Consider the following 115,343-nt stretch of genomic DNA (forward strand, 5'->3'; position numbering starts at 1 on the left):
AAATGACTAATTGCAGTTTGTCGAGAAATTAAGCCGGAGCAAACCCCTTTAGGAACTAAAGGGCGCACTTCTATACTCTCTGTCGAGAGTAGTGCGTCCTGCGGAGCTTCATTCTCCGTCAGCAGAAGAAAACTGCATGACCGAGAATGTTGCGTCACTTCGTTCCGTCAAGGTGGCTACACCCCCTTGCGCCGCTAAAGCGGCTATCCCCTGTGGACTTGCCGTCCGCAAACGGTTTTGACAAACCGTTCGCCGCCAGCAAGTTTGAAAATCAAGAATCTTAATTTGATAAAGGAGTGTGATTCTATGAAAAAGAAATTACCCATAATCCTCTTGGGTGTTATTTTGGCTTGTGTGTTGGTTTTCGGTTTCCTTTATGCAAACAATGACATTGGTAAAACCGCAAACAGTTTAGAAGCAGACATTCGCCAATCTCAAAAAATTTTGGATGATTGGATTGTTGATGGAAGCATTTCCGACACAATGGCTGCATTTATTTCTTACCCACAGGACAAGACAGACCACACTTTTTCTGTCTATGTAAATCGCCCTGGCTTGTCTTTTGGATATTTCTTCCGTGGTGGTGGAGATATAGTTGAGGTTGATGATTACATTGCAGAGTTTGTTGTTGAGGGAAATAACGAAAGGGCATTTATCTCAATGAATACCCAAAATATTGTTCGACTTGAAGTAGATGATGGCAACGGCATTCAGGTGATTGATATTGATAGTGGCAAGCCTTTCGCCATTGTCCTGCCCCTCAATGTAGGAAACATCTGTTTCTATGATACGAATGGAAATGTTGTGGAATATCTTCGCCAACAACTTTGACCAACTTCAATTTACCGAACTGAACACAACAACTGAATACCGAAAAACTGACCGTTGACTGGTCGCAATCTGCGAAAAGTTGACGGTCTTTTTTTATCCCCATTTTCAAAAAAGGAGGTCACGAAAAATGGCAAAACCGAAAAACCTTGAACAGCTCCGAGCCGAAAAGGAACAGGTCGAGACACAGCTTGCACAGGAACAGCACAAGCTGGAGCGTCTGGAGAACAGAAAGAAGTATCTGGAGAAAGGCGAGAGACAAAAGCGCACCCATCGTCTTTGCAATCTGGGCGGCACGATTGAGAGCCTTGCCCCGGAGGTCAAAGATCTCACACGCACCGAAATGACAGAGCTGATGGAACAAATCTTTTCTCTGTCCGAAGTTCAGCAAGCCGTCCGTCACATGGCGATTACCCACATCAGCCAAGCAAACAGAGAAAAGGAGTTGAAAGCCGATGGCACTATTTCATCTGAGCGTCACGCAGACTAAGCGAAGCACAGGACAGTCCGCTATCGCTTCTGCCGCCTACCGAGCCGGGGAGCGATTGTATAGCGAGTATTACGGCGAGTACAGCGACTACACCAGAAAGGGCGGCGTGATCTGCTCCGACATTCTCCTGCCGTCCCATGCTCCCCCGGAATTTGCAGACCGTCAGACCTTGTGGAATGCCGTGGAAAAAGCCGAGCGTGGAAAGAACGCCCAGCTTGCATACAGCTTTGACATTGCCTTGCAGAATGAATTTTCCCTTGAGGAAAACATCGCTCTTGCAAGGCAATTTTTGTTGGAGAACTTTGTGAGCCGGGGCATGGTGGTTGACTTCGCCGTACACCAGCCAGACCGTGAGGACGGCGGCATACCCAATCCACATTTTCATGTGCTTTGCCCCATCCGTCCCATCGAGCAGAACGGCAAATGGGGACTAAAGCAACGCCGGGTGTACGAACTGGACGAGGACGGCAACCGTATCCGAGACCAGAACGGAGAGTTTGTTTTCAACGCCGTTCCCACTACCGACTGGGGCAGTCCCGAAACGCTGGAACATTGGCGTGAAGCATGGGCGGAGATGTGCAATGCCAAGTTTGCGGAAAAAGGTATTGATGTTCGTATCGACCACCGCAGCTATGAACGGCAAGGCGTGGATTTACTTCCCACTATCCATGAAGGCGCAACCGTCCGGGCAATGGAGAAGAAAGGCATACGCACCGAAAAGGGCGAGTTCAACCGCTGGATCAAAGCCACCAATGCCGTTATCCGGGACATCAAGAAGAAAATCACTCTCCTGTTTGATTGGATTGCCGAAGCAAAAGCAGAGCTTGCCAAGCCGCAGGCCCCCGACCTTGTTTCTCTGCTGAACGCCTACTACACCCAGCGCAAAGCCGGGGCTTATTCCCAGAAAGGCAAAATCAGCAACCTAAAGGAGATGAACGAGACTTTCAATTATCTCCGGGCAAACGGCATTTACACCCTTGAAGATTTGGAAAGCCGTGTCAGCGAACACAGTGCTGCCACAGAGAGCTTGAAGAAAACGCTGGACGAACAGACTGCCCGAATGAAAGCAATTAAGCAGCTCTATGACAGCTCCGCTGCTTTCCAGAGCTTGAAGCCTGTCTATGACGGCTTGCAGAAAATCAAGTTTGAGAAGCCCAGAGCCAAGTACAAGGCAGAGCATGAAGCGGAACTGAAACAGTTCTACGCCGCCAGACGAAAGCTGACCGGGGAGTTCCCAGACGGCAAGGTGGATATGAAAAAGCTGTCCGACGAGTATGACGAGCTGGAACAGGCGCACAACACCACCTATGTCGAGTTTAAGACCGTCAGAGACGATTTACACCGTCTTTGGAAGGTCAAGTCATGTGTAGATACTGCCGCCCGATTTAACGAGCGTACAGAGGAACAAATGCTCCAAAATCGACCCCAAACACGACACAAAAAGGAGGATATGACACGATGAAAAAATACGACTGGAAGAACGAGTACAACCCCATCCGCAGAACGGCAAAACGCCTTTTGAGCGGAGAAGCTTTGACCGATGGCAGACCGCTTTCCGACCTGATCGAGCTGGACGAACACACCCGGAAATGCCTTGCCTTTGAAGCCACCCTCACCGACCGCCAGATTGATATGTTGCAGGAGCTGGGCTATCTGCCTGTTATCATGAGACAGTACGGCGAGGAATGTGCGAACTGCCCCTACACGCTGGACGAGCGTGAGCATGGCATTTGCAGACGATGCGCTGTTTTCAAGAAGTAAGGAGGACGCCCATGCAGTACACCCAAGCACAGATCGACCGGGCAAACGCCGTCAGTCTGGAAGATTTTCTCCGCACACAGGGAGAGACGCTTATCAAAAGCGGACGGGAATACCGCTGGAAAGAACATGACAGCTTGACCGTCCGGGGAAGCAAGTGGTTTCGCCACAGCCAGAGCAAGGGCGGCTATCCCATTGATTTTGTCATGGAGTTTTATGGGAAGTCCTTTCCCGAAGCCGTCCAGCTCCTGACCGGCGAAAGCGGCGAGGGGCAGACCGAAGCCAGCACAGCACCGCCCACAGCGTTTCACTTGCCATTGCACAACAGGACAGCCGACAGAGCAATCCAATATCTCACAGAAAGCCGAGGTCTCAACAAAACGCTTGTTGAGGCTTTTCTTCTTTCCGGGGATATTTACGAGGACGCAAAGCGGCACAATGTTGTGTTTGTCGGCAGAGACCGAAGCGGTACGCCGAGATACGCCCATGTGCGAGGAACGGCAGACCCATTCAGGCAGGACATTGCCGGGTCTGACAAGTCCTATCCGTTCCGCTATGAGGGCAACGGCAACCAGCTCTTTGTCTTTGAAGCGCCGATTGACCTTTTGTCCTTTATCTGCCTTTATCCGCAGGATTGGCAGACAAGAAATTATCTTGCCCTGGGCGGCGTTTCGGGCAAAGCCCTTGACCGTTTTCTTTCTGAACGCAAGGACACCCGAAAAGTGTTTCTCTGCCTTGACAGCGACACCGCAGGAAGTGAAGCCTGCTCCAGACTGGCGCAGGACATTCCCAGCGAGATCGCCGTCATTCGCCTTGTCCCGGCAAGGAAAGACTGGAACGATGTTCTCCGTCAGCAAGGGGACATTCCCAGCCGCAAATTCATAGCCGAGACAATCACGCTGCGAGAGCTGCCCACCGCCCAGCCTGTCCCAATGCTCCGTATGGCTGATGTGGAGCTGACGAGCGTGGAATGGCTATGGTTTCCCTATATCCCATTTGGAAAGCTGACAATTATCCAGGGCAATCCCGGCGAGGGCAAGACCTACTTTGCCATGCGCCTTGCGGCGGCTTGCACCAATCGAAAGCCTTTGCCCGGTATGGAGACACTTGAACCTTTCAATATCATCTATCAGACCGCCGAGGACGGTCTGGGTGATACCGTCAAGCCCCGACTGATAGAAGCAGACGCAGACCTTGAACGAGTGCTTGTCATTGACGATAGAGACACGCCGCTGACCCTTGCCGATGAACGCATAGCAAGGGCAATCCGGGAAAACAGCGCAAGGCTGGTTATCATTGACCCGGTACAGGCTTTTCTGGGCGCAGATGTTGACATGAACAGGGCAAACGAGGTGCGCCCGATATTCCGCAGTCTGGGAGACATTGCACAGGCTACCGGGTGCGCTATCGTGCTGATCGGACACCTCAACAAAGCCGCAGGAACGCAAAGCACCTACCGGGGATTGGGGTCTATCGACATTACGGCGGCAGTCCGCAGTCTGCTGTTTATTGGCAAGCTGAAGGACAGTCCGACAACGAGGGTGCTTATCCATGAGAAAAGCTCCCTTGCGCCGCCCGGACAGTCCCTTGCCTTTTCTCTGGGAGACGAGAAAGGCTTTGAATGGATAGGAGCTTATGACATTACCGCTGACGAGCTTCTTGCCGGGGCAGACACCGCCAAGACCGAGAGCAAGACCGCACAAGCACAAATGCTCATTCTGGAACTGCTGGCAGATGGAAAGCGTATGCCGAGCGCAGAGCTGGAAAAGGCAGTCAATGAACGTGGGATTTCTTCACGCACCATGAGAACGGCGAAGAGCCGTATCGGGGACAGGCTTGTGACCGAGAAAGATGGCACAGCATGGGTCTGCTATCTCCGCAACTGACAACAGGAACACGGCAAGCGTGGCAAAGACGGCAAGGTTTTTATAGATACCTTAATGTTGCCGCCTTGCCTTGTTCCCTCATACCGACGCCGCCCGATGATGAACAGTCACCGGGCATTTTTCATTTACAGGAGGATTTTGAATGAACAATACCGCAACCAACACCGCCACTTGCCCGACTGTCAGAAAGCAGATCGGCAAGACCACCTATATCGTCCGTGTGCATTTCAGCCAGACCGCAAAAGAAACGATGGAGGACAAAATCAAGCGTCTGCTCCGTGAAGAAGTCCGCAAAATGTGACTTCTTTTTGAATTTGATGAAAAAGTCCTTGACTTTTTGTCTCTGGCAAGACGGCAAAAAGCATTTTGATTTCCTGTGGTGCGCGACTGGCTCCCTTTGACATCCCGCAGCTTCGTGAAGTCATGGCCTATGACGAATTGGAGCTTGACCGCATCGGAGATCGGAAAACGGCGGTATTCTTCATCATTTCCGATACCACGCAGACCTACAACTTTTTAGTGGCGCTTGCTTTTTCGCAGATGTTCAACCTCCTGTGTGAACGGGCGGACAATGTTCACGGTGGTCGCCTGCCGCACCATGTACGGGTGTTGTGGGATGAGGCAGCCAACACGGGACAGGTGCCCCAGCTCGAAAAGCTGGTCGCGGTTATCCGCTCCCGCGAGGTGAGTCTTTGCCTGCTGTATCAGCAGTTGGCACAGTGCAAGGCCATTTATGATAAACACGCCGAGACAATCCTCGGCAACATGGACAGCGTGGTGTTCCTCGGTGGCCGCGAAGCCAGCACCATCAAGGAAATATCCGAGAACTGGTTGGGGAAAGCCACGATCAGTATGCAGACCGACAGCCGCTCCCGTGGCCAGTCGGAAAGCTACAGTCAAAATACCCAGCGGCTGGGCCGGGAACTGATGACTCCAGCCGAACTTGCAACCATGCCGGGAGATAAATGTATTTTACAGCTTCGGGGCCTGCCCCCGTTCTTCTCACCCAAGTATGATCTGAAACGGCATCCGAACTACCGCTATACGGCGGAGGCCGATAAACAGAAAAACGCTTTTGACCTCGACAGGCTCATTAACCGCCGCAGGCGGCCCGGGTTGAACGAGGCGTGTACGATGTATGAGGTAGCTGTGCCGGACGATGCGCTCACGGAAGAGGACGAGGACATCCTCAACTATGATGACATCGACGATCCAGACGCCTTTGCATAAAGGCTTCGAGACAAAGTGTCCCGAAGTTTGTAACCTGCCGCCTGCATGGGCGGCTTTTTTGTTACCGGGAAAACCCCGGAGAAATGGAGGCTTATATGGCATTTTTCTCATCTGCAATCGACACTTTACAGACCCTCGTTATCGCGCTCGGCGCTGGCCTTGGCGTGTGGGGCGTGGTTAATCTGCTGGAGGGCTACGGCTCGGATAACCCGGGCTCCAATGCTCATGTACGGTAAGGAAGCAAGCAACCGAAAACAAGAGATAGACCGCCAGCACTACACTATTCCGAACCAAAGACCAAAAGATAAGCATTGTGGGAAAATCTAAACTTTTGGATTTTCCTACAATGCCAACTACGGCGGAATCCCTCCCACTCCTTATATCTTTCTGTATACATTGAATTTGTATTTAGTAAAATGCAGACAACACCACGGATCGGCTTTTGGTTGGACAATTCCAACCAAACACCACAGCAGACAGCAGAAAACATTCTGAACGCTAGGAAGCCGGTATGATTGTTACATATAAGGGGAAGAAAAATTTCTTTTAGGTACTTGCTTTCCTAAAACTGATGTGATACAATGATTTAATCCAGAAAAGGAGTAAAAAATATGCGGCAAGGTATTCTTAAATAAAACTATAATCAAATAGTGGGAACAAAGGATTATGATAGCTCCTTTTGTAGGGGCTTAGTTTTTTGTACCCAATTTAAGAATACTTTTGCCTTATCAATTTTGACATATCCCCAAAAACAGCAATCACAAACAGGTGTATGCTGTATATGTGTATGTCCGCAACTTATAATCCCCAGTGGTAAAAGTATTTTACTGCTGGGGATTTTTATGCCCTTTGGGGCTGTAAAGGGAGGACAATCACATGAAAATAATCAATATTGGAATTCTTGCCCATGTAGACGCTGGAAAGACGACCTTGACGGAGAGCCTGCTATATGCCAGCGGAGCCATTTCAGAACCGGGGAGCGTCGAAAAAGGGACAACGAGGACGGACACCATGTTTTTGGAGCGGCAGCGTGGGATTACCATTCAAGCGGCAGTCACTTCCTTCCAGTGGCACAGATGTAAAGTTAACATTGTGGATACGCCCGGCCACATGGATTTTTTGGCGGAGGTGTACCGCTCTTTGGCTGTTTTAGATGGGGCCATCTTGGTGATCTCCGCTAAAGATGGCGTGCAGGCCCAGACCCGTATTCTGTTCCATGCCCTGCGGAAAATGAACATTCCCACCGTTATCTTTATCAACAAGATCGACCAGGCTGGCGTTGATTTGCAGAGCGTGGTTCAGTCTGTTCGGGATAAGCTCTCCGCCGATATTATCATCAAGCAGACGGTGTCGCTGTCCCCGGAAATAGTCCTGGAGGAAAATACCGACATAGAAGCATGGGATGCGGTCATCGAAAATAACGATGAATTATTGGAAAAGTATATCGCAGGAGAACCAATCAGCCGGGAAAAACTTGCGCGGGAGGAACAGCAGCGGGTTCAAGACGCCTCCCTGTTCCCAGTCTATCATGGCAGCGCCAAAAATGGCCTTGGCATTCAACCGTTGATGGATGCGGTGACAGGGCTGTTCCAACCGATTGGGGAACAGGGGGGCGCCGCCCTATGCGGCAGCGTTTTCAAGGTTGAGTACACCGATTGCGGCCAGCGGCGTGTCTATCTACGGTTATACAGCGGAACGCTGCGCCTGCGGGATACGGTGGCCCTGGCCGGGAGAGAAAAGCTGAAAATCACAGAGATGCGTATTCCATCCAAAGGGGAAATTGTTCGGACAGACACCGCTTATCAGGGTGAAATTGTTATCCTTCCCAGCGACAGCGTGAGGTTAAACGATGTATTAGGGGACCAAACCCGGCTCCCTCGTAAAAGGTGGCGCGAGGACCCCCTCCCCATGCTGCGGACGACGATTGCGCCGAAAACGGCAGCGCAAAGAGAACGGCTGCTGGACGCTCTTACGCAACTTGCGGATACTGACCCGCTTTTGCGTTGCGAAGTGGATTCCATCACCCATGAGATCATTCTTTCTTTTTTGGGCCGGGTGCAGTTGGAGGTTGTTTCCGCTTTGCTGTCGGAAAAATACAAGCTTGAAACAGTGGTAAAGGAACCCTCCGTCATTTATATGGAGCGGCCGCTCAAAGCAGCCAGCCACACCATCCATATCGAGGTGCCGCCCAACCCGTTTTGGGCATCCATAGGACTGTCTGTTACACCACTCTCGCTTGGCTCCGGTGTACAATACGAGAGCCGGGTTTCGCTGGGATACTTGAACCAGAGTTTTCAAAACGCTGTCAGGGATGGTATCCGTTACGGGCTGGAGCAGGGCTTGTTCGGCTGGAACGTAACGGACTGTAAGATTTGCTTTGAATACGGGCTTTATTACAGTCCGGTCAGCACGCCGGCGGACTTCCGCTCATTGGCCCCGATTGTATTGGAACAGGCATTGAAGGAATCGGGGACGCAGCTGCTGGAACCTTATCTCTCCTTCATCCTCTATGCGCCCCAGGAATACCTTTCCAGGGCTTATCATGATGCACCGAAATACTGTGCCACCATCGAAACGGCCCAGGTAAAAAAGGATGAAGTTGTCTTTACTGGCGAGATTCCCGCCCGCTGTATACAGGCATACCGTACTGATCTGGCCTTTTACACCAACGGGCGGAGCGTATGCCTTACAGAGCTGAAAGGATATCAGGCCGCTGTCGGTCAGCCGGTCATCCAGCCCCGCCGTCCAAACAGCCGCCTGGACAAGGTGCGCCATATGTTTCAGAAGGTAATGTAAAGATACATAATCGTCAAGACGGCAACAATCAGAAGTTATGGAGGGTAACAATGGAATATAGTAAGGAAGATTTAATGGAAGCAAAAAAGCAAATTTGGGGAGTGGGAGAGAACATGGGAACAGAGGAAAGTAAAAAAATCTGGGAGGAGAACGCACAATTTTGGGATAATGCAATGGGTGACGAATCTAATGAATTTCACAGAGAGGTAGTGCGTCCCAAAGTAACGGAACTTCTATCTCCTAATCCTGCGGATTACATTTTGGATATTGCGTGTGGCAATGGAAATTATTCTTCGTATCTTGCACAAAGAGGCGCTTCGGTTGTCGCTTTTGATTACAGCAAAAAAATGATAGAATTGGCTAAAAGACGGCAATCACAATATGCAAAACAAATTGAATTTTGTGTGGCGGATGCGACCGATAGAAAAAGTATATTAGAATTAAAAAGAAATCGAGCCTTTACGAAAGCAGTTTCTAATATGGCAATTATGGATATTACGGATATTGAACCACTTCTTATGGCTGTTTATGAACTGTTGCAGGAAAGCGGAATTTTTGTCTTTGCAACGCAACACCCTTGTTTTGTCACGTTGACTGAAAAATATATGACACCGCACAGTTACTATGATATAGCGATTGAAGGGCAACCGAAAGAGCAGATTTATTATCATCGTTCCATACAAGATATTTTTAACCTTTGTTTTAGAGCTGGATTTGTCATTGATGGATTTTATGAAGAATGTTTTAAAACCAACAAAGAAATTCCTATGGTAATGATAGTAAGGCTTAAGAAGGTAAAACGTGATAGCTTAAAATAAATTCAAGTTTGTCGGGTAAATAGCAAACCCAGCCGAGCCAGTCAACGGTCAAGATGAACGGCGCATATGCGCAGCCGTTGACAGCCCCGCCCGCCTTTGCTGGTAGGCAATCAAGGGGCGACAGCAAGAAGTGCCACCGCCCCGCACTATTATTCAGAAAGGGGAATTTCCATGACCGACCAGATAGCCTATCAAGAATATATCCAGCGCAGGTACAACGCCTTTTGCAAGACTGTTATCCGCTGTGCCGCCTTGGACAAGATTTTGAAGCTTAAACGGCAATGGGAACGGCAAGTTTCCCTTGACTATCTGATGAACGAGAAGTTTGTCCAGTTTGCCGCGTCGGAGCCGGACGAGGAATACCCATTTACCGTCTGCGGTCAGACCGTCCTGCTCTGCAACGCCGCCCTTGCCGACGCGATCTCTGTTTTGCCGGAGCAGACGCGGGAAGAAATCCTGCGCTATTACTTTCTGCGCCAGCCGCAGCGCGTGATCGGCGCGTGTATTGGCCGGTCACGCAGCACAGCGGGGCGGCATATCCAGCTTGCCTTGCAGCGGCTACGCGAAGAAATGGGGGTGAGCCGGTATGAGTAGACTTCTCCCCTATGAAACAATCATTCAACGGAATATCGTGCATAAAGCACCTCCTTCATAAACTGTCACGCGGGCAGGGGCTGCGTGTCGCCGTTCACCGTAGCACCGATGCAGAAGCTGTCATCAGCACCCGCAGGGGCGGCGGTGTAACTCTCCACCTCGCAAAGACCATCATCCTGTTCACGTTTTGCCTCGATGCGCTGGCGGTTCATGCCGCGAATCTGCTCACGGAAGCTCAAGGCGTACTTGCGCACAGCAGCAAGCTGGTCGCCGTGGAAGTCACCAAGCCGCTTGAACGTGGCAACGCTGTAATCCTTGCCCTCCGGGTTCGTCTGGCGTTTCAAGCCAATCTCCACAAGGCTGCCGTAGGTGGCGCGGTTTCGGAAAACAAAGCCCTGATTCAAAAACTCGCGGAACGGGCTGATGCTGGTGGGCGAGAGATTGATTGCCAGCGGCATAAACTCCCCACTGCGCAGCAGATACAGCACACGCATATTCTTGCAGGCTTTGCCGCGGCCGTTGCTGGCGCTGCCAAACTGGCTCAACGTACAGGTCGCACAGGTGCCACCGGGTTCACCGTAGCCCTGTTTGCCGTCAACCGAGGAGCAAAGCGGCGGTACATCGTCGTTGTACTCGTCACCCTCCGGCCAGTAGGCGCAGCTTGCATGGTTGTACAAAATCACCCCGGTGAGTGTGGGACGGTAATCCGGATGCTGCGGATCGCCGTTGGGAATCTCGAACTGCAACACTCCGCCAGCGGGAATCTTGATGCGGGGGAAAGACATTGTCAGGCCGTCCATGTCCTCGGCCAGTTCTTCGTTGCTGAACTCAGCCTCTCCAATTTCGGGCAGCTCAAAGTCCAGAGGTTCGTTGGCGGTCATGGTAGTGGTAGCGGCGGCGTTAGCGTTCATCATAGACATAAAAAATCCTCCTGTGTGTGGGGCAGTGTTAGGCGGCTGCCCGGTTGATTCTCGACCACTGCCGGGCGGGCATGGTCAAAATACTGTAACCAATGCTTTCCAGTTCACTGGCGCGGTCATAACTCTCCACATCCTGGCTGTGACGGGTCACGGCGTTGGATAAACCGTACAGCGTCAGATCGTTGGACTCGATCAGTCGCTGCAACACGCCGGTGCTTTCGCTGTCGGTAATGTGAAACTCTTTGCTGGCAAGTTTGACGACAGCCGGCACATCATGGGTGTCCATCTGTGCGGCTTTTGCCACCTGCATTTTGCCGACGATCTGCGAAAATCGCGCTTCTTCCACAGCGGCGCGCACGGTGTCCTGAATTTTCATAACAAAGGCTTTGTCCTCCGCGTCCAAGGTTGCTTGGGAGTAGACGCTGAAGTTCTCTTCGCTGTCGGTAACGCGCCCCACATGGTTGCGGCGGGCGGCTGCCTCATTCACGACCATACCGTTGCTGCACACCAGCCGATAAATCAGCGGCTGGATGCTGACGGAACCGAGTCCGACCTCGCTGTTGCTGATGATAACTCCGGCCTGCACAATATCGCCGGGGGATACCTCAGCCTGCAAGCGGGGATTCACGGCCTTGATGTACATACGGCTTTCGGTGATTTGGCAGCTTTCAAAGCGGATGTCAGGCAGACCGCCGAGAATCGGCAGCGTCACACCGGCAATGTCGATATTGTCGATACTCGGTATCCCCGGTGCCAACCACAATGAGCCCGCGAACTAGCAGGCGCTGCACACAGTCCTGCCAGCTGCGGTGGATGGTGACATTGGAACTGCTCGCCATCTTCTCGTAGAAGCTGCTGATTTCCTCTTCCCGCAGGATGCGCCAGTTGAGGATGGACCAGAGCATAAACTCTTGCACATCGACCTCGTACTCTTTTTCGCAGACGATGATGACCGGGCGGGTGCCTTCTTCGGTGCAGCAGCGGATATAACGGCCATTGGCAGTGTAAAGCATTTTCATAAGGGAACCTCCAAATTTTAATTTTCGTGTAGAGATGAGAGAAAAGATTCATCGTTTCGCAATTTGTGGACAGCACGGCTGATCCACGCCGAAACGTGGTTGGGCGGGGCGCTCATGCGAGTAGCAACTGCGGTAAGCGGTATGCCCTTATGTACATCGGTGACGCGGCCAGCGTATTTACTCTGCACGCGGCAGCGCTTCAGGGCCTCGCGGCTGGTGTTCTCTGTGACGCTCTTTACATCGGCATGGACGGACAATTCCTCCTGCGAGGTTTTGTTCACCTCGGTCACGCGGACAAGAATTTGGTCGCCTACAGCAAAACGGTCATGGGCATCACCAATCCAATCCCATGCAAGATCCCGCGCCATGATAGAACACTCCACACCGAAAATCTCGACACGGATAGACTTGTCGGCAACAGCAATGACGCGGGCCTGTACCACGCGCCCCTCCCGGACGCGGTACTCACCGTTGGCATCGGGGCTGAAATAGAAAAGCTGGCGTTTGCGCATCATGGCTTCGCGACGGCTGGCGACCACACTGCGGCTTTTGGAGTCAATGCCGAGGATGACAAAATCGATTTCCGCGCCCAGCATATTGCCCAGCAGCTTCATCTGGCGGACGGCCATGCTGTCGGTGCTGTTGGCAGCGGTGGGGGCGACCATCATTTCCTTCAGCGGAATGGCAATGCGGAAACCGTTGTAGTCCACAACGGCAATCGTTTTGCCGCTGTCGGTCTGCTCAATGCCGCCCAACGGTGCGGAGAGGATGCGCCGTGTGCGGTAGGCGTTGTGGATCTCATGCCATGCGGCGGCTTCGCGGGCATCCTCGGTTTCGATTTCGTCACCGCTTTCAATGGTCAGCACCGAGGCATCTGCTTTGCGTCTGCGGCGGGGCGGGGGAGTCTCGACGGGCTTTTCTTCTTCAGCGGGGGCAGGGATAGGTGCATCCTCAAAACCAACAGGTTCGGGAATCGGCAGATCGGGGGTAAAAATATCATTGTTCATTTCCATGAGAAATCTCCTTTTCGTTTTCAGGTTTTGTTATGATGGATTCTTTGTCGATGGCAACCACTGCTTTTGATTTGGCAGGACGGCCACGGCGTTTAGGCGGTGCCTTGGGGGATGACTTAGATGTTTCCGCCGGAGGAACTTCGGATGTTTCCGGTAAGGCTTTCCGCCACTCCGGGATATGGGCGGATGCCTTACACTCCCGCAGCTGCTTGTAAGCGGGGTGCAGAGAGTAGTCCATCTTGTGGACTTTCAGAACTTTGTGGCCACGCAGAATTACCAGCGCTTCATCAACCGGCAGACGCAGCACTTCGTCCGGGGTCAGCACCGGCCGTTTGCCGACACCACTGCTTTCGCGGTACTGCGGCGTATAGTCGGAAACGCGCAGGGTGTTTAGTGCCTTGGAAGTACTGGACACCGCTACACTGGCAATGCCGGTGCGCTGAGAGACGTACTCGGCGGTCAGCTGATCCGTACAGCCGAGAAAAAGCTGCACATCGCAGTTGCCGAGAATTTCCTGCCACTGGTTCTGTGGGTAGCGGTTTTGCAGTCCGGCAAGATTCTGGAACACGCAGGACATAGAGATATTGCGGGAGCGAATGACGCTGATGCGCCGGGATAACTCGGAGATCGTACCGCAGGCGGTCAGCTCCTCGCCCAGCACATGGACCGGCACGGGGAGCCGCCCGCCGGGGCAGTTGGCATCGGCATAGCGGACAAGTTTGATAAAGGCAAAAGACAGGAACAACGATGCAAGAAAATCAAAGGTACTGTCCTGATCGCTGGTGACGAGATAGTACGCGCAGGGCTGCTGCCCCGGCAGTTCAAGGCTGATTTCGTCATACGCAGTGATTTTCTTAATTAAGTCAGACTGAAATACCTGTAATCGGCTGCCCAAACCGCTGATGACCCCGCTGCGTACAGAGTCCGATGCCCGTTGATACAGGCTGTACGGTGCTTTGGCAGGATGCGTCAGCGGCAGAACATCAAACAGGCTGTCCAACTGACTTTCGCTGCATTGCGTGATAAGGTTGTACACCTCACCGATGGTCCGCTGCTCCGGCGGGTAGGTGAGGTCAACGTACAAGACCAGCGCTTTCAGCAAGTTCATCTCTCCCGAATCCCAGAAGCGGTCACTTTTGCCGGTGCCGTTGGTGTTCTTGATGATGACATCCACGAAAAGCTGCGCCATCAGTTCCTGACCCTCAATTTCTTTCAGACAGTTCCACGAGTCGGAGTTTTCGGGGCTGACGAGGTTGAATACGCGCACGGTATACCCTAAATCTCGCATATATTCGCTGGATTTTTCGTAAAGTTCTGATTTGGGGTCACAGATAATCAGCGACTCTCCGCGGACGGCGCTTTGCAGGATACGATTCATGCAGAACGAGCGGGTTTTCATCGAGCCACTGGCACCGTAGACGGCGAGGTTGCCGTTCATACGGGTTTTCTCCGGGATGCAGAGAAACTTTCCGTCGAGCATCCCCAACACGGTGCCTGTATGCTGGGATAGGTCGGAAACCATATCCAGCACAGCAGGAATTTCTCGCGGCTGCATCCAGCCGGATGTGCCGTAAGTGCCTTTTGCGGAAAAATCGAAGTTACGCTCGGAATCCGTTAAGGCATCTTGACTGAACAGCTTTCGATACAGGAAAATCGCGGCGACTGTGGCTGCGCAGCCTGCTATGCAGTAAAGGTTGTAGGGGAACCATAAAATGCCTTTAAGACAGTCCGGCGGCGACAAAGAGGGGAACGGCGGAGAAGTACCGCCCGGCATACCGCCGTTTTTCTGCCAGACGGCATAGTTGCCGATGAACTGCGTCAAGTAGCCGCAGGCATAGAGCAGCAGCGTGACTGCCAACAAAATCTGCAATCTTTTTGAGGAACGTTTCATGGCAAAGTCAGAAACCTCCTCTCGAACGCGGCAAAGTCGATGGTCTGCAACTCGACCCTATCACCGCAAAGTGGCCGCAGCGCGTCTGCCTGAAAATCAAAGCAGAGGATGGCACCTTTCATTTGCAGCAGTTCCAAGGCAGACAGGAATCGGAACAAGCGCGGCAGATCCGGCAGATAGCAGAATAAAATCGGCGCGCCTGCATCTGTACGAGCGTCGTTCTCGATGTAAGCGTTACGGCAAGGCGGCTGAAGCTCTCGCAGCAGCATGGCGTTTAGTTGTCCGATTATATCTGGATGACAGAGCAGCCACAGCAGCGTCTCGCCGTGGTAGTCATTGGTGAGAAAGTAGAAATGTTCGTAGCCCTCGCCAAAAAGGAAGTGTTCTTTCTTGTAGGTCTTTGCATCTTCCAGCAGGGTAGTCATAACTGCCCACTGGTCAGACAGCAGGATGCCGTCCGGCGTGTGGCTCACACCATTCCGCGTATAGCGGATATTTTGCAGCATGATTTTTCCCCGCTGTTCGATTTGCGTGTCAAAGACCGGAACAGCATCCATGCCGTTGAACACAGCAAAGGTGCGGGATGGGGTCAGCAGCGAGCCTGCCATACGGGAGCCGTGAACCTTTACCATTTCAAGGCCCAGTTCTTTCATCTCGCGGGAATCATAAAAAACAGGGGCTTCAATGCGGCAAGGACTGCTGCCACCCGGCACAAATACAGGCGGCTTTTCATCTCGATAAATCATCGTGCCTGCATTCAGCATCGTGACATAGGTTTGCGCGATACGATGCAGCCGCAGACGGCGGGCAGGGGATGATTTGATGGAGTTGGTGTCGGTGCGGCCTGACAGATAGAACTGAAATCGCTCCGGCGCTCGTTCCCGCAAAAGACGTTTGCCACGGATGCCGAGCCGGTAGCCGCGAAGATGATCTTTGGAGAAGATGCGCAGGAGCTTGTCGTGTGTCAGGCTCGTCACGACTTTTTTGCGATAACTTTTGCTGGAGGTAAGGCGGTCAGCACACGCACAAGGAACCTCGCCGCAGATGGCTGTGAGCGCCAAAAGTTCATAATAGAGGCTGTCTTGCGCGGGCAGGACAGGAAAGGCAGAAGAAATAGAAATCACCTCGGAATTTAACCGTGCCTTCTTTGACTCCGGCGAAAGTTGCCGCCGTCTTGTGTGTGAAACAGCTTACAACAACGCGGAAAAGTCATTTTCAGGCACAGGTATCTGATTTTTATGAATTTTTCGGAAAAAGTGGAGGTCGGGTCTCAGCCGATTTTGGGGTGCTCAGCCATGCCGAAAAGCAGTTTTTCGGCATTACGGTAATCACGGTAGAGGACGAATATCCAAACCGGGTCGTCTGGAAAGAATCGCACAGCGCCCCGGTATCGTCCGCCAGGCAGAATGTAGCAATGACATCTATAACTGCCTTGAGTTCAAGATTGTCATAATCCCGCACGGATGTGATTGGAAGATTGTGGTCGTAGATATGCTCCACGCAAATCACACAGTCAGAGAAGCGGGGAAGCGGTCCGCTTTGCACCAGTGCAGCCTGAAGCGGCAGCAAAAGAAACTTGCAGCCGTCCCGCTTCTTTTTGTCCGGCAGCAGCGCGGGGAGCAGCACACGCAAATAGTTGTCAGCCGCCCATACACGGATGCCCTGTACTTCGGCCGCCTTGGGATAGTAGTAAATGGGCGGTTCGTTGGACACGGAAAAGAACATATTGCGCAGATGTGCCGTGCTTTTCTCGCTGAGAAGCGCTGCACTCTCGGCGGTTTTGGCAAACTGCATCGGGTCAGGCGCAGGCAGCAGATGCTCCATTTCGTACAGCTTTTTGTGAATGTCGATGAGCCCGCGCTGTTCCAAGCGGATACGATTCAAAAGTACGTCAGGATTCAAGCGCAGCCTCCTTTTTGTAGTAGCTGACAGTGCCGTCTTCGGCCACGGTGCAGAACCCGGCCACTTGCGGAATGTCCAGCAACTCAATCTGGGAGGTATCCTCTACGACCACGATGCGCTTGCCGGCATCTTTCTGTGGCTTGTGCAGCAGCTGGCAAATCATAGTCTCTTTGCCCTGCGGGATAGGCACGATTTCATACAGCTCTCCATTTGCAAAACAGAGAATAGCTGCCGGAAATTCTGCAACTGTGTGGTATTCCACCTGATCGATGAAGTCGAGCAGAACCCAGACGCAGCGGGATAAGTCCTTGTCTGCATTGTTTCGTGCTTCTTGATTTGCGTAGTAGCGGCAATTTTCGGCACGGTAAACGCGCCCCTCTTTCAGCATGTGGGCGAGTAAGGTCTTTGCCGTTGCCTCTTTTTCGGGAAAGAACCGGCAAAGCTGTTCTTCGGTCAGACCGGGATACAGCGAAATGTTATGCAGCATTTCAGCGGCTTCCCGCTGATAAATCGCTGCGCGGTTTTTCAATACAATCACCATCCTTATTGCGCATAAGGAACGCATAAAGACGTATTAAGCACTGCCAACAGCATAGCCACAGGCAACTAATACGCAATCATTACGTCCTTTTGCGTATTCGACTTTTTATTGCGTAATCATTGCGTCAAGGCGGACGTATTACGGTCATCTGCAAAACCTCCCAAAATCAGAAAATGCCCAAAACAAAAAGAGCCGTGCCTGAAAAAGTCAGGTACGACTCTGTGTGAAAATGTCCAACCTTTTTGGCTGAACCCTATTTTGAACATACTAATTGTAACATACGAGATTATACACGTATATACAATCACTGTGCGGATGTTGTGCAGATGTAATGCGAGTGCGGCAAAAAACTTTCAAGGCAGTGCATCTGGCGCAATCTTGATTCTTTGGCGTATAGGCATTATAATGCAAAAGAAAGCAAAGAAAAGGAATCATCGATTTTATGGATAACCAATTATTGCAGATACAAAACAGAACCTGCCGCATCTACGGCACTGCCAGCGCCGAATACCTGCTGCTGCAAATGGTGGATGAACATGACCTTGCAGGGATGGAGCGGGAAGTTGAAGCTATACGTCGGCAAACCGCGCATCTATTTTTGCTGGCCGCTGTCCAAGTAGAGAACTGGAACGATGACTTATCTCCGTGGCCTGCACCGCCCGTGTGGGGCAAGCAAGGTTTTGGCGGCAGGGCGGAGGATACGCTTGCATGGCTGGAGCAGGCTGTGCCGGGCATTAGCCAACAGTATTCTATAAAGGAAGATTGTAAGGTTATTTTAGGCGGCTACTCACTGGCTGGACTGTTTGCTCTGTGGGCGGCAACACAAACGAACGCGCTGTATGGCACGGCGGCGGCTTCGCCGTCCGTGTGGTTTCCCGGCTGGCTGGAATACGAAGCGGCGCACCCTATTCAGACCCGGCGCGTTTATCTCAGCCTTGGCGATCGCGAGGAGCACACCAAAAACCAGACTATGGCATCAGTAGGTGACAACATCCGCGCCCTGCACAGCGCCCTGACCCAGCGCGGAAAAGACTGCAAACTGGAATGGAACGCAGGCGGCCACTTCAAGGATGCCGACCTACGGACAGCGAAGGCATTTGCCTGGGTTATGGAAGGAAAACAATAAAGTGACGATTTTAATAGATGCTGATGGCTGCCCGGTGGTGGATCTGACTATACAGACAGCCGCAAAATACAAAGTACCTGTGCTGATTCTATGTGATACAGCCCACCAAATCCAACGCGACGGAGCGCAAACCTTGACCTTTGACAAGGGTGCCGACAGCGTAGATTTTGCACTGGTGAACCGCGTACACCCCGGCGACCTTGTAATTACGCAGGATTACGGGCTGGCAAGTATGTGTCTGGCGCGCTGCGCCCGTGTGCTGAACCAGAACGGCTTAGAGTACACATCCGAAAATATTGATAGTCTGTTGTTCCGCCGCCACGAAAACAAAAAGCTCCTTCGTGCCGGAAAGCACCCTAAAGGGGCTTCCAAACGAACGAAGGAGCAGAACATGGCCTATAAAAATGCCTTAGAGAAAATCTTGCAGACTGTGTGAGCGCCATAACAAAAACAGCCTTTCCCGCGTGCTTCCAAGAAAGCATAGGGAAAGGCTGTTTTTATTTCAAAGTTATTGCTTCGCTTGCAAGATTTTACAGCGCACTGCCAGAGCATCAACCAAGATGTTGGCACGGTTTGGCTCACCGAAATGCGCTTGTTCAAAAATTGCAAGAACCTCATCTTTACAATCATCCAGCGCAGCAAGATTCAGCGCTGGCAATCCATCTCTTGCAAGGGCAAGCTGTGCCTGCTGTGTGGCAGCGAACGGTTTGGCGGGGGCATCGGCCAGTGCGTCGATTTTGGAGGCGTACTGGTCGAACCAAAGGCTCGTGCCGCTGTCAAAAATCGGTGCGAAACCGACCCATTCCAGCGTTACTGCGTCACGGATAGCGCCAAAATTGCCGAAGTGACGATCCTGATTACAAATCAGATAATCCAGAATCATCATCTGTTGCAACCGCTCGGGCACATCCGGGATACCCAGCTTTTCACAGCAAGCGAGGAAATGGTCGTAGGCGCTCACACCGTCCGCGCGGGGGAAAGCCGAAAAGATATAGTAGGCGCTGACAAAGTCCTGCCGGTCGGTTGTCATATTCGGGCAAACGGAATAGGGCTTGTCCCCCTCAAACAGCAGGCTGTATTCCACATGCGGGATGCCCAGCTTGCGGCAGAGCAGGGAAGCGACAACCTCGTTGAACGGCTCCTGCTGGGCCATGCCGCTACCGCCCTTTACCAACACACGCTGGCAGTTCAGAATCTTCCATTTCTTTTTCAGCCAGCCGTCCGAGGTGTTGCAGGGGGAGGCAAGGTCAATGCTGTCCTGCTGCGGAATCTGCCCAAACAGAATGTTGCCGACATCTTCCGAAAAATCATTATTATAGAAATTGACCTTGCTCCATTCCAGTGGCTGTTCTGCAGGATTGAGCCAGTATTGATCGGACAGGCTTAGTGCAAAGCACTTCATCATCAAAGTGCTGGCGGACAGCTGTAACTTCTTCTGAACCTGCAAATCCTCCAGCGCACGGTGAAATCCCGAACGGCTGGCAGGGATGGTACGTCCGGCCAACCAAAGATTCAGATTCTTGGCAAGCTCCTTGTGGTCGGGGGCGTATAGTCCAATCGGCAGGTGAGCAGGTTGCAGCACATCGTCTACACGGTATACCGTGCCGCTGATGTCATTGACGCTCAGCACGGCAACGACAGTTTCACGGTGCATCAAAATATACTTCATATGTCCAGCCCACCTTTCAAATAAGTTATATCCATATTATACAAGGCAATGCGCATTTTAGCAACATTTTGTTGCGTGATGATTCTACTTTCTATGCCGCATAGCAACCCGTGATGTATGAAATCTGTATTGAAGAATTGAAACTGATTCCTATATCAAAAAATCCGTATGCGTGTTCAGCTATCATTCCTGTCTGCCAGCATAGTGTTCAAAGTTGTCCCGCAGCAATAAAAAATATATATAATCCTTACTTTGAAAGTGACTGCATTAACAATGAAAAACTTATCCCATGGAACGCCGTGTGCAGTGAAAGCTGCTTGCACGGTGTGGACCGGGGCGAAAGGCTCGAAAGAGTCTGACCTATCGGTATTTTTGTTCCGCTACGAGTACAGCGCCAATTTCTTCTACAAGCTGTGGAAGCGCATCCGCAAGTACAACGGACTTGTGACCGGGCTGACGCAGAATGTGGACGAACTGCTGCGCTCCGACACCGCCCGCCTGATGCTGGCAAACTCGGAATTTTTGGTAATGCTGAACCAGAGCGCCACCGACCGCGCGGAACTGGCGAAGCTGCTGAACATCTCCGACAACCAGCTTGGCTACGTCACCAATGTTCCCGCGGGCTGCGGGCTGATTCGCTGCGCGGGCAATATCGTACCTTTCACAAATTCCTTCCCGAAGGATACAAAGCTCTATAAACTGATGTCGACCAACCCGTCCGAGAAAAAGGAGTAAATCTTTGCATTATAAAAATAGAGGACCGCCGAAGCGGTCCGAAGGGGTGCTACAAACTTGAATTCGACGCTATGATATTTCCTTTTCGTCATCTCTCGGTGGTCGAACATAGCGTAGCATTTCTTTTACACAAGCACCGAATTGCAAGAAATTGGATTTTGCTTCTTTTAGTGTTATTCCATGATTGGAGTCGCTTGGCTCGTTATCAGAAGTGATGAACGGGTCATTCTCCCAAAAGCAAACGGGACAAATATACCCACAATCTTCATCTGCCGGGACATTGTAGGTAAGAAATCCACAACAAGGACATGGATATTTTTTCATTACGGAGTTTGTTCGCCCCTTTCATTTTTCAAATTTATAGACCTATTTTAATGCTGCCAAATATTGTTTTCCAAATCCCGCAGCCGTCCCTTATAGTCATCTATCAGAGCCTGAACATTTTCCCCCTGCGGGAAGGTCACCAGATAGCCGTCCCCAGCTTCATGAAAGCCGATGATTCCGGCAAGCCCTGCCATCTCGGCCACTTTCAGCAGGGTGTGGTAGTCATACTCGGCGGCACTGATATATAAATTCATGGGAGAAACCTCGCGTTTCAAAGAGATGATTCTATTATAGCAACATCTTTTCATAATTGCAAAGAAAATGCTGTATCGTCCAGAATCGGAAGATACAGCATTGCTTTTTTATATGTAATGGCCCTTTAGCCCAATTTGTTGTCTGGCCTTGACCGAGCGATTGCTCTGGCATGGTCTAAGGCGCAGTGGTGTGCGGGATGCTTCCCGCGTTTGTTTTGATTACAAGACTTATTATAGCGGCGACTTGTGTGTAGAATTTAAAAGCTGTTTGAACGATTTTGAAATTCAATTTGAATAATTTATGACGTGGGGTGATGCCATGAAAGATATTAAAGAAAAGCCAACCGCGCATATGCCGAGAAGCAATGCAACCGGGGAAATCCCGAAAGCTGCGCTGAAAAAGGCGTGGGCGGAGGCCAAGGAGAAAAGCCGAACCATGCTGCGAGAAAGCACTTCTACGCAGGGAGACGGTGATTATACAAAGCCACAGACTTTTGAGATTGATAAAATGTCGGCGATTCTACACCGGATGTGCCACAATGCATACCGGTACAGGGCAGGAGATTCCCGCTTTTTCCGGTTCCAGGCGTCCCGTCTTTTCATCCCTGCGGAAGCAGGTGATGCAGCCGCTGTCCTGATTGGCAGCCAGCAGCATATAGGATAACTCAGTTGCGAACACAGGCAAGAATGACCTTGACCTCGCTGCCGTCCGGGCTGTAAATTTCATAATCGCCGGCTGCCTGAGGAACAATGCAGGTTTCGGCATAGTGCAGCTCCAGAGGAGGGAACGCATCGCTTTTGCTGCGCAGAACCGCCCGCGTACCATCAACCAGGTTCAGCATATGCACACTGCCGTTGCGATGTACCGGCAGGGCAGAAGATGTTGTAAAGCGGAATGTGTCCAGAAACTCCCGTTCATGCAGACCGGTGCGCACAACCGTTCCGTTTTCGCCGGTATAAACTTCTGCCACTGCGTTGACAAGGTTTCTGTGAACCCATTCGGTATTACGGTACCATTGGATGTTGGCTGCACCATGTTCAAGGTGGATGGGGCGCGGTTTGCCGTCAAGGTCAACACGACCCCAGTCCCACAGCTTGAATGTGAAAATATAGGGTGTAGCGCTGATTTCCAGCACCATGGTATCTGCACCGGAACAATGCACAGTGCCGGCCGGAATCAGCACATGGTCATGCTTCTTGACGGGAATCTTGTTGACAAATTTTTCTGCCGGGAAAGGCTTGCCGCCGTTCTGGGCCGTCTGCAGGGCGTCGATCATTTCTTCCGGCTTTGTACCGGCTTTAATGCCCAGATAGACGCAAGGGGCTTCGCCGGCAGCATCCAGAAGATAGTAGCTCTCATCCTGTGTATAGTGCATATGGAAATGGCTCTGGATGTATTCGGTCAGGGGGTGAACCTGAAGCGAAAGGTTCTGCCCGTGCATGGTGTCCAGCATATCAAAACGAATGGGAAATTCCTTGCCGAAGCGTGCATGAACACGGTCACCCAGAAGCTCACGCGGGTGCGCATAGACAAGGTTGAGCGCCGGCGTTTCCACAACACAGGAACCGAAATCCAGCAGCAGGCTGTTTTCCTCCGGAACGCCGTCAAAGCTCCAAGCATAGTTGCTGCCGTTTTCGGGCAGGTCAAAATGCGTTTTCATCCAGTCGCCGCCCCAAACGCCCGGGTCAAAGTAAGGCACCATGCGGAACGGCTGTGCCGCAGCTTTGGATAGTGCATCACGGTAAGCGGTACCCGGCACAATGGCAGGGTTGCCGGCTGATGTGGTATCGAGATAATAGTCAAAAACCGGCAGCAGTTTGTCCTTGATCCGGTCGCCCCAGCGCCATTCGGCAAAATAGCCGCGCTTATATTTTGCGCGCTGCGGCAGGTCATGCATGGCTGTATGCCAGTTGTCCTGCCCTTTGCGGAAACGGAGCTGAATTTCCCACCGCGTAATGTCCGCATAGATGGTGATGTCTGCACGTTCCACAAGAGAGGCACCGACACCGTAAACCAGTACCAGACCATCCGTTACGGCATCAATTTTTCCCCGGGCGGCACACAGTGCTTCTTCCGGGTAAAAATTTTTCATCTGCCAGGTGGTCATGATGCCGAACACAGGGTCGTCCGTCAGTTCGTGTTCGATTTTTGCATCCAGCTCAGCGGGCAGGATTGCCAGATCATCTGCATGGATGACAAGCTCGGCATGCGGGAACAGTGCAAGGATCTCCGCTTGATCGGTACCGGGGTAGCATTCAACCGTCACAACGGTTTTGCTGCTGCCTGCACACAGGGCGTGCAGTTCCTGTTTTACGGCATCGGTTCCCCGTGCAGCATGGTCGGCGGCACCGACCTGTATGGTGGGGAAGCGCCGGTAAGGGTAAGTAGAGGGATTCGGCATAAAAGGCACCTGCTTTCGGATATTTTGTACGATATAATCAACATACACGGAAGCGGGACAAATGTCAATACATTTCTGAATAAAATTAAAATTAGTAATTACATCTTTACAAGTTGCCGTCTGCATGGTATACTTGATTCAGAAGTTCTGTGTGGTATAAATCTGCGCTGTGACAATATTTTTGCGCGGAGAACGCCGGAAACAGCACATCAGCAGGGAGGTTAGATATAGTATGCCGCAGCCGCGATATCTTCAGATTGTACAGCAGTTAAGGGATCGGATACAGAATGGGGAATACCCGCCGAACACCCGCATTCCCACAGAAAACGAGCTGTCTGTTTCTATGGGGGTAAGCCGCCCCACGGTTCGTCAGGCGCTGAACCTGCTTGAACAGGAAGGACGCCTGACAAGGGTCAAGGGAAGCGGCACCTATGTGACAGAACCAAAAATACAGCACGAATCCACGCGGTTCGTGATCGGCTATCAGGAAGAAAGCCGGGAACGGCACAACCACCTGCACACCAGCGTGCTGGCACTGCAAAAAGAAAAACCGGGCAAGCTTGCCGCCAAAGCACTGGGTCTTGCCGAGGGGGAACGCGTGACCCGGATGGTTCGGCTGCGCTGGCTGGAAGGTATGTATAACGGTTGCCCCATTGTGTATACAACGGTGTATGTGCCGGTACGCCTTTTCCCGGAAATGGATGAACAAAACTTTACGGATGCATCCTTTTACGAAATGCTGGACAGCCGTGGGCTGACCGTCATGCGAACCTCTCAGCGACTGGATGTGCGCATGCCCCCGGCAGAGGTCGCGGCAGAGCTTAAACTGTCGCCTTTTGAACCGACAGTCTATATTGTTTCGACCGGCTACGGTCAGAACGGCACTGCGGTGGAATACAGCGAAAGTTATTATCCGGCAAGCCGGAGCAGCTTTAATATTGAAATCAACCGGGGGCGATAAAATGCAGGAAGTATATCTGTGTCTGGATGTGGGCGGTACGGAAATCAAGGCTGCGCCTCTGGATAAAAGAGGAAATTTTCTGGCGCCTGTCCGCCATTTCCCGGCAATGGCCGGCGCGGACAGGCAAACGTTGCTTGAAAACTTTGGTTGGATTTTTAGCAGTATCTGCCCGGAAAATGCTGTTCCCATTGAAATTGATCTTGCGTTTCCGGGACCGTTTGACTATAAAAACGGCATCTGCCTTTTACAAGGACTGGACAAATACGATGCACTGTACGGCTGCAATCTGCGCCGAGCATTCTCCGAAATCAGCGGCTTGCCGGAGCAAAGGATTCAATTTATCAATGATGCAGCGGCCTTTGCGTTGGGGGAAATGACCTTTGGTCAGGCGACGCAAGCCGGGCGAGCTCTGTTTGTAGCAGTGGGAACCGGCTGCGGCAGTGCATTTGGGGTGAACGGATTTCTGGCTGAAGAAGGTACACCCGGTGTGCCGCCAAACGGATATTTTTATAATGCACCGTTTCGGGACAGCTGCGTAGACGACTATATTTCCCGGCGGGGGCTGGAAAAGCTGTCCGGCGAGATGCTGGGTGTGCCGCTGGATGGTCGTGCGCTTGCTGAACGCATCGCCGCCGGGGACGAACGGGCCAAAGCCTGTTTCCGGTGCTTTGGTGAACAGCTGTGCGATGCATTGCAGCCGCAGATCGAAGCATTCTGTCCGGACACGCTCTGCATGGGGGGACAGATTATGGCAAGCGCGGCATTATTTCTGCACCCGTTGGAAAAACTTTGTACAAACAAGAAGATTACTTTATATATTACACAGGATACTTCTCTGCGGACTATGCAGGGGCTGACAAGAGCTGCCAGCCGGTAGGCATATATCAATCTGCTTATATATCTGGAAAAATTTCAGTCCATGGAGCACTTCAAATAGGAACTCGTCGAATATCTGGATTACTACAACAACCGCAGAATCAGGGCAAAACAAAAGGGCTTGCCGCCTGCAATTCACAGACAACAAACCCTTTCGGCTGCTTGAACAATTTTTACTTCAAAATATGACCCTGACTTTTTGGGATCACCTCAAAACCGCGGATGTCCTGCTATTTATTTGGCGAAAAAACCATGTAGCTGATTGCTTTATAGAATAGACTCGGCAGGCTTTGAAGCTTTTGAATCGGATGCCAGCACGCCGCGGTAAAGCACTTCGGAAGAAACGTAACTGACTTCGGGCGCCGCTTTCGGGTGTTCTATCACAAAAAGAATCTTGGCGGCCAAGCGAGAACCGATGGTTTTCGGCTTTACATCGACTGTTGTAATACGGTCGGCAACGTTCAAATATTCGCTGTTGTTGTCAAAGCCCGTCAGTACGATACGTCCTTCAGGGTCTATCCCTTTTTCTTCAAGATAACGCTGGATGAAATGAGCAATATAGTCGCTGGCACAGACGATACCGTCCGGCATGGTTGGCAGGAAGTCCAGAAAGCGACTGATTTCCTCATAATGGGTGCGAAGACCCAATGACCCGGTAAGGTAAAGACTGGGGTTTGGAATGATCCCATGCTCATGCAGTGCATCCAGAAATCCCTCGTAACGGTCTTTGTTTGTCTGGGCGTATTCCACATCGCCTATGAAGCTGAGCTTTCGGCATCCATGAAGAAGCAGACTGTTTGTAATCTGCCGGATAAGATCACGACCCTCAATAATGAGCAGATCCCCATGTAACTGGTTATAGGGGACAGAGGGAACCGTGTCCAGAAAAACCTTTGGTATAGGTAAAGAGGATAACAGCCGCAGCAAGGGCGCAGAATACGTGTTCAGTACAATGACACCATCTACTGTACCGTTTGTCAAAGGCTCCGGCAACACATAGCCCGCTTTGTAATTTGTGGGGAGATAGGTGTACATGAGGTTGACATTATGCTTGGAAAGATCCTTGGCAATCTGATGGATGATTTGCATCCAGAATAGAGAGGACTCCGGTCGGCACACGGCTACCGCCACAGTGCGTGAGTGGGGAGGCAGTTGAGCAGAGACGGTCGCAGTGGTATCCTGAGAGGGAGTGTGGAAATAGCCCATCTCGGTGGCTTTTTGATGGATTTGGGCACGCATAGAATCCGAAACGCCGGGACGGTTGCTTAACGCTTTCCATACGGTGATTCTGGAAACAGAAAGAGCATCGGCAATATCCTGCATGGTTGGTTTGCTCATGAAAGAAACCCTCCATTTTTTTAGTTTATAGAAAGTATAGCACAATCACAAGAGAAAGGCAACACTAAATGTTAACTTTTGCTAATGCTCAATGTTGAAAATGTTGGCTATTATGCACAGAAAGATAGGGTAAAATCCGTTAAAATACACGAATACAATAAAACGATGCGCAATTTGTGCAAAACGACGATTGACAGACACAAAAGCAAATGTTAATATTGGGTTAATAAATGACAACAAAAGTTGACTGTAAAGCTAACGGTGAGTTAACATGAACTGTTGACAGTTGTTAACAATTGGTTCGCCGAAAGAAAGGGGCACATTCTATGAAAAAGGATAAGTCGGCAGTTTCAGCTTCAACGAAGCCACGCCGCAAACGTTGGACGCGTGATGACACGGAGCTGACATTGCTGGGGCTTCCGGCAGCCATCTGGTACGCAGTCTTTTGCTACCTGCCCATGTTCGGTCTGATTATCGCATTCAAAAACTTCAAGATCACTCCGGGAAAGAGCTTCCTTTACAGCTTGTTCCACAGCGACTGGGCAGGGTTTGACAACTTCAAATTTTTCCTTACCAGCAACACCTTTGCCATGCTGCTGCGCAATACGCTGTTATATAACATCTTATTTATCGTATTGAACATTGTAATTCCGGTTACATTGGCTGTGCTTATCAATCAGATTTACAGCCGCATTGCTTCTAAAGCATACCAGACGATGATGTTCTTCCCGCACTTCCTTTCGTGGGTTGTTGTCAGCTACTTTGTCTACGCTTTTCTGAACCCTGACAAAGGTCTGATGAACACCATTATTCAGGCTCTTGGCGGCGATAAAATCATGTGGTATTCTCAGCCAAAATGGTGGCCGCTGATTTTGACTTTCATGCAGGTCTGGAAATCCATGGGCTATAATATGGTTGTCTACCTTGCAAGTATTACCGGCATTGACAGTACGCTGTACGAGGCGGCAACGCTGGACGGCGCGACCAAGTGGCAGCAGACCAAATATATTACACTGCCGGCACTGAAACCCATCATCGTTATGATGTTCATTCTGAATGTCGGCCACATCTTCTATTCCGATTTCGGCTTGTTCTATCAGGTTACGCAGGGTGTTCCCAACTCACTGTACAACGTTGCCAGCACATTTGACACCTATGTCTACCAGGCTTTGCAGAGCAATGTGACAATCGGCAGAACTGCTGCCGCAGGTTTGTTCCAGGCTGCATGCTGCTGCGCGACCGTTCTGGTTGCCAACTTCATCGTTTCCAAGATTGATGAAGAAAGCGCGATTATTTGATGAAGGGAGAACACACAAATGACTCTGGCAGAAAAGCATAAGATAAAGGCCGAAGAAAAAAAGCTGGAAAAAGAGGAAGCTCGTGCGAAGTTCCGCTTAAACCAGATTAAGCCAACAACGAATGCCTGCTTTAACATTCTGTTTGTACTGCTTTCCTTCGTCTGTCTGTTTCCGGTGTTCTACGTCTTTATGATTTCCGTTTCCTCCACGGATTCTATCACAAAGTACGGGTACAGGCTTTTCCCGGATACATATTCCACGGCGGCGTACACGTTCCTTTGGAATGAACGCGGAACGATTTTTAATTCACTCATAATTTCCGTGGTGGTCACGGTTATGGGTACGGTGCTGGGTGTGCTGCTGACCACAATGATTGGCTATGTGCTTTCCCGCCCGAACTATAAACTCAAAGGCTTCTTCACTTGGATGGTGTTCATCCCGATGATTTTCAATGGCGGCATGGTTGCAAACTATGTGGTTGTTGCCAATATGCTGCGTTTGAACAACACCATCTGGTGTCTGATTCTGCCGCTGGCGATGAGCAGCTTCAATGTTATTATCTGCAAGACCTTCTTCCGAACAACGGTACCGGATTCCATCATTGAGTCGGCAAAGATTGACGGCGCATCCCAGATGAAAATTTTCTGGCGTATTGTGGTGCCCATCTCCAAGCCAGTATTTGCCACCATTGCACTGTTCCTGACGTTTGGCTACTGGAATGACTGGTTCCAGTCTGCCCTGTATATTTCGGATTCCAAGCTGGTATCCTTGCAGGCACTGCTGAACAACATGATGAAGAACCTGGAGTACATCGCCAATAACCCCAGCGCAGGTCTGAGTCTGCAGCAGTACCGTAACTCGATGCCGTCCGAATCCGTTCGTATGGCAATCGCAATCATTATCGTCATTCCCATTGCGTGCGCGTATCCGTTCTTCCAGAAGTACTTTATTTCCGATCTGACGGTTGGTGCGGTTAAGGGCTAAGAGAAAGACTCTGAAAAAGAAAAACACTGTATAAGAACATCGATGCTAACAAATAAGCCCATTCAATTTTCCCACCACATTTGGTTCTGTTCCCCTATAAGGGGAATGAAGATACACAACTTTACACAAGCAAAGGAGAAAAACAGATGAAAAAGTTCAACAAAGTGCTTGCGCTGGGCATGGCCGGTTCCATGGCCCTCAGCATGGCAGCCTGCGGCGGCAGTTCCTCTTCTGCCTCCACCGGCACCGATGGCAGCAGCACCTCTACGGCTGCTCCCTCCAAGGACGTCGTCACCCTGAAATGGGTGGCCGTTGGTTCTGGCATGCCTTCTAACTACGATGCATGGCTGGCACAGATTAACCCGTATCTGGAAGATAAGATCGGCGTCAACATCGACATGGAGGTTATCTCCTGGGGCGACTGGGACACCCGCCGCAATGTTATTGTGAACACCAGCGGTGAATACGACATCCTGTTCACCAACGTCAACACCTATAACAACGACGTCAATACCGGTGCTTTCCTGGATATCACCGATATGGTCAAGGAAGCGGCTCCTGAACTGTACGCTTCCGTTCCGGAAGATTATTGGAAAGCCTGCGAAGTGGGCGGACGTGTTTATGGTGTGCCTACCTACAAGGATTCTTCTCAGAGCGAGTACGTTGTCTGGGATAAGGCAAAGGTCGAGGCTGCCGGCTATGACTATACCAAGGAGCTGGGCATCACCGACCTGGATGAACTGACTGCGCCCCTGAAGGCTATCAAGGACACTGACGGCGAGGCTTCCTTCCCTCTGAACAAAAACGGCGGCGGCTACCAGTCCTATATGTATGACCAGCTTGGCGCCGGTCTGTATCCCCTGGGTGTGCGCTATGATGACAGCGAGGGTAAGGTTGTTGCTACTGTTGAGCAGGATGACATGAAGCAGATTCTGAAAACCTTCCATGAGTGGTACAACGAAGGTATCATCAACTCTGACGCTGCAACCCGTCCCGAAGATGCAAACTACAAGGCTTGCTCCATTGCACAGGGCTGGTCCGGTGCGGCAATCACTTCCTGGGGGCCGCAGCTCGGCGTTGAGTGCGTTACCCAGAAGTGGGGTCCGACCATCGTTTCCAATGAAACTGTCCGCGGCTCTATGAACTGCATCTCCGCTAACTGCGCCTATCCCGAAAAAGCACTGCAATTCCTGCAGCTGGTAAACACCGACACCTACGTCCGTGACCTGTTCTACTACGGCGTTCAGGGCGACAACTGGGATTACACCGATGACAGCAAAACCTTCGTCCATAAGAACAACGCGGATTGGTCTATGGCCGGTTACACCCAGGGCAGCTTCTTCGCTATCACCCCGACCGACGATTTCGATTTCAACCAGTTCGACGAAGTTAAAGAGCTGAACGAAAAGGCTGAGCCTTCTGTCCTGCTTGGTTTCACTCTCGACACCACCTCCATCGCTGATGAACTGGCAAACTGCATCCAGATTGCAGAGCGTTACAAGGGCGAGCTGCTGACCGGTACGGCTGATCCCGAAGTCATGGTTCCCCAGATGATGCAAGAACTGCGCGCTGCCGGCTTTGACAAGATCGTTGCTGAGGCACAGAGCCAGGTTGACGCTTTCATGGCTACCAATAAGTAATCTTTAAAAATCCAAATACTATCCCTGCAGGCAGGGAAACCTTCGGGAGCGGGACGCTGAGTTCCCGCTCCCGATTTATTTTAAGTACACAAGGAGAATCAAGTATGGCTAAAATCATCGGCAGCGCACTGCCCAATATTCCGTGGCAGGAACCGCCTGCAAACACCCGCACCCCTTTCTGGCGCTATGATGCAAACCCCATCATCGGTCGTGACGGCAACGCCCGTTCCAACAGCGTGTTCAACAGCGCCGTTGTGCCTTTCAAGGATGGCTTTGCCGGCGTATTCCGCTGCGACAGCCTGTCCATCAGCATGGATATTTTCGCAGGCTTCAGCAAGGACGGTCTGCACTGGGATATTGAGGATACCCCGATTCATCTGGTAGGGGACGACCCGGAGGTCACAACCCGTGAATACCGCTATGACCCCCGTGTATGCTATATGGACGGCAAATACTATGTGACCTGGTGCAACGGCTACCACGGACCCACCATCGGCATTGCGTGGACGGATGACTTCAAGACATTCCACCAGCTGGAAAATGCCTTCCTGCCGTACAACCGTAACGGTGTCCTTTTCCCGCGCAAGATTCAGGGGCGCTACATGATGATGAGCCGCCCGAGCGATACCGGGCATACCCCCTTCGGCGATATTTTTGTCAGCCAGAGCGAAGATATGATTTACTGGGGACGCCACCGCTTTATGATGGGTGCTGTAAAAGGCGATGAATCTGCATGGCAGAGCATGAAAATTGGCCCCGGCCCCATCCCCATTGAAACCGATGAGGGCTGGCTGCTGATTTACCATGGTGTTATCAACACCTGCAACGGCTATGTATACCGCATTGGTGCTGCTCTGCTGGATATTGACGAGCCGTGGAAGGTAAAATATCGCGGCAAGGATTACCTGCTGGCTCCTCATGAGCTGTATGAGTGTGTGGGCGATGTGCCGAACGTAACCTTCCCCTGCGCCACCCTGACGGATGCCGCAACCGGTCGTATTGCCATGTACTACGGCTGTGCCGATACCGTGACCGGTCTGGCGTTCACCACGGTGGATCGTGTATTGGACTATATCAAGAAGAACTCTTTCTGATGTTAAAGGGGCAAAGAGATGCCACAGGATAACATTTTGCTGATACCACGATTTCGGTGTAGATACGTTCCACTAACGCAAACAAAAATGCAAAAAACAGCCAGCTTTGAATTGCTGGAAGCCTCGTTATGAGGGAAAGGAAAGACCTATGCGCACCATTGATTTTCTTGACAAGCGCGTCACAGGTATCTGCAATGAGCTGAAAAAGCTTTCTGTAAAACAGAAGTTTGAAACGAGCGACTGGCTCATAAAGCCGGGCAACTTCCTGCGCCCGGAAGATGCCGATGCAGACCCTGCACCGTTTGAACCCTTTGACAGCCGCACCATGCATTGGTACGGACCGGACAAGCATTACTGGTTCCGCGCGGATGTGGCTGTGCCGCAGGAAATGGACGGAAAACCGCTGTGGATGCACGTCTGCACCCAGATTGATGAGTGGGACGATGCCAAAAACCCGCAGTTCCTGCTGTTTGTGGACGGCAAGGTGACACAGGGCGTGGATATGAACCACCGCGACATCCTGCTGGACCGCTGCGCCAAGGGCGGTCAAAAGTACCGTCTGGAATTGCAGTCCTACACCGGAATCCTGCATACCGAATTCAACCTGATTGTAGACCTGCGGGAAATCGACCCCGAAATTGAGGGTCTTTACTACGATATGGTTGTGCCGCTGGAGGCTTTTCCCCGGTTGGAAGAGGACGGCAAAGCCCGCCGCGATCTGGAAAACGTGCTGAACGAGGCTGTCAATCTGATCGACCTGCGCACACCTTATAACGAGAGTTTCTATCAAAGCATTGCTGCTGCCCGCCGGTATCTGGCAAAAGCACTTTATACCGACCTTGCCGGTCATGAGGAAGTCATTGCAAGCTGCATTGGTCACACGCACATTGACGTGGCGTGGTGGTGGACTGTTGCTCAGACCCGGGAAAAAGTGTGCCGCAGTTTTGCAACTGTGCTGAAACTGATGGACGAATACCCCAACTACAAGTTTATGTCCAGCCAGCCGCAGCTGTATTACTTCCTGAAGCAGCGCTACCCCGAGCTGTATGAGCAGATCAAACAGCGCGTGACAGAGGGACGCTGGGAACCCGAAGGCGGTATGTGGGTTGAAGCAGACTGCAACCTGACCAGCGGAGAAAGTCTGGTGCGCCAGTTCCTGTACGGCAAGCGTTTCTTCAAGGAAGAGTTCGGTGTGGACAACCGCATCCTCTGGCTGCCGGACGTATTCGGCTATTCGGGCGCACTGCCGCAGATCATGGCAAAGTGCGGCATTGATTATTTCATGACCACAAAGCTGGCGTGGAACCAGTTCAACAAAATGCCTTACGACACCTTTAAGTGGCGCGGCATTGACGGCACCGAAATCCTGACCCACCTTGTTACAACGCTAGGGGTCGGTCAGAGCGAGAACGACTTCTTCACGACTTACAACGGCATCCTGCATCCCGATGCGCTGATCGGCGGCTGGCACCGCTACCAGCAGAAGGACATCAACAATGATATCCTGATTTCCTACGGTTACGGTGACGGCGGCGGCGGTCCGACCCGCGCCATGCTGGAAACCTCCACCCGTATGGAAAAGGGCATCGAGGGACTGCCCAAAGTGCGTCAGGCATTTGCACGCACCTACTTTGATGAGCTGGCTGAGCGTGTGAAGGACAACCGCCGCCTGCCCACATGGGAAGGTGAACTCTACTTTGAGTATCACCGCGGCACATACACCTCCATGGCGCGCAACAAGCGTTCCAACCGTAAGATTGAGCTGCACATGATGGACTTGGAACTGCTCAGCCTGCTGGCACAAGCCAAGGTCGCATACCCAGAGGCAGAAATCGACAAGCTGTGGCATGGAATCCTCATCAATCAGTTCCATGATATTCTGCCCGGTTCCTCCATCCACGAAGTATACGAAGTCACCAAAAAAGAGTATGCCGAGATGGAAGCCGAAATCACGGCACTGCGCGAGGAGCGCCTGGATGCACTGACCCCCGCCGGGGAAGGCATTACCGTGTACAACACTACCGGCTTTGTCCGCAGCGATGTGGTTGAACTGGGTGATTGCAAGGCAGAGGCTTTGCAGGACGAAGCCGGCAATATCTATCCCGTACAAAAAACAGCCGATGGTGCCGTGGCGTTCCTGAACAACCTGCCTGCCAAGGGCAGCAAAACGTTTGCGGTCGTACCGGCACAGGCATCGGCTGCGCCCTTCGAGATTGCTGCTGACGGACATAAGATCGACACCCCGTTCTATACTGTCACCTTTGATGAACACGGTCAGATGACCGGCATCTTTGACAAAGAGAACCGCCGCGAAGTGCTCAAGCCCGGTCAGGCAGGCAACCTCTTCCGCGTATATGAGGATAAGCCCATCTATTATGACAACTGGGATATCGATATTTTCTATACCGAAAAGTTCTGGGATGTCACCGACCTGCAGGACTTCACATGGACGGAGAACGGTCCCGTGCGCGCCACACTGCACATCGAACGCAATTACAGCAACTCCACCCTGGTGCAGGATATCCATTTCTATGCAAAGCAGCGCCGGATTGAGTTTGTTACAACCGTGGACTGGCACGAACACCAGAGCCTGCTGAAGGTTCACTTCCCGGTAAATGTCCATACTGACGAAGCTACGTTTGAAATCCAGTACGGCAACCTGACCCGCAAGACGCACGCCAACACCAGCTGGGATCGCGCACGCTTTGAAAGCTGCGGTCAGAAGTGGATGGACCTGAGCGAAGGACATTACGGCGTCAGTATGCTGAACGACTGCAAGTACGGTCATTCCGTCAAGGATTCTGTGATTGGGCTGACCCTGATTAAGTCCGGCATTGAGCCGAATCCTACCACGGATCAGGAAGTTCACCATTTCACATACGCCATTTATCCGCACGCCGAAAAATGGCAGGCAGCCGGCACGGTGCCGCAGGCGTTCTTCCTGAACCAGCCCGCGTTGGCTGTGCAGGGCGGAAAGCCGGGCGAAAGCTTCAGCCTTGCCGGACTGGATGCACCCAATGTGGTGCTGGAAACCATCAAACGCGCCGAGGATGGCGATGGTGCCATTGTGCGTATGTATGAGTGCGAGAACAGCCTGACAAATGTCACCCTGGACTGGAACCTTCCCTTCCATGCGGCAGAAAGCTGCAACTGTCTGGAACAGCCCGACGGCGAGCCGGTTGAAGTCAAAGACGGCAAGATTACCTTTACGGTAAAGCCGTATGAAATCAAGACAATTCGTATCCGTTAAATAACAAAGTCCGAACATTCTGCACGGGCGGTTGGCAATGCGCCCGCCGCCCGTGCCTTTTTTTGGAGGAAATGATGATGGAGTTTATTCCGAATCCACATAAGATCGAACACCCTGCAGGGGTTCATATGCTGGACAATCAGAGCCGAATCACCCTGTGGCAGACCGAACCCGCCGCGTTGCTTTATGCACAGATGCTGCAGGGCTGCCTGCGGGAGTACGCCGGGCTGGAAGTGCCGTTCACCCGCGGTAAGCCCCGGGCAGGTGACGCCGTACTTACGGTGGATACCGCCCTGCCGCAAAACCGTTACACGCTGAGCATTATGCCGGAATGCATCACGCTGAAAGCCGGCAGCGATGAAGCACTCTGCAACGGTGTGCAGACACTGTGCCAGTATATTGAACAGCACGGAGCCGTACTGCCCGCACTGGAAATTGAGGACTGGCCCGATCTTGCCAACAGAGGCTATTATCAGGACTGCTCCCGCGGACGTGTCCCGAAGCTGGACTACCTGAAACAGGTGGCAGATATTCTCTGCCGCTACAAGATCAACCAATGGCAGCTTTATATTGAGCACACCTATCTTTTCCGTGACCTGAGCGAAGCATGGCGTGAGGATACGCCGCTGACCGCGCAGGAGATCATGGAGCTGGATGATTACTGCGCAGCCCGGCACATTGAACTCGTTCCTTCCTTGTCTACCTTCGGGCATATGTACCGTATTCTCAGCACAAAAACCTGTTGCGACCTCTGCGAGCTGCCTGACTCGGAAAAGATTCCGTTCAGTTATACCTATGCAGGGAATCACCATACCCTGAACGTATCCAATCCCGATGCGCTGGGGTTTGTAAAAGGGCTGATTGACGAATACCGCCCGCTTTTCCGCAGCAGCAAATTCAATATCTGTGATGACGAAACGTTCGATTTGGGCAAGGGGCGCAGCAAGGCACTCGCCGAGGAGCAGAGCGAGCGCAGCCTGTATCTCAGCCATGTGAAGGCGCTGTGCGAATATCTTGTTGCGCAGGGGGTAACACCGCAGTTCTGGGGGGACATCATGTGGCGCTTCCCGGAAAGCTGTGCCGAGCTGCCCAAGGAAACCATCTGCCTGAACTGGGGCTATCTGCCGCATCAGCGGGAAAATGAGATCCGGGATATTGCCGCCAGCGGGATTACGCAGTACGCCTGCCCCGGCGTCTGTGGCTGGAACCGTTGGATGCCTCTGATGTACAATTCTTACCTGAATATCCGTACCATGTGCCACCATGCACACAAGTACAACGCCATCGGCCTTTTGAACACGGACTGGGGCGATTATGGTCATGTCAATGACCCGCGCCTGACGATTCCGGGCATCCTGTACGGCGCAGCGTTCGGTTGGAATGCAGAGCCTGTGGAATTTGACGAGCTGAACGAAGCGGTTTCCCGCCTGTATTACGGCGATGCCACCGGGCAATTTGCCGGTCTGATGGCAAAGCTGCAGGATTATGAAGTTTTTGACTGGCGGAATACCGTCAACTGGATAGAATGTGATGAGAAAACCCGCGCCGAGATCCTTTCCGAGGTGGACTTTACAAGGATTGACGATGCCAACCGCGCCGTAGAAAAGGCAAAGGCAGATATCCTTGCAGCCGCGGTAAACCTTCCTGCCGGCAAAAAGCAGATTGTACAGGTACTCTGCCAGACGGCAGACATCATTGTGCTGTGGAACCGTATTGGCGCATGGCTCAATGCAGGCTGCCCGCACGGCCCCGAAGCAGATGCCATGGCAGCTGCGCTGGAAGACTGGCTGCAGCGCTACCGTGCGCAGTGGCGTCAGGTCAGCAAAGAAAGCAGCCTGTCGGTTCTGACAAACCTAATCTGCCGTTACGCGGATCTTCTCCGCGGACGCGCTTACGGAACCGTGGAGGCGCCTGCCGGGAGGTAAGCCATGGGCTGGCTTTATCAGCTGTTTTTTCCTGCGCATACACCGACCGAAAATGAACTGGAAATGGGTCGCTACCGGATTATTGCCGAAGGCGCAGTGGCCGGCGTGATTTATGCCGTTGCCACCGGCAACTTTCTGGCCGGGTATTTGAGCAGCCTTGGGGCGTCCGTATCCTTATGCGCCGCAGCGGCCATGATACCGTCTTTCGGGTGCGTACTGCAGTTTATCTCGCCCTTTGTGTTTGAACGGATGCACCACCGCAAACTGGCTATATGGCTTATGTGCGTGGTGTTCCGGCTTTCGGTCAGCAGCATCCTGCTGATACCGCTGGCTCTGCCGGACCCCGGTCATGCCCGCGCTGTGGTGCTGGTGCTTTATACCATCGGCTTTTTCTCTGCGGGGCTTGTTACGCCGGGGCTGGAACACATGGTTTTGGGCATCGCCCCCCAAGGCGGGCGCGGTCAGTTCTACGCCGTCAAGAGCATTATCGGAACCTGCGTTTCCAGCGCGGCAACACTTGCACTTGGTCGCGTACTGGATTATTATCTGGAACAGGGGCAGGGCTATACCGGCTTTCTTATCATCGGTATTGTCAGCCTGTCGCTTACTGTGGTGGATGCCGTTCTGCTTGCTTCGGTAAGAGAGAACCCGGTAAAATTCACCTCCAAAATGCGCCCGGCGGATATTCTGCGCCCAGTGCGCGACCCTGCTTACCGTCCATTGCTTTTTTACTGCATCATCGGCGGGCTGACTGGCGGCTTTGCTTCTCCGTTCCTTTCCGTGTATGAGCTGCGGGTGCTGGGGCTCAGCCACACCTTCATCACATCGGTGGGTGTCGTGTCCGCTGTTGTGGGCATGGCAGGCAGCTGGGTGTGGGGGCGGCTGGCCGACCGCACTGCGTGGAACTGCGTTATTTGGCTTACTGCATTCCTGAATCTTTCCTGCACGCTGGGCTGGTCCTTTGTGCGCCCTTCCTTTGCACATTTGGTTGCGCCGGTTCTGATTGTCGTTGCGGCGGGCTGTGCAGGCGGCGCATCACTGGCAAGCACAAACCTGCAATTTGCATTGAGTCCTGAAAGCGGCAAAACCGCTTACTTTGGCGTAACGGCTGCCATGAGCAGCATTGCCACCTGCACATCGGCCGCAGTGGGAACCGCCATCCAGCCCATGCTGGAAAAATCTATGGGGGACAGCTCAATTTCGCTGCTGTTTTTTGTGGCAGGCATCGGCGGTTTTGCCAACCTGATTATAAATGGGCGAAAATTGCCCTCTGTAACATAAAGGGAGAAAAAAGATGTACCCATACCAGAACCCGGATCTTTCGACAGAAGAGCGCATCAGCGACCTGATGAGCCGGATGACCCTTGAAGAAAAGATCCTGCAGACAGATCAGTATTATTCCGGCGATTTTACAACGCAGGACGAAAACGGCAAGGTTACAGCCGTGGATATGCAGCGGTTTGATGCACTGATGCAGCACAATAGTGTCGGCAGTGTGCAACTGCGCGGTATGACTGCTGCCCAAGCCAATGTTGTGCAGCGGTATGCCATAGAAAACACACGTCTTGGCATCCCATACCTTTTTAGCGAGGAAGCACTGCATGGGCTGATGACAAACAACGCAACCAGTTTTCCGCAGCAAATTGGTCTGGCGGCAAGCTTTGAGCCTGAACTCGGGCGCGAGATGGGACACGCCATTGCGGCAGAGTCCCGGGCCTGCGGGATTCACGAAACATACAGCCCCGTCATGGATCTGATTCGTGATCCACGGTATGGTCGCGCGGAAGAATCCTATGGTGAGGACACATACCTTTGTGCTGAGTTTGCACGCGAAACCGTATTGGGTATGCAGGGGACAGACCTGACGACACCGGACACCGTGGCTGCCGAACCCAAGCACTACGTCGGCTACGGCAACCCTGTGGGGGGACTGAACTGCGCCCCCTCCACCATGGGACGGCACGATGTATTCAGCGACTGTCTGCCTGTCTTTGAAGCGGCTTTTGCAGACGGCAAAGCGTGCGACGCTATGTGCAGCTACAACTCCATCGACAGTATTCCGGTATCCATGGACCATGAGCTTTTAACGGATGTCCTGCGCGGGCAGTTTGGTATGCCGGGGTTTGTCCGCAGCGACCTGACGGCGGTTTCCCGCCTGTATGACTGGCACTTTATTGCCGAAACGCCGGAGGAGGCCATCCGCCTTGGTCTGGAAGCCGGCGTAGACTTGCAGCTTTACGACTTTCCGCATGATGTCTGGCAGAAAGCGATTGCCCACCTGATTGAAAGCGGTTCCATGAAGATGTCGGTGCTGGATACGGCGTGTCGGCGTGTGCTGCGTATGAAATTTGCACTGGGGTTGTTTGAAAATCCTTATACGGATGAAAAACGCGCCGATAAAATCCTGCGCTGCCCGGAACACCTGACCACCGCGGAAAAAATAGCGGAAAAATCCATCGTATTGCTCAAGAATGATGGCTTGCTGCCGATCAGAAAAGACCTGCGCAGCGTGGCAGTCATCGGTCCGGCAGCTGATACGGTTTCTTATGGCGACTATACCGAAACACGCGGCCGTAAAGGCGGGGTTTCTGTGCTGGACGGAATCCGTGCTGCAGTCAGCCCCGAAACCGAGGTGCTGTACGAGCGCGGCTGCAACTTTCTGGGGCAGGCGCTGCACCCGTTTGGTCCGTCCATGCTGTACGATGAAAACGGCAAAGCCGGGCTGACAGGCCGCTATTATAACGGACCTGTGCCGCAGGGCGAACCGGTGCAGGTTCGCACGGATCGTACCGTCAATTTCAACTGGATTTTCGCACTGCCGCATCCTGCACTGGATGCCAACTGTTTCAGCGTTGTCTGGACGGGTTCTGTGGTTATGCCCCGCACAATGGATGGCTGCATCGGGCTGAGTACGCAGGATAGTATGCGCCTGTACGTGGATGACAAACTGCTGATTGATGGCTGGGGCAAGGATAAGAGCGCTGACCAGGCATTGGATTTCCACTTTGAAGCCGGACGCACTTATAAAATCCGCATTGAGTTTGTCAACGACCGGCGGGGCGCCCGCGTGATTTTCGGGTACAGCGCCGGGCGGGAAAATTTCCCCGCAGCAGTGGAAGCCGCACGCAAAGCGGATGTCGCCATCCTTTGCATGGGCGACAACGAGGAGACCAGCGGCGAGAACTTTGACCGCACCGACCTGAACCTGCCCGGCAGACAGCTTGAGCTGGTACAGGCTGTTTATGCAACCGGAACCCCTGTGGTGCTGGTGCTGCAAAGCGGACGCCCCGTTACGGCGAATTGGGAAAACGATCATCTGCCTGCCATTCTGGAGGCGTGGTTCCCCGGTGAGCAGGGCGGCACCGCTATTGCAAAAACACTGTTTGGCGATGCAGCCCCGGGTGGACGGCTTCCCATCACATTCCCGCGCAGTGTCGGGCAGATTCCCTGCCATTACAGCCGGCGACCCGGCGGCGGAAAACGCTATGTGGAGATGGACTGGCTGCCGCTGTATCCGTTTGGCTACGGTCTGACCTACACAACATTTGCTTACCGCGATATGGCCCTGAGCCGCAGCGTGATCGACCCGCAGGACACGGTCACTGTCAGTGTCACGGTCACCAATACCGGCAAGTACACCGGCGATGCCGTGCCGCAGCTGTATGTGCGGGATATGTTCAGCTCCGTCGTAAAGCCGGAGCGCCAGCTGGCAGCTTTCCGCCGTCTGACGCTTGCGCCCGGTGAAAGCCGTCGGGTGGAACTGACTGTCGGACCAAAGCAGCTGCGTACCCTTGGTCCTGATTATGTATGGCGGGTAGAACCCGGAAAATTTGAACTCCAGCTTGGCGACAATGCAGAGAATATTCTGCTGCGCGCCGACCTGACCGTAGAGTAAAGCAAGGAAGGAGAAACGGCATATGTTGTATCTGGGCGTAGATCTTGGCGGCACAAACATCAAGGCCGCACTTGTGAACAGCGAGGGTGAAATTCTGTGCGAAGCCAACACCCCCACAAACCTGCCGCGCCCGGCGGAAGCTGTCTGCGATGACATTGCAGCGCTGTGCCTGCAGCTGGCGGAGGGAAAGGACGTTGCAGGTGTTGGTGTCGGATGCCCGGGAACTGTGGACGGCGGAACGGTGCTGTATTCCAACAACCTAGATTGGCATGATTTTGCAATGGAGGAATATCTGGCGCAAAAGACAGGTCTGCCGGTTGCCGTTGGTAATGATGCAAATGTTGCTGCATTGGGCGAGGCTCTTGCGGGCTGCGCTAAAGGCGCACAGAGTACCGTTGTCGTTACTTTGGGAACCGGCGTTGGTGCAGGCGTTGTACTGGATGGAAAACTGCTGACAGGCTACACCGGCGCCGCCTCCGAAGCCGGACACATGGTGATTCTTGATACAGCAGACGCCCCGCGCTGCACCTGCGGACGTCATGGATGCCTTGAGGCACTGGCCAGTGCCACCGCACTGATCCGCATGACAAAAGAAGCACGGCTTGCCCACCCGGAAAGTGCGCTGAACGTGCTGGCCGCAAAGCCGGAAGACGTGAACGGTCGCACGGCATTTGATGCCGCTGCGCAGGGGGATGCCGCCGCACAGCAGGTTGTGGATACCTACATTCATTATCTTGCGGTAGGCATTGCCAACCTGATTAACATCTTTTTCCCGGAGGTCATCGGGCTGTCCGGCGGTGTAGCCAACCAGGGTGAAAACCTGCTGAAGCCGCTGCGTGCCGCCGTGGAGCCCATGGTGTTCGGACATGATTTTGCCCAAAAACATACCCGCATTACAGCCTGCACGCTGGGCTACCGCGCAGGGGTCATCGGTGCAGCCCTGCTGGCCAAAAGCCGCATGGAATGAGGAAAATTAAGATGGACATCAAAAAAGAATATGAGCGATGGCTTGCTAATGCAACGGCAGATGCCGATGTTGCCGCCGAACTGAAAACGCTGGACGATGCCAAAATCGAGGATGCCTTCTACCGTGACCTTGACTTTGGCACGGGTGGTCTGCGCGGCGTAATCGGTGCAGGCACCAACCGCATGAACATTTACACGGTCGCAAAAGCATCGCAGGGCTTGGCTGACTATCTGAAGAAAAACTTTGCAGAGCCTTCTGTGGCAATCGGCTATGACAGCCGCATCAAGAGCGACGTGTTCGCAAAAGTCGCTGCTGGTGTTTTTGCAGCCAATGGGGTCAAGGTGAGTATCTGGCCTGTTCTGATGCCGGTGCCTACCGTGTCCTTTGCGACCCGTTATCTGCATACCTCTGCGGGTGTCATGGTCACCGCTTCCCATAACCCCAGCAAATACAACGGCTACAAGGTTTACGGCGCAGATGGCTGCCAGATTACCACTGAGGCTGCTGCGGAGATTCTTGCCGAAATCGAGAAGCTGGACATTTTTGCAGACGTCAAGACTAGCGATTTTGAAGCAGGTGTTACAAGCGGCAACATCCAGTACATCCCGGACGAAGTCTATACCGCATTTGTGAATGAGGTCAAGAATCAGTCTGTCCTGTTTGGCGAAGAAGTCAATAAGGATGTGGCTATTGTTTACAGCCCGCTGAACGGCACCGGCCTGAAGCCTGTGACCCGCACACTGAAGGAGATGGGCTACACCAACATCACCGTGGTCAAGGAGCAGGAGCAGCCGGACGGGAACTTCCCGACTTGCCCGTACCCGAATCCGGAGATTAAAGAAGCTATGGCACTGGGCATGGAGTATGCCAAAAAGTGCAATGCGGATTTACTGCTTGCCACCGACCCGGACTGCGATCGTGTGGGCATTGCAGTCAAGAACAAGGCGGGTAAATATGAACTGCTGACCGGAAACCAGACAGGTATGCTGTTACTGGATTATATTTGCTGCCAGCGTGTGAAACACGGCAAGATGCCCACTGACCCGGTTATGATCAAAACCATCGTGACGATGGATATGGGCGAGCAAATCGCTACCCATTATGGTTTGCGGACAATCAATGTGCTGACGGGATTCAAGTTTATCGGTGAGCAGATTGGCAAGCTGGAAAAGCAGGGCAGGGCAGACAGCTATGTGTTCGGCTTTGAGGAAAGCTACGGCTACCTGACCGGCTCCTACGTCCGCGATAAGGACGGCGTGGACGGTGCTTACATGATCTGCGAGATGTTCAGCTACTACGCCACCAAGGGCATCAGCCTGCTGGATAAGCTGGACGAGCTGTACAAGACCTATGGCTACTGCCTGAACACCCTGCACAGCTACGAGTTCGACGGCAGCGCCGGTTTTGCCAAGATGCAGAGCATTATGCAGGCATTCCGCGGCAATATCAAAGCGTTTGGCGGTAAGAAGGTTGTAAAGCTGCTGGATTATGCTTATGGCCTGGACGGGCTGCCCAAGTCTGAAGTGCTGAAGTTCCTGCTGGAAGATAACTGCTCTATTGTCGTGCGTCCCTCCGGCACGGAGCCGAAACTGAAAATTTACATTTCTGTCAGTGCCGAAAACAGAGAAGCTGCTGAAAAGGTCGAATGTGAAATTGTGAAAGACGCCGAGAAGTGGTTTGCTTAAAGTGAAGATTTTAGCGCCCTGTGCTGAGCGCCATAACCTATTTTGGTGCAGCTGCGACCGCACGGGGCATCGGCGGCATAGCCGAGGCTGGAATGCGGTGTTTCTACTCTGGCTGGGCATGACACAGTCAGCGTTTATTGTGTGCTATTTTTTGCGAGAACAGGAAACAGAAGATGCCTGAGTAAAAAATGAAATTTTGAGGTAAAGGAGATCCATATGAATATACTGAAATTGACTCCCAGCTGCAAGGATTACCTGTGGGGCGGCAGCCGCCTGCGCAGTGACTTTGGCATCAAGAGCGATCTGAACCCGCTGGCCGAGGCGTGGGTGCTTTCCTGCCACCCGGACGGTCCCAGCTATCTGGCGGACGGCACAACGCTGGCGGACTATGTGACCGCCCACCCGGGCTGCCTTGGCACCGACTGCGAGAAGTTTGAACAGTTCCCAATCCTGACAAAGTTCATTGACGCAAAGAACAATCTGTCCATTCAGGTACACCCCTCCAACGAGTACGCGCTGAAAAACGAGCATCAGTACGGCAAGACCGAAATGTGGTATGTGCTGGACTGTGAGCCGGGTGCCTTCCTGTACTATGGCTTTGACCATGAAATCTCCAAGGCGGAGTTTGAGGAGCGCATCAAGAATAACACCCTGACCGAGGTGTTGAACGCCGTGCCGGTGCACAAGGGTGACTGCTTCTTTATTCCGGCCGGCACGCTGCACGCCATTTGCAAGGGCATTGTCATTGCCGAGGTACAGCAGAACTCCAACGTGACCTACCGTGTGTACGATTACGGCCGTGTGGGGGCGGACGGCAAGCCACGCGCCCTGCACGTGGAGAAGGCGTTGGACGTGACCCTGCGCACCCCGCCTGTCAAGCATGACTTCGGCAACCATCTGGCGCAGGGTGAATATTTCACCGTGGATGCCAAGAACGGCGCGTTTGAGGACACAGCGGACGAGAAGAGCTTTGTTTCGCTGCTCGTCACAGACGGCGAGGGTGAGCTGACCTGCGGTGGTGAGACCGTGGTCGTCAAGAAAGGCGACAGCTTCTTCCTGCCCGCAGGCAGCGGCAGCTATGCCGTGCGCGGTACCTGTCAGACCTTGGTGACAAGGGTGTGAAGTAAGACTATTCGCTTGGCAGCGTACATCGGGATAGAAATGCGCCGCAACTTAGAAATCAGTCTGTGCTGGATACGCAAGCAAAACAGATGAAAGAGTTTATAAAAGCAAGACGGTAAAGATACACATAATAATAGGTGAAGTAATATAAGGCAATACCGCATAATTCTAAGTACCGATACGGCGAGCAAGGTGCGGCAGCCGCCGGAACGGTGCTTAAGCCGTCAGGCGGGAATTGTGCGGTATTGCCATAAATTTTATGCTGTACCTGATACATTGCAAACAGCAGAAAAACTAGTACAGAGATATTTAATTGAAGAACTTACACTGAATCTTTCTGTATGAGACAGGAACTTTTCCGCTATTGGCATATAGTCGGAATAAAAAACTTCTAATGCAAAACACCGCTGATTCCTTTACTGAAATCGGCGGTGTTTTTTTAACTTCAAAAATTCACAAAAAGTTCAAATAATTAGTGCAAGGTTTTTGCACTAATTACATTTAAGATGGGGTTTAGAGAAATGAGAGGAGGTGATGGAGTGTCTGACGTCGAAATACGCCGCAATGAAATTATTGAGCTTTTATATACATATAAAAAATAGCGCCTCAATCCGATTGCATACAGCAACAGATTAAAGGCGCTGTTTTGTTGTCCTGCACATTAAAGACAACAATGTGCCCAAAACGGCTCACAACACTTTTAGATCGAAAATCGAGGCGTTTTATCGCGTTGAGTTCCCTGTGTTTTACCCCCGTATTTACCCCCATTTGGGAGTAAAGTACATGGATTTATGTGGATTTACATGAAATGGAGGATGGCTTAAAACAGCGTATCTATGAAAATATATTGAGGTTTTTGGAGAATTATAGATATATAAAAAGTACCGCTGAAGCTACGATACCTAATTTCATATTCCAAAATTCTCCTTTATTATCGTTATTTTATCTTGTCCGATTTTGGGGTTGCCCCCTCATTTTTGGACGGTAAGAGTACGCTTCTCCCAATGGATGGCGGCCCCAATCAAACCAATCAGTCACCCGTGCGCAGCCCGGTTTCCAACAGCAGAGCATATAGCCGGCGGTTGTGGGGTTCTTTTGCTTGGCTTCGGGCAGCGACTTGCAGTATTTTCTCGCCGTTCCCCATCTTTGGTATAGCATCTTGCGGAATATAACCCGTCCTTTCTTTGGCGTATGCCTTTTCCGCATTCTTTTCGCGTTAGGGCAACACCGCACAATTCCCGCCTAACGGCTTAAGCACCGCTCCGGCGGCTACGGCACGGCATCTGCGTTGCCAAAATGCTCGATAATACACAAAGTATTATCTGCGCTTTTGGCTTAGCATCTGCCGCACCTCGCTCGCCGTATCGGCACTTAGAATTATGCGGTATTGCCTTAGGTTTTTACCCATAGTGGACTCCTTTTCAAAGCGGGAATCCAACGCGATACTGAAATTATAGCACATGAAATCCCTATTTTCAACGGCATTGCCTCTCTTAAATGATCAGCTTGCTGCGGAGGCAGGCTTCAAATTCCTTGCGTTTGCCCCATTTCTTTGACCCCGCATACAACACAAAAGGGCAGTGGGGCTGTTTGAGCATGGCATCAACGGCAGCTTTCATTCTATGCGGTATTGCCGCGCAGATAGAAGGTTTTTGCCTGGCTGAAAATAAAAGCGGATAAGCTTGAACTTAATGACGTAATATGGTACAATTTTATTAAATACATCGCAGGGGGTATCCCATGGCACCACAGAAAACAGCACAACGTAAACGGGCAATGCGTGTGGCAGATGCTGTCAATAAAATTGTACCGGTTCGCAGCTGCGCGATAGAGCTTTCAAACGCAGGGAGTGAAGCCAAAATTACCGGGCGCAGAGGAAAGAGACATTTCTGAAAAGTCATTGGCAGTTTGACCGTGGATTCAGAAAAATAAGAGGTGCGTTTTATGAAAGAGATTCAATGGCGAGATTCGACCCCGGAGTCGGTTCGGCAGACGGGAACACCCAGCGCTGCAAAAGAAAATCTTCGTTTGTATGGCGTTGCATATACAACTATGACTGCAAATAAGCATACCACATTATTTGATGGCGGCGTCGTGAAGCAGGTCACTACCCCGTTGCAAGTTGTGGCAGACGATGATACACAAGAAGTCCAGCTGCTGAATCTCTACCCGGACATTCGCTATCAGACGATTGACGGCTTCGGCGGCGCCATTACCGAAGCTGCCGGTTCGGTGCTGCGGCAGATGCCGGAAGAAACAGCAGAAAAAATTCTGCGGGGATATTTTGGACCGGAGGGACTGCGGTACAGTTTTGTTCGCACCCATCTTGACAGCTGTGATTTCTCGCTGGGAAATTATTCTGCTGTGACGGATCCACAGGATAAAGAATTCAAGACCTTTTCGCTGGCACGAGACGAAAAATACATTCTGCCCTATATCCGGTTGGCAGAGCAGTATGCCGGTCATAAAATCGGTGTAATGCTTACGCCGTGGTCTCCGCCTGCGTTTATGAAAACCAACAACGACCGCAACCACGGCGGAAAGCTCCTGCCGGAGTATGCCGATGCGTGGGCAAACTATATCTGCCGCTATATTCAGGAATATGAAAACCGTGGCATCACGGTAGAATATTTGACTGTGCAGAATGAACCCCATGCCACACAGCTATGGGATAGCTGCCGCTACACGCATGAGGAAGAACGCGAATTTCTTGAAAAGCATCTGTACCCTGCATTGCAGAAAGCCGGATTGGGAAAAATCAAAATCAATCTGTGGGACCACAACAAAGAGCGTTTGTTCGAATGTGCAAGCACTTGTGTTACCGCAAGCACCAATGCAATGATTGACGGTTTCGCCTTCCATTGGTACAGCGGTGACCACTTCGATGCGGTACGCCTTGTGCGCGAGCAATATCCTGATAAACGGTTGATTTTTACGGAAGGATGCATTGAATATTCTTTTCGGGATAAAGATCAGCTAAAAAATGCGCAGATTTACGCACACGATATGATTGGAAATTTTAACGCCGGTATGAATCTGTTCTTTGATTGGAACATCGTGCTGGATGAAAAGGGCGGCCCGAACCACGTTTCCAATCTTTGCGATGCGCCGATCATGTGCAATCCAAATACAAAAGAAGTTGAGTATAAGTTATCGTACTACTACATTGCGCAGTTCAGCCATTATGTATTGCCGGGAGCAAAGCGGATTGCGGCAACCTGCTACACGGACAAGTTGGAGACAGTGTCCTTCGTGAATCCCGACGGCACATTGGCAGTCGTGCTGCTGAACCGAACGGAACAATGTATGCCGGTCACACTGCGCATCAAGGGCAGCCTTGTTGCCTGTGAGATCGAGGCCAACTCCATAACAACGATCGTATGTGCGGCCAAAGGCGCCGCCATCGACTGATAATACGTAATCAATTTTATGGATAACCAGTTATTGCAGATAAAAAACAGAAGCTGCCGTATCTATGGTGATACTGGCGCCGAATACTTGCTGCTGCAAATGGCGGACGAACACGATTTTGCCGGGATGGCGCGGGAAGTGGAAGCTATACATCGGCAAACCGCACAACCATTTTTGCTGGCCGCTGTCCAAGTCGAAAACTGGAACGATGATTTGTCGCCCTGGCCTGTGCCGCCTGTGTGGGGCAAGCAGGGCTTCGGCGGCAGGGCGGGGGACACGCTTGCATGGTTGGAACAGGCTGTGCCGCGCATCCGCCGACAGTATTCTATAAAGGAAGATGGCAAGGCTATTTTGGGCGGCTACTCACTGGCCGGGTTGTTTGCACTGTGGGCGGAAACACAGACAGATGCGCTGTATGGCGTGGCGGCGGCTTCTCCGTCCGTATGGTTTCCCGGCTGGTCAGAATACGAAGCAGCGCACCCTATCCAGGCGCAGCGTGTTTACCTCAGCCTTGGTGACCGCGAGGAACATACCAAAAATCAGACGATGGCGGCAGTAGGCGATAACATCCGTACCCTGCACAGCGCCTTGATCCAGCGCGGCAAAGCCTGCACGCTGGAATGGAACACGGGCGGTCACTTCAAAGATGCCGACCTACGGACCGCAAGGGCATTTGCTTGGGTTATGGAAGGAAAATAATAAAGTGACGATTCTGATTGATGCCGATGGCTGCCCGGTGGTGGATTTGACTATACGGGTACTGATTACAAAAACAACGGCGTATGCTTATATGGCGGAAAAACTATTTATAACGCCATTATAACACTATATATTGTAGCTGCAAAGCAAGCACACCGCTTCAGGAAAAATTCAGTAAGGAACATCAAACGATGCAAACCGCCATCCGCCCACCTCCCGCACCAGCGTAATGGTGTAGCTGGTTGTGTCGGAAATCAGCCCGTCCTGCACGGCTTGGCGGAACGCCTGACTGCCGGAATCGTCCGTGGCATACACCGCCGTGACCCCGATGACAATTTTCTCATCGGTTTCCTCCTGCTTCGTAAAGGTCATCGTGGTCGTGGCCAAGTCATAACCGGCCGCCATGCCGCGCTCGGTGAGGAGATAATACATATCGCCATCCACCGAGCGGAAATAGCAGAACCCGTCCGAGGACAAATAGGTGTCAGCCAGAAAGCCCTTCGTAAAGATGTCCCGCAGCGTGGCGTAAAAGAAATCCCAATTCCGATAGCGATGCAGCGCGGGCGTGTAATCGCAGCCGTCCAGGGTGACGGTGTCCGCCTGCGTGCGGGTCGTGTCCGGCGTGTCGCAGGGGAAAAACTGCGTGTCATCGATGATGTAAGTGCCTGCACGGACCAGCATCATTTTGTAGGCGCGCAGGTAGAGCTGCTTTTGTTCCTCGGTCAAAAAATCCGGCGTAGGAATTTGCGCATCCTGCTCTGTCAGCGGCGGTTCAAACAGCGCCTCGCCGTAGCCAAAATCTGTGCAGTGGAACTCATCGACCCGCCAGCCGTCGGCGGTGCGCACAAGGCGGATGGGGTACTCGATGGTATAAACGTCCATGTCCTCCGGGGTAAAGGAGGTGTCCCAGTTTCGGTCGTAGTGGGCAATCAGGGCAAACGCAACGGTATCGTTGGTGGCGGATTCCAGGCGGTAGGTATCGGGGCAGTTGTCCATCACGGTGCGGGACAAATCGTCCATCATGGGACATAGCAGGGCATCGTCGATGGAAGTCGCCAGGTGACCGTTCAAATCAACAAATTTTTCGGTGTACAGCGGCCCCAGGCTTTTGATAAAATCCGCCGTGAAAACACGCTGCATAAGGTCTGTAAAATCAGAATAGGGGTTTTCGTACAGCAAATAATTACCCTCTCTCCGCACAGAAACACCATCGTCGGAGTGTTGTTTGAATTGCGGCGTCGAATCCTGCCAGAGTATATTGTCCGGGATGCCGTACAGCGCATAGCGGAGCTTATACGCCAGATCGTACACCTGCCGCGGGTCGTCGCTTAAAAAGGAGAGGTCCTCATACTCCACGCCGACCTCCGCCGCGGGCGACAGCGCGGGCGCGGGCGTTTCCGTGGGGCTGGCGCTGCTCTCAATCGGTGCAGCGGTCGGGGCAGGTGTTGCCGTGGCGGCGGGAGCGGCAAAATCAACCTGCCCGCTGCACCCGGCCAGCACCGCGGCCAAAAGCAACCCAAACGATACAAACCAAATCCGTTTCATGTCGGGAACCTCCTTTAAAATGATAGGAAAATAACGCCCTCACTCCGCCTGCTCCGCAAAGGATTTCAGCAGCATGGCGCGTGCGCGGTGGATGCGGGTACGGACGTTCGGCTCACTGGAATCGGTGATTTTGGCGATCTCGCAGATGGAGTAGCCCTTCACCCGCAAAACCAACGTCTGGCGGTAGATCAGCGGCATTTCTTACAGCAGGGCGATGGCCCGGTCCAGCTGCAGATTGGTCAGCGCCACTTCCTCCGGCTCAACGTAATGGTCCAGGGCCGCGGCCAGGCTTTCGTAGTCGGGCCGGGTGCCGCGGCGCTCCCACTTGCGGAGAAAATCAATGCTCCGCTCCCGCGTCACGATGTAAAGGTAAGATTTCAGCGCCCGCTCGTTGTCGATGCGCAGGGTGTCGATCTCGCGCAGCAGCTGCACAAAGGTTTCATGTACGGCATCCTCGGCCAGCGTGGGATTTTTGATAATGCCCGCGGCAGTGTGCAGCATAAAGCGGTAGTATTTGCGGTAAATCGTTTCAAATTTATTTTTATTGTCATCGCTGTCCAGCGCAGCAAGATAGAAAACAAGCACGAAGTTTCCTCCTGAATCGTAACTTCCCGGTTATAGCGTATCCAGCAAAATGCCCTCGGCAATTTTGATAAGCTCCGTTATATCCAAATTGCCCATCATCGAGTAAGCCAAACGGTCACTTTCCCACACAAGAACGTTAGAATTGTCAACATTCATAACGCACCAAATTGCGTCGTGACCGTCAAATTGCAGGGAATAATAGGCCGCATCCTCGTTGTTTATCTGGGCCTGCGTATCGTTGATCGGCGCAATGATCACATCAAACGAGCCGCCTGAGTCGTCGGCATACTGCGCATAATAAAACTGCGTGGCGGCCGGATCGCTGGCTTCTACCAGCGTGAACCCCTGCGGAATATAGGACAGCGATGCACGAAACGCGGGCACGGGGGAGGCATCCCCATCCGAAAAGGAGACCGTCACAAACTGGTCGTGCCATTCCAGCAGGGTCTCTACCACCGCCTCCCGCACGGCCTTTACGGGCAGCAGCGTGCAGGAAAACAGCGACAGCACCGTGGCCAAAGCAACCAGGAACCGCTTGATCGCCAACCGTCCATACTGCCGAGTCGCCCTGCGGTTGGCAGTATGGACCAGCGCATCCATCCTGCGCAAAAACGCATCGGATGCCTGCACCTCGCCCAGCGGCGCTTCGGGGCCGGGCATCTGGGCCAGGGCGCGGTCCTGCGCTTCGGTCACGATCATGGCGATCAGGGCATCCGGGGAAATACAGAGCTTGTCATCCTTCATGGTCTTTCACTCCAATCTGGCCACCTGGCGGGCCGCCTGTCTATAATCCGTAGTATACCGCAAAAAAGTTTCACGGACAATGGAAATTGCCGCAAAAAAAGTGCCTGCGCCTGTGGCTGGGGAGAACATCCGCACCCTGGGCACCGCCTTGGCCCCGCGCCGTACCGTAGGCAATATGCTGACAAAAAACGCCGCCAACCAGAAATAAACAGCGCCGCAGCGTACAAACTGCGGCGCTGTTTTTCGCTATAAAGTTTTGCGTCAGGGCTTACTCCGCGATGCCATTCTTGAAGAAAAGCAGCATCTGATTCTCGAAAAAGTTGACACGTTCATGTACATACTTGGGGTACATCTTCCACTGCTTGGGGCCGCCCAGCCGGTTGTAGATGGCCGCCTGCCCCTGGGGCGGCGCGTAGGTGTCCATCAGGCAGCTGCCCAACAGCACCTCGGCGCGGCAAAGGGGCGCAAAATTGGCAAGGTCGAGGTCATCCTGTCCGGCCACGCCCGCTCCGGCAAAATCGCCGGGCAGGGGATTCAGCACCGCACAGCGCTTCACCTGGGGCAGCAGGCAGGCCGTCAGCAGTGCCAGTCCGCCGCCGAAGCCCTCTCCAAAAGCATACACCCGTTCCGCGTCCACCCAGGGCAGCGCCAGCGCGGCCTTGGCCACGGCCAGCGCGTCCTTATACCGCGTGCGGAACTCTGCCTGCGCGGGGTCAGCCAGCCAATCGCCCTTGTAAGGCTCGGCCTCCAGCGCCACCGTACCAAAGCCCAGCGCCAAAAACCGCGTCATGTGGTGCCAGCCGCGCACGCCGCGGTTCAGATCGTGGTACATCAAAAGCAGGGGATGCTGCCCCGCTGAAGCCGGGCGGATGACACGCGCCGTGACGGTGCGGCCTTCGTAGGTGATTGTCAGCCGCTCATACACACCGTAAGCGTTGGCAAATTCCACTGGGGCAGTCTGCGCTTCAAAATGCAGTTCCTTCACGGCGTCTGCCCAATCCTGGGCCGGATGTGCCGGGGCCTGCGCCTTGCCGGTGTAAGTCTGCAAAAAGGCTTTCTGTTCGGTGATAGTCATAGCACAGCCTCCTCTTTACAGAAAAAGTCTAACAGCATATCGTCAAATTCTGCAATCTCCTCGTGCCCGTAACTGGGGAAAAGATACCGCTTTTTTTGGCAGTGCAAATTGTTGTAGACGGTGCACTGGGTCTGGGGCGGGCAGATGACATCCTCCAGTCCCGTGCCAAACAGCACCGGGCACTGCACCAGGGTGGCAAAGTTTTTGCTGTCGATATAGCCCAGCTGGCGAAACCAGCGGTCCTGCTGGTGCTCGTCGGCGTCAAACCAGCGGGCGTAGTAGCGGATGCCCTCGTAGGCGATCTCGTCCGCGCCCAGGTCCCACACGAGCTTGAAGTCGCTCAAAAACGGGTAGAGGATGGCGGCACGGTTGATGAGGCCGGGGTTCAGCGCACAGCAGGCCAGCCCCAGCCCGCCGCCCTGGGAGCCGCCGTTGACGAACACCCGCCGCAGGTCGATCTCCTGCAGATGGCGCACGATACGGCACAAAATGCGGATGTTCTGATGCAGCCGCACTTAGTACATGCCCTCGGCCGGACCGTCCAGCCCGGCGACGATGTGCCCGGACACGGTGGTTCCCAAAAAGCCGCCGGCGTCCACGCTGTACCCGGCCTGGCCGGGGCAATCCATGGCGATCAGCGCCATGCCCATCCCGGCAAAGGAGGCCTGCTCGGCAAAGGAGCGGGACGCACCGGGGTAGCCGTGGAACTGCAGCACCAGCGGCACGGGCTTATCGCTGTGCGGCCGCAGATATTTGGCGTAGATACGCGCACCTGCCATGCCGGTAAACCACAGGTCCAAAAAGTCGCAGCCGTCCCAGCTGGGCACCTCTTTGGCCTGGGTGACGGTATAGTCCAGCGGCACCGCGTCTGCCTCGGCCATGCGCGCCTGCCAGAACGCCTCAAAGTCCGCGGGCTTCGGCGTGGCCCCATAGTAGCCGCCCAACGCCTCGATTTCACTTGCAGTCATCTCTGCACCTTCTTTTTTACTTTATTAAGGTAAATTTTATCCGTTTTGGCGCGAAGATGCAAGTCATAATTCAGGCGCGTTTCACTTCAGCACCGCTTTTTCTTATAGCCGCGATCGCAGTACGGCCCGCCGCGCGCAGCTTTCCGCTGCCGCGCCTGCTCCAACAGAGCCAAAACGAAATATAAGGCAACACCGCACAATTCCCGCCTAACGGCTTAAGCACCGCTCCGGCGGCTGCGGCACGGCATCTGCGTTGCCAAAATGCTCGATAATGTCGGGTTGCGGTACCCGCATCGTGCTTCGGGGACAAAAGCCCCTCGCACTCTGCGACCGCTGCCCCTGCTTCGGTTCGCTGTATCCGCCACTGGCGGCGCTCACCTTTGCAGCACAAAGTATTATCTGCGCTTTTGGCTTAGCATCTGCCGCACCTCGCTCGCCGTATCGGCACTTAGAATTATGCGGTATTGCCATAAAAACACAAAGGCCCCGGCGTGGATACCGGGGCCTTTGCTCGTATTCAGGTGGCCGCGTCGTCCGCTTCCACCGCTTCAATTTCTTTTATCATCATCTCGCTGCCCTGCACCAGGTAGGTATCCGGGCTTTGGCAATGGGGGCAGATTCGGCCGTAGCGCACGGTCTCGTACTGCCGGCCGCAGGCTTGGCATTGGGTGACGGCCGGGATGGTCTCCACCGTCAGCACCGCGCCGGGCAGCAGGTCCGTTTTGGCAGCAGCCCACTTCCAGCAATCCTGCAGGTAGCTCTCCACCACGCCGCTCACCTCGCCCAATTGCAGCGTTACACGTCGTATGCGCGTTACATCGTTCTGTTTTGCCACGTCTTCCACTGTGCGTATGATATGGAAAACGATTCCCAGTTCATGCATAACGGCTCACTTTCCCTTTTTGGCAAAGCGGATCTTGATCTCCCGCTTGGCCATATAGGGCAAAATTGCCTTGAACTTGTCCTCGCTCTTCATCATCTTGCTGCACTGGGGCAGGTCACGATGCAGGTGGATGGCGTCAAACTCGCACTTGGTGGTGCAAACGCCGCAGCCGATGCACTTGTTGGGGTCCACTACACTGGCGCCGCAGCCCAGGCAGCGGGCGGTCTCGGCCCGTACCTGCGTTTCGGTCAGCGTCAGGTGGGCATCCCGGAACGAACGATGCACGTCGATGTGCTCATCTACGGCGGCCTGCTGGCGGGGCGTATGGTCGTATTCACCAATGGAAAGGTTGCCCTTGTCCAGCTCAAAGAATTCCCGCCGGTTGCGGCCGATGGTCATGCTGGTGTTGGGCTGCACAAAGCGGTGGATGGATACCGCGCCCTGCTTGCCGGCGGCGATGGCGTCAATGGCAAAGCGCGGGCCGGTGTAGACGTCGCCGCCCACAAACACGTCCGGCTGGGCGGTCTGGTAGGTCACAGGGTCGGCCACAGCGCCCTGGCCGCGGCCCAGCTCTACGGCTTCACCGTCCAGCAGACCGCCCCATTCGATGCACTGGCCAATGCTCAGCACCACATTGTCGCAGGGCAGGGTAATGGTATCGTTTTCGTCGTAGGTAGGTGCAAAGCGTCCCTCTGGATTGTAAAGACCCGTGCATTTTTTCAGCACCACGGCGGTCACATGGCCGTTTTCCGTCACGAACTCTTTAGGGCCGTAGCCGCAGCGGATGGCGGTGCCTTCCTCCTCGGCCTCGGCAATTTCTTCGGCCGAAGCCGGCATGCCGTCCCGGGGCTCCAGGCAGACCATCGTTACCGCGTCCGCGCCGCACCGCAGCGAGACACGCGCCGCATCAATGGCCACGTTGCCGCCGCCGATGACCACGGTCCTGCCGCTCATCTTATAGTTCTCATCGTCGCCCACGGTGCGCAGCAGGTTCACGGCGGTCTGGATACCCGCAGCTTCCTCGCCGGGCACACCGGCCTTGCGGCCACCCTGGCAGCCGATGGCCAGATAGAACGCCTTATACCCGTCTGCGCGCAAGTCAGCCAGCGTTACTTCCTTGCCGACCTCCACGCCGCAGCGGATCTCGACGCCCAGTTCTTTCAAAATCTCAATTTCGGCATCGATAACGTCCTTCTCCAATTTAAACGAGGGGATGCCATACCGCAGCATGCCGCCCGGATGGGGATTTTTCTCAAACACGGTGGGCTTGTAGCCCTGCAGCGCCAAAAAGTATGCACAGCTCAAACCCGCAGGGCCGCCGCCGATGATGGCAATTTTCTGTTTCCACAGCCCCTGCAGTGAGGGCTGCACCACCGGCGGCACATAGCGGCTCTCGGCGTTCAAGTCCTGCTGGGCAATGAACTTCTTCACAGCGTCAATGGCCACGGCCTGGTCGATGGTGCCGCGGGTACAGGCATCCTCGCACCGGCGGTTGCAGATGCGCCCGCACACGGCGGGGAATGGGTTCTCCTTTTTGATCAGCGCCAGCGCGTCGCGGTAGCGGCCCTGGGCGGCCATCTTCAGGTAGCCCTGCACCGCAATGTGGGCGGGGCAGGCCGTCTTGCAGGGGGCCGTGCCGGTGTCGTAGCAGTTGATGCGGTTCTTGTCGCGGTAGTCGATGGCCCACTTCTCCGGCCCCCACTTGGCGGCGTCGGGCAATTCCTGCCGCGGGTAAACGATCGGCCCGCTCTTGGTACACAGTTTTTGGCCCAGCTTCACCGCACCGGCGGGGCAGTACTCCACGCAGCGCCCACAGGCCACGCAGTTTTCCTTTTCCACCTTGGCTACATAGGCCGAGCGGCTCATGTTGGGCGTGTTGAACAGCTGGCTGGTGCGCAGCGCGTTGCAGACGTTGACATTGCAGTTGCAGATGGCAAAAATCTTGTTCTCGCCGTCAATGTTGGTGATCTGGTGCACAAAGCCGTTGTCCTCGGCCTTCTGCAGGATCTGCATTACTTCGTCGTAGGTGATATAGTGGCCCTTGTGGGTCTCCACCAGATAATCCGCCATGTCGCCCACGCCGATGCACCAGTCGTCAGGGTCGTCGCCGCAGCCCTCGCCCATGGCCGCGCGGGACATCCGGCAGGAACAGGGCCCCGCCGCATACTTGCCCTCGTACTTTTTCAGCCAGTGGGAGATATGCTCAATGTCCAGCGATTGGTTCTCGGTCTCGATGGCTTTTTCCACGGGGATAACGTGCATGCCGATGCCCGCACCGCCCGGCGGCACCATGGCGGTGATATGCTCCAGCGGCAAAAAAGTCATCCGCTCAAAGAACGCCGTAACTTCCGGGTGTTCGGCGATCTGCTGCTTATTCATGTTAAAAAACTCAGCGCTGCCGGGCACAAACATCGGCAGTACGTACTGTTTCTCCCGGCGCGGGTTCTCCCAGTTATACTCCAGCAAGCCCACGCAGGACATTTTGTACAAAAGCGGTTCCAGTTCTTCGGCAGTTTTGCCGGTGGCCTTTACGATCTCCGGCAGGGTCATCGGCTTGCGCACCTTCATTTTTAAGGCAACGTCGGCCATCTCGTCGGTCACGATGCTGGCCAGACCCCAATACTCGGGGTCCTCCGCTGTCAGGGGGCGGTTTTTGGCGGGGATGCGGTCGGTGATCATCTGCCCCAGTTTTACGATTTTTTCCCGCAGCACGGCGTCTTTCGGTATCTCAAAAGGCAGCTTGCTCTCATCCAGCGGGAACGCAGTCGGTTTGCTCATACCTTGCTCCTTTATCCGTAGTCCGTTTATTTGCTCAGTTTACGCCTGCCACTGGCTGACCTGCTCTTTCAGCCAAGCGGTCCATTCATCCATGCCTTCGCCGGTGCGTGCGCAGATGGGAATGACCTTCGCTTGCGGGTTGCGCATTGCCACATACTCCCGGCATTTGTCCATGTCAAAATCAAAGTACGGCAGCACGTCGATTTTGTTGACCAGCACCACATCGCACACCTGAAACATCAGCGGGTATTTCAGCGGCTTGTCGTGGCCCTCGGGTACTGACAAAATCATCGCATTCTTCACCGCGCCCGTGTCAAACTCGGCCGGGCAGACAAGGTTACCCACATTTTCCAGCACTACCAAATCCAGCCCGTCCTCGCCTAAGCCCTCCAGCCCCTGCCGGGTCATCTCGGCGTCCAGGTGGCACATGCCGCCGGTATGCAGCTGGATGGCCTTCGTCCCGGTCTCGGCTATGGCACGGGCGTCGACGTCGGAGTCAATATCCGCCTCCATCACGCCGATGCGCAGCTCGTCCTTCAGCGCGGCAATGGTGCGGCGCAGGGTAGTGGTCTTGCCGGAGCCGGGTGCGCTCATCAGATTCAGCAAAAATACCTTTTTCTTTTTCAGTTCCTTGCGCAGGGCTTCGGCCTGCTCGTCGTTGGAAGCAAAGATGCTCTGCTTCACTTCCAGAATTTTTACAGTGTCCATGGGCTGCTCCTTATCATTTCTCGATGATAACATTTTAACATCATGTACAAAAAACTGCAATCCAGCCTATAAAATTTGACGTTACGACAAAATCGGCACCCAATATCCGGCAAAATGACGAACTCTACGCAGCGTAGGTTGCCGCCAGACCCGTTTTGCCGTATACTGGGCACCGGAAAGTGAGGGTACAAACCATGAGCTATGTACAAAACGAAACCATCCGCGCCCTGCGGGAACGCAAGGCCCTGACCCAAAAGCCACTACATCTCCTTCATTGCCTGGGTCAGCAACGACCGCGCCGAGCTGGTCAAGCTGTATCCTGCGCAGGACATCACGGTCCGCTTTAAAAAGCGCGGCCACGGCACGGTCTACGCCTACTGTAACCGGGACGGGCTGTTCAGCAGGCGGCTGTGAATCAAGTAAAATCTGGAAAAATTCGCACAAAAACTATATTCTGTTCTTTCTTTGTCCATAATTTTGCGCTATACTATAAATATATACTGGGGTGGCATGAGAACCCCGCCGAAAGGATGGAATCACTATGGCAAACGAAAAGATCCTCGTTGTCGATGACGATAAAAATATCTGCGAACTGCTGCGTCTTTACCTGGTCAAGGAGGGCTACTCGGTCACGATGGCCCATGACGGCGAAGCAGCCCTGACCGACTTTGACAAACTGCATCCCGACCTGGTCCTGCTGGACGTTATGATGCCGGTAATGGACGGATGGGAAGTCTGCCGCAAGATCCGCGCCAAGGACAACACCCCCATTATCATGCTGACGGCCAAGGGCGAGACCTACGATAAGGTGCTGGGTCTGGAGCTGGGTGCCGACGACTACATCGTCAAGCCCTTTGACGCCAAGGAAGTCACCGCCCGCATCAAGGCCGTGCTGCGCCGCACCGCCGCCAAAGAGGACACCAACAAGGGCGTCTACGATTTCGACAACCTGCACCTGGATATGAACCGCTACGAACTGAAAGTCAAGGGCAAAGTCGTCGAGGCCCCGCCCAAGGAGTTGGAGCTGCTGGCCTGCCTGGCGGGCCACCCCAACCGTGTTTACACCCGTGACCAGCTGTTGGATGAGGTCTGGGGCTTTGAGTATTACGGCGACTCCCGTACCATCGACGTCCACGTCAAGCGTCTGCGCGAGAAGCTGGAAGGCGCCTCCGAGCAGTGGAACCTCAAGACTGTATGGGGCGTCGGCTATAAGTTCGAGGTCAAGGAATGAGCCGCCGCAACACCATCAGCCGGGAGTTCTTCTCGACCATTGCCGTAGTGCTGGTGCTGGGCCTGAGCGTCATGTGCGCCATCCAGACAGCACTCTCCGCCGCCTACTTCGTGCAGGAGCGCTGCACCGCCCTGAACGATATATTGAACGGTGCATCGAAACTCTGCGAGACATTCGCTGAGGATGGTTCTGTTCTGACCCGCCCGCTGGATAATGAGCAGGCCAGGGAAAACGCCCGCAACGGCTTTGACCTGTTCACCACTTCCTCCGGCGCGGTGCTGTTCGTGACCGACGAAAACGGCGACATTCTGCTGCACACCGGCAGCGAAGATTTTACCGAGCAGCCCATCCCAGCCGACATGCTGGCCGAGATGGACGCCGGCGACAACATTTTTAAAACCGGCACTCTGGGCGGCGTCTACAGCGGCAAATACTATACCGCGGGCCGCCGTGTTGAGGTAGGCGGTTACACCGGCTACCTGTTTGCCGCCAGCCCCATGACGGCACTGGCCAGTTATATGGGGGATATGCTGGCCATGTTCGGCATCTCGGCCGCGGTCATCCTGTTGCTGTGCAGCCTGCTGTGCTGGGTGCTGGCCAAGCGCATCACCGGCCCCATCGAGGACATCAGCGAGGCTGCCCGCCGCCTGGGCAGCGGCGACTTTACCGCCCGTGCCCCGGTGGACGGCTGTGTGGAGCTGGCCGACTTTGCCACCACCTTCAATAACATGGCTGCCCGCCTGCAGACCATCGATAACTCCCGCGGCCAGTTCATGGGCAACATCGCCCACGAGCTGCGCACACCCATGACCACCATCAAGGGCTTTATCGACGGCATGCTGGACGGCACCATCCCGCCCGAGGAAAACCAGCGTTACCTGGCCATCGTCTCCCAGGAGACCGGCCGCCTGGCCCGCCTGGTGCAGAACATGCTGGACATCACCAAGCTGGAAGCCGGCGAGGTGCCCATCCACGCAAAAAACTACGACCTGTGGCAGACCGTGACCGATGTGGTCCTCTCGGACGAGCAGCGCATCGAGGATGGCAAGATCGACATCCAGGGCCTTGGCGGCCCGCCGCTGATGATCTGCGCCGACCCGGATTTTGTGCATCAGGTCGTGTACAACATCGTAGACAACGCCATCAAGTTCACCCCGGCAGGCGGCGTTATCAGCTTTGCCGCCGAAAAGCACGGCAGCATGGTGGAGGTCCGCATCGAGAACACCGGCGCAGGCATCGCCCCCGAAGCCCTGCCTTTTGTGTTTGAGCGCTTCTACAAAGAGGACCGTTCCCGCGGCATGAATACCCGCGGCAGCGGCCTGGGCCTGCATATATGCAAGATCCTCATCAACCTTTCCGGCGGCCAGATCCACGCCGAAAGCGAGGAAGGCAAATGGTGCCGCTTCGTGTTTACGCTGCCATGCGGGCAGTAACTTGCTTTCCTTGAAAAGAAAGTAAGTAAAGAAACTTTTACTATAGCATCACAAAAAAGAGGATGTGACGGGAATCGGTCACATCCTCTTTTATTGTCTGAATTTTCGCACAAAAAACAGGGGATGCAGCCATGCCGCTGCATCCCCTTATTTTCTGGGAAATATTAGAATTTCATTCCTGCTTTCTTTGCAAAGCAGGTTACAGGTTGGTGTACCCCATCAGGCTCTCATCCACCACAGCTGCCGTGTCGCGGCCCTCACGCAGGGCCCATACCACAAGACTCTGGCCGCGGCGCATATCGCCGCAGGCGAACACCTTGGGCACGTTGGTGGCATACTTGGTATCGGCCACGGTGCCGCGCTTGGTCAGGTCTACGCCAAAGGCTTCGGCCACATAGGGCTGGCAGCCGGTGAAACCAGCGGCAATCAGCACCAGATCGCACTCCACGGCAAACTCCTCACCGGTAGGTACCATTTGGCGGCGGCCATCCACTACCCGGCTTTCCAGCTTGGCAATCAACGCGCCACAGACCTGCCCGGCTTCATTCTTGTAAAACTCCTTCACGGTGGTCTGGTAAACGCGCGGGTCATTGCCAAACTTGGCAATGGCTTCCTGCTGGCCGTAGTCGGTCTTCAACACGCGGGGCCACTCCGGCCAGGCGTTGTTTGCGGTACGCTCGGCAGGGGGGCAGGGCATCATTTCCAGCTGCATCACGCTCTCGCAACCCTGGCGGATAGCCGTGCCCACGCAGTCGTTGCCGGTGTCGCCGCCGCCAATGACCAGCACCTTTTTGCCTGCGGCCGAGACCGCCTTACCATCCGCAAAGTTGGAATCCAGCAAACTGCGGGTCACGCTGGTCAGGTAATCCACGGCGAAGTAGATGCCCTGTGCATCGCGGCCGGGGGCGGTGATGTCACGGGCCTGCTTGGCACCGCAGCACAGCACTACGGCGTCATACTTGTCCTGCAATTCCTCAGCACTGACATTGCCGCCCACATCGGCGTTCATCACAAATTCAATGCCTTCATCCTGCAAGATCTTCACGCGGCGGTCGATGACCCACTTTTCCAGCTTCATGTTGGGGATGCCGTACATCAGCAGGCCGCCCGGGCGGTCCTCGCGCTCATAAATAGTCACCTTGTGGCCGCGCTTGTTCAGCAGGTCGGCCACCGAAAGCCCCGCAGGGCCTGCACCAATGACCGCAACCGTCTTGCCGGTGCGGGCCGGCGGCGGCACGGCGTGGATAGCGCCGCTCTCGTAGCCGTATTCTACGATGGCGCGTTCGTTCTCTTTCACGGTCACCGGGTCGCCGGTGGCCATGCCGCAGGTGCAGGCGGCCTCGCACAAAGCGGGGCAGACCCGGCTGGTAAACTCCGGGTAGCGGTTGGTAGCGATCAGCCGGTGTACGGCCAGATCCCACTTGCCCTGATACACCAGATCGTTCCACTCCGGGATCAGGTTATTCAGCGGGCAGCCGCTGTACATGCCGCCCAGCAGCATACCGCTCTGGCAGAAGGGCACGCCGCAGTCCATGCAGCGGGCACCTTGGGCCTGCTGTTCGTCGGTGTGCAGCGGCACATGAAATTCGTTAAAGTTCTGGATGCGTTCCTCGGGCGGCAGTTCCATGCTGGTCTGCCGTTTGATCTCCATAAAGCCTGTCGGTTTACCCATGATACTCTGCCTCCCTTACTTCGCGTTCTTCATCGCGTAAAATGCTTCGATCTGCGCCTGCTCGCTGTCCTCGCCCTTTTCTTCCATCTGGGCGATCAAGCGCAGCATCTTGTCGTAATCGTGCGGCAGTACCTTCTTGAACTTGGGCAGATACTCGCCGAAGTTGTCCAAAATCTCCTTGCCGCGGGGCGAACCGGTCTTTTCTACATGCTCGCGGATCAGGTCTTTCAGCAAAGCTACATCGTACTTGTGCTCCACGGGTTCCAGGCTGACCATGTCCTTGTTCACACGCTGGTAGAAGTCCCAATCCTCGTCCAGCACATAGGCGATGCCGCCGCTCATACCGGCTGCAAAGTTCTTGCCGGTCTTGCCCAGTACGACCACCGTGCCGCCGGTCATGTACTCACAGCCGTGGTCGCCCACACCCTCGACAACGGCCACAGCGCCGGAGTTGCGCACGCAGAAGCGCTCGCCCGCCACGCCGTTGATAAAGGCCTTGCCGCCGGTAGCGCCGTACAGCGCCACGTTGCCGATAACGATATTCTCGCTGCGGTCAAAGGTGACTTCCTTGGGCGGATACACGACGATCTCACCGCCGGACAGGCCCTTGCCGAGATAGTCGTTGGCGTCACCCACCAGTTCCAGCGTCAGGCCGCGGGGGATAAAGGCGCCAAAGCTCTGGCCGCCATAGCCGTGGCATACCACATGGAAGGTATCCTCCGGCAGGGTGTTGCCGAACTTGGCGGTGATCTCGCTGCCAAAAATCGTGCCAAAAGCGCGGTCGGTGTTGCCAACATCCAGCGTAACGGTCATGGGCTTTGGCTCGGCTGTGTCAAAGTCCTTCTTGAACTTCTTCATCAGCACCTTCATGTCAGGCGTCTTTTCCAGCTGGAAGTTGTAGACAGCCTTCTGGTCAAAGTGCACGCTGCTGTTCTCGATCAGCGGGTTCTGCAAAAGCGCCGTCAGGTCCATCTCGCTGGCGCGGGAGCCTGCCGGGGCAGGCTTGACCTTCAACAGGTCGGTGCGGCCCACCAGTTCGTCAACGGTGCGCACGCCCAGCTTGGCCATGTACTCGCGCAGGTCCTCAGCCATAAAGCGCATAAAGTTCATGATGTACTCGGGCTTGCCCTTGAACCGCTTGCGCAGTTCGGGGTTCTGGGTGCAGATGCCCATGGGGCAGGTGTCCAGATTGCAGACGCGCATCATCACGCAGCCCATGGCCACCAGCGGGCCGGTGCCAAAGCCGAATTCCTCGGCACCCAGCAGGGCGGCGATGGCCACGTCGCGGCCGCTCATCAGCTTGCTGTCCGCTTCAATGCGCACACGGCTGCGCAAGCCGTTCATAATTAAGCACTGGTGTGCCTCGGCAATGCCCAGCTCCCAGGGCAGGCCTGCGTTGTGGATGGAGTTGCGCGGCGCCGCGCCCGTGCCGCCGTCAAAGCCGGAGATCAGGATGACTTCGGCGCCGGCCTTGGCAACACCGGCGGCAATCGTGCCGACACCGGCCTCGCTGACCAGCTTGACGTTGATGGCCGCCTTGCGGTTGGCGCATTTCAGGTCATAGATCAGCTGGGCTAGGTCCTCGATGGAGTAAATATCGTGGTGCGGTGGGGGAGAAATCAGGCCCACGCCTGTGGTGGAGTTGCGGGTCTTGGCAACCCAGGGGTAGACCTTGCCGCCAAGCAGTTGGCCGCCCTCGCCAGGCTTAGCGCCCTGGGCCATCTTGATCTGAATTTCGCTGGCGGAGACCAGATACTTGCTGGTCACGCCGAAGCGGGCGGAGGCCACCTGCTTGATGGCGGAGTTGCGCTCGGTGCCAAAACGGTCCTCGGCTTCGCCGCCCTCGCCGGTGTTGGACTTGCCGCCCAGGCGGTTCATTGCAATGGCCATGCACTCGTGGGTTTCCTCGGACAACGCGCCGTAGCTCATGGCAGCGGTCTTGAAGCGCTTCACGATGGAGTCCACACTCTCCACTTCGTCCAGCGGCACGCCGACCTCGGGGTAGTTGAAGTCCAGCAGGCTGCGCAGGTGCATGGCATCGCCGTTCTCGTTGGCGGCGGCAGCGGTGTACTGCTTAAAGGTGTCATAATTGCCGGTCCAGCAGGCCTGTTGCAGCAGGTGGATGGTCTGCGGGTTGTACAGGTGCTGCTCGGCAGCGGGGCCGCTGCGGAACTTGTGGGCGCCCAGGCTGGGCAGCTCACGGTTGATGTCCAGGCCCAGGGGGTCAAAGGCTTCCTGATGGCGGGCTTCCAGGTCGTTCTGAATATCGTGGATGGTGATGCCGCCCACGCGGGAAACAGTATTGGTAAAGTACTTGTCGACTACTTCCTGGCTCAGGCCCAGCGCCTCAAAGATCTGGCTGCCTGCGTAGGACTGGATGGTGGAGATGCCCATCTTAGAGGCAATCTTTATGATGCCCGCCAGCACGGCTTTGTTGTAATCTTCGACGGCAGCGTAGTAGTCCTTGTCCAGCAGCCCCTCACTGATGAGGCTGCCGATGGTCTCTTGTGCCAGATAGGGGTTGATTGCCGAAGCGCCGTAGCCCAGCAGGGTGGCAAAGTCGTGTACGAGGCGCGGCTCGCCGCTTTCCAGGATCAGCGCCATAGAGGTGCGCTTGCGGGTGCGCACCAGATACTTGCTGACAGCGCCCACCGCCAGCAGGCTGGGGATGGCGACGTGGTACTCGTCAATATCGCGGTCGGACAAAATCAGTATGTTGGTACCGTCGCGGTAGGCGCGGTCGACATCCACAAACAGGCGGTCGATGGCCTTCTCCAGATCGGTATTTTTGTAGTAGCAGATGGAGAGAGTCTCGACCTTGAAGCCGGGCACGTCCATGGCTTTGATCTTCAAAAGGTCGGTATCGGTCAGGATGGGGTTCTCGATTTTAAGCACCTTGCAGTTCTCGGCATTCTCCTCCAGCAGGTTGCCCTGGGCACCGACATAGACGGTGGTGGAGGTGACGACCTTCTCGCGCAGGGCGTCGATGGGAGGGTTGGTAACCTGGGCAAACATCTGCTTGAAGTACTCAAACAGCAGGGGATGGGTGTGGCTCAGCACGGCCAGCGGGGTGTCGCTGCCCATGGCACCGGCAGGCTCACCGCCGTTTTTGGCCATCGGCAGGATGATAGAGGACACATCCTCGTACCGATAGCCGAAGGCCTTTTGCAGCTGCACCAGTTCCTCTTTGGTATAGTCAGGCACCTTCTTGTTGGGGACCTTCAGATCGCGCAGGTTGACCAGGTTGCGGTCCAGCCACTCGCCGTAGGGCTGACGGCTGGCGTAGTCGGCTTTCAGCTTATCGTCGTCCACCAGTTCGCCCTTGACGGTATCCACCAGCAGCATCTTGCCGGGACGCAGGCGGTCCTTGCGGACAACATCCTCGGCCGGGATGTCCAGCACGCCTACCTCACTGGAAAGGATCAGACGGCCGTCTTTGGTGATATAGTAGCGGCTGGGGCGCAGACCGTTGCGGTCCAGCACCGCGCCCATCACGTCGCCATCGCTGAACAGGATACTGGCAGGGCCGTCCCACGGCTCCAGCATTGTGGCATAATACTGGTAGAAGTCCCGCTTCTTCGGGTCCATGGACTTGTTGTTGCTCCACGGCTCGGGGATAGTTACCATTACGGCCAGGGGCAGGTCCATACCGTTCATGACCATGAACTCCAGCGTGTTATCCAGCTGGGCCGAGTCGGAACCGCCCTGGTTGACGATGGGCAGTACCTTGGTCATGTCATTTTTCAGATAGTTGGAGCCAATGGTCTCCTCACGGGCCAGCATGGTATCCACGTTGCCGCGGATGGTATTGATCTCGCCGTTATGCAGGATAAAACGGTTGGGGTGGGCACGATTCCAACTGGGGGCCGTGTTGGTGGAGAAGCGGCTGTGCACCATGCCGATGGCGGACTTGTAATCCGGGTCCTGCAGATCAAGATAGAACAGGCGCAGCTCCTTGACCAGGAACATGCCCTTATATACAATGGTACGGCTGGAAAGGCTGCACACGTAGGTATCCGGGCTGGACTGCTCAAACACGCGGCGCACCACATACAGGCGGCGGTCAAAGGCGATGCCGGCCTCCAGACGGGACGGCTTTCCAACAAAGCCTTGCCAGATGCTGGGCATGCAGGCGCGGGCCTTGTGGCCCAGCACCTCGGGGTCGGTAGGCACTTCGCGCCAGCCTAAAAAGGGCAGGCCCTCTTTCTTGCATACGATCTCAAACAGTTTTTTGGCCTGGTTGCGGCGCAGTTCCTCCTGCGGGAAGAAGAACATGCCTACGCCGTATTCCCAATCGCTACCTAAGGTGATGCCCAGCTCAGCGGCGGCCTTCTGGAAAAATGTATCACTGATCTGCGTCAGGATGCCGACACCGTCACCGGTCTTGCCCTCGGCATCCTTACCGGCGCGGTGTTCCAGATGCTCTACGATCTGCAGCGCATCATCAATGGTTTTGTGGCTTTTGCGCCCCTTAATATCTACGACCGCACCAATGCCGCAGTTATCATGCTCAAAGCGCGGGTCATACAACCCGGCCGGGGCCTTACGCTCGGTAAAGTTCTCCATTTCCTTTATACGCTCCTTCCCAGTTGCGTTTTTTGCCTCTGCGCACACAGGTTATGCGGCAAAAAACGGGGTAAACAAAAAGGCATCCCCGGCAGGGCACACTAGCCCCGGCGGGAACGCCTTTGTTCTTGCTGCAACTATACCATAGTATAGGTCGGTTTACAACCTACAATCCGAAGAATCTTATAAAATCAAGTTTCAAACTTGATTTATTTCAAAAATAGAGGGTTTAACTTAAGAATGTTAAGCGCCGGCCTTGTCGAGACTCTGTAGACGACCGGCACAGCCTTACGCCGACTTCTCCCCGTTCTGCTTCTTCAGCTCCTCCAGGATGCTGGCCAGCAGCTCTTCCTGGGTGGGGGCAGCCGGTGCCTCCGGTTCGGCAGGCGCTTCTTCCTTCTTGCCCATGTCCATCAGCTTGTTCATGCCTTTCACGATCAGGAACAGCACAAATGCCATGATCAGGAAATTGATGACGGCGGTAATAAAGGCACCATACTTGAATACCAGCTTGCCATCACCGAAGACGTCCCACATCATTGCATCAAAGTTCACCTTGCCCAAAATGCCCAGGATGGGGCTGATGAGGTTGTCGGTCAGAGAAGTGACCAGCGTAGAGAACGCACCGCCGATGATAACACCGATGGCCATGTCCATCATGTTGCCCTTCAGGGCAAAGGCTTTAAATTCTTCCCAAAACTTTTTCATAACAAAACCTCCGTATCATTGTACCTGGGCAGCAGGGACTGGTTTTACTTCAGCAGTTTGGCCACGGCCTGGGCAGCGCCGTCCAGATAATCGCCAGCGTACATCTCGATCATACCGGCGTCAGCCTCCTTGGCCAGCTCGGGGTCAATGGGCATCTTGGCCAGCACGGGCACCTTGTACTTGGCGCCGATCTCATCCACATGGCTGTCACCGAACACATTGATATGCTTGCCGCAGTCAGGGCACAGGGCATAGCTCATGTTCTCGACCAGTCCCAGGATGGGCACGTTCATCATCTGGGCCATCTGCACGGCCTTGCCTACAATCATGCCCACCAGCTCCTGCGGGCTGGAGACGATAACGATACCGTCCACCGGCAGCGTCTGGAACACGGTCAGCGGCACATCGCCAGTTCCCGGGGGCATATCCACAAACAGGAAGTCTACATCCCACACGACTTCCTGCCAGAACTGCTTAACAGCACCGGCAATCACGGGGCCGCGCCATACCACAGGGGCCTCGGGGTCATCCAGCAGCAGGTTGATGCTCATGATCTCAACACCGGTGCGGCTGCAGACAGGATTGATGCTCTCGCCGTCTCCGGTGGCAGGGCCCTTCACGCCAAACAGGCGGGGGATGGAGGGGCCGGTAATATCAGCATCCAGCACGCCGGCTTTATAGCCCAGGCGGCGCATCGAAACAGCCAGCATGGCGCTGGTCATGCTTTTGCCAACACCGCCCTTGCCGGAAACGACGCCGATGACCTTGCAGATGCGGCTTTTCGGGTGCGGCGCCTCATGTTCGGGGGCACGGTGATCGCAGTTTGCCTTGCAGCTGCTGCAATCATGGGTACATTCTTCACTCATAGTAGTTTTTGCTCCTTTAAATTTCGGCAACGCCGTCCATCTGCCAGCCCGCAGGCCGAAAAAACAGGCAGCATTGCCTATGCTCTCATAACAGTATAACAAATCAGACAGCAGAACGCAAGGTACTATCTGTTTTGTAAGTAGTCAAATTGCATACCGGCCACCCGTGCCGCATAGTGGTGTAGGGGGCTTCTGCCCCCGGTTGGGAGGGGGATGCCATGGCACGGCGCAAGACCTATCTGCAAAACGCCGCCCTGCTCACCGCCTGCGGGCTGGTGCTGCGGGTGCTGGGCATGGGTTTCCGGGTGGTGCTGTCGTCCTACCTGGGCGGCGAGGGCATGGGCCTGTACCAGCTGATTTTAGCGGTGTACATGGTATTCGTCTCGCTGGCCACGGCGGGTATCAATGTAGCCTCGGCCCGGCTGGCGGCACAAAGCCTGGCCCGGGGGCGGGGCATGGCGGCTACCCTGCGGGGGCTTTGCGGTACAGCCCTGCTGTTTGGCTGCTGCGCCATGCTGCTGCAAGTGCTGCTGGCCGAGCCTGCCGCCCGGTATCTCCTCCACGATACCCGCGCCATTTTGTCTTTGCAGATTTTAGCCCCCAGCCTGCCCTTTATGGCGGCGGCCGGGGCGGTGCGCGGCTGCTTTTTGGCGGCACGCCGGGTACACCCGAATGTCATTGCTCAGCTGATCGAACAGATCATCCGCATGGCAATCGCCATCGCCGCACTGCGTGTGCTGGCCCAATGGGGTGCAGGCTACGGCTGTGCCGCCGTAGTACTGGGCAGCACGGTCAGCGAGGGCATCTCCTGCGCCCTCATGTTCGCCTTTGCCGCCAAAACGCCGGAGTTTGCCCGCCGCGCCGATGAGCCTCTGCAGCCCTACACCCAAAAGGAGCTGTACGCCATCGTCCTGCCGGTGGAGGGCAGTCGCCTGCTGGCCAGCGGTCTGCAGGCCGTCGAGAGCAGCCTGATTCCCTACACGTTAGCGCTCTACACCGGCAGCCGGGCCGACGCCATGGCCCAGTACGGCAGTCTGAAAGGCATGGCGCTGCCGCTGCTGTTCTTCCCATTCTCGGTACTTTCGGCCTTGTCCGGGCTGTTGATGCCGGAGATCACCCGCGCCCACACCAAAGGCGACACCGACGCCACCCGCCGGCTGGTGTTTACGATGCTCAAGGTCACCGGTGCCTTCTCGCTGGCGGCGGGGACCGGGTTCGTGCTGTTCGGTGCGCCCCTTGCCGGCTTTATCTATCGCGACGTCGAGGTAGGGGAGTATGTGCGCATTTTAGGCTTTGTCGCGCCGTTCATGTATTTGGAAAGCATGGTGGACGGCGTGCTGAAAGGGTTAGGGGAACAGCTGGCCACATTCTACTATTCGCTGGCGGATTCCATCTTCCGTATCGCCGCCATCTGGCTGCTGCTGCCGCGCTACGGCATGGCGGCATTCCTCGGCATCATGATTACCTCCAACCTGTTCACCTTCACGTTAAACCTGACCCGCATGCTGCACTGCATACAAAAACCGCCCCCTAAAAAGGAGGCGGCTTGAACTTATATTATAATGTCTGACCGCTGACTAATCCATTCCATAGGCGGTAATAAATGCCCTTCTTCGCCAGCAATTCCTCGTGGCTGCCTTCTTCCTCAATGCCATCCTTGCCCAAAACCAGAATACGGTCTGCATTTTTAATAGTCGTCAGGCGGTGGGCAATGGTCAGTGTCGTGCGGCCTTTGGCTAACTTGTCAAGGCTTTGGCCAACGAGGATCTCACTTTCGTTGTCCAGTGCGCTGGTGGCTTCATCCAGCAGTAAGATCGGTGGGTTCTTCAAGAACACCCGCGCAATGGCCAACCGCTGTTTCTGCCCGCCGGAAAGTTTCACACCGCGCTCGCCCACATAGGTGTCATAGCCGTTTTTCAGCGCACGCACAAAGCCGTCAGCCCCAGCCAGGCGGGCGGCTTCTTCAATTTCAGCGCGGGTCGCGCCGGGGCGGCCGTAGGCGATATTCTCCGCCACCGTGCCGCTGAACAGATACACATCCTGCTGCACCACACCAATGGCTTGCCGCAGGCTGTGCAGCTGCACAGCCCGCACATCCTGCCCGTCCACCAGCACCGCGCCGCCGGTCACATCGTAAAAGCGCGGGATCAGGTTGCACAGTGTGGTCTTACCGCCGCCGCTGGGGCCAACCAGCGCCAGGCTCTCGCCCGGACGGATAGTCAGGTTGACGTGGTGCAGCACCTGGTTGTGGTCGTCGGGATACTCAAAGCTGACATCCTTAAACTCAATGCCGCCCTGCTTCACTTCCAGCGGTTTGGCATCGGGCTTATCGGCAATGGCAATGGGCGTATCCATAATTTCCGCAAAGCGCTCGATGCCGGTCATGCCGCGCTGGAACTGCTCGGCAAACTCGACGATGCGTCGAATGGTAGCAATCAACGTGGACACATACAGCACATAGGCCACCAGGTCTCCGGCACTGATGGCCCCGTACACCAGCGAAAGGCCGCCCGCCAGGATCACCACAAAGTACATCAGGCCGTCAAACATCCGGGTGGAAGTATTGAACGCCGCCATGGCATGATAGCCCAGCGTTTTGATCTTTTCAAATTCACGGTTGCCCTGCTCGAACTTTTCCCGCTCCAGGTCCTCGGCCGCAAAGGCTTTGACCACGCGCTGGCCCAGCAGGCTGTCCTCAATCGTCGCATTCAGCTCTCCGATCTGGAACCGCTGCTGGCGGAACCGCTCCCGCAGTTTGTGGTTGAGTTTGACCGACACAACGCCCATCAGCGGCACGCAGGCAAACACGATGAGCGTCAGCGGAATACTGGCCTGGCACAAAATCACAAAGGATGCTACGATCTTGATGCCCGCAATAAAGAACTCCTCGGGGCAGTGGTGGGCGAACTCGGTCACGTCAAACAGATCGTTGGTGATGCGGCCCATGATCTGGCCGACTTTGGTATTATTATAATAGGTATGGTCCAGCCGCAGCAGATGGTCAAAGGCGTCGCGGCGCATGTCGGTCTCGATATGCACACCCATGATATGCCCGATGCCGGACATAAAGTAGCTGGCCGCGCCGTCGATGATGCGCAGTACAAAGTACAGTGCCGCCATCCGCAGCACGGTATCCACCGTCAGCGCGGCGGCCGAGACCGTGTTGGTCAGCGTGCGCATGATGGTAGGCAGGGCAATATCGCACAGCGTTGTCAGCGCCGCGCAAAACAAATCAAAAAACAGTACACCCTTGTACTTAATAAGGTAGGGCAGAAACCGGCGCATCAACGCGCCGTTGCCGGTCTTGTGGGGCTTGGTAGACATGGTTACCTCTTTCTCTTTTCTTCTTTTGCTTTGGCAGGGAACAGCAAAACCGCCCCGCAGGGCGGCTTGCTGGTATCATGCAGCACTTATTCAAACGTTTCCGATTCCTCAGTATACGAGGTGGAAGATTCCTCGCCCGAAGAATCACCTGGATTTACTGTGGAACTCGAAGAATTGGAATCCGGGGGCGGCGTAGGCGTAGGCTGCAGCTTCGGCAATACCTCATCGTACCATTCACCGCATCCGGCATTGGTGCACTCATAATGAATCCAACCGTCCTGCTCATACGTAGGCGCATGCCGTTCCGTTTCTTTCCAGTTATGCCCGGTAGCAGGCACGCTCTCGGTGTACTCATCGCCGCAGCTGCACTGGTAGGTGCGCTTGCCCTCGCTGATGCAGGTGGCCATTGTCTCGCTGACCAACTGGTAGTTGTGCATGTGCACAATCTGCTCTTTCTTCTGCTCGCCGCAGCGCTTGCAGGTGTACACAATGGCATCGCTGTAGGTAGTGCCCTCGTCCCAGTCATGACCCAGGGCGTAAGTCGTTTCCTCAATGATCTCACCGCAGATGGTGCACTTGTACTGGCAGGTGCCGTCAGTCAGGCAGGTGGCGGCCACTTTGGTGCCCTCGATCTCCACGTAGTTGTGCTCGTGTTCGTCGGCGGTAAAGTGGGCCGTCAGCACCACACCGCCCGCGTTGGCGTCGCTGGGCATCGTAAAGCTGAGGGTCTCGCTGCTGTAGCTGGCCCCGGTGCTGGAAGTCCATCCCGCAAATACAAAGCCGTCGTCAGGAACAGCCGTCACAGCCGAAGCCGTCGTACCTTTTTTGACCAGCTGGCTGGCCGAGCCGGAAATTTTGCCACCGTTGGTGGCCACAAATTCCAGCGGTACCTTGGCGCCGCGCACGGCGATGGGGTCCTGGGAAATCAGGTTTACCGGCGGGCCAACCGGGGTGGGAATGTTCCCCAGCGGCTGCGGGCGGCGGTCCTCCGTCACATAAGCGTGGGTGCGTACATAGGTGAAATATTCGGTCACAGCCGTCTTGGAAAGATGCACGCCGTCCGAAAGGGTATAATCTGTCTTGGCCCAGCCGGTGGCATCGTCCCGCAGTGCCTCGGCGCTGTTCAGGAACTTGTAGCCGTTTTCCTCGCACATCTGGATCAGCGCTGCGTTGTAGGCATCCACCTGGGTCATGGTCAGGTTGGTGTTTTCCCGTTGCTTGTCCAGCGGCGGGATGGCGCTGACGATGATGTCGCAGTAGGGCCAGGCCGTTTCAATGGCTTTCAGTCCCTTTAAATAAGTAGAGATAAACGATGTTGCATCGGTGGACGACCCGCCCAGATTGTTCGTGCCATAGCAGATGATGATGCGTTTGGGCTTCAGCATCGCCACGGCGTCCGGCACCGTGTACATGGTGGACGAGCCGCTGAACTGCTCGCACTTCAGCGTGGTGATGGCCCCTGCCCCCATGCTGACCACGCCGATGTTGTTGGCCAGCGTGGTAAAGGCCGTGCCGGTCTCATCAGCGTACATCAGGTAACGTGCGGTGTTGGAGTCACCGATAAAAAGCGTCTCATCGATATAACTGCGCCCGGCAGCCTCGGTCTTGGGCAGCACCGTGCCCACCGTCACCGAGGCTGGCAGCGCCTCCACCGGGTTTGGTGTGGCAGCGGTTTCGTCCGTTGCGGCGGATTCGGCTGTCTCCGCCGTAGCGGCAACGGTATCCACAGGTTTCTTGCAGCCCGTCAGAAGCATCGCCAGGGCCAGCACACCGGCCAACGCGGCAGTACACTTCATCACGACAACACCCCTTTATATAACTAAAATTCAGTACCTATCATACAGTATTTTGCGGTAACAAGCAAGAGATTTTCGAGCAACAGGTTGTAAAATCTGCAAAAAATGCACCCTTACCGGCAGTAGAAAAAGAAATGTCCCGCCAGTACCACCGGTGCGTTCACAACCGCACTGCCGCCTGCTATAATAAAGTCACAGGGCCCACAAATGATAAAGGAGCAAACAAGCTATGGAGATCAAACTTGCCGAATCCATCCGCACTTTCCGCAAAGAGCGCAGCCTGACCCAGGAGCAGTTGGCCGAAGTGCTGGGTGTCACCGTGGGTGCCGTCTACAAATGGGAAGCAGGCCTGTCCACGCCGGAACTGCCGCTGATCGTGGAAATGGCCGACTTTTTCGATACGTCCATCGATGTCCTGCTGGGCTACATCTTAAAGGACAACCGCATCGATGCCACCGCCCGGCGCCTGCGGCACTGCCAGCGCGTCAAGGACTTGAACGGTCTGGAAGAAGCCGAAAAGGCACTGAAAAAGTATCCCAATTCGTTTATCATCGTCTACCGCAGTGCCATGCTGTATCAGGCACTTGGACTGTACAAACGGGACAACGCCAAACTGCGCCGCGCCCTGGAACTGCTGGAAAAAGCCCGTCCGCTTCTGCACCAGAATACCAACCCCCGCATCAGCGAGCAAACGCTCTACGTTGCTATGGCGGAAATCAGCCAGGACTTGGAGGATGACGAACGCGCCCTGGAGCTTTTCCGGCAGCACAACACCGACGGCCTCTATAGCGACTGCATCGGCATGATTCTGGCCAAGGATGCCAAGCGCGCCCAGGAGGCCCTGCCGTACCTGTCCGAATCCCTGCTCATCCACGAGGCCGCGCTGGTGCGCACCGTGATGGGCTACCTGAATCTATTCCTGAACAGCCGCGACTATGCCCAGGCACAGGCGTTGCTTGCCTGGGCGCTGCCGATCTTCACCGCTATGCCCCGCCCGGAATGCACCAGCTTTATGGATAAGATCAACTCGGTCTTTTACCTGTTCCAGGCGCACGTCCTGCTCAAAACCGGCCAACCGGAGGAAGCCAGAACATCCGCCGAGGAAGCCCACCGCCTGGCCGTGCGGTTTGATGCCGCGCCCAGCTACGCCGCCGATACCATCCGCTTTGCCATGCCCGGCGAGGACTCCACCGTCAACGACGATCTGGGAGAGACCGCTGCCCAGGCCGCCCAGAACGCTCTGAAGCAGATGGATGACCCGCAGACGACCGCCCTCTGGCAGGAGTTGTGCGGTGCCCGCTGATACCATCACCCGCCAGCTGCGCGGGTCGTTTTACCGCGGCAACCGGCTGGCCTTTGTGCTGGCCGCTGCCGGGGCGTTGATAGGGGCCGTGTTCAACCTCATAATCTCCTGGCTGATGCAGCAGCTCATCGATACAGCCGCCGGTACGCCGGGGGCACTGCCTTTCCGCATCCTTGTCCGGGCCTGCGGCGGGTTCTTCCTTTTGCTTTTCTGCGGTTCGGCACTTGTCTACTGCGCAAAGACGCGCTTTCTGGCCACGGCTATGAAGCAGTACAAAAACTGCGCCGTGACCCAGCTGACGCAAAAAAGCGTGCCGGATTTCCAGCGCCGGCCCTCAGCCGCCTACCTCTCGGCCCTGACCAACGACGCCGCCACCATCGAGGCCGACTACCTGACCCAGCAGTTTACCCTCATCCAAAAGCTGTTCTGCTTCGCCGGGGCGCTGTCCCTGATGCTGACCTATTCGCTGCCTTTAACGCTGGTAGCCATTGTGTTGTCGATGCTGCCTTTTGCCGTGTCGATGGCGGCAGGGAACAGGCTCTCGGATGCCGCCTGCCGGGTCTCGGACCGTAACCGGGATTTTACGGCGTTTTTGTCGGATTACTTAAACGGCTTTCCCGTCATCCGCAGTTTCCGCGCTGAGGATGAGATCAATCAGCGCTTTGCCTCCGAGAATCACCGCTTAGAGCAGCAGAAATGCACCCGCCTGAAGCTGCAAACGCTGCTGGAGTCCGCCGGTTCTTTTACCGGCATCACGGCGCAGCTGGGCATCTTTCTGCTGGGTACCTGGCTAGCGCGTACCGGCCGGGGCGTCACGCCCGGCGTCGTCATCGCCTTTGTCAATTTGATGAACTTCATCATCGAGCCTATCGCCGCATTGCCCAGCCTGCTGGCCGCACGCAAGGCCGCGCTGGCCCTGGTGCAAAAGCTGGCCGACAGCCTGGCGGGGCAAACTGCGCAGCCGGGCGGCCAACCCTTGCCGCGGCTGATGCAGCAAATCGAATTGGCGCATGCCGGCTACCGCTACACACCAGGCAAGCCTGTGCTGCAGGACCTTTCCGCCACGCTGAAAGCAGGCAAAGCCTATGCGGTGGTCGGTGCCAGCGGCGGCGGAAAATCCACGCTGCTGCGCCTGCTGCACATCCCGGACGACAACACCAGCGGTCAGGTGCTTTTTGACGGCATCGACATCCGCCGCCTTACGCCCGAATCGCTGAACGGCCTTGTCTCCGTCGTCCAGCAGAACGTGTTTGTCTTTAACGCCTCCATCCGGGATAATATTACGATGTTCAGTGCTTTCCAGCAGGAGACCCTGGATGAGGTCATCCGCCGCGCCCACCTGGAAGAACTCGTAGCCCGGCGCGGCCTGGATGCCCTTTGCGGCGAAGGCGGGTGCGAGCTTTCCGGCGGCGAAAAGCAGCGCATTGCCATCGCCCGCGCGCTGCTCAAACAATCGTCCATCCTGCTGGCGGACGAAGCCACCGCTGCACTGGACGCTCAGACCGCCCACGAGATCACGCAGGACATCCTGTCCCTCACCGGCATCACCCGCGTGGTGGTGACCCACCGGCTGGAAGCCTCGCTGCTGGAATGTTACGATGAAATTTTTGTCCTAAAAGATGGCCGCATCGCCGAGACCGGCACCTTTGCCGAGCTGGTGCAGCACGGCGGCTATTTCAGTGCCATGTACAAGCTGGCGCATTGACACCGCCGCCTGAAGCGGGTATCTTATACCTAGAAAGGGGATGCCGCCATGCGCAAAGTATTGCACGAGGACCTGATTTACGAGATTTTGGCCACCGTAGGGGAAATACCCCGCGGCAAGGTGGCCAGCTACGGTCAGATTGCCCGCCTGATCGGCCGCGACAACAATGCGCGGCTGGTAGGCAACGTCCTCAGCCATGCCGAGCTGTACGGCAGCTACCCCTGCCACCGCGTAGTCAACCACGCCGGCCGCCCCGCCCCCAATTGGCCCGAACAACAGCACTTGTTGGAACGGGAAGGCATCCAATTCAAACCCAACGGGTGCGTGGATATGAAACGATTCCGATGGGAGTGCTGACCCATGGGCATTTGCATTATTTCCCGGTTTGCGTTTGCGGGTCTATTTACAGGGGGCGGCGTCCCTGTAACCCTGTCTGCCTTGCATTATCCCCCTATGAAACGGTGCAGCGCCGTCGCCCTGTTCGAATCCTCTCCATGTCAGCATAAAAAGCAGACCCCTTGCCGGAACACGGCAAGGGGCCTGTTTTTTTATGGACCTGGAGGGATTCGAACCCTTGACCTCTCGGATGCGAACCGAACGCTCTCCCAACTGAGCTACAGGCCCATATATTCGGATGACTTATTTAGTTTATGCCTTTGCCCACAAATTGTCAAGGGATTTCGCGCAAAATCTTGTTTTACGGCGGTGCAGCCCGCCAAAAACTGTTTTTGTTTTCCGCTCAGGTACAAAAACAAGGTTTTCTCTGTATTATCGCCTTGCCCTTGCAATAAAAGCTGCAATACGGTATACTATGCAAATACAGGAGGGATCACCATGCGTTTATTTGATGTCCTCGGCCCGGTCATGACGGGACCGTCCAGCAGCCATACGGCCGGTGCGGTTCGCATTGGCAGTACGGCACGCCGCCTGCTGGGGGAGCAGCCTGCCCAGGCGGAGATCCTACTCTACGGCAGCTTTGCCGCCACCGGCCGCGGCCATGGCACCGACCGTGCCCTCGTGGCCGGTCTTTTGGGCATGCAGCCCAATGATGACCGCATTCCCAACAGCTTCGCCCTGGCCAAGGCCAGCGGCCTGCACTATAAAATCGGCTCCATCAACCTGCGCGGCGCCCATCCCAACACGGCGGTACTGCGGCTGGTCGGCGTGTCAGGCCGCAAGCTGGAGGTCGTCGGCGCGTCCATCGGCGGCGGGCGTATCAATATCTGCCAGATTGATGGCATCACCACCAACTTTGGCGGTGACCACAACACCCTCATCGTCCACAACCAGGATACCCCCGGTCACGTGGCCACCGTGTCCGAGTGCCTGAGCGCCCACGGCGTCAACATTGCTACCATGCAGCTCTACCGTTCCGCAGCGGGCGGCTACGCCGTCATGGTGCTGGAATGTGACGAGCCTATCCCCGAAGAAATTGCCGGGGAACTGCGCAGCCAGCCCGGCATCGTCAAAGTTACCATTTTAAATTTGTAAGGGGGCATCTGTATGTCATTCTCCTCCATCCGCGAAATGCTGCAAGCCTGCCAGGAGTCCCGGCAGCCCCTGTACGAAGTAATTTTGGAAAGCGACCTGGCCGAAAGTGGCCTGACCCGCACCGAAAGCGAGGCCGAGATGCACCGCCTCTGGTCGGTCATGCGCGCCACCAGCGACGGCTACTGTGGTGCTGACCGCTCGATGAGCGGCTTTGTCGGCGGCGATGCAGCCAAGGTGGAGCAGGCTGCCGCCCGGGGGACGCTCTACGCCAGCGGCTACTTTGCGTCCGTCATGGCCGAGGCCCTCAAAACCGCCGAGTGCAACGCCTGCATGAAGCGCATCGTAGCTGCACCCACCGCAGGCAGCTGCGGCGTACTGCCTGCGGTGCTGCTACCGCTCTGGCGCACCGGCTCGGCTGATGAAGAAGCTGTCTGCCGCGCCTTGTATGTCGCCGCCGGTTTCGGCCAGGTGGTCGCCAGCCGCGCTACCTTAGCAGGGGCCGAGGGCGGTTGCCAGGCCGAGGTGGGCGCCGCCAGCGCCATGGCCGCCGCCGCCCTCGTCGACTTAAAAGGCGGCACGGCCGAGCAGTGTGCCGAAGCTTTCGCCATGGCCCTGACCAACCTCGAGGGCCTTGTCTGCGACCCCGTTGCAGGCCTTGTCGAGATTCCCTGCGTCAAGCGCAATGTCATCGGTGCGATGAACGCTGTCTCCGCCGCCGACATGGCGCTGGCCGGGGTCGTCGGCCACATCCCCGCCGATGAAGTCATCGATGCCATGGCCGAAGTCGGCAACGCCATGAGCAAGGACCTGCGGGAGACCGGCATCGGCGGCCTGGCAGGCACCCCCACCGGCTGCAAAATTGCCGAGATCGTCACCATGAGCGCCGACACCGAAGAGAAAGATTAAGGCAACACCGCACAATTCCCGCCTTACGGCTTAAGCACCGCTTCGGCGGCTGCGGCACGGCATCTGCGTTGCCAAAATGCTCGATAATACACAAAGTATTATCTGCGCTTTTGGCTTAGCAGCTGCCGCACCTCGCTCGCCGTATCGGCACTTAGAATTGTGCGGTATTGCCTTAACACCTCCAGGCGGTACTGCACAATTTTTGCTGCAAAGGCATTAGGATTTGTGCGGTACTGCCTTTTACTTTTTTCCGCTTTGTGTTATACTAGTACAAACATAAATTTACAGGAGGATTCCTTTATGAATGATCCGCGTTGGGCGTCCATCGACGCCTTTGCCGAAGAAAACCGCGACAACATCCTGCGGGACATCACCCGTCTGGTGGCCGTTCCCAGTGTCGAGGGCGAAGCTGCCCCCGGTGCTCCATTCGGCCCCGGCCCCAAGGCCGCGCTGGCCAAGGCACTGGAAATTGCCGAGGAGCTGGGCCTTTCCACCTGCAACGCCGACAGCTACATCGGCTGGGCTGAGACCGGCACTATCGCTGACGACCAGAAGTTCCTGGCCACCATCACCCACACCGATGTAGTGCCCGAGGGCAACGGCTGGGACGCCGACCCCTACACCGTCCGCGTGCGGGATGGCTGGCTGTTGGGCCGCGGCGTGGCCGATGACAAAGGCCCCAGCATCCTGTGCCTGTATGCGCTGAAGTATCTGAAAGACAGCGGCGTGCAGCTGAAGTACCCCGTCCGCGCCCTGCTTGGCGCCAACGAGGAGACCAACATGCACGATGTGGACTACTACGCCGAGCATTACCCTATGCCCGCTTTCTGCTTCACTCCGGATGCTGAGTTCCCGGTCTGCAACGGCGAGAAGGGCGGCTTCAACGGCGAGATCGTCAGCCCCAAGCTGGACGGCATCATCACCGCCTTTGAGGGCGGCGTGGCTCACAATGCCGTGCCGGACCGCGCTTCCTGCACTGTGCAGGTCGCCGCCGGCGCCCTGGTCCAGACCGAAGGCGTGACCTTCGAGGCAGGGGAGAGCGGCTCCACCATCATCCGCGGCTGGGGTAAGAGCGGACACGCCGCTATGCCCGAAGGCACCGTCAACGCCATCAGCCTGATCGTGGACTGCCTGCTCAAGAGCGGCGTCTGCACCCCGCAGGAGGATGCCTACCTGCAGGTGCTGCACACCCTGCACGCCTCCACCGACGGCAGTGCCCTGGGCATTGCCGCAGACGACGGCCTGTTCGACCCGTTGACCATTATCGGCGGCACGATCGAGATGAAGGACGGCGTTATCCGCCAGAGCTTCGATTGCCGCTATCCCACCAATACCGACCCCGAGAAGATGACCGCCATCATGACCCAGGTCTGCGGCGACGCTGCCCACCTGGAGGACCTGTCCAGCCGCGTGCCGTTCTACATCGCAGCCGACAGCCCGGCTATCCAGACGCTGATCACCACCTACAACGATGTGACCGGTGAGGGCAAGACCCCCTTTACCATGGGCGGCGGCACCTACGCCCGCCACTTCCCCTATGCGGTCAGCTTCGGCCCCGAGCACACCGACCTGCCCCTGCCGGAATTCGCCGGCCCGATGCACGGTGCCAACGAGGGTGCCAACTTCGATAAGCTGATCGAAGCGCTGAAGATCTATATCCTCGCCCTGCTGCGCCTGCAGGAGATCGAGCTGTAATTGACTTATATTTAAATAGGTAAGCAGACGGCCCTGTTTTGGGGCCGTCTGTTTCGGTATGGAAAAATTGTCATAAATTTGACGTTATAAAATTCACAATTCATGCAAGAATCGTACAAATTCTGCAACAAAGAGCCAAAGTTTTGCATAAATTGCTCTCTTTCTGACAGTTTGGCCGAAGTGTACCGAATCGCCTTGACTTGCTTTTTAAAGGCGGTTACAATGAAATCGTATTATTGCCCGTTTCGCGGGGAGAGAACGCCGTTAAAACCGTGCGTTTCCGCCTGGTGGGCACAAAAATCAGGGCACAGCAGGGGCGTTCACCCGTCCGCTGTGCCAAACCAGAATGGGGGAAATAGCTTGTTCAAATCCCTGAAACGCTCCGCCAAAGGCGCGAATGTGCCCCATGCGAAAGCGACTGCCGGGCTGGCCACCGTCAAGATGCCTACGCCTGAGCATGTCATTATTCCCATGTCGATGCACATCGGTGCCCCGGCCGAGCCCGTCGTCAAAAAAGGCGACACCGTTATGGTTGGTACTCTCATCGGCAAGGCCGGCGGCTTTGTCAGTGCCAGCATTTATTCCAGCGTATCCGGCACGGTACAGGATGTTGCCCCGATGCGCATGGTCAACGGCAGCATGACCACTGCCGTTGCCATCAAGACCGACGGCGAGCAGACCATCGACCCGGCCTGCGTACCACCGACGGTCACCGACAAACCCAGCCTGATGGCTGCCGTGCAGAACTGCGGCCTGGTGGGCGTAGGCGGCGCCGGTTTCCCGACCCATGTCAAGCTGGCTGCCAACACCATCGATACGCTGCTCATCAACGCAGCCGAGTGTGAGCCTTACCTGACCACTGACTGCCGCGAAATGCTTGAGTGCAGCGATACCATCATCTCCGGTATCGAAGCCGTCATGAAGTACTGCGAGATCCCGCACTGCATCATCGGTATCGAGCGCAATAAGCCGGAGTGCATCGACCTGCTCTGCTCTCTCGTGCGCAATATGAAGGGTGTCGAGGTCAAGCCGCTGCCCATGCGTTACCCGCAGGGCGCTGAGAAAACGCTGGTGGAGACCTGCACCGGCCGTGAGGTGCCCCAGGTGGGCCCCACCGGCAAACCCGGTCTGCCCGCCGACGCCGGCTGCGTGATTATGAACGTGACCAGTGTATCCACCCTGGGCAAGTACCTGAAAACTGGTATTCCTCTGGTATCCAAGCGTGTCACCGTCGAGGGCGACGCCATCGCCAAGCCCCAGAACATCGAGGTTCCCATCGGTACACTGTACCGTGATGTGATCGAAGCCTGCGGCGGCATCAAAGAAGGTGTCGAGCTGGGCAAGATCATCTTCGGCGGCCCCATGATGGGAGGCGCTGCCCCCAGCGCGGATTACCCCGTACTGAAGCAGAACAATGGTCTGCTGCTGTTCAGCAAGCAGGCGGCTGTTCTGCCGGAGCCTTCGGCCTGCATCCGCTGCGGCCGCTGCATCGAGGCCTGCCCGATGGGCCTGGAGCCTGTCGAGGTCGTTTCTGCCTTTAACAACAAAGATTTTGACACCCTGAAAGCACGCTGCGTCGACCTTTGCGTCGCCTGCGGCAGCTGTACCTATGCCTGCCCGGCCAAGCGCCCCGTCAGCCAGACGATGACCCTTGCCAAGGCCTGGTACCTGGGTGAACTGCGGAAAGGAGGCAAATGATCCATGGAAGATCGTCTGCTTGTTACTGCCTCGCCGCATATCCGTGACCATTCCACCACCCGCGGTCTGATGGGCAATGTCGTCATTGCGCTACTGCCCGCTGTGCTGGCTTCGGCACTGATCTTCGGCGCACGGGCCCTGTTGCTGGTGGTCGTCACCACCTTCGCCTGTGTGGCATTTGAGTACATTTATGAGCGTCTGCTCCACAAAACCAATACGGTAGGGGACCTGTCTGCCGTTGTCACCGGCATCATCCTGGCGCTGAACATGCCGGTGGGCATGCCGCTCTGGATTGCCGTTGTGGGTGCCTTTGTGGCTATCGTTATTACCAAGCAGCTGTTCGGCGGCCTGGGTTATAACTTTGCCAACCCCGCGCTGGTCGGCCGTATCGTGCTGTTTCTGGGCTTTACCTCCCGCATGACCGCCTACGTCTACCCGGATATGGCCGTGGATGCCCTGGCTTCTGCCACGCCGCTGGCCTCCAGTGTGGACCGCCATGCCGTCAGCCTGCTGGATATGTTCCTGGGCCTGCACGGCGGCATGATGGGCGAGGTCTGCGTGCTGGCCATCCTGCTGGGCTTTGCCTACCTGGTTGCCACAAAGACCATCCAGGCCACCATCCCCGTCACCATCGTGGCCACCGTCTTTATCCTGACCGCCCTGAACACCGGCGACCCCTACGCTGCCCTGATCGAGTGCATGTCCGGCGGCCTGCTGTTCGGCTCTGTCTTTATGGCGACCGACTACGTGACCAGCCCGTTCACCACTAAGGGCAAGCTGTTCTATGGCGTTTTCATCGGCCTTATCACCTTCCTCATCCGCCACTTCGGCTCGATGAATGAAGGCATGAGCTATGCCATCCTGCTGGGCAACCTGATGACTCCGTGGTTCAACGCCTGGGGTCACCAGACCCCGCTGGGCTACAAGAAGCCCAAAAAGGCCAAGAAGGCCGCTGAGGAAGGGGGCAAAGCCTGATGGCAAACGAGAAAAATACCGAAAACCAGAGCGCCTTTAAAGAGCTGGTCCTGCCGGTCATCGTGCTGGTGGCTATCTGCCTGATCTGCAGCGCTTTGCTGGCCGTGCTGAACGACATCACGGCCCCCATTATCGAGGAAAATACCAAGGCGGAAACGCTGGCCGCCTATGTCTCTGTCCTGCCGGAGGGCACCACGTCCGACGACATGACCGAGGTTGAGAACCTGACCACCGATGGTGTGCAGGGCGCTGTCACCACCGCCAACGGCGATGTGGCCGTCAAGGCTGCTGCCTCCGGCTACTCCGGCAAGGACGTCACCGTCTACGTCGCTTTTGACGCCGAGGGCGCTGTCTCCAACATCAGCATCGACGCTTCCACCCAGACCACCGGCATTGGCTCCAAGGTGGCCGATGACAGCTTTGCTTCCGGCTTTGTGGGCTGGAACGGCGGCGAAGTCTCCAACGGCAGCCCCGTGGATGCCCTGTCCGGCGCCACCTATTCCAGCAACGCAGTGTTCAACGCCGTCAACGCGGCTATCAACTGCTACAACAATGAGATCAAGGGGGTGCTGTAAAGATGAACGAGAAACCGAGCAAATGGAAAGTCTTTACGGCGGGCATCATTCGTGAGAACCCCGTCCTGCGCCTGGTGCTGGGCTGCTGCTCCGCACTGGCTGTTACCACCACCGTTTCCGGCGCTGTCGGCATGGGTCTTGCCATGACCTTTGTTCTGATCTGCTCCAATATCGTTATCTCGGCTCTGCGCAAGGTCATCCCGGCCAAGGTGCATCTGCCGTGCTATATTGTCATCATCGCCACCTTCGTTACCGTGGTGCAGATGGTGCTGCAGGCTTTCGTGCCCGCCCTGTACAAATCCCTGGGTGTGTACCTGGCCCTGATCGTCGTTAACTGCATCATCCTCGGCCGTGCCGAGATGTTCGCCTGCAAAAATACCGTTGTCGACTCCGCTCTGGACGGCCTGGGCATGGGCATCGGCTACATCCTGACTATGCTGCTGATGTCCTCCATCCGTGAGATCATCGGCAACGGCACCTGGCTGGGCATCACCATCATCCCCGACAGTGTCGACAAGATGACCGTGATGAACTCCGCACCCGGCGGTTTCTTCGTCTTCGGCTGCCTGATGGCTGGCTGTGTCTGGCTGGAGCGCAAGCTCAACAAGCCCATCGAGCGCAAGAGCTGCGGCGATGTGATGCTGGAAAAAATCGACGCCGCCAAAGAAGAGCAGAAAGGGGGCGCTGAGGAATGAGTGCACATATCGCAACCTTTGCCACGATCTTCTTCAGCATGATCCTGGTCAACAACTACGTCCTGGTCCAGTTCCTGGGCATCTGCCCGTTCCTGGGCGTTTCCAAAAAGCTGGATTCCTCCGCCGGCATGGGTGCGGCCGTTATCGCTGTTATGGTCATTGCCACTGCCGTTACCTTCCCCATGCAGATCCTGCTGCTGGATAAGTTTAATCTCGGCTATCTGCAGACCATTGTCTTCATTCTGGTCATCGCCGTTCTGGTCCAGCTCATCGAGATCGTGCTGAAAAAGTACGTCCCGGCCCTGTACCAGAGCCTGGGCGTCTACCTGCCCCTGATCACCACCAACTGCTGCGTGCTGGGCGTTACCATCCTGGCCGTGCAGGACTACTCCGCTGTTGTGACTGAGTTCGGTTTCGGCATGGCCTATGCCGAGGCTCTCGTCTGCGCAGCCGGTGCCGGTGTGGGCTTCCTGGTGGCTATGCTGCTGTTCTGCGGCGTGCGTCAGCGCGTCGAGGCCTCCAACCCGCCGGAAAGCTTCAAGGGCCTGCCCATCACGCTGGTTTCCGCCGCTATCACCTCGCTCAGCTTCATGGGCTTTGGTGGTCTGGTCGAAAACATCATCAACGCGATTCTGTAAGAAAGGGGAATGGAGAGAATGAACCCTATCGTATTAGCTATCGTGGTACTGGTGGTGCTGGGTCTGGCCGGCGGCGTCATTCTGGTGCTTGCTTCCAAATTCATGGCTGTGTATGAGGACCCCCGTATTGCACAGATCACCGAGTGCCTGGCCGGTGCCAACTGCGGCGGCTGCGGCTATGCCGGCTGTGCCGACTACGCCAAGGCCATCGTCATGGACGGTGCCCCTACCTTTAAATGTGCCCCCGGTGGTGACAAGGCGGCCGACGCCATCAACACCATCATGGGCAACGATACCGATGACCGCCCCAGCCTGCGTGCTACGGTCATCTGCGCTGGCGGCGAAAACTGCGGCAAGCGCTTTGACTATCAGGGCATCCAGACCTGTGCCGCTGCGGCAGCTCTGGCTGGCGGCCCCAGTGCCTGCGCCTACGGCTGCTTAGGCCTGGGTGACTGCACCCGTGCCTGCAAATTCGATGCCATCCATGTCATCAATGGTGTGGCGGTAGTCGACCGCAAAAAGTGCACCGGCTGCACTGCCTGCACCGCTGTCTGCCCGCGCAAGGTCATCCAGATGAAGCCTATCGCCCCCCAGCCTGCCGTTAAGTGCAGCAGCAAGGACAAGGGTGCTGTGGTCAACAAGACCTGCAAGGTCGGCTGCATTGCCTGCGGCCTGTGCGTGCGCAACTGCCCGAATCAGGCCATCTTCCTGAAAGACAACGTGGCTGTCATCGACTACACCAAGTGCAATGGCTGCGGTACCTGCGTAAGCAAGTGCCCCAAGAAGGCCATCCAGTGGGTCGAAGGCGCCCCGCGCGCCATGGATGCCTCCGTGCCCGAGCACGAAGTCCTGAAGACCCGCGTATAATCACTGCAGCCCGTCCCCGCCGCAAGGCGGGGATTTTTGTTCATCTAAGTATGATGCCCCATCAAACAGCCTCCTCTGTGAGGAGGCTCCTGCCGCAGGCAGGTGGGGGAGAGAAAGCATTTTATTGCCTCCTAAATATTTACATTTTTCTCAAAATAATTTTATAAAAACCGAGACAAATTCCTAAAAGTATGCTATACTATACCCATCGGCAAAAACTTATCAATCTCACAACCTCACCGATTCAACAATTTCAATCTCATCAATTCCCAAATTTTCATTCTCACAATTCCAATTTTCATTTACGGGAGGAACCCACTATGGAAATCACAAAAGATATTGTTTACCTTGGTGTCAATGATCACGCAGTGGATCTCTTTGAAAGCCAATATAGCGTCCCTAACGGCATGGCCTACAACTCCTATCTGATCATGGACGACCAGACCGTTGTGATGGACACCGTTGACGCCCACTTTACTGACGAGTGGATCACCAAGATCGCCGCCGCACTGGGTGATCGTGCACCTGACTACCTGGTTGTCCAGCACATGGAGCCTGACCACGCCGGTTCCATCGATGCCTTTGCCCAGGCATACCCCACCACTAAAATTGTATCTTCCGCCAAGGCCTTTGTCATGATGCAGCAGTTCTTCGGCACAGACTATGCTGACCGCCGCATCGTCGTCAAGGAAGGCGACACTCTGCCCCTGGGCCATCACACCCTGCACTTCGTCACCGCCCCCATGGTCCACTGGCCGGAAGTCATCATGACCTACGACGATGCAGACAAAGTTCTGTTCAGCGCTGATGCCTTCGGCAAGTTCGGCGCACTGGACGTGGAGGAAGAGTGGCTGCCCGAAGCCCGCCGCTATTTCATCGGCATCGTGGGCAAGTACGGTGTGCAGGTGCAGGCTGTGCTGAAAAAGGCTGCTGGTCTGGACATCGAGACCATCTGCTCGCTGCACGGCCCCATCCTGCATAAGGAGCAGCTGGCCGACGTGCTGGCTGCCTATGATACCTGGAGCACCTACCGCCCCGAGACCGACGGAATCCTGGTGGCCTATACCTCCATCTACGGCCATACCGCCGACGCTGCCGAGCAGCTGGCCGAGGAACTGCGCACCAAGGGCCAGCAGGTCGTTGTGATGGACCTGGCCCGCTGCGATATGGCCGAGGCCGTCGCCCAGGCATTCCGCTTCAGCAAGCTGGTGCTGGCAACCCCCACCTATAACGGCGACGTCTTCCCGTTCACCAAGACCTTCATCGAGCATCTGACCGAGCGCAACTACCAGAACCGTACCGTCGCCCTGATGGAGAATGGTTCCTGGGCGCCCACCGCTGCCCGCGTCATGCGCAAGATGTTCGAGGCCAGCAAGAACCTGACCATCCTGGACGAGACCGTCACCGTCAAGGGCTCGCTGGATGATGCTTCCACCGCCCAGCTCCACGCCCTGGCCGATGCCCTGAGCAAGTGATTTTCCTGTAAAATAGCATCCGTGCCCCCAGCCGTTTTGCCGCGGCCGGGGGCTTTTTGCATGTAAATACACATAACAGCGCGGCAAATTCCAGGCTGTAAATTTGTGTCAGCAGGGGGTTGACAAAACGGATGCAATGCTTTATAATAATCAGCGTTGACCAACCGAATATGGATGATTAGCTCAGCTGGTTAGAGCGCTGCGTTCACATCGCAGAGGTCGAGGGTTCGAGTCCCCCATCCTCCACCACAAACCTGACGGCAAATATGCTGTCAGGTTTTTTTATTATAAAAAATTATTTTTCATGTACGAAAATATACGCGCTGCCCACTATTCTGACGGTTTCTACCAGGCTTCGACACGCAAAAGAGAACATATCTTGCAATAGTATATTCATTTCGCATATTTTATGCCATCAACGTATAAAAACGTGTGCAGTATGTGCATTGATTCTCACGCCACTATCTCCTATAGTTTTAGTAAGTAACTATTTTCCGGGGAATGGCCGCATAACTGTCATCCCCGCATCAAACAATAGGGGAGAACCGCTACGATGAAATCTGTCCAAGAGGCTCCTTTGGCCCACTATGTGCGCGAATACTCGGCACTGCCCGGGCTGCAGCAGGCCCACCGCGTGGAGTACACCCTGCGCCGCAGCGATACCATGCTCTGCTTCAGCGCCCGCCGCAGCAGCGAGGCCGCGCCCGTCAGCTACTACACCGCCGCCCTGGAGGAAGTCCCGGCCTGCCGGCTGCTGTGCTATCTGTACGAGAACTCCATCGGGCCGGAGCAGCTGCGCGATGTTTTATCGGATTTCTGCGGCAGGACGTTGTAACTATGAGCAGACTACTATGGAATGACCGGGGCACCCCGGACAGGAAAAAGGGAAGGGATACCATGGGATTTACAGGCTCATTTGCACCTGTCACTACACTGTTTGCGGTGCAGTCCCATTTGGACCGCAGCAGCATACATCTTTTTGCCCAGACGCACCCGGAGGTCCGTGCGCTGGCAGTAGTCTCCACCGGGCGGGAGGTGCTGCAGCTATTGCAGAACGGGCTGAACCCGCAGGTCATCGTGCTGGATATGCAGCTGCGCGACCCCGGCATCCAGACTCTTATCTGCGGGATACGCGCCATGCAGCTGGTGCCCAAACCCCGGCTGCTGCTCTCGGCACCCACGCCGGAACAGACCTCTGCCGAAGATGCCTTGTTGACATTTCGCGGCCAAGAGGTTATTCTTAGACCATACGAGATGCGCACGCTGTTTGAGCGTGTCTACCTGCTGGGCGCTGGCGACGAAGCCGCGCAGCTCTACCGTGTGCGGAACCACTGCCGCCGTATCCTGCGGGACATGCAGGCCAACCCGGTGCTGAGCGGCTGTACATACCTGGAGCGGATGATCCTTTTTGCCTGGTCGGATGAACGGGATCTGCCCATCGGCATCCTGTACCAGATGGCCGCCAAGGACCAGCCGGTGGACGAGCGTGCCATCACAGCAGCCGTCGGTCGGCTCTCCCGTGCGATGCAAAAGCAGGGCACACCGCTGTATCAGCAGCTTTGTGTGCGCTTTGGCCTGCCGCAGGACGCTGTACTGTCCAACGGCAAACTGCTGAAAGGCATGCTGGAGTATATCCGGGAACTGGAAACATATTAAAGAAAGGGGCGTAACCGCATGCTGCAGGACGATGAATCGTTGGCTTTGGCGCTGCGCGGCGGTTTGCGCGGTCGTTTCCAGGGCACCTTCAACCAACTGGAAAACGCGGTCGAAGTCCTGGACGACTACATGCTCCAACACCTGAACCCTGCCGAGTACGCCGACCTGCGCACCATGATGCGAGAGATCAACTGGCAGCTGGCCTACCTGCGCCGCCTGGGTGACCACGCCGCCGATGCTGCCGCGGCCCCCGTATTGCAGATGCTGCGTGTGCCCGCCCCCCTGGAACTGCTGAGCCAGCTGCACGAGACGGTCGAGCTGTTTAACGAGTTGACGGTGGGCGGCACCCGCGCGGTCCACGCCCGGTTGGAGACCGCCCCCGGCCTGGACGTTTTCCCCACGATGGGAGACCCCGCCCTGCTGGATGGGCTGCTGGTCAACCTGTTTACCAACTCCATTCAGGCCGTGCCGGAACCGGACGCCGTGGAGATCACCCTTACCTGCACGCAGAACCAGCTTTTGTACCGCGATAACGGGCCCGGCCTGCCGCAGGATGCCCGCCGCCTGCTGTTGGAGGGCATCTGGACCTCGGAGCTGCTGGCTAAAGGCGGCCTGGGCCTGCCGCTGATCCGAGCCTACTGTACCGCCATGGGCTGGCAGATCAGCCAGCCGGAAGGGGAGCGCGGCCTGCTGTTCACTCTGCCCACCTGCCAGGCCGAAGCCCTGGGCACGCTGCATCTGTCTGCTCCGGACACAGGCAGCACCCGGCGTCGCCGCCGCTTGTACGAGAGCGAACTCCGTCTTTACCTTTCCGCCCCGGAGGAGCCTTCCGACACTTAAGGCAATACCGCACAAGTCTAAGTGCCGATACGGCGAGCGAGGCACGGCAGCTGCTAAGCCAAAAGCGCAGATAATACTTTGTGTATTATCGAGCATTTTGGCAACGCAGATGCCGTGCCGCAGCCGCCGAAGCGGTGCTTAAGCCGTAAGGCGGGAATTGTGCGGTGTTGCCTTAATATCTTACTGGTTTCATTGCAACAAATCCTGCGTGTTTTTTGCCCGCCGTTCCTGCGGCCGGGGCAGAAGATGCGCTTTTTTTATTTCATGGCTTTACTTTACGGCCAAATTATTGTAAAATAGTACCCAAATAAAACAATGGTTTACTGTGCCTGTGTGCGGTAAACGCAAGAGGTGTGTATTATGGCAATTCAGTATAAACGTATCCTGCTGAAAGTCAGCGGCGAGGCTCTCTCCGGTCCCAAGGGCACCGGCTTTGATGAGGAGACCATCGCTTCCATCTGCGCTGGCATCAAGGCAGCCCACGACCTGGGCGCCCAGATCGGCATCGTGGTCGGCGGCGGCAACTTCTGGCGCGGCCGTTCCAGCGGTAAGATGGACCGCATGGACGCTGATAAGATCGGCATGCTGGCTACCGTGATGAACGCGCTGGCCGTCAAGGATGCCCTGCGCCAGCAGGGCGTGCCCGCCGTGGTCATGACCAGTTCCTTCATGCCCCAGGTGGCCGAGGTGTTCACCAGCGACAAGGCCATCGCCGCGCTGGAATCCGGTAAGATCGTCGTCTTCGGCGGCGGCACCGGCAACCCCATCTTCTCCACCGATACCGCCAGCGCCCTGCGCGCGTTGGAGATCGGTGCAGACGCTATGTTCAAGGCCACCATGGTGGACGGTGTCTATGACAAGGATCCCCATAAGTACGCCGACGCTGTGCGCTACGACACGCTGACCTTCACCCGCGTGCTGGATGAGCGTCTGGCCGTCATGGACTCCACCGCCGCCACCCTATGCCGCGACAACGGCCTGCCTATCCTGGTCTTCGACCTGGGCGAGCCCGCCAACATTGCCAAGGCCCTGCAGGGCGAGGTCGTGGGCACCCTGGTAAAAGAGTAAGGCAGATCATTACTTTGTAAGCAGAAAAATTCATAATATCCCCCTATACTAATACAGGAATAAGGAGAATTCACTATGAGCAGCACTACCAAACCCTATGAAGAGAAAATGAGCGCCAGCGTCAACCACCTGGTCCACGAGCTGGCCGCCATCCGCGCCGGCCGCGCCAACCCCGCCATCCTGGACAAGGTCGCCGTGGACTACTACGGCAGCCCCACGCCCATCAACCAGATCGCCGCTGTGGCTGTGGCCGAGGCCCGCATCCTGACCATCACTCCCTGGGACCGTCAGATGCTCAAGCCCATCTCCAAGGCCCTCCAGACCAGCGACATCGGCATTAACCCCATCGATGACGGCCAGGTCATCCGCCTGGTCTTTCCCGCCCCCACCGAGGAGCGCCGCAAGCAGCTGACCAAGGAGGTCCAGAAGCAGGGCGAGGAGGCCAAGGTCGCCGTCCGTAACGTCCGCCGCGACGCCATGGATAAGTTCAAGGCCATGAAGAAGGCCGGTGAGCTGACCGAGGACGACCAGAAGAAGCTGGAAGAAGAGACCCAAAAGCTGACCGACAAGTACGTCAAACAGATCGACGAGACCTGCGCCGCCAAAAACAAAGAAATCATGGAAGTCTGATCCTCACGCATCAGCCCTCCAACCATGCCTGTGCGGGTATGCCTGATGGCATGCCCGCATAGGCTGTTATTAAATCTATCCGTGAAAGGGAACACCGTATGAAGACCCGCGTTATCACCGCTGTTGTTGGCCTGGCTGTTTTGGCCGTTGTGCTGGCATTTTTTGATACCATTGTTTTTGATTTTGTCCTCAGCGCCATCTGCCTGCTGGCCATCCACGAGGTGTTCAGCGCTATGGGCTTTGGCAAAAAGCAATGGTATCTGTACGCCGCGGCTGTGCCGTTTACGCTGCTGGTCATGCTTACCAGCAGCCAGTCTGTCCGTGCCCTGATCCTGCCGTTCTGCTTTTTGCTGGTGCTGTTTCTCAATGTGTGCCAGATTGCCCACGTGCAGACATTGGATTTCGGCAAGCTTTCGGGCTACGTGTACTTCTCCGGGGTCATCGTGTTCTGCTTCTACTCGCTGATCCACCTCAAGCGCTGCCTGCCCTTTGCGCAGTATCGCTATGATGCCATCTACTTTATCCTGCTGATCCTCTGCTTCGCCTGGGGCGGTGACACGGCTGCTTACTTTGCAGGCCGGGCCTTCGGCAAGCACAAGCTGGCCCCCATCGTCAGTCCCCACAAAACGGTGGAGGGTGCCATCGGCGGCATCTTTGGCAGCGTGCTGGTGGGCGTGGTGCTCACGCTGGTCTACTCGTTCCTGTCGGCCAGCCACAACGTCATCACCATTCAGGTGCAGCCCCGCCACTATGCCATCCTGGTGGTCATGGGCGCTATCGCCTCGGTGCTGGGCATCCTGGGCGATCTGTTCGCCTCGTCGGTCAAGCGTCAGGTCGGCATCAAGGATTACGGCACCATCTTTCCGGGGCACGGCGGCATCCTTGACCGCTTTGACAGTGTGATGTTCATTGCCCCGTTCGTTTCCATCGCAGTGCGCTATTTCTTCTATGTTCTGTAAAAAAGGACGTGTCAACATGAATAAAACCATTACGCTGCTGGGTTCTACCGGCTCTATCGGCACCCAGAGCCTGGACGTAGCCCGCATGCACGGCTATTCCGTGTTTGGTCTGGCCGCCAATTCCAGCGTGGATAAACTGCTGGAGCAGATCAACGAGTTCCACCCCAAATACGTAGCCGTGGTAAACCCCGATGCTTATGCAAGGCTTTCTGCCGCGCTGGCCGGTCAGGCCGATGCCCCCAAGCTGCTGCAGGGTGCCGAGGGTCTGCGCGAGCTGGCCGCCATGGACGGCCCCGATGTGGTGCTGAACGCTGTCGTCGGCATCGCGGGTCTGCCTGCCTCGCTGGCTGCCATTGAGAGCGGCCACGACCTGGCCCTCGCCAATAAAGAGAGTCTTGTTACCGGCGGCCACCTGGTCACCGATGCCGTCAAAAAATACGGCGTCAAACTGCTGCCTGTGGACAGCGAACACAGCGCCATATTCCAGTGCCTGCAGGACGCCCCCAGCGCCAAAACGCTGGAGAAGATTCTGCTCACGGCCTCCGGCGGCCCCTTCTTCGGCATGAAGACCGAGGAGCTGCGCACCAAGACCAAGTCCGATGCCCTCAAGCATCCCAACTGGAACATGGGTGCCAAGATCACCATCGACTCCGCCACCCTGATGAACAAGGGCCTGGAGCTGATCGAAGCTGCCTGGCTGTTCGGCCTGCCCGAGGATAAAATTCAGATCGTTGTCCAGCGGGAGAGCATCATCCATTCGGCCGTGCAGTTTGCCGACCATTCCATCATTGCCCAGCTGGGCGTGCCGGATATGCGTATCCCCATCCAGTACGCGTTGACCTGGCCCGACCGCCTGCCCAGCCCCGTGCCGGAGCTGGACTTCACCGCGCTGACCAAGCTTAGCATCGCCCAGGCGGACGATGAGACCTTCCGCTGCCTGGCCGCCTGCAAAAAGGCCATCCGCAAGGGCGGCTTGGCCCCCTGCGCCGCCAACGGTGCCAACGAGGCCGCCGTGGCCCACTTTCTGCGGGATGAGATCGGCTTTTTGGACATCGGCCGTCTGGTTGAGGGCATCGTTGACAGCGACAGCTTCGGCGGCGACTATACTTTGTCTGACGTTTATGAATGTGACCGTATGGCGCGTGCCTATGTGGAAGCGCACATTTGATTTTGTGAGGTGTCTATGACTGCATTGCTGACCGGGCTGGTATCACTGCTCGTGTTTGGGGCGGTCATTTTGGTACATGAACTGGGGCATTTTCTTGCCGCCCGCCATTGCGGCATCCATGTCGAGGAATTTTCCATCGGTTTCGGCCCCAAAATTTTTCAGCGCAGAAGGGGAAGTACCACCTATACCCTGCGCCTGTTCCCGCTGGGCGGCTACAACCTGTTCAGCCCCCTGCCGGAGGACAACGAGGACGCGGACGCAGAGGAAACCGCCGCGCCTGCGCCGCAGCCCGCCCCCAAACAGCCGCGCAGGCGCAGCCTGTTTCCGGTCGTTGTGCAGGACCAGCCCTTTGAGGAAGCCACCGCCTGGCAGCGTTTTATCGTAACGCTGAGCGGTGCGATGATGAACTTTGTGCTGGGCTTTGTGGTGTTGCTGGTGCTGGTTATTACAAGCGGTAAGCTGGGCAGCACTACCGTGGCCCAGTTTACCAACAACGCCCAAAGCTGCGCCGACGGCCTGCGGGAAGGGGACACCATCCTGAAAGTAGACGGCCAGGTCTGCCGCACCATCGGTGACCTTTCCGGCTGTTTTGACGGCACCACCCAAACCCACGATTTCACCGTCCTGCGGAATTGCCAGGTCGTGCACCTGCCGGGTGTTACGGTAGGTCCTTCTACCGATGCCGACGGCAACACCATCGCTATTGATTTCCGTGTAGCAGCGCTCTCCAAAACGCCACGGCATGTGTTACAGCGCACGGGCACGCTGTTCCGCTATTACAGCACCGCCATCCTGGGCGGCTTCTGGCAGCTCGCCACCGGGCAGGTGGGGGTCGAGGAGCTTTCCGGCCCCATCGGCACCGCCACCACCATTGGCCAGGCCATGCAGTACGGCTGGCAGGATGTGTTCTCGCTGCTCGCGCTTATCACCATCAATATCGGCATCTTTAACCTGCTGCCCATCCCGGCACTGGACGGCTGCAAGCTGATCTTCCTGCTCATTGAAGCTATTTTCGGCCGCGCCGCGCCGCAAAAATTGCAGATGGTGGTCAACACCGCCGGTATGGCGCTGCTTTTGTGGCTGATGTTGCTGGTGACCATGCAGGACCTCACCCGATTCTTGTAAGGAGAAAAAAGATGACACGTCAACTGAAAAGAGAAGTCAAAATCGGCAATATTAAAATTGGCGGTACCAACCCCATCGCCGTACAGACGATGCTGAACGTCCCTGTCAAGGATATTGCGGGCAACGTGGCCCAGGCCAAGCGCGTAGCCGCTGCAGGCTGCCAGATCGTCCGCGTCACAGTGCCCAGTCCGTCGGACGCCGCCGTGGTGGCCGCCATTAAAGAGGCCGTCGACATCCCCGTCGTGGCCGACATCCATTTTGACTACCGCGCCGCGCTGGCCGCGCTGGATGCCGGTGCCGATAAAATTCGCATCAACCCCGGCAACATCGGCGACGACGACCGCGTCAAGGCCGTGGCCGATGCCTGCAACCAGAAGGGCGTGCCCATCCGTATCGGCGTCAATGGCGGCAGCCTCGAAAAGCACATCCTGGCCAAGTATGGTGCCCCCGTGCCCGAGGCCATGGTCGAGAGCGCTCTCTACCATGTACGCCTGCTGGAAAAGCACGACTTCCATAACATCGTCATCTCCATCAAGTCCAGCAACGTGCCTCGCATGATGGCCGCGTACCGCCTGCTGGCCAGCCAGACCGATTACCCGCTGCATGTCGGCGTCACCGAGGCCGGCGGCAACCGTATGGGTCTCATCAAGTCCGGCATGGGCATTGGCGGCCTGCTGCTGGAGGGTCTGGGCGATACCCTGCGCGTCAGCCTGACCGACGAGCCAGAGAACGAAGTTTACGCCGGTTACGATATTCTGCGCGCTGTCGGCTACGCCGTGGCCGGACCGGAGATCATCAGCTGCCCCACCTGCGGCCGCACCCAGTACCCGATGATCGAAATCGCCAACGAGGTCGAAAAGCGCCTGCGGGATGAAGGCTTCAAAAAGCCGCTGAAAATTGCCATCATGGGCTGTGTCGTCAATGGTCCCGGCGAAGCCTCCGATGCCGACATCGGCATTGCAGGCGGCAAGGACGAAGCCCTGCTCTTCATCCGCGGCGAAAAAGTCCGCATGCTGAAAGGCGACATCGTCGGCCAGCTGCTGGATGAGATCCATAAAATGTAACCACATGCTTGGCCTCCTCTGTGGGGGAGGCTTCAAAGAGTACGAGGTACACGATTGAAACCCTTTGTTACCCAGGTATGGCCGCAGTTTACGGCCGATCAACAATTCTGCGATGCCTTCGGCAGCGTCATTGTAGACTGTGTCGAGCTGCATCGCACCACCCGCCAGGTGATCCTCCGCCTGCGCAGCTCTGAACCCTTGGATCAGGCGCTGTGCGGGCGTCTTTGTGCTTCCCTGCAGGAGGTGTTCGCCGGGTACGAGCTGCATCTGCAAAACTACTTTGCCTACCCCAACATCACGCCAGAAGCCGTGCGCCTGATGATCGAGGAACTGAAAGAAAAAGGCATGCCGGTCAACGGTTTTCTTGATAAAAGCCAGCCTGTCGCCTTCGGCAGCGACGGCATCACAGTGCGCGTCAACGCAGGCCGCGCCATCCTCGAAAGCGTCGAACTGCCCCGTGTCCTGGCCGAGCTGATCCGGGAGCGTACCGGCAGCCTGCCCATCATCCGCCTGGCGGATACCGGCAAGGCCCGCACTGATGAGGAACTGGAGCAATATTTGCAGGAAAAGACCCCCGTTGTCAAGTTTGAGGCCAAGGAGACCCCGCCGGACTTCACAATCGAGGGCCTGGCCCTTACGGACAAGCCTGTCAAGCTGTTCTACGGCAAAAACTTCAAACCTACCGAGACACGCCGCCTCAATGACCTGGGCGACGGCGGCAAGGTCACCATCTGGGGCGATGTTTTCGCCACCGAAGTCAAGGGCAGCCGCCGCAAAATTTATTTCACTTCCATCACCGACTATTCCGGCTCCGTCAACCTCAAAGTGCTGGGGGACGAGGACGCCGACATGTCCAAGTGGGAGAACCTCAAGCCTGGCACGACCCTCATCGTGCGCGGCAACTATATGTACGATAAGTACGAGCATGACTATGTCGTGCTTCCTTACGATGTTCTGCAGGTCGAGCGCCAGCAGCGCCAGGATACCGCCCCCGAGGGCCACAAGCGCGTGGAGCTGCACCTGCACACCAAGTCCAGTTCGATGGACGCCTTCAATGATCCCGGCAAGATCGTGCGCCTGGCTCACCGCATGGGTCACCGTGCTATTGCCATCACTGACCACGGCGTCTGCCAGGGCTACCCCGAAGCCATGCTGGCCACCGATGCCATCCACGAGACCGACCCCAACTTCAAGCTGATCTACGGCTGTGAGGCTTACTTCGTGGACGACATGATTCCCGCCGTCTACGGCAATGCCCAGATGGAACTGCCCGGCACCTTCGTCGTGTTTGACACCGAGACCACGGGCCTCGATTCCAACGTCGAGCGCCTGACCGAGATCGGCGCCGTCTATGTCGAGAACGGCAAGATCAACGAGGAAAAGAAGTTCTGCACTTTCGTCAACCCCGGCAAGCCCATCCCGCAAAAGGTGGTGGACCTGACCGGCATCAACGATGCCATGGTCGCCGATGCCCCCAGCCCCGAAGAAGCTATTCGCGCCTTTAAGGAGTTCTGTGGCAATAACATTCTCGTTGCCCACAATGCCCACAGCTTTGATATGCTCTTCATCCGCAAAGCGGGGGAGAAGGCCGGTGTCAGCTGGGATGAAAACACCTACATCGACACCCTGCCCATGGGTCAGGCGTTGTTCCCGGGCCTGCGCAACTACAAGCTGGACACCATCAACAAGCATCTGGAGATTCCGCCTTTCAACCACCACCGCGCGGTCGATGACGCCATGGCGCTGGCCCGCATCTTCGAGGTCATGCTGTCTGATCTGGAAGAAAAGGACATCCACACCGTTGAGGCCATCAACACCGGCCTTGGCGGCAACAAAGAGGTGCTTAAGAAAAAGTACTACCACCTGATCATTCTCGTGCAGAACCAGGTGGGTCTGAAAAACCTGTACCGCATCGTCAGCGCGGCCCACACCCAGTATTTCTTTAAAAAGCCGCGCGTGCCCCGCAGTTTGTTGAACAAATACCGCGAGGGCCTGCTTCTTTCGCCCGCCTGCGAAGCTGGCGAGCTGTACCGCGCCATCGTGGCCGGCCAGCCCTACGAGCAGCTGCTGCGCATTGCTGACTATTACGACTATCTCGAAGTCCAGCCGCTTGGCAACAACGAGTTCATGGTCCGCAACGGCCAGGTGGAGTCCATTGACACAATCAAGGACTTCAACCGCACTGTCATCAAACTGGGCGAGGACCTGCACAAGCCCGTCGTCGCCACCGGCGACTCCCACTTCCAGGAGCCGGAGGACTGGATCTACCGCGCTGTCCTGCAGGCGGGCAACGGCTTCAAGGATGCCGACAACCAGGCCCCGCTGTACTACCGCACCACCCCGGACATGCTGGACGATTTCAGCTACCTGCCTGAGGATAAGGCCTACGAGATCGTGGTGACCAACCCCAACAAGATCGCCGCCACCATCGATAACAACCTGCGCGCCATCCCCAAAGGCACCTACCCGCCCAGCATCCCCGGCGCCGAGGAAGAACTGCGTACCGACACCTGGAGCCACGCAGCCCGCGACTACGGCACACCCGTACCCGATGTGCTGCAAAAGCGCCTGAAGAAGGAGCTGGACTCCATCTGCGGCCACGGCTACGCCGTTTTGTACGTCATCGCCGTGCGTCTGGTGGCCTACTCCAACGCGGGCGGTTACCAGGTCGGCAGCCGTGGTTCCGTTGGATCTTCCGCCGTAGCACACTTTTCTGGCATTTCCGAGGTCAACTCGATGCCGCCGCACTATCTGTGCCCCAACTGCAAGCACAGTGAGTGGATCGACGACGGCATCCACTTCGACGGCTTCGACCTGCCCGATAAGGATTGCCCGGTCTGCGGCAAGCCGATGCTCGTCGACGGCCATGACATTCCCTTCGAGACGTTCCTGGGCTTCTATGGCGACAAAGAGCCTGATATCGACCTGAACTTTTCCGGCATGTACCAATCCCACGTTCATCGTTATACCGAGGAATTGTTTGGAAAGGAAAACGTCTTTAAGGCCGGCACGGTATCCGGTCTGCAGGACAAGACTGCCTTCGGTTACGTCAAAAAGTATCTCGAAGAGCGCAGCAAGACCGTCAACCGTGCTGAGGAAAACCGCCTGGTCATCGGCTGCACCGGCGTCAAGCGTACCACCGGCCAGCACCCCGGCGGCATGGTCGTCGTGCCGGATACCTTCGACATCTACGATTTCTGCGCCATCCAGCACCCCGCCGACGACGTCAAAGGCGGTCTGCTGACCACCCACTTTGAATTTAAGTACCTGCACGATACGCTGCTCAAGCTGGACGAGCTGGGCCACGATGTGCCTACCTTCTACAAGTTCTTCGAGGAATACTCCGGCATCCCCATCGACTCGGTGCCGATGAACGACCCCAAGGTCTACAGCCTGCTCACCAGCCCTGAGGCCCTCGGCGTGACCGAGGAACAGATCGGCTCCAAGACCGGCACCTTCGGCATCCCCGAAATGGGCACCAACTTCGTGCGCCAGATGCTGCTGGATGCCCAGCCCAAAAACTTTTCTGAGCTGATCCAGATCTCCGGCCTGTCCCACGGCACCGACGTCTGGACCGGCAACGCCGACGAACTCATCCGTTCCGGTACCTGCACGATTGCCGAAGTCATCGGCTGCCGTGACAGTATCATGCTGTACCTGCTGCGCAAAGGCCTGGAACCGAAGATGGCCTTCGACATCATGGAGGCCGTGCGTAAAGGCAAGGTCGCCAAGGGTGGCTTCAAGCCCGGCTGGGAGGAAGCCATGAAGGAACACGATGTGCCCGATTGGTACATCGAATCCTGCCGCAAGATCAAATATATGTTCCCCAAGGCCCACGCGGTGGCCTACCTGATGGCGGCCATCCGCCTGATGTGGTTCAAGGTCTACCACCCGGCCATCTTCTACGCGGTCTACTTCACAGTCCGCGGCGCCGATATTGACTACGAGGCCGCCGTCGGCGGTGTGCGCGTAGCCAAGCAGCACTTGAAGGACAACGAGAAGATTCCCAAGGAAGAACGTACTGCCAAGGACGATGACGCTCTGGTCAGCCTGCAGCTGGAAAACGAGATGCTGCAGCGCGGCTGCCAGTTCCTGCCCATCGAACTGGGCAAGAGCTACGCCAGCAAGTACGTGGTCGAGGATGGCAAGGTCCGTCTGCCTTTCACCGCACTGCGCGGCCTGGGTGATGCCGCTGCCGTTGCACTGGAAGAGGCCACCATCCACGGCCAGCAGTACATCTCGGTTGAGGAGTTGCAGCAGGCCAGCGGCGTGGCGAACTCAGTATTCGATAAGCTGCGCTCTGTGGGTGCTTTGGGCAGCCTGCCCGAGACGAGCCAGGTCGACCTGTTCAGCCTGATGTAAAGACTGCCTAATTTCATTTGTAAAAGATTGTGCTTTCCCTTGCTGACGGGGTGAAAAAAGGGTATAATAGTACCGTCCTAAAATTACGGAAAGTCAGGAGCTATTCAATGTCTGATTTTTATACCTACCGCAATGAAGTAGCCGGAAAAAAGCGCAAACGCAGCCTGATGCTGGCACTGCTCATTGTTTTAGCCGCAGCCTGCGCCGGTGTCGGCTGGTTCTGGATGCAGCGCGATGCTCAGCCCGCCGAGGGTGAAGCCGCCGCTGCCGAGCCTGTCTCCACTTCAGAAAGCACCGAGGCCGAGTCCGAAGCCCCCGTTGAAGCGACCGCTCCCGCTGAGCCTGTCAGTACAGGAGATGGCCCGGCCCGCATCGTGCAGGCCGTCGATACCGCCGTGTGGGATACCTCCACGGCCGTCGAGCAAACCATCGATACCGAATACCTCAACACCGACCACCGCATGGTAGCTGTCCCCATGCTGGGCACCGTAACGTCCTCCTACTTTGATACCGTCACCTTCGCGGGCGACAGTATCGCTTCAGGCCTGGGCATCTACGATACCGGCTACAAAAATGCCCACTATGCCACCTATGTCAGCGCAGGCGTGCAGACCTTCGTCAATAACGTCAGCGTGAAGAATGCCGTCACCGGAGCCACCGAGACCCCTATGGAGACCATCGTGGCCAGCCAGCCAGATTACCTGTATATCCTGGTGGGCACCAACAACCTGGTCGTGCAGGGCAGCGAGGAGAGCTTCATCGCTTACTACGAGCGTCTGATCGACATGCTGCGCGAGCAGCTTAACCCCGGCGTTGCCTTCTATATCCAGTCCATTCCCGGCGTGCAGGAGGATGTCGTCCAAAGCAAGCCCGGCCTGGATAACGCCCGCATTGCCACTGCCAACGACCTGCTGGCCAATATGGCGCTGCGCAAGGGCTGCTACTTCGTCAATGTGCGCGAGGTGCTGACCAATCCCGCCGACGGCAGCCAGTACGATGACTACGCCACCAAGGACGGCGTACACTTCAACGCCGCAGGCTACCAGGCCTGGGCGGACTACCTGGCCACTCACACGGTGTGGAACCGCCGCAGCCAGTACCTCGGCCAGAACCCCTACTATATCTACGGCGCATAACTTTAACAAAACCCATACAAGGTGTAAAAAGCACCTTGTATGGGTCTTTTTTATACACCCGTACAAGAAACGCTGCTGATTTGTGTCGATTTTATACAAATACAAAACAACTCCCAACAAATTTTTAGCAGATTATTACAAGAAAGCCTTGAAATTTATGTACGAAACAGGTAATATAGAGTTAGTAAATATTCGGGGCTGTCCATTTAGGGCTGTTCCAAAAGGGGAGATTACGTTGAAGCAACGCAAGCAAGCGCCCAATAGTTCTGATCTGCCCGTTTACCTGTTCAAGCAGGGCAACAATCAGGAGGCGTACCGCTACTTTGGCGCGCATTTGGAAGTGCAGGACGGTGTCCCCGGCGCGGTTTTCCGTGTCTGGGCGCCCCATGCAAAAGCAGTTGCTGTTGTAGGTGATTTCAACAGCTGGGTTCCCGGCGAACACACGATGCACAAAGTGACCGATGGCATCTGGGAACTGTTCATTCCGGGCATCAAGGAATACGATATTTATAAGTACTGCATCACCACCTCGTCCGATGAACTGATCTACAAATCTGACCCTTACGCATTCCATACCGAGACCCGTCCCTCCAACGGCAGCAAGGTCTACGATATTGAGGGCTACGCCTGGGGTGACGACCACTGGACCAAAGAGTCCGCCAAGCGGGATGTCATCAACAGCCCGATGTCCATCTACGAGATGCAGGCTGGCAGCTGGAAGATGAAGGATGCCGAGAACGGCACCCCGTACAACTACGCAGAGCTGGCCGACGAGCTGATTCCCTACATAAAAGATATGGGCTACACCCATGTTGAACTGCTGCCCATCACCGAGTATCCGTTCGATGGCAGCTGGGGCTATCAGGTCACGGGCTATTTTGCCCCCACCAGCCGCTATGGCACTCCAAAGGACTTCATGACCTTTGTGGACAAGCTCCACCAGGCAGGCATCGGCGTCATTCTGGATTGGGTTCCTGCCCATTTTCCGAAGGACGGTTACGGCCTGTACATGTTCGACGGCGCCCCATGCTACGAGGACCCCAACCCCCGCCGCGGCGAACACAAAGAGTGGGGCACCATGGTCTTCAACTACGGCATGAAGGAAGTTGAAAGCTTCCTGATCTCCAGCGCCATGTTCTGGGTAGACAAATATCACGTCGACGGCCTGCGCGTAGACGCCGTGGCCAGCATGCTGTATCTGGACTACAACCGCAAGGACGGCGAGTGGGAGCAGAACTGCAAGGGCGGTAAGGAAAACCTGGAAGCCATCGCTTTCCTGCAAAAGCTGAATACTGCCATCCTGGGCAAGTATCCCCATAAGATGATGATTGCCGAGGAATCCACCGCCTGGCCGCTGGTCACCAAACCGGCCGCCGATGGGGGATTGGGCTTCAACTTCAAGTGGAACATGGGCTGGATGAACGATATGCTCAGCTACATGAAGACCGACCCGCTCTTCCGTGCTGGCAACCATGGCAAGGTCACTTTCAGCTTCTTCTACGCTTTCAGCGAGAATTTTGTGCTGCCCATCAGCCACGACGAAGTCGTCCACGGCAAGTGCAGCCTCATCAATAAGATGCCCGGCGATTACGAGCAGAAGTTTGCCAATCTGCGCACATTCTACGGCTACATGGCCGCGCACCCCGGCAAAAAGCTGCTTTTCATGGGCCAGGAGTTCGGCCAGTTCATCGAGTGGGACGAGAAAAAGCCCCTGGACTGGATGCTGCTTAGCTACGACAAGCACCGTCAGCTGCAGGACTATGTCAAGGATCTGAACCACCTGTACCACGACACACCCGCCCTGTGGCAGGTCGATTACAGCTGGGAGGGTTTCCAGTGGATCGTGCCCGATGACAGCAAGCAGAGTGTGATCGCGTTCCTGCGCCGTGATGCTGCGGGCAAGATGCTGCTGGTCGTCTGCAACTTCAATCCTGTGCTGCGCCAGGACTACCAGATGGGCGTGCCCAACCCCGGCAGCTACAAAGAAATCCTGAATTCCGATGACAAGAAATACGGCGGCTCCGGTGTCACCAACGGCACCGTCAAGGCAGAAAAGGGCGAGATGCACGGCTTCGAGCAGCATATTTCGCTGACACTGCCGCCGTTGTCTACCGTATACTTCCAGGTGCCTGCTGCCCGCAAGCCCCGCGCTAAAAAAGCCGCCGAGGCAGCGGACGCTGCAGCCAAGCCCGTGAAGAAAACCGCCGCTAAAGCAAAGAAAGCGGCCCCGGCAGCGGAAACCGCTGCCACCGCCTCCAAGCGCCGCGGGCGCCCCGCTAAGGCCAAAACGCCGGTTTAACCGTGCGAGATGGATAAACACCACTGTTCAACAATGGCGTAAAGCCAGAATGTTAAGGGGAGAAATCTTATGGCAAAAGAAATGATCGCAATGATCCTGGCAGGCGGTCAGGGCTCGCGTCTGTACGCGCTGACCCAAAAGCTCGCCAAACCTGCAGTACCGTTCGGCGGTAAATATCGTATCATCGATTTCCCGCTGTCCAACTGCGTCAACTCCGACATTGATACCGTCGGTATCCTTACCCAGTATCAGCCCCTCGTCTTGAACGAGTATATCGGCAATGGCCAGCCCTGGGACCTGGACCGTCTGCATGGCGGCGTCCATGTTTTGCCGCCGTATCAGCAGGCTTCCGGCTCTGACTGGTACAAGGGCACAGCCAACGCTATCTATCAGAACATTTCCTTCATTGATCGTTATGATCCCAAGTACGTCATCATCCTGTCCGGCGACCAGATCTGCAAGCAGGATTACTCCGACTTCCTGCGTTTCCATAAGGAAAAGGACGCCGAGTTCTCCGTCGCTGTTATGGAAGTGCCCTGGAGCGAGGCTTCCCGCTTCGGACTGATGGTCACCGACGAGAACGACAAGATCAGCGAGTTCCAGGAGAAGCCGAAGAACCCGAAGTCCAACCTGGCTTCCATGGGTATCTACATCTTCAACTGGGATGTGCTGAAGAAATACCTCACCGAGGACGAAGCCGATCCCAACTCCGAGAACGACTTTGGCAAAAACGTCATCCCCAACCTGCTGAAAGACGGCCGCCGTATGTATGCCTATCATTTCAGCGGCTACTGGAAGGATGTCGGCACCATCTCCAGCCTGTGGCAGGCCAACATGGAGGTCCTGGACCCCAGTCATTCCGGCATCAACCTGTTTGATGAGAACTGGAAGATCTACTCCCGCAACTCCGGCAAGCCCTGCCAGCAGATCGGCAGCGATGCAACCATCGTCAACTCCATGATCTCCGAAGGCTGCAAAGTCAACGGCACGGTCAACAACTCCATCCTCTTCCCGGGCGTTGTCGTCGAGAAGGGTGCTACCGTTGAGGCTGCCGTGATTATGGGCGGCACCGTCATCAAGGCGGGCGCTTCCGTCAAGCACTGCATTGTGGCCGAAAATGTCAAGGTTGAAGAGGGTGCTACCGTCGGCGCTATGCCCGAAGGCAGCCTGAACATTGAGGAACCCGGCGATGTTGCCACGGTCGGTTCCGGTGTCGTCATCGGCAAGGGTGCTACCGTCGGCCCCAAGGCAATGGTTTCCAGTGATGTAAAGGATGGTGAGGAACAATGGTAAACAGCAACGTCAACGCACTCGGCGTCATTTTCGCCAATACCTATGATAACCTCGTTCCCGAGCTGGTGGCGGAGCGCTCCATGGCCTCCATCCCCTTCGGCGGACGTTATCGCCTGATCGACTTCACGCTGTCCAGCATGGCCAATGCCGGCATCGACAACGTGTCTGTCATTGTTCGTAAAAACTACCACTCCTTGATGGACCATTTGGGTGCCGGTCGTGAATGGGATCTGACCCGTAAGCGCGGCGGCTTGAACATTGTCCCGCCTTTTGCAGAGCGCAGCGTCAAGATGTACTCCGGCCGTGTCGATGCTCTGGACAGCATTCTGAACTGGCTGGAAGCCCAGAAAGAACGCTATGTCATTCTTTCTGACTCCTACATTGCCATGAACTTCGACTTCGGCAGCTTGATCGATGCCCACGTTGCATCCGGCGCTGACGTCACCATGGTCTACAACCGCGCCCCCATCCCTGAGGGTGCCCGCAGCGATAACTACACCATCCGCATCGATGAGACCGGCCGTGTGCAGGAGATCCTGTCCAACGACTATCGTATGGGTGAGCAGAACCTCGCCATGAACATCTACGTCATTGAGCGCGAGAGCCTGATCCACCTGATCCACGATGCAGCCGTCCGCGGTCTTGTCTACTTCGAGCGCGACATCCTGGCCCGCAACCTGAAGCTGCTCAACGTCCAGGCTTACGAGTTCAAGGGCTATGCCGCCCGTGTCTCTGACATGAAGAGTTACTTTGACGAGAACATGCGCCTGCTGCAGGATGGCAGCATGGACGCCCTGTTCGGACCGGCTCCCATCTACACCAAGATCCGTGACGATAACCCCACCCGCTATGTGGCAGGCAGCTCCGTCAAGAACAGCCTGCTGGCTGATGGCTGCGTCATCGAGGGCACCGTCGAGAACTGCGTGCTGTTCCGCGGCTGCCAGGTCAAGAAGGGTGCTGTCGTCAAAAACTGTGTCCTGATGCAGGATACCGTTGTGGAGACCGATTGCGGTGTAGAGTATGTTGTCACGGACAAGAACGTCCACATCACCGCAGGCAAGAAGCTGGCCGGCACCGATACCTTCCCGGTATTCGTCGCTAAGAACCACAGCGTATAACAGCTCATAGAGGTTGTACTCCCTCTCCCCGGAGGCAGCTTTTGATGAGAGGACGGGGGAGATCAGACCTTCCCCGTCCTCATATTTTTGTGAACCCACCCCATGGAGGTGCTTATGAGAATCTTATATGCAGCCAGCGAGGCTGCTCCCTTTGCCAAGTCCGGCGGCCTGGCCGACGTGGCCGGTGCACTGCCCAAGGCTCTGGTCAAGGACGGCATCGACGCCCGTGTTGTCATGCCGCTGTACGGCGACCTGAAATTCAAGGATAGCCTGACCTATATCACCAACTTCAGCGTGCCGGTTGGCTGGCGCAGCCAGTACTGCGGCCTCTTCAAGGCCGAGCGCGACGGTGTTGTCTACTACTTCATCGATAACGAGTACTATTTCAAGCGCAGCGGCCTGTACGGCTTCTATGATGACGGCGAGCGCTTCGCCTTCTTCTCCCGTGCCATCCTCGAAATGCTGTTCTACACCGATTTCGAGCCTGACATCATCAACTGCAACGACTGGCAGACGGCCCTGACCCCCGTTTACTTGAACCTGTACTACCGTCACCTGGATAAGTTCAGCCGTATCAAAACGGTCTTTACCATCCACAACATTGCCTACCAGGGCAAGTACGGTCTGGACATTCTCGAGGATACCTGCGGCATCGGCGCCCGCGACGCCCATGTTGTGGAATATGACGGCTGTGCCAACTTCATGAAGGGCGCGATCGAAACCGCCGACAAGGTCACCACCGTCAGCCCCACCTATGCCCAGGAGATCCTGGACCCGTGGTTCAGCCATGGTCTGGACGGCCTGCTGCGCCAGAAGCAGTATAAGCTCTGCGGCATCCTGAACGGCATCGACGTGGATGTCTTTAACCCCGCCACCGACCCCGACATCGTCAAGAACTACGATGCCGACACCTTCCAGGATGGCAAGGCCGCCTGCAAAGCTGCCCTGCAGGACAAGTTCGGCCTGCATAAGGACGGCAGCCCCGTCATGGCCATGGTCACCCGTCTGGTCGGCCACAAAGGCGTTGACCTCGTCCAGGCTATCTCCGAAGGCCTGCTGCAGCAGGGCATCGAGCTGGTCATCCTCGGCTCCGGCGAAAGCCAGTACGAGAACTTCTTCAACGAGCTGTGCGCCCGCAATCCGGGCCGCGTGGGCGTCTACATCGGCTTCAACGCCAAACTGGCCCAGGAGATCTACTCCGGTGCTGACATCTTCCTGATGCCTTCCCGCTCCGAGCCCTGCGGTCTGGCCCAGATGGTCTCCTGCCGCTACGGTACCATCCCCGTTGTCCGCGAGACCGGCGGCCTGCGTGACTCCATCCACGATTCCGGCGACGGCTTCGGCAACGGCTTCACCTTTGCCAACTACAACGCCCACGAGCTGTATGAGGCCTGCTGGCGCGCCAAGGAAGGCTACTGGCAGAAGGACGGTTGGCCCGTGCTGGTCCACCGCGCCATGGAATGCGACTTCAGCTGGTCCAACTCCGCCAAGAGCTACGAGGGTCTGTACAACGAAGTTGTGAACCTCTGGTAACAATTTCATAGTTTTTAAAGCCGACAGGTTTGAAGTGACCCCCAAAAGTTAGACAATATTCTGAAGTAAAAATTGTTCAAGCAGCCGAAAGGGCTTGCTGTCTGTGAATTGCAGGCGGCAAGCCCTTTAGCTTTGCCTTGATCCTGCGGTTGTTGTAGTAATCCAGATATTCGATCAGTTCCTGTTTGAAGTGTTCCATGGATTGAAATTCTTGCAGATATAACAGTTCACTTTTGAGCAGTCCGAAGAAATTTTCTATCACAGCATTGTCCAGACAGTTTCCCTTGCGGCTCATGCTCTGTCGGATCCCCTTCTCGCGAAGCATCCGCTGGTACTGCTTGTGTTGATATTGCCAACCCTGATCAGAGTGGAGAATCAGGCGTGTTCCGGCCGGGATCTTTGCAAACGCCTCGTCCATCATGGTGGTTACCATGCTGAGTACAGGATGATCCGATATGGTGTAACTGACCAGATCGCTGCTGTGCAGATCGAGAATCGGGGACAGGTAGAGCTTCTCTCCAAACAGGCTGAACTCCGTCACATCCGTGACCCATTTCTGATTCGGCTTTTCGGCATGGAAATCCCGATTTAGCAGATTTGGTGCGATTTTGCCCACTTCTCCCTTATAAGAGCGATACTTCTTCATCCTGACACGGCAAACTAAGCCCAACTCTTTCATAAGCCGCTGGACAGTCTTGTGGTTCACAGAGAATGTACGCTTGCGAAGTTCTGCCGTGATCCGGCGATAGCCGTATCGACCCCTGTTTTCGTGGTAAATCGTTGTGATTTCTTCCTTAACAGATGCATATTTGTCTTCTTTCTGCATCTGCTTCAAATGATAGTAGAAAGTTGCACGGGGCAGTTGAGCGATTGAGAGCAGAATACTGAGTGCGTGTTTTTGCCTTAGCTTCTGAACTACCAGCGTTTTTTGTGCTGGTGTCGCTCGTCTTCCAAAACCAAGGCTTGCAAATTTTTTAGGTAATCGTTCTCCGCACGCAGTCGCTGCACTTCGGCCAGCAGATCTTCTTCTACCTGCTTCGGCAGCTGCTTTGGCGGACGACCCTTACTGCTGCGGCCACGCCGTTCGACGGCAAAGCCTTCCGGCCCTTCCTCCAGATAGATTCGCTCCCATGATTTGATTCGATCTCTGCTGTTTACCTCAAATCTACGACAGGTTTCGCTGTAACTTAATTTCTCTTCCTGCATGGTTTCAATCACCAGTTTTTTGAATTCCGGCGTATATCGTTTGTTTGGTACTCCTTTTGGCATAGAAAAACACCCCACTTGTTAGATAGTATACCATACTGTCTAACAAATGGGGTGCAGTTCAGTTTGCCTGTCGGCTTTTTTATGTTATATGTATCGGCAAATTGTAGGGGCCGATGCCCGCATAGGCCCGCAAACCCGCCCCTGCATAGAACTTTTCCCCGCTTTCTTGCAATTATCACAAATATGGTGTAAGGTAATGTAGGTTATGATAAAACAACGTCGAAAGAAGGGGAGTACCATGCACAAACTCGCTGCCGGTGCAGCGGCAGCGTCCTGCCTGCTTTTGTGCAGCTGCGCCGCAACCGTCACCCTCCCCGTAGTCGACCTTGCCACCTCAGAGACCGCCGCTACGCAGGAATACTCCTCCATGGGCCTGGTCCTGCCGCAGACAGATACTTCGATTCCAGTTTGGCTTGCCTACGCCGCCTTGCAGGCTACGCCGGAAAATGCCTTTTTCCTACCCGACACCGTGCAGCTGAACGTAGAAAACATCCTGCAAAACCCGGAGCTCCCCAACGGATGTGAGATTACCTCTGCTGCCATCGTGCTGAACTACTTAGGCTTCGACATCGACAAAGTCACCCTGGCCGAAAACTGCCTGCCCATGCACATCCCGTACTGGGAGGCCGACCCAGATGTCGAATTCATGGGCAGCCCTGCCGATGAGCTTTCTTTCTACTGCCTGCCCGGCGCCATCACCACTGCTGTCAACACCTATCTGGATGAACAAGGCAGCACTTACAGCGCGCTGGACATTACCGGCGCCGAGCCCGCCCGGCTGGAGATGTACCTGGCCCAGGGCACGCCGGTGCTGGTGTGGGCCACCCGCGCATTTACAGAACCACTTTATAATTACACCTTTACACTGGCCGATGGCAGCTGGCCTTACTCCAACTCTCATTGTCTGGTGCTTACCGGCTACGACGAGGACAACTATTACTTTGCCGACCCCATGCAGGAGATCACCGAGATCGACCGCGATACCTTCGCCCTGCGGTACGAGGAACTGGGCTGCCACGCCGTCGTTATCACCCAATAAAGTGTCCGCATAAAATAACAGCTGATCGTCTGCCTGCACAAGGCAAATGACCAGCTGTTTTATTTTATTGCGATGGCAAAGTCTTCCAATTATAAAATTATAACTGTCCGCTCAACTCATACAACCGGCGGCTGGCAGCTTCGGGGTCTTGGGCAGCAAAAATGGCGCTTACCACCGCCACGCCTGCAAGACCGCGGCCCTGCAGCTGTAAAATGTTGCTTTCCTCAATGCCGCCTATGGCCACCACCGGAATGTTCACCGCCGCCGTCACGGCACGCATCGTCTCGGCCGTCACCGGGTGGGCATCTAGCTTGGTGCCCGTCACAAAGGCCGCACCGCAGCCCAGGTAATCGGCACCGTCCGCCTGGGCTGCCAAAGCTTCGGCGGCATTGTGGGCCGAAACACCCAAAATTTTATCCGGGCCCAACAGTGCGCGGGCTCGACGGGCGGCCATATCGCTCTGGCCCACATGCACGCCGTCGGCACTGGCGGCCAGGGCCACCTCCACATTGTCATCCACCACAAAGGGCACATGCCGCGTGTGGCATAATTTGGCCAGGGCGCGGGCTTCTTCCAGCAGAGCGGCAGGGGAAAGCTCCTTCTCCCGCAGCTGTACAAAGGTCGCGCCGCCATCCAGCGCGGCGGCCACCGTATCCAGCAGGGTGCGCCCCCGCAGGCGGCGGCTGTCGGTTACGGCGTACAAACGCAGTTGCTGCGGCAAAACTTTCATCATGGATTCCCCCTGTGTTCAATGTATTTTCACTATACGCCGCGCCGGACCAAAAAGCAAGCCCTTGACAAACTTTTTGCAAAGGTGTATCATGCAAGACAAAGAACAGGGGAGCCGGACACCCGGCTGAGAGGAAATTGTATTTCGACCCTTTGACCTGATGTGGATCATGCCACCGTAGGAAGGACTTTACCAAACGTCTTTTTTGCAGGGCTGCCCATCGGTACCCTGCTTTTATTTTTGCTTTTGGGAAAGGAAGGATCTGACCGTTCCAGAAACGCGGGTCGAGGGGGAGCGCCCTGGGCCGTGAGCAGCGTCAGCGATGGGAAGCCGTGTTCCGGCGTGAGAGGAAGCCAGCAAGCTTCGACCGAACGATAAGCCCTTTTTGTAAGGGGCTTATTGTGCCCGTGCGGGCGGCTGGCGTATTTCTGGCGGCAGTCCTTCCGCTTTTTTCGTTATGGTACAAAGGAAAAAAGGAGCTCCAAAATGAAATCCAACACCAAAAAACTTGCCTTGGCTGGCGTACTGTGCGCCGTGGCCGTTGTCGGCAGCATGTTCTCGTTCCCCGTATTCGGCAGCAAATGCGCGCCGGTGCAGCACATGGTCAATGTGCTGTGTGCCGTGCTGCTTGGTCCCTGGTACGGCGTGGCCGTGGCCTTTGTGGCAAGCCTGCTGCGCAACCTGCTGGGTCTGGGCAGCCTGATGGCTTTCCCTGGCAGCATGTGCGGCGCATTGTTGTGCGGCATCGTCTACCATAAAACCAAGAACCTGCTGGCCACGCTTTGCGGTGAAGTTTTCGGCACCGGCATCATCGGCGGCCTGCTGGCCTGGCCTGTGGCTGTGTTCCTGATGGGCAAAGCCGCCGGTGACATTGCTTTCTACGCCTACATCGTCCCATTCCTCGTCTCCACCGTCGGTGGTTCCATCATCGCCGGCGTGGTGCTGATCGCGCTGGAAAAGAACAGCACCCTCAAAAAAATGCAGGTAAGCCTTGCCCGCTGAAACAGGTGAACCCATGACCCGATCCGAAGCCCTTGCAGCCATCCGCGCCCGCAAGCCGCTGCTGCACTGCATCTCCAACCTGGTCACCGCCAACGATTGCGCCAACCTGGCCCTGGCCGTCGGTGCCAGCCCCATCATGGCTCAGGCCCCCCAGGAGATGGCCGACATCGCCGTGCTGGCCAGTGCCGTAGTGCTGAACACCGGCACCCCCGACGAAGCCAAATTCACTGCTGCCCGGCTGGCCGGTGCCGCCGCCAACCGCTGCGGTATCCCGGTAGTGCTGGACCCAGTCGGTGTAGGGGCCAGCCCCTGGCGGCTGGAGAATATCCGCCAGCTTTTGCAGGAAGTTCACCCCGCCATCCTGCGGGCCAACTACGGCGAGGCCGCCGCTCTATTGGGCCTTTCTGCTGCTGAGCACGGCGTGGACAGCCTGACCGTCCCCATCGATGCCGCCGCCTGCGCCCAAGCGCTGGCGCAAAAGCTGGGCACAGTCGTGGTGCTCTCCGGGGCCGAGGATCTCGTCACCGACGGCACCGCCCTGCACACCGTCTCCGGCGGCAGCGACCTGATGCGCCGTGTCACCGGTGCGGGCTGCATGCTAACGGTACTCTGCGGTGCTTTTGCCGCTGTGCAGCCGCAAGCCCCCTTACAGGCCGCCGTACAGGCCGCCGAATTTTGGAAAGCCTGTGCTGCCGCCGCAGAACCCCAGGCCCACGGCCCGGCCAGTTTCCGGGTCGCCCTGCTGGATGCTGCCGCACAAATCGTATAACTTTATTTTGCAAGTCATTGTAAATCACAAAAAAGAGGAAGCCGAACCACACCGTCCGGCTTCCTCTTCTTATTTTGCAAAGGATGTAAATGATTTCGTCAGAATCACTGGCAGCTTTCTCCCTCTGCCCGCAGGTGGTTGTCTACCCATTTGATAAGCAGCTCCAGCGCCACTGTGTTCTGGCCGCCCTCGGGCACAATCAGGTCCGCCTTGCGCTTGCTGGGCTCCACAAACTGCTCGTGCATCGGCTTTACGGTGGTCAAGTACTGGGTCACCACGCTGTCCAATGTGCGGCCGCACTCCTTAACGTCGCGCACGATGCGGCGCAAAATACGCACGTCGGCATCGGTATCCACAAACACCTTCATATCCATCAGATCGCACAGCTCAGGGGAGTCAAAGATCAAGATACCTTCCACGATGATGACCGGCGCGGGGCGCACCAGCACAGTCTCGTTGCTGCGGTTGTGGATGGTGTAGTCATACACGGGCACCTGCACCGGGTGGCCGGCGCGCAGTTCGCGCAGGTGGGCCACCATCAGCGGGGTGTCGAAGCTGTCCGGGTGGTCGTAGTTCAGCTTGCAGCGTTCCTCGTAGGGCAGTTCGTCATGGCGCTTGTAGTAGCTGTCATGGTTGATGACGCTGACCTCGTCTATGCCGAAGTGGTCGCGCAGGCGTTCGGTCAGGGTCGTTTTGCCGCTGCCGGTACCACCGGCGATACCAATGATAATGGTGTTCATATCCTCTTTGCTCCTTTTATACTTCCAGCTCGATCTTGCGGCCCGTCGGCTCATAGGCCCGGTATTTTACGCCGGTCATATTGAACATGCGGCGGCTGGCGATGCTGGCATGGGTATCATGGTATTTGTCCGAAAGGTAGATCAGTTCCTTGATACCGCTCTGGATGATGGCCTTGGCGCATTCGTTGCAGGGGAACAGCGTCACGTACATCCGCGCCCCTTTCAGGTCGTGGTTGGGGCTGTTCAGGATGGCGTTCAGCTCGGAGTGGCAGACGTACATATACTTGGTCTCCAGGTCCTCGCCCTCGCGCTCCCAGGGCATGTCGTCATCGTTGCAGCCGATGGGCATGCCGTTGTAGCCCAAGGACAGGATCTTGTTCTCCGGACTGACGATGCAGGCGCCGACCTGGCTGTTGTTATCCTTCGAGCGCATGGCCGAAAGCATGGCAATGCCCATAAAGTATTCGTCCCAGCTGATATAATCCTCTCGTTTCACAGTGTTCACGTCCTTTTGTATGGATTTCTTTACAAATATTATACTGTGATGCTTGGCACCGCGCAAGTTATTTGTGCAAATATTTCAGGCGGGTGGCCTCGCCGCCCCGCAGGTGGCGCTCAGCCTTGTTTTTCTGCACCACGGCCTGCACCTCGGCCCAAAGGCCGGGGCTTGTGCGGCGCAGGCGGGCCTGGTCTTTCCAGATGGTGCTTTTGCTTACGCCAAACACCACCGCAGCCGCCCGCACCGTGGCGCCGGTACCGGCAATGTAACGCCCCACCGCTATGGCGCGTTCTTCTGGGTCACCTTTCATAGCTTGCCCTCCCACATAGAGATTTTCTGTCAAATCCTATGTGAAAAGGCCGCAGGATATGCTATGCCATACCCATCAACAGAGGAAATAGCAAAACAGCCCCGGGCGCTGCATCCGTCCGGGGCTGTCATTTAATAGCTTCGTTCCAGATAATCCAGGTTGGTCCAGCCAAACTGACCCTGATACTGCACCAGCACCCAGGCGGGGGCCGTATTGGAAGAACCGTAGATGCGCAGGGAAGTGTACTCCGGGATCTTTCCCACAATATCATACTCTGTGCCTGGTCCGGCGCGCAGGTTCAGGCGGCCGCCCTCGGTGATAACGCGGGCATAGGAGAAGGTGCGCGTGTCGGGCGCGGTGATGTCCTCCGGCAGGTCGTCCAGAGGATCAGGCTTCGTCACACCGGGGATCGTGTACTGGTGCCATCCGTCGTCCAGCTTGACCCAGGCGGTGCCACCGTCCCAGACAAGGCCATCATACGTGCAGGG

Annotated in this window: 100 protein-coding genes, 2 tRNA genes, 4 pseudogenes and 1 riboswitch (2 of these 107 only partly in view); of the genes and pseudogenes, 69 read left to right on the forward strand and 37 right to left on the reverse strand. The window is 55.8% G+C overall.

Annotation, left to right across the window (positions count from 1 at the left end):
* The 12 genes and pseudogenes from OGM81_11270 to OGM81_11325 form a co-directional block, all read left to right on the forward strand.
* Positions 1–6, forward strand: the end of a protein-coding gene (locus OGM81_11270; protein ID UYJ42911.1) for a conjugal transfer protein TraX. The gene continues 825 nt to the left of window position 1, outside the view; 6 of the gene's 831 nt are visible here — the last part of the coding sequence; its start codon lies off the left edge, out of view; the stop codon is at positions 4–6.
* Between the two features lie 300 nt (positions 7–306).
* Complete coding sequence (locus OGM81_11275) at positions 307–831, forward strand: hypothetical protein (GenBank protein ID UYJ42912.1); 525 nt, start codon at positions 307–309, stop codon at positions 829–831.
* 127 nt (positions 832–958) lie between these two features.
* The gene (locus OGM81_11280) at positions 959–1,318 is read left to right on the forward strand and encodes a DUF3847 domain-containing protein (protein UYJ42913.1); all 360 of its coding nucleotides are present in this window, start codon (positions 959–961) and stop codon (positions 1,316–1,318) included.
* Entirely contained in the window at positions 1,284–2,780 is a 1,497-nt protein-coding gene (locus tag OGM81_11285; GenBank protein ID UYJ42914.1) for a MobA/MobL family protein, read from the forward strand. The genes OGM81_11280 and OGM81_11285 overlap by 35 nt, the downstream gene beginning before the upstream one ends.
* Positions 2,777–3,079 (forward strand): hypothetical protein, encoded by a 303-nt coding sequence (locus OGM81_11290; protein ID UYJ42915.1) that lies wholly within the window; start codon positions 2,777–2,779, stop codon positions 3,077–3,079. The genes OGM81_11285 and OGM81_11290 overlap by 4 nt, the downstream gene beginning before the upstream one ends.
* A gap of 11 nt (positions 3,080–3,090) precedes the next feature.
* Positions 3,091–4,962: an AAA family ATPase gene (locus OGM81_11295; GenBank protein ID UYJ42916.1), complete on the forward strand. Its 1,872-nt coding sequence runs from the start codon at positions 3,091–3,093 to the stop codon at positions 4,960–4,962.
* A gap of 142 nt (positions 4,963–5,104) precedes the next feature.
* The gene (locus tag OGM81_11300) at positions 5,105–5,263 is read left to right on the forward strand and encodes a transposon-encoded TnpW family protein (GenBank protein UYJ42917.1); all 159 of its coding nucleotides are present in this window, start codon (positions 5,105–5,107) and stop codon (positions 5,261–5,263) included.
* A gap of 41 nt (positions 5,264–5,304) precedes the next feature.
* A pseudogene (locus OGM81_11305) lies at positions 5,305–6,192 on the forward strand (TraG/TraD/VirD4 family protein).
* A 95-nt stretch (positions 6,193–6,287) separates the two neighbouring features.
* Positions 6,288–6,428, forward strand: a complete 141-nt coding sequence (locus OGM81_11310; protein UYJ42918.1) for a Maff2 family protein — start codon at positions 6,288–6,290, stop codon at positions 6,426–6,428.
* A 640-nt stretch (positions 6,429–7,068) separates the two neighbouring features.
* The gene (gene tet(W), locus OGM81_11315) at positions 7,069–8,988 is read left to right on the forward strand and encodes a tetracycline resistance ribosomal protection protein Tet(W) (protein UYJ42919.1); all 1,920 of its coding nucleotides are present in this window, start codon (positions 7,069–7,071) and stop codon (positions 8,986–8,988) included.
* A gap of 50 nt (positions 8,989–9,038) precedes the next feature.
* On the forward strand, positions 9,039–9,806 hold the full coding sequence (locus tag OGM81_11320) for a class I SAM-dependent methyltransferase (protein ID UYJ42920.1): 768 nt from the start codon (positions 9,039–9,041) through the stop codon (positions 9,804–9,806).
* A 171-nt stretch (positions 9,807–9,977) separates the two neighbouring features.
* On the forward strand, positions 9,978–10,400 hold the full coding sequence (locus tag OGM81_11325; protein ID UYJ42921.1) for a sigma-70 family RNA polymerase sigma factor: 423 nt from the start codon (positions 9,978–9,980) through the stop codon (positions 10,398–10,400).
* Between the two features lie 65 nt (positions 10,401–10,465).
* Here OGM81_11325 and OGM81_11330 read toward each other — a convergent pair whose 3' ends face one another.
* The 8 genes from OGM81_11330 to OGM81_11365 all read right to left on the reverse strand — a co-directional run bounded on the left by OGM81_11330 (position 10,466) and on the right by OGM81_11365 (position 17,674).
* Complete coding sequence (locus OGM81_11330) at positions 10,466–11,314, reverse strand: hypothetical protein (GenBank protein ID UYJ45001.1); 849 nt, start codon at positions 11,312–11,314, stop codon at positions 10,466–10,468.
* A 34-nt stretch (positions 11,315–11,348) separates the two neighbouring features.
* The gene (locus tag OGM81_11335) at positions 11,349–12,032 is read right to left on the reverse strand and encodes a DUF945 domain-containing protein (protein ID UYJ42922.1); all 684 of its coding nucleotides are present in this window, start codon (positions 12,030–12,032) and stop codon (positions 11,349–11,351) included.
* Positions 12,001–12,339: a hypothetical protein gene (locus OGM81_11340; protein UYJ42923.1), complete on the reverse strand. Its 339-nt coding sequence runs from the start codon at positions 12,337–12,339 to the stop codon at positions 12,001–12,003. Before OGM81_11340 ends, OGM81_11335 begins: the two co-directional genes overlap by 32 nt.
* A gap of 17 nt (positions 12,340–12,356) precedes the next feature.
* Positions 12,357–13,352 carry a S1 RNA-binding domain-containing protein gene (locus tag OGM81_11345; protein UYJ42924.1) on the reverse strand — a complete coding sequence of 332 codons (996 nt, stop codon included), beginning with the start codon at positions 13,350–13,352 and terminating at the stop codon, positions 12,357–12,359.
* Positions 13,336–15,243: a type IV secretory system conjugative DNA transfer family protein gene (locus tag OGM81_11350; GenBank protein UYJ42925.1), complete on the reverse strand. Its 1,908-nt coding sequence runs from the start codon at positions 15,241–15,243 to the stop codon at positions 13,336–13,338. Before OGM81_11350 ends, OGM81_11345 begins: the two co-directional genes overlap by 17 nt.
* Entirely contained in the window at positions 15,240–16,367 is a 1,128-nt protein-coding gene (locus tag OGM81_11355; protein UYJ42926.1) for a hypothetical protein, read from the reverse strand. The genes OGM81_11350 and OGM81_11355 overlap by 4 nt, the downstream gene beginning before the upstream one ends.
* 112 nt (positions 16,368–16,479) lie before the next feature.
* A complete protein-coding gene (locus OGM81_11360) occupies positions 16,480–17,145 on the reverse strand; it encodes a DUF6100 family protein (protein UYJ42927.1) in 666 nt (221 codons plus the stop codon).
* Positions 17,135–17,674 carry a DUF5697 family protein gene (locus tag OGM81_11365; protein ID UYJ42928.1) on the reverse strand — a complete coding sequence of 180 codons (540 nt, stop codon included), beginning with the start codon at positions 17,672–17,674 and terminating at the stop codon, positions 17,135–17,137. The genes OGM81_11360 and OGM81_11365 overlap by 11 nt, the downstream gene beginning before the upstream one ends.
* A gap of 454 nt (positions 17,675–18,128) precedes the next feature.
* Here OGM81_11365 and OGM81_11370 point away from each other — a divergent pair, with 454 nt between their 5' ends.
* On the forward strand, positions 18,129–18,812 hold the full coding sequence (locus tag OGM81_11370; protein ID UYJ42929.1) for an alpha/beta hydrolase-fold protein: 684 nt from the start codon (positions 18,129–18,131) through the stop codon (positions 18,810–18,812).
* A gap of 1 nt (position 18,813) precedes the next feature.
* On the forward strand, positions 18,814–19,248 hold the full coding sequence (locus OGM81_11375; GenBank protein UYJ42930.1) for a DUF188 domain-containing protein: 435 nt from the start codon (positions 18,814–18,816) through the stop codon (positions 19,246–19,248).
* Between the two features lie 72 nt (positions 19,249–19,320).
* Here OGM81_11375 and OGM81_11380 read toward each other — a convergent pair whose 3' ends face one another.
* Complete coding sequence (locus OGM81_11380; GenBank protein UYJ42931.1) at positions 19,321–20,481, reverse strand: HipA domain-containing protein; 1,161 nt, start codon at positions 20,479–20,481, stop codon at positions 19,321–19,323.
* Between the two features lie 372 nt (positions 20,482–20,853).
* Here OGM81_11380 and OGM81_11385 point away from each other — a divergent pair.
* Positions 20,854–21,216 (forward strand): annotated as a pseudogene (locus OGM81_11385) (TraE family protein).
* Positions 21,217–21,285: 69 nt separating this feature from the next.
* On the opposite strand, the gene OGM81_11390 reads toward OGM81_11385, so the two are convergent.
* Positions 21,286–21,540, reverse strand: a complete 255-nt coding sequence (locus OGM81_11390) for a CPCC family cysteine-rich protein (GenBank protein UYJ42932.1) — start codon at positions 21,538–21,540, stop codon at positions 21,286–21,288.
* A 47-nt stretch (positions 21,541–21,587) separates the two neighbouring features.
* Positions 21,588–21,794: a hypothetical protein gene (locus OGM81_11395; GenBank protein ID UYJ42933.1), complete on the reverse strand. Its 207-nt coding sequence runs from the start codon at positions 21,792–21,794 to the stop codon at positions 21,588–21,590.
* Positions 21,795–22,113: 319 nt separating this feature from the next.
* On the opposite strand from OGM81_11395, the gene OGM81_11400 reads away from it, so the two are divergent.
* On the forward strand, positions 22,114–22,458 hold the full coding sequence (locus tag OGM81_11400) for a hypothetical protein (GenBank protein ID UYJ42934.1): 345 nt from the start codon (positions 22,114–22,116) through the stop codon (positions 22,456–22,458).
* A 1-nt stretch (position 22,459) separates the two neighbouring features.
* Here OGM81_11400 and OGM81_11405 read toward each other — a convergent pair whose 3' ends face one another.
* The gene (locus OGM81_11405; protein ID UYJ42935.1) at positions 22,460–24,196 is read right to left on the reverse strand and encodes a class I mannose-6-phosphate isomerase; all 1,737 of its coding nucleotides are present in this window, start codon (positions 24,194–24,196) and stop codon (positions 22,460–22,462) included.
* Between the two features lie 232 nt (positions 24,197–24,428).
* On the opposite strand from OGM81_11405, the gene OGM81_11410 reads away from it, so the two are divergent.
* The 3 genes and pseudogenes from OGM81_11410 to OGM81_11420 all read left to right on the forward strand — a co-directional run bounded on the left by OGM81_11410 (position 24,429) and on the right by OGM81_11420 (position 26,199).
* Entirely contained in the window at positions 24,429–25,157 is a 729-nt protein-coding gene (locus OGM81_11410) for a GntR family transcriptional regulator (GenBank protein UYJ42936.1), read from the forward strand.
* 1 nt (position 25,158) lies between these two features.
* The gene (locus OGM81_11415; GenBank protein UYJ42937.1) at positions 25,159–26,034 is read left to right on the forward strand and encodes an ROK family protein; all 876 of its coding nucleotides are present in this window, start codon (positions 25,159–25,161) and stop codon (positions 26,032–26,034) included.
* Positions 26,035–26,049: 15 nt separating this feature from the next.
* Positions 26,050–26,199 (forward strand): annotated as a pseudogene (locus OGM81_11420) (integrase core domain-containing protein).
* A gap of 101 nt (positions 26,200–26,300) precedes the next feature.
* Here the strand turns inward: OGM81_11420 and OGM81_11425 are convergent.
* Complete coding sequence (locus tag OGM81_11425) at positions 26,301–27,371, reverse strand: LacI family DNA-binding transcriptional regulator (GenBank protein UYJ42938.1); 1,071 nt, start codon at positions 27,369–27,371, stop codon at positions 26,301–26,303.
* A gap of 326 nt (positions 27,372–27,697) precedes the next feature.
* Between OGM81_11425 and OGM81_11430 the strand changes: the two genes are divergently transcribed.
* The 11 genes from OGM81_11430 to OGM81_11480 all read left to right on the forward strand — a co-directional run bounded on the left by OGM81_11430 (position 27,698) and on the right by OGM81_11480 (position 45,231).
* Complete coding sequence (locus tag OGM81_11430) at positions 27,698–28,669, forward strand: ABC transporter permease subunit (GenBank protein UYJ42939.1); 972 nt, start codon at positions 27,698–27,700, stop codon at positions 28,667–28,669.
* Positions 28,670–28,687: 18 nt separating this feature from the next.
* Positions 28,688–29,653: a carbohydrate ABC transporter permease gene (locus OGM81_11435; GenBank protein ID UYJ42940.1), complete on the forward strand. Its 966-nt coding sequence runs from the start codon at positions 28,688–28,690 to the stop codon at positions 29,651–29,653.
* A 146-nt stretch (positions 29,654–29,799) separates the two neighbouring features.
* Positions 29,800–31,293, forward strand: a complete 1,494-nt coding sequence (locus tag OGM81_11440; protein UYJ42941.1) for an ABC transporter substrate-binding protein — start codon at positions 29,800–29,802, stop codon at positions 31,291–31,293.
* Between the two features lie 104 nt (positions 31,294–31,397).
* A complete protein-coding gene (locus tag OGM81_11445; protein UYJ42942.1) occupies positions 31,398–32,387 on the forward strand; it encodes a glycoside hydrolase family 130 protein in 990 nt (329 codons plus the stop codon).
* 157 nt (positions 32,388–32,544) lie between these two features.
* Positions 32,545–35,637 (forward strand): alpha-mannosidase, encoded by a 3,093-nt coding sequence (locus tag OGM81_11450; protein UYJ45002.1) that lies wholly within the window; start codon positions 32,545–32,547, stop codon positions 35,635–35,637.
* 128 nt (positions 35,638–35,765) lie between these two features.
* Positions 35,766–37,562 carry a beta-N-acetylhexosaminidase gene (locus OGM81_11455; GenBank protein UYJ42943.1) on the forward strand — a complete coding sequence of 599 codons (1,797 nt, stop codon included), beginning with the start codon at positions 35,766–35,768 and terminating at the stop codon, positions 37,560–37,562.
* Between the two features lie 3 nt (positions 37,563–37,565).
* Entirely contained in the window at positions 37,566–38,843 is a 1,278-nt protein-coding gene (locus tag OGM81_11460; protein ID UYJ42944.1) for an MFS transporter, read from the forward strand.
* 13 nt (positions 38,844–38,856) lie between these two features.
* On the forward strand, positions 38,857–41,457 hold the full coding sequence (locus OGM81_11465) for a glycoside hydrolase family 3 C-terminal domain-containing protein (protein UYJ42945.1): 2,601 nt from the start codon (positions 38,857–38,859) through the stop codon (positions 41,455–41,457).
* Positions 41,458–41,479: 22 nt separating this feature from the next.
* Entirely contained in the window at positions 41,480–42,424 is a 945-nt protein-coding gene (locus tag OGM81_11470; GenBank protein ID UYJ42946.1) for an ROK family protein, read from the forward strand.
* Positions 42,425–42,435: 11 nt separating this feature from the next.
* Positions 42,436–44,109 carry a phospho-sugar mutase gene (locus OGM81_11475; protein ID UYJ42947.1) on the forward strand — a complete coding sequence of 558 codons (1,674 nt, stop codon included), beginning with the start codon at positions 42,436–42,438 and terminating at the stop codon, positions 44,107–44,109.
* A 216-nt stretch (positions 44,110–44,325) separates the two neighbouring features.
* On the forward strand, positions 44,326–45,231 hold the full coding sequence (locus OGM81_11480) for a class I mannose-6-phosphate isomerase (GenBank protein UYJ42948.1): 906 nt from the start codon (positions 44,326–44,328) through the stop codon (positions 45,229–45,231).
* Between the two features lie 1,493 nt (positions 45,232–46,724).
* On the opposite strand, the gene OGM81_11485 is transcribed toward OGM81_11480, so the two are convergent.
* Positions 46,725–46,829: an excisionase gene (locus tag OGM81_11485; GenBank protein ID UYJ45003.1), complete on the reverse strand. Its 105-nt coding sequence runs from the start codon at positions 46,827–46,829 to the stop codon at positions 46,725–46,727.
* Positions 46,830–46,971: 142 nt separating this feature from the next.
* On the opposite strand from OGM81_11485, the gene OGM81_11490 reads away from it, so the two are divergent.
* Genes OGM81_11490 through OGM81_11500 form a run of 3 tightly spaced genes read left to right on the forward strand, consistent with a single transcriptional unit; the run spans position 46,972 to position 49,341 of the window.
* On the forward strand, positions 46,972–47,124 hold the full coding sequence (locus OGM81_11490) for a hypothetical protein (GenBank protein ID UYJ42949.1): 153 nt from the start codon (positions 46,972–46,974) through the stop codon (positions 47,122–47,124).
* 51 nt (positions 47,125–47,175) lie between these two features.
* Positions 47,176–48,642 carry a glucosylceramidase gene (locus tag OGM81_11495; GenBank protein ID UYJ42950.1) on the forward strand — a complete coding sequence of 489 codons (1,467 nt, stop codon included), beginning with the start codon at positions 47,176–47,178 and terminating at the stop codon, positions 48,640–48,642.
* Positions 48,643–48,660: 18 nt separating this feature from the next.
* Complete coding sequence (locus OGM81_11500) at positions 48,661–49,341, forward strand: alpha/beta hydrolase-fold protein (protein ID UYJ42951.1); 681 nt, start codon at positions 48,661–48,663, stop codon at positions 49,339–49,341.
* A 171-nt stretch (positions 49,342–49,512) separates the two neighbouring features.
* Here OGM81_11500 and OGM81_11505 read toward each other — a convergent pair whose 3' ends face one another.
* From OGM81_11505 to OGM81_11520, 4 genes are read right to left on the reverse strand one after another with little or no spacing between them, the layout of a single operon-like run.
* The gene (locus OGM81_11505) at positions 49,513–50,886 is read right to left on the reverse strand and encodes a hypothetical protein (protein UYJ42952.1); all 1,374 of its coding nucleotides are present in this window, start codon (positions 50,884–50,886) and stop codon (positions 49,513–49,515) included.
* Between the two features lie 39 nt (positions 50,887–50,925).
* Positions 50,926–51,084, reverse strand: coding sequence for a hypothetical protein (locus OGM81_11510; GenBank protein UYJ42953.1), 159 nt, complete (start codon positions 51,082–51,084; stop codon positions 50,926–50,928).
* A gap of 3 nt (positions 51,085–51,087) precedes the next feature.
* Complete coding sequence (locus tag OGM81_11515; protein ID UYJ42954.1) at positions 51,088–51,471, reverse strand: sigma-70 family RNA polymerase sigma factor; 384 nt, start codon at positions 51,469–51,471, stop codon at positions 51,088–51,090.
* 30 nt (positions 51,472–51,501) lie between these two features.
* A complete protein-coding gene (locus tag OGM81_11520) occupies positions 51,502–52,215 on the reverse strand; it encodes a DUF4367 domain-containing protein (protein ID UYJ42955.1) in 714 nt (237 codons plus the stop codon).
* Positions 52,216–52,294: 79 nt separating this feature from the next.
* On the opposite strand from OGM81_11520, the gene OGM81_11525 reads away from it, so the two are divergent.
* Positions 52,295–52,423: a hypothetical protein gene (locus OGM81_11525; protein UYJ42956.1), complete on the forward strand. Its 129-nt coding sequence runs from the start codon at positions 52,295–52,297 to the stop codon at positions 52,421–52,423.
* 60 nt (positions 52,424–52,483) lie between these two features.
* Here OGM81_11525 and OGM81_11530 read toward each other — a convergent pair whose 3' ends face one another.
* From OGM81_11530 to hypB, 5 genes and pseudogenes are all read right to left on the reverse strand, one after another.
* On the reverse strand, positions 52,484–53,290 hold the full coding sequence (locus OGM81_11530) for an acetylxylan esterase (GenBank protein UYJ42957.1): 807 nt from the start codon (positions 53,288–53,290) through the stop codon (positions 52,484–52,486).
* A pseudogene (locus OGM81_11535) lies at positions 53,287–54,258 on the reverse strand (acetylxylan esterase). The gene OGM81_11530 and the pseudogene OGM81_11535 overlap by 4 nt, the downstream one beginning before the upstream one ends.
* Positions 54,259–54,775: 517 nt before the next feature.
* A complete protein-coding gene (locus OGM81_11540; protein ID UYJ42958.1) occupies positions 54,776–55,141 on the reverse strand; it encodes a hydrogenase maturation nickel metallochaperone HypA in 366 nt (121 codons plus the stop codon).
* A gap of 6 nt (positions 55,142–55,147) precedes the next feature.
* A complete protein-coding gene (locus tag OGM81_11545) occupies positions 55,148–57,820 on the reverse strand; it encodes an FAD-dependent oxidoreductase (GenBank protein ID UYJ45004.1) in 2,673 nt (890 codons plus the stop codon).
* Positions 57,821–57,958: 138 nt separating this feature from the next.
* Complete coding sequence (hypB, locus tag OGM81_11550; GenBank protein UYJ42959.1) at positions 57,959–58,627, reverse strand: hydrogenase nickel incorporation protein HypB; 669 nt, start codon at positions 58,625–58,627, stop codon at positions 57,959–57,961.
* 541 nt (positions 58,628–59,168) lie between these two features.
* On the opposite strand from hypB, the gene OGM81_11555 reads away from it, so the two are divergent.
* Together OGM81_11555 and OGM81_11560 are read left to right on the forward strand one after the other, a co-directional pair.
* On the forward strand, positions 59,169–59,858 hold the full coding sequence (locus OGM81_11555) for a response regulator transcription factor (protein UYJ42960.1): 690 nt from the start codon (positions 59,169–59,171) through the stop codon (positions 59,856–59,858).
* Positions 59,855–61,291 carry a HAMP domain-containing histidine kinase gene (locus OGM81_11560; protein ID UYJ42961.1) on the forward strand — a complete coding sequence of 479 codons (1,437 nt, stop codon included), beginning with the start codon at positions 59,855–59,857 and terminating at the stop codon, positions 61,289–61,291. The genes OGM81_11555 and OGM81_11560 overlap by 4 nt, the downstream gene beginning before the upstream one ends.
* A gap of 199 nt (positions 61,292–61,490) precedes the next feature.
* Here the strand turns inward: OGM81_11560 and OGM81_11565 are convergent, their stop codons facing one another.
* From OGM81_11565 to OGM81_11580, 4 genes are all read right to left on the reverse strand, one after another.
* Positions 61,491–62,963 carry a glutamate synthase subunit beta gene (locus tag OGM81_11565; GenBank protein UYJ42962.1) on the reverse strand — a complete coding sequence of 491 codons (1,473 nt, stop codon included), beginning with the start codon at positions 62,961–62,963 and terminating at the stop codon, positions 61,491–61,493.
* 15 nt (positions 62,964–62,978) lie between these two features.
* Positions 62,979–67,529, reverse strand: a complete 4,551-nt coding sequence (gene gltB / locus OGM81_11570) for a glutamate synthase large subunit (protein ID UYJ42963.1) — start codon at positions 67,527–67,529, stop codon at positions 62,979–62,981.
* A gap of 288 nt (positions 67,530–67,817) precedes the next feature.
* The gene (mscL, locus tag OGM81_11575; protein ID UYJ42964.1) at positions 67,818–68,237 is read right to left on the reverse strand and encodes a large conductance mechanosensitive channel protein MscL; all 420 of its coding nucleotides are present in this window, start codon (positions 68,235–68,237) and stop codon (positions 67,818–67,820) included.
* 44 nt (positions 68,238–68,281) lie between these two features.
* Positions 68,282–69,103 carry an Mrp/NBP35 family ATP-binding protein gene (locus OGM81_11580; protein UYJ42965.1) on the reverse strand — a complete coding sequence of 274 codons (822 nt, stop codon included), beginning with the start codon at positions 69,101–69,103 and terminating at the stop codon, positions 68,282–68,284.
* Positions 69,104–69,321: 218 nt separating this feature from the next.
* Between OGM81_11580 and OGM81_11585 the strand changes: the two genes are divergently transcribed.
* Positions 69,322–70,653, forward strand: a complete 1,332-nt coding sequence (locus OGM81_11585; protein UYJ42966.1) for an oligosaccharide flippase family protein — start codon at positions 69,322–69,324, stop codon at positions 70,651–70,653.
* 7 nt (positions 70,654–70,660) lie between these two features.
* Here the strand turns inward: OGM81_11585 and OGM81_11590 are convergent, their stop codons facing one another.
* Together OGM81_11590 and OGM81_11595 are read right to left on the reverse strand one after the other, a co-directional pair.
* Positions 70,661–72,427, reverse strand: coding sequence for an ABC transporter ATP-binding protein/permease (locus OGM81_11590; protein UYJ42967.1), 1,767 nt, complete (start codon positions 72,425–72,427; stop codon positions 70,661–70,663).
* A gap of 86 nt (positions 72,428–72,513) precedes the next feature.
* Positions 72,514–74,223, reverse strand: a complete 1,710-nt coding sequence (locus tag OGM81_11595; GenBank protein UYJ42968.1) for an SGNH/GDSL hydrolase family protein — start codon at positions 74,221–74,223, stop codon at positions 72,514–72,516.
* Between the two features lie 229 nt (positions 74,224–74,452).
* Here OGM81_11595 and OGM81_11600 point away from each other — a divergent pair, with 229 nt between their 5' ends.
* From OGM81_11600 to OGM81_11610, 3 genes are read left to right on the forward strand one after another with little or no spacing between them, the layout of a single operon-like run.
* On the forward strand, positions 74,453–75,526 hold the full coding sequence (locus OGM81_11600) for a helix-turn-helix domain-containing protein (GenBank protein ID UYJ42969.1): 1,074 nt from the start codon (positions 74,453–74,455) through the stop codon (positions 75,524–75,526).
* A complete protein-coding gene (locus OGM81_11605; protein ID UYJ42970.1) occupies positions 75,516–77,231 on the forward strand; it encodes an ABC transporter ATP-binding protein/permease in 1,716 nt (571 codons plus the stop codon). The genes OGM81_11600 and OGM81_11605 overlap by 11 nt, the downstream gene beginning before the upstream one ends.
* A gap of 48 nt (positions 77,232–77,279) precedes the next feature.
* Complete coding sequence (locus OGM81_11610; GenBank protein UYJ42971.1) at positions 77,280–77,588, forward strand: MGMT family protein; 309 nt, start codon at positions 77,280–77,282, stop codon at positions 77,586–77,588.
* 194 nt (positions 77,589–77,782) lie between these two features.
* Here the strand turns inward: OGM81_11610 and OGM81_11615 are convergent.
* Positions 77,783–77,855: transfer RNA gene (locus OGM81_11615), tRNA-Ala, on the reverse strand.
* Between the two features lie 210 nt (positions 77,856–78,065).
* On the opposite strand from OGM81_11615, the gene sdaAB reads away from it, so the two are divergent.
* The 26 genes from sdaAB to glgA all read left to right on the forward strand — a co-directional run bounded on the left by sdaAB (position 78,066) and on the right by glgA (position 108,497).
* Positions 78,066–78,722: an L-serine ammonia-lyase, iron-sulfur-dependent subunit beta gene (sdaAB, locus tag OGM81_11620; protein ID UYJ42972.1), complete on the forward strand. Its 657-nt coding sequence runs from the start codon at positions 78,066–78,068 to the stop codon at positions 78,720–78,722.
* A 12-nt stretch (positions 78,723–78,734) separates the two neighbouring features.
* Positions 78,735–79,628: an L-serine ammonia-lyase, iron-sulfur-dependent, subunit alpha gene (sdaAA, locus tag OGM81_11625; protein UYJ42973.1), complete on the forward strand. Its 894-nt coding sequence runs from the start codon at positions 78,735–78,737 to the stop codon at positions 79,626–79,628.
* Between the two features lie 300 nt (positions 79,629–79,928).
* Positions 79,929–81,323: a Sapep family Mn(2+)-dependent dipeptidase gene (locus OGM81_11630; GenBank protein ID UYJ42974.1), complete on the forward strand. Its 1,395-nt coding sequence runs from the start codon at positions 79,929–79,931 to the stop codon at positions 81,321–81,323.
* Between the two features lie 360 nt (positions 81,324–81,683).
* Entirely contained in the window at positions 81,684–83,021 is a 1,338-nt protein-coding gene (locus tag OGM81_11635) for an RnfABCDGE type electron transport complex subunit C (GenBank protein ID UYJ42975.1), read from the forward strand.
* 3 nt (positions 83,022–83,024) lie between these two features.
* Positions 83,025–83,996, forward strand: a complete 972-nt coding sequence (locus tag OGM81_11640) for an RnfABCDGE type electron transport complex subunit D (protein ID UYJ42976.1) — start codon at positions 83,025–83,027, stop codon at positions 83,994–83,996.
* On the forward strand, positions 83,996–84,571 hold the full coding sequence (locus OGM81_11645; protein ID UYJ42977.1) for an FMN-binding protein: 576 nt from the start codon (positions 83,996–83,998) through the stop codon (positions 84,569–84,571). The genes OGM81_11640 and OGM81_11645 overlap by 1 nt, the downstream gene beginning before the upstream one ends.
* 2 nt (positions 84,572–84,573) lie before the next feature.
* Positions 84,574–85,266, forward strand: a complete 693-nt coding sequence (locus tag OGM81_11650) for an electron transport complex subunit E (GenBank protein ID UYJ42978.1) — start codon at positions 84,574–84,576, stop codon at positions 85,264–85,266.
* Positions 85,263–85,904, forward strand: coding sequence for an RnfABCDGE type electron transport complex subunit A (locus OGM81_11655; GenBank protein UYJ42979.1), 642 nt, complete (start codon positions 85,263–85,265; stop codon positions 85,902–85,904). Before OGM81_11650 ends, OGM81_11655 begins: the two co-directional genes overlap by 4 nt.
* 18 nt (positions 85,905–85,922) lie before the next feature.
* On the forward strand, positions 85,923–86,771 hold the full coding sequence (locus OGM81_11660; protein UYJ42980.1) for an RnfABCDGE type electron transport complex subunit B: 849 nt from the start codon (positions 85,923–85,925) through the stop codon (positions 86,769–86,771).
* Positions 86,772–87,091: 320 nt separating this feature from the next.
* Positions 87,092–88,246: an FprA family A-type flavoprotein gene (locus OGM81_11665; protein UYJ42981.1), complete on the forward strand. Its 1,155-nt coding sequence runs from the start codon at positions 87,092–87,094 to the stop codon at positions 88,244–88,246.
* 172 nt (positions 88,247–88,418) lie between these two features.
* Positions 88,419–88,495: transfer RNA gene (locus OGM81_11670), tRNA-Val, on the forward strand.
* 304 nt (positions 88,496–88,799) lie between these two features.
* Positions 88,800–89,081 (forward strand): hypothetical protein, encoded by a 282-nt coding sequence (locus tag OGM81_11675; protein UYJ42982.1) that lies wholly within the window; start codon positions 88,800–88,802, stop codon positions 89,079–89,081.
* Between the two features lie 62 nt (positions 89,082–89,143).
* Positions 89,144–89,902 carry a hypothetical protein gene (locus OGM81_11680; GenBank protein ID UYJ42983.1) on the forward strand — a complete coding sequence of 253 codons (759 nt, stop codon included), beginning with the start codon at positions 89,144–89,146 and terminating at the stop codon, positions 89,900–89,902.
* An 18-nt stretch (positions 89,903–89,920) separates the two neighbouring features.
* Positions 89,921–90,742, forward strand: coding sequence for an ATP-binding protein (locus OGM81_11685; protein UYJ42984.1), 822 nt, complete (start codon positions 89,921–89,923; stop codon positions 90,740–90,742).
* 360 nt (positions 90,743–91,102) lie between these two features.
* Positions 91,103–91,810 carry a UMP kinase gene (gene pyrH / locus OGM81_11690; GenBank protein ID UYJ42985.1) on the forward strand — a complete coding sequence of 236 codons (708 nt, stop codon included), beginning with the start codon at positions 91,103–91,105 and terminating at the stop codon, positions 91,808–91,810.
* Between the two features lie 75 nt (positions 91,811–91,885).
* Positions 91,886–92,440, forward strand: coding sequence for a ribosome recycling factor (gene frr / locus OGM81_11695; GenBank protein UYJ42986.1), 555 nt, complete (start codon positions 91,886–91,888; stop codon positions 92,438–92,440).
* 98 nt (positions 92,441–92,538) lie between these two features.
* Positions 92,539–93,399 carry a phosphatidate cytidylyltransferase gene (locus tag OGM81_11700; GenBank protein ID UYJ42987.1) on the forward strand — a complete coding sequence of 287 codons (861 nt, stop codon included), beginning with the start codon at positions 92,539–92,541 and terminating at the stop codon, positions 93,397–93,399.
* Between the two features lie 16 nt (positions 93,400–93,415).
* Positions 93,416–94,567, forward strand: coding sequence for a 1-deoxy-D-xylulose-5-phosphate reductoisomerase (dxr, locus tag OGM81_11705; GenBank protein UYJ42988.1), 1,152 nt, complete (start codon positions 93,416–93,418; stop codon positions 94,565–94,567).
* A 15-nt stretch (positions 94,568–94,582) separates the two neighbouring features.
* On the forward strand, positions 94,583–95,692 hold the full coding sequence (locus OGM81_11710) for a site-2 protease family protein (GenBank protein UYJ42989.1): 1,110 nt from the start codon (positions 94,583–94,585) through the stop codon (positions 95,690–95,692).
* 11 nt (positions 95,693–95,703) lie between these two features.
* Positions 95,704–96,756 carry a flavodoxin-dependent (E)-4-hydroxy-3-methylbut-2-enyl-diphosphate synthase gene (gene ispG / locus OGM81_11715; protein ID UYJ42990.1) on the forward strand — a complete coding sequence of 351 codons (1,053 nt, stop codon included), beginning with the start codon at positions 95,704–95,706 and terminating at the stop codon, positions 96,754–96,756.
* Positions 96,757–96,810: 54 nt separating this feature from the next.
* Positions 96,811–101,118 carry a PolC-type DNA polymerase III gene (locus tag OGM81_11720; GenBank protein UYJ42991.1) on the forward strand — a complete coding sequence of 1,436 codons (4,308 nt, stop codon included), beginning with the start codon at positions 96,811–96,813 and terminating at the stop codon, positions 101,116–101,118.
* 107 nt (positions 101,119–101,225) lie between these two features.
* Positions 101,226–102,254 (forward strand): GDSL-type esterase/lipase family protein, encoded by a 1,029-nt coding sequence (locus tag OGM81_11725; protein ID UYJ42992.1) that lies wholly within the window; start codon positions 101,226–101,228, stop codon positions 102,252–102,254.
* 235 nt (positions 102,255–102,489) lie between these two features.
* Entirely contained in the window at positions 102,490–104,553 is a 2,064-nt protein-coding gene (gene glgB, locus OGM81_11730) for a 1,4-alpha-glucan branching protein GlgB (protein ID UYJ42993.1), read from the forward strand.
* A 69-nt stretch (positions 104,554–104,622) separates the two neighbouring features.
* On the forward strand, positions 104,623–105,846 hold the full coding sequence (locus OGM81_11735; protein UYJ42994.1) for a glucose-1-phosphate adenylyltransferase: 1,224 nt from the start codon (positions 104,623–104,625) through the stop codon (positions 105,844–105,846).
* Positions 105,840–106,964 (forward strand): glucose-1-phosphate adenylyltransferase subunit GlgD, encoded by a 1,125-nt coding sequence (gene glgD / locus OGM81_11740; GenBank protein UYJ42995.1) that lies wholly within the window; start codon positions 105,840–105,842, stop codon positions 106,962–106,964. The genes OGM81_11735 and glgD overlap by 7 nt, the downstream gene beginning before the upstream one ends.
* 114 nt (positions 106,965–107,078) lie before the next feature.
* Positions 107,079–108,497 carry a glycogen synthase GlgA gene (gene glgA / locus OGM81_11745; protein UYJ42996.1) on the forward strand — a complete coding sequence of 473 codons (1,419 nt, stop codon included), beginning with the start codon at positions 107,079–107,081 and terminating at the stop codon, positions 108,495–108,497.
* 76 nt (positions 108,498–108,573) lie between these two features.
* Here glgA and OGM81_11750 read toward each other — a convergent pair whose 3' ends face one another.
* Together OGM81_11750 and OGM81_11755 are read right to left on the reverse strand one after the other, a co-directional pair.
* Entirely contained in the window at positions 108,574–109,419 is an 846-nt protein-coding gene (locus OGM81_11750; GenBank protein UYJ45005.1) for an IS3 family transposase, read from the reverse strand.
* Positions 109,413–109,766 carry a helix-turn-helix domain-containing protein gene (locus OGM81_11755; GenBank protein UYJ42997.1) on the reverse strand — a complete coding sequence of 118 codons (354 nt, stop codon included), beginning with the start codon at positions 109,764–109,766 and terminating at the stop codon, positions 109,413–109,415. The genes OGM81_11750 and OGM81_11755 overlap by 7 nt, the downstream gene beginning before the upstream one ends.
* Positions 109,767–110,004: 238 nt before the next feature.
* On the opposite strand from OGM81_11755, the gene OGM81_11760 reads away from it, so the two are divergent.
* A complete protein-coding gene (locus OGM81_11760) occupies positions 110,005–110,805 on the forward strand; it encodes a C39 family peptidase (GenBank protein UYJ42998.1) in 801 nt (266 codons plus the stop codon).
* A gap of 97 nt (positions 110,806–110,902) precedes the next feature.
* On the opposite strand, the gene thiE is transcribed toward OGM81_11760, so the two are convergent.
* The gene (thiE, locus tag OGM81_11765) at positions 110,903–111,535 is read right to left on the reverse strand and encodes a thiamine phosphate synthase (protein ID UYJ45006.1); all 633 of its coding nucleotides are present in this window, start codon (positions 111,533–111,535) and stop codon (positions 110,903–110,905) included.
* 97 nt (positions 111,536–111,632) lie between these two features.
* A riboswitch (TPP riboswitch) is annotated at positions 111,633–111,736 on the forward strand.
* A 285-nt stretch (positions 111,737–112,021) separates the two neighbouring features.
* Between thiE and thiW the strand changes: the two genes are divergently transcribed.
* Together thiW and thiM are read left to right on the forward strand one after the other, a co-directional pair.
* Entirely contained in the window at positions 112,022–112,537 is a 516-nt protein-coding gene (thiW, locus tag OGM81_11770; GenBank protein ID UYJ42999.1) for an energy coupling factor transporter S component ThiW, read from the forward strand.
* Between the two features lie 13 nt (positions 112,538–112,550).
* A complete protein-coding gene (gene thiM, locus OGM81_11775) occupies positions 112,551–113,306 on the forward strand; it encodes a hydroxyethylthiazole kinase (GenBank protein UYJ43000.1) in 756 nt (251 codons plus the stop codon).
* A 104-nt stretch (positions 113,307–113,410) separates the two neighbouring features.
* Here thiM and udk read toward each other — a convergent pair whose 3' ends face one another.
* From udk to OGM81_11795, 4 genes are all read right to left on the reverse strand, one after another.
* Complete coding sequence (gene udk / locus OGM81_11780) at positions 113,411–114,046, reverse strand: uridine kinase (protein ID UYJ43001.1); 636 nt, start codon at positions 114,044–114,046, stop codon at positions 113,411–113,413.
* Between the two features lie 16 nt (positions 114,047–114,062).
* Positions 114,063–114,542: a dCMP deaminase family protein gene (locus OGM81_11785; GenBank protein ID UYJ43002.1), complete on the reverse strand. Its 480-nt coding sequence runs from the start codon at positions 114,540–114,542 to the stop codon at positions 114,063–114,065.
* A 67-nt stretch (positions 114,543–114,609) separates the two neighbouring features.
* A complete protein-coding gene (locus OGM81_11790; protein UYJ43003.1) occupies positions 114,610–114,855 on the reverse strand; it encodes a sporulation transcriptional regulator SpoIIID in 246 nt (81 codons plus the stop codon).
* A 131-nt stretch (positions 114,856–114,986) separates the two neighbouring features.
* A protein-coding gene (locus OGM81_11795; protein ID UYJ43004.1) for an SH3 domain-containing protein crosses the window boundary here: on the reverse strand, positions 114,987–115,343 show its 3' end. 990 nt of this gene lie beyond the right edge of the window; 357 of the gene's 1,347 nt are visible here — the last part of the coding sequence; its start codon lies off the right edge, out of view; its stop codon occupies positions 114,987–114,989.

The sequence above is a fragment of the Oscillospiraceae bacterium genome (genome assembly GCA_025758045.1).
Classification (GTDB): domain Bacteria; phylum Bacillota; class Clostridia; order Oscillospirales; family Ruminococcaceae; genus Gemmiger.

Excerpts from the sequence above, each read along its gene's own strand:
- OGM81_11630 (UYJ42974.1), top strand. The coding sequence starts at position 79,929 with ATGAATGATCCGCGTTGGGCGTCCATCGACGCCTTTGCCGAAGAAAAC.
- OGM81_11790 (UYJ43003.1), bottom strand. The coding sequence starts at position 114,855 with ATGAAAGGTGACCCAGAAGAACGCGCCATAGCGGTGGGGCGTTACATT.
- OGM81_11700 (UYJ42987.1), top strand. The coding sequence starts at position 92,539 with ATGAAGACCCGCGTTATCACCGCTGTTGTTGGCCTGGCTGTTTTGGCC.
- OGM81_11490 (UYJ42949.1), top strand. The coding sequence starts at position 46,972 with ATGGCACCACAGAAAACAGCACAACGTAAACGGGCAATGCGTGTGGCA.
- OGM81_11610 (UYJ42971.1), top strand. The coding sequence starts at position 77,280 with ATGCGCAAAGTATTGCACGAGGACCTGATTTACGAGATTTTGGCCACC.
- OGM81_11440 (UYJ42941.1), top strand. The coding sequence starts at position 29,800 with ATGAAAAAGTTCAACAAAGTGCTTGCGCTGGGCATGGCCGGTTCCATG.
- OGM81_11350 (UYJ42925.1), bottom strand. The coding sequence starts at position 15,243 with ATGAAACGTTCCTCAAAAAGATTGCAGATTTTGTTGGCAGTCACGCTG.
- OGM81_11665 (UYJ42981.1), top strand. The coding sequence starts at position 87,092 with ATGGAAATCACAAAAGATATTGTTTACCTTGGTGTCAATGATCACGCA.
- OGM81_11295 (UYJ42916.1), top strand. The coding sequence starts at position 3,091 with ATGCAGTACACCCAAGCACAGATCGACCGGGCAAACGCCGTCAGTCTG.
- OGM81_11680 (UYJ42983.1), top strand. The coding sequence starts at position 89,144 with ATGGGATTTACAGGCTCATTTGCACCTGTCACTACACTGTTTGCGGTG.
- OGM81_11500 (UYJ42951.1), top strand. The coding sequence starts at position 48,661 with ATGGATAACCAGTTATTGCAGATAAAAAACAGAAGCTGCCGTATCTAT.
- OGM81_11430 (UYJ42939.1), top strand. The coding sequence starts at position 27,698 with ATGAAAAAGGATAAGTCGGCAGTTTCAGCTTCAACGAAGCCACGCCGC.
- sdaAA (UYJ42973.1), top strand. The coding sequence starts at position 78,735 with ATGTCATTCTCCTCCATCCGCGAAATGCTGCAAGCCTGCCAGGAGTCC.
- ispG (UYJ42990.1), top strand. The coding sequence starts at position 95,704 with ATGACACGTCAACTGAAAAGAGAAGTCAAAATCGGCAATATTAAAATT.
- OGM81_11505 (UYJ42952.1), bottom strand. The coding sequence starts at position 50,886 with ATGAAACGGATTTGGTTTGTATCGTTTGGGTTGCTTTTGGCCGCGGTG.
- OGM81_11460 (UYJ42944.1), top strand. The coding sequence starts at position 37,566 with ATGGGCTGGCTTTATCAGCTGTTTTTTCCTGCGCATACACCGACCGAA.
- OGM81_11565 (UYJ42962.1), bottom strand. The coding sequence starts at position 62,963 with ATGGGTAAACCGACAGGCTTTATGGAGATCAAACGGCAGACCAGCATG.
- dxr (UYJ42988.1), top strand. The coding sequence starts at position 93,416 with ATGAATAAAACCATTACGCTGCTGGGTTCTACCGGCTCTATCGGCACC.
- OGM81_11520 (UYJ42955.1), bottom strand. The coding sequence starts at position 52,215 with ATGAAGGATGACAAGCTCTGTATTTCCCCGGATGCCCTGATCGCCATG.
- OGM81_11675 (UYJ42982.1), top strand. The coding sequence starts at position 88,800 with ATGAAATCTGTCCAAGAGGCTCCTTTGGCCCACTATGTGCGCGAATAC.
- OGM81_11410 (UYJ42936.1), top strand. The coding sequence starts at position 24,429 with ATGCCGCAGCCGCGATATCTTCAGATTGTACAGCAGTTAAGGGATCGG.
- thiW (UYJ42999.1), top strand. The coding sequence starts at position 112,022 with ATGAAATCCAACACCAAAAAACTTGCCTTGGCTGGCGTACTGTGCGCC.
- thiE (UYJ45006.1), bottom strand. The coding sequence starts at position 111,535 with ATGAAAGTTTTGCCGCAGCAACTGCGTTTGTACGCCGTAACCGACAGC.
- OGM81_11595 (UYJ42968.1), bottom strand. The coding sequence starts at position 74,223 with ATGAAGTGTACTGCCGCGTTGGCCGGTGTGCTGGCCCTGGCGATGCTT.
- OGM81_11470 (UYJ42946.1), top strand. The coding sequence starts at position 41,480 with ATGTTGTATCTGGGCGTAGATCTTGGCGGCACAAACATCAAGGCCGCA.
- OGM81_11300 (UYJ42917.1), top strand. The coding sequence starts at position 5,105 with ATGAACAATACCGCAACCAACACCGCCACTTGCCCGACTGTCAGAAAG.
- thiM (UYJ43000.1), top strand. The coding sequence starts at position 112,551 with ATGACCCGATCCGAAGCCCTTGCAGCCATCCGCGCCCGCAAGCCGCTG.
- OGM81_11760 (UYJ42998.1), top strand. The coding sequence starts at position 110,005 with ATGCACAAACTCGCTGCCGGTGCAGCGGCAGCGTCCTGCCTGCTTTTG.
- OGM81_11390 (UYJ42932.1), bottom strand. The coding sequence starts at position 21,540 with ATGAAAAAATATCCATGTCCTTGTTGTGGATTTCTTACCTACAATGTC.
- pyrH (UYJ42985.1), top strand. The coding sequence starts at position 91,103 with ATGGCAATTCAGTATAAACGTATCCTGCTGAAAGTCAGCGGCGAGGCT.
- OGM81_11330 (UYJ45001.1), bottom strand. The coding sequence starts at position 11,314 with ATGATGAACGCTAACGCCGCCGCTACCACTACCATGACCGCCAACGAA.
- OGM81_11530 (UYJ42957.1), bottom strand. The coding sequence starts at position 53,290 with ATGACTATCACCGAACAGAAAGCCTTTTTGCAGACTTACACCGGCAAG.
- OGM81_11340 (UYJ42923.1), bottom strand. The coding sequence starts at position 12,339 with ATGAAAATGCTTTACACTGCCAATGGCCGTTATATCCGCTGCTGCACC.
- OGM81_11320 (UYJ42920.1), top strand. The coding sequence starts at position 9,039 with ATGGAATATAGTAAGGAAGATTTAATGGAAGCAAAAAAGCAAATTTGG.
- OGM81_11475 (UYJ42947.1), top strand. The coding sequence starts at position 42,436 with ATGGACATCAAAAAAGAATATGAGCGATGGCTTGCTAATGCAACGGCA.
- glgD (UYJ42995.1), top strand. The coding sequence starts at position 105,840 with ATGGTAAACAGCAACGTCAACGCACTCGGCGTCATTTTCGCCAATACC.
- OGM81_11755 (UYJ42997.1), bottom strand. The coding sequence starts at position 109,766 with ATGCCAAAAGGAGTACCAAACAAACGATATACGCCGGAATTCAAAAAA.
- OGM81_11640 (UYJ42976.1), top strand. The coding sequence starts at position 83,025 with ATGGAAGATCGTCTGCTTGTTACTGCCTCGCCGCATATCCGTGACCAT.
- mscL (UYJ42964.1), bottom strand. The coding sequence starts at position 68,237 with ATGAAAAAGTTTTGGGAAGAATTTAAAGCCTTTGCCCTGAAGGGCAAC.
- OGM81_11380 (UYJ42931.1), bottom strand. The coding sequence starts at position 20,481 with ATGAAGTATATTTTGATGCACCGTGAAACTGTCGTTGCCGTGCTGAGC.
- OGM81_11455 (UYJ42943.1), top strand. The coding sequence starts at position 35,766 with ATGCTGGACAATCAGAGCCGAATCACCCTGTGGCAGACCGAACCCGCC.
- OGM81_11485 (UYJ45003.1), bottom strand. The coding sequence starts at position 46,829 with ATGCTCAAACAGCCCCACTGCCCTTTTGTGTTGTATGCGGGGTCAAAG.
- OGM81_11275 (UYJ42912.1), top strand. The coding sequence starts at position 307 with ATGAAAAAGAAATTACCCATAATCCTCTTGGGTGTTATTTTGGCTTGT.
- OGM81_11280 (UYJ42913.1), top strand. The coding sequence starts at position 959 with ATGGCAAAACCGAAAAACCTTGAACAGCTCCGAGCCGAAAAGGAACAG.
- OGM81_11290 (UYJ42915.1), top strand. The coding sequence starts at position 2,777 with ATGAAAAAATACGACTGGAAGAACGAGTACAACCCCATCCGCAGAACG.
- sdaAB (UYJ42972.1), top strand. The coding sequence starts at position 78,066 with ATGCGTTTATTTGATGTCCTCGGCCCGGTCATGACGGGACCGTCCAGC.
- glgA (UYJ42996.1), top strand. The coding sequence starts at position 107,079 with ATGAGAATCTTATATGCAGCCAGCGAGGCTGCTCCCTTTGCCAAGTCC.
- OGM81_11525 (UYJ42956.1), top strand. The coding sequence starts at position 52,295 with ATGGAAATTGCCGCAAAAAAAGTGCCTGCGCCTGTGGCTGGGGAGAAC.
- hypB (UYJ42959.1), bottom strand. The coding sequence starts at position 58,627 with ATGGACACTGTAAAAATTCTGGAAGTGAAGCAGAGCATCTTTGCTTCC.
- OGM81_11425 (UYJ42938.1), bottom strand. The coding sequence starts at position 27,371 with ATGAGCAAACCAACCATGCAGGATATTGCCGATGCTCTTTCTGTTTCC.
- OGM81_11405 (UYJ42935.1), bottom strand. The coding sequence starts at position 24,196 with ATGCCGAATCCCTCTACTTACCCTTACCGGCGCTTCCCCACCATACAG.
- OGM81_11650 (UYJ42978.1), top strand. The coding sequence starts at position 84,574 with ATGAACGAGAAACCGAGCAAATGGAAAGTCTTTACGGCGGGCATCATT.
- OGM81_11310 (UYJ42918.1), top strand. The coding sequence starts at position 6,288 with ATGGCATTTTTCTCATCTGCAATCGACACTTTACAGACCCTCGTTATC.
- OGM81_11560 (UYJ42961.1), top strand. The coding sequence starts at position 59,855 with ATGAGCCGCCGCAACACCATCAGCCGGGAGTTCTTCTCGACCATTGCC.
- OGM81_11645 (UYJ42977.1), top strand. The coding sequence starts at position 83,996 with ATGGCAAACGAGAAAAATACCGAAAACCAGAGCGCCTTTAAAGAGCTG.
- OGM81_11495 (UYJ42950.1), top strand. The coding sequence starts at position 47,176 with ATGAAAGAGATTCAATGGCGAGATTCGACCCCGGAGTCGGTTCGGCAG.
- udk (UYJ43001.1), bottom strand. The coding sequence starts at position 114,046 with ATGAACACCATTATCATTGGTATCGCCGGTGGTACCGGCAGCGGCAAA.
- OGM81_11510 (UYJ42953.1), bottom strand. The coding sequence starts at position 51,084 with ATGCCGCTGATCTACCGCCAGACGTTGGTTTTGCGGGTGAAGGGCTAC.
- OGM81_11415 (UYJ42937.1), top strand. The coding sequence starts at position 25,159 with ATGCAGGAAGTATATCTGTGTCTGGATGTGGGCGGTACGGAAATCAAG.
- OGM81_11395 (UYJ42933.1), bottom strand. The coding sequence starts at position 21,794 with ATGAATTTATATATCAGTGCCGCCGAGTATGACTACCACACCCTGCTG.
- gltB (UYJ42963.1), bottom strand. The coding sequence starts at position 67,529 with ATGGAGAACTTTACCGAGCGTAAGGCCCCGGCCGGGTTGTATGACCCG.
- OGM81_11400 (UYJ42934.1), top strand. The coding sequence starts at position 22,114 with ATGAAAGATATTAAAGAAAAGCCAACCGCGCATATGCCGAGAAGCAAT.
- OGM81_11685 (UYJ42984.1), top strand. The coding sequence starts at position 89,921 with ATGCTGCAGGACGATGAATCGTTGGCTTTGGCGCTGCGCGGCGGTTTG.
- OGM81_11735 (UYJ42994.1), top strand. The coding sequence starts at position 104,623 with ATGGCAAAAGAAATGATCGCAATGATCCTGGCAGGCGGTCAGGGCTCG.
- OGM81_11465 (UYJ42945.1), top strand. The coding sequence starts at position 38,857 with ATGTACCCATACCAGAACCCGGATCTTTCGACAGAAGAGCGCATCAGC.
- OGM81_11545 (UYJ45004.1), bottom strand. The coding sequence starts at position 57,820 with ATGATCACCGACCGCATCCCCGCCAAAAACCGCCCCCTGACAGCGGAG.
- OGM81_11710 (UYJ42989.1), top strand. The coding sequence starts at position 94,583 with ATGACTGCATTGCTGACCGGGCTGGTATCACTGCTCGTGTTTGGGGCG.
- OGM81_11345 (UYJ42924.1), bottom strand. The coding sequence starts at position 13,352 with ATGGAAATGAACAATGATATTTTTACCCCCGATCTGCCGATTCCCGAA.
- OGM81_11600 (UYJ42969.1), top strand. The coding sequence starts at position 74,453 with ATGGAGATCAAACTTGCCGAATCCATCCGCACTTTCCGCAAAGAGCGC.
- OGM81_11445 (UYJ42942.1), top strand. The coding sequence starts at position 31,398 with ATGGCTAAAATCATCGGCAGCGCACTGCCCAATATTCCGTGGCAGGAA.
- OGM81_11585 (UYJ42966.1), top strand. The coding sequence starts at position 69,322 with ATGGCACGGCGCAAGACCTATCTGCAAAACGCCGCCCTGCTCACCGCC.
- OGM81_11555 (UYJ42960.1), top strand. The coding sequence starts at position 59,169 with ATGGCAAACGAAAAGATCCTCGTTGTCGATGACGATAAAAATATCTGC.
- OGM81_11725 (UYJ42992.1), top strand. The coding sequence starts at position 101,226 with ATGTCTGATTTTTATACCTACCGCAATGAAGTAGCCGGAAAAAAGCGC.
- OGM81_11580 (UYJ42965.1), bottom strand. The coding sequence starts at position 69,103 with ATGAGTGAAGAATGTACCCATGATTGCAGCAGCTGCAAGGCAAACTGC.
- OGM81_11370 (UYJ42929.1), top strand. The coding sequence starts at position 18,129 with ATGGATAACCAATTATTGCAGATACAAAACAGAACCTGCCGCATCTAC.
- OGM81_11325 (UYJ42921.1), top strand. The coding sequence starts at position 9,978 with ATGACCGACCAGATAGCCTATCAAGAATATATCCAGCGCAGGTACAAC.
- OGM81_11540 (UYJ42958.1), bottom strand. The coding sequence starts at position 55,141 with ATGCATGAACTGGGAATCGTTTTCCATATCATACGCACAGTGGAAGAC.
- OGM81_11660 (UYJ42980.1), top strand. The coding sequence starts at position 85,923 with ATGAACCCTATCGTATTAGCTATCGTGGTACTGGTGGTGCTGGGTCTG.
- OGM81_11590 (UYJ42967.1), bottom strand. The coding sequence starts at position 72,427 with ATGTCTACCAAGCCCCACAAGACCGGCAACGGCGCGTTGATGCGCCGG.
- OGM81_11285 (UYJ42914.1), top strand. The coding sequence starts at position 1,284 with ATGGCACTATTTCATCTGAGCGTCACGCAGACTAAGCGAAGCACAGGA.
- OGM81_11435 (UYJ42940.1), top strand. The coding sequence starts at position 28,688 with ATGACTCTGGCAGAAAAGCATAAGATAAAGGCCGAAGAAAAAAAGCTG.
- OGM81_11655 (UYJ42979.1), top strand. The coding sequence starts at position 85,263 with ATGAGTGCACATATCGCAACCTTTGCCACGATCTTCTTCAGCATGATC.
- OGM81_11480 (UYJ42948.1), top strand. The coding sequence starts at position 44,326 with ATGAATATACTGAAATTGACTCCCAGCTGCAAGGATTACCTGTGGGGC.
- frr (UYJ42986.1), top strand. The coding sequence starts at position 91,886 with ATGAGCAGCACTACCAAACCCTATGAAGAGAAAATGAGCGCCAGCGTC.